The 112,034-nt window shown below is 72.8% G+C and carries 107 protein-coding genes (1 of these 107 running past the window's edge); 43 read left to right on the top strand and 64 right to left on the bottom strand.

From position 1 onward, the window contains the following. The 4 genes from IE318_RS14565 to IE318_RS14550 form a co-directional block, all read right to left on the bottom strand. A protein-coding gene (locus IE318_RS14565; protein WP_189900409.1) for a (R)-mandelonitrile lyase crosses the window boundary here: on the bottom strand, window positions 1-81 show its 5' portion. The gene continues 333 nt to the left of window position 1, outside the view; the window shows 81 of its 414 coding nt (coding positions 1-81); the start codon lies at window positions 79-81; its stop codon lies off the left edge, out of view. Between the two features lie 289 nt (window positions 82-370). After that, window positions 371-721 (bottom strand): carboxymuconolactone decarboxylase family protein, encoded by a 351-nt coding sequence (locus IE318_RS14560; RefSeq protein WP_189900407.1) that lies wholly within the window; start codon window positions 719-721, stop codon window positions 371-373. A gap of 261 nt (window positions 722-982) precedes the next feature. Further along, window positions 983-1,831: an aldo/keto reductase gene (locus IE318_RS14555; protein ID WP_189900441.1), complete on the bottom strand. Its 849-nt coding sequence runs from the start codon at window positions 1,829-1,831 to the stop codon at window positions 983-985. Between the two features lie 233 nt (window positions 1,832-2,064). Next, entirely contained in the window at window positions 2,065-3,192 is a 1,128-nt protein-coding gene (locus IE318_RS14550; RefSeq protein WP_189900405.1) for an FAD-dependent monooxygenase, read from the bottom strand. Between the two features lie 161 nt (window positions 3,193-3,353). Here IE318_RS14550 and IE318_RS14545 point away from each other — a divergent pair, with 161 nt between their 5' ends. From IE318_RS14545 to IE318_RS14530, 4 genes are all read left to right on the top strand, one after another. Next, on the top strand, window positions 3,354-4,238 hold the full coding sequence (locus IE318_RS14545) for a helix-turn-helix transcriptional regulator (protein WP_189900403.1): 885 nt from the start codon (window positions 3,354-3,356) through the stop codon (window positions 4,236-4,238). A gap of 247 nt (window positions 4,239-4,485) precedes the next feature. After that, entirely contained in the window at window positions 4,486-5,730 is a 1,245-nt protein-coding gene (locus IE318_RS14540) for an MFS transporter (RefSeq protein ID WP_189900402.1), read from the top strand. Between the two features lie 243 nt (window positions 5,731-5,973). Continuing rightward, window positions 5,974-7,074, top strand: a complete 1,101-nt coding sequence (locus IE318_RS14535; RefSeq protein WP_189900400.1) for a recombinase family protein — start codon at window positions 5,974-5,976, stop codon at window positions 7,072-7,074. A 62-nt stretch (window positions 7,075-7,136) separates the two neighbouring features. After that, on the top strand, window positions 7,137-7,358 hold the full coding sequence (locus tag IE318_RS14530; protein WP_189900398.1) for a hypothetical protein: 222 nt from the start codon (window positions 7,137-7,139) through the stop codon (window positions 7,356-7,358). A 646-nt stretch (window positions 7,359-8,004) separates the two neighbouring features. On the opposite strand, the gene IE318_RS14525 is transcribed toward IE318_RS14530, so the two are convergent. Further along, complete coding sequence (locus IE318_RS14525; RefSeq protein ID WP_189900396.1) at window positions 8,005-8,460, bottom strand: DUF6069 family protein; 456 nt, start codon at window positions 8,458-8,460, stop codon at window positions 8,005-8,007. A 298-nt stretch (window positions 8,461-8,758) separates the two neighbouring features. After that, a complete protein-coding gene (locus tag IE318_RS14520) occupies window positions 8,759-9,772 on the bottom strand; it encodes an RNA polymerase subunit sigma-70 (RefSeq protein ID WP_189900393.1) in 1,014 nt (337 codons plus the stop codon). 174 nt (window positions 9,773-9,946) lie between these two features. Between IE318_RS14520 and IE318_RS46125 the strand changes: the two genes are divergently transcribed. The 4 genes from IE318_RS46125 to IE318_RS14510 all read left to right on the top strand — a co-directional run bounded on the left by IE318_RS46125 (window position 9,947) and on the right by IE318_RS14510 (window position 11,451). Next, window positions 9,947-10,075, top strand: a complete 129-nt coding sequence (locus tag IE318_RS46125; protein ID WP_268256740.1) for a hypothetical protein — start codon at window positions 9,947-9,949, stop codon at window positions 10,073-10,075. 417 nt (window positions 10,076-10,492) lie between these two features. Then, a complete protein-coding gene (locus tag IE318_RS14515; protein ID WP_189900391.1) occupies window positions 10,493-10,846 on the top strand; it encodes a hypothetical protein in 354 nt (117 codons plus the stop codon). 45 nt (window positions 10,847-10,891) lie between these two features. Beyond that, window positions 10,892-11,122 (top strand): hypothetical protein, encoded by a 231-nt coding sequence (locus IE318_RS44610; RefSeq protein ID WP_194717495.1) that lies wholly within the window; start codon window positions 10,892-10,894, stop codon window positions 11,120-11,122. Window positions 11,123-11,220: 98 nt separating this feature from the next. Next, window positions 11,221-11,451: a hypothetical protein gene (locus tag IE318_RS14510; RefSeq protein WP_189900389.1), complete on the top strand. Its 231-nt coding sequence runs from the start codon at window positions 11,221-11,223 to the stop codon at window positions 11,449-11,451. 69 nt (window positions 11,452-11,520) lie between these two features. Here IE318_RS14510 and IE318_RS14505 read toward each other — a convergent pair whose 3' ends face one another. The 11 genes from IE318_RS14505 to IE318_RS14455 form a co-directional block, all read right to left on the bottom strand. After that, window positions 11,521-13,092 (bottom strand): alpha-L-arabinofuranosidase B, encoded by a 1,572-nt coding sequence (locus IE318_RS14505; RefSeq protein WP_189900387.1) that lies wholly within the window; start codon window positions 13,090-13,092, stop codon window positions 11,521-11,523. A 249-nt stretch (window positions 13,093-13,341) separates the two neighbouring features. After that, window positions 13,342-13,455, bottom strand: coding sequence for a cellulose binding domain-containing protein (locus IE318_RS14500; RefSeq protein ID WP_189900385.1), 114 nt, complete (start codon window positions 13,453-13,455; stop codon window positions 13,342-13,344). A 61-nt stretch (window positions 13,456-13,516) separates the two neighbouring features. Beyond that, window positions 13,517-14,206 (bottom strand): endo-1,4-beta-xylanase XynA, encoded by a 690-nt coding sequence (gene xynA, locus IE318_RS14495; RefSeq protein WP_189900439.1) that lies wholly within the window; start codon window positions 14,204-14,206, stop codon window positions 13,517-13,519. A gap of 440 nt (window positions 14,207-14,646) precedes the next feature. After that, a complete protein-coding gene (locus tag IE318_RS14490) occupies window positions 14,647-16,353 on the bottom strand; it encodes an SWIM zinc finger family protein (RefSeq protein ID WP_444546216.1) in 1,707 nt (568 codons plus the stop codon). A 218-nt stretch (window positions 16,354-16,571) separates the two neighbouring features. Further along, entirely contained in the window at window positions 16,572-19,433 is a 2,862-nt protein-coding gene (locus IE318_RS14485; protein WP_189900380.1) for an SCO1167/SCO6262 family helicase, read from the bottom strand. Window positions 19,434-19,729: 296 nt separating this feature from the next. Next, the gene (locus IE318_RS14480) at window positions 19,730-20,314 is read right to left on the bottom strand and encodes a hypothetical protein (protein WP_030182661.1); all 585 of its coding nucleotides are present in this window, start codon (window positions 20,312-20,314) and stop codon (window positions 19,730-19,732) included. Further along, a complete protein-coding gene (locus tag IE318_RS14475) occupies window positions 20,311-21,459 on the bottom strand; it encodes an ROK family glucokinase (RefSeq protein ID WP_030182660.1) in 1,149 nt (382 codons plus the stop codon). Before IE318_RS14475 ends, IE318_RS14480 begins: the two co-directional genes overlap by 4 nt. 118 nt (window positions 21,460-21,577) lie before the next feature. After that, window positions 21,578-22,438 (bottom strand): ATP-binding cassette domain-containing protein, encoded by an 861-nt coding sequence (locus IE318_RS14470; RefSeq protein WP_229903514.1) that lies wholly within the window; start codon window positions 22,436-22,438, stop codon window positions 21,578-21,580. Beyond that, a complete protein-coding gene (locus tag IE318_RS14465) occupies window positions 22,435-23,463 on the bottom strand; it encodes an ABC transporter permease (RefSeq protein WP_373311169.1) in 1,029 nt (342 codons plus the stop codon). Before IE318_RS14465 ends, IE318_RS14470 begins: the two co-directional genes overlap by 4 nt. Before the next feature lie 8 nt (window positions 23,464-23,471). Then, window positions 23,472-24,476: a sugar ABC transporter substrate-binding protein gene (locus tag IE318_RS14460; protein ID WP_189900376.1), complete on the bottom strand. Its 1,005-nt coding sequence runs from the start codon at window positions 24,474-24,476 to the stop codon at window positions 23,472-23,474. Window positions 24,477-24,688: 212 nt separating this feature from the next. Further along, on the bottom strand, window positions 24,689-25,438 hold the full coding sequence (locus IE318_RS14455; RefSeq protein WP_030182652.1) for a GntR family transcriptional regulator: 750 nt from the start codon (window positions 25,436-25,438) through the stop codon (window positions 24,689-24,691). Between the two features lie 117 nt (window positions 25,439-25,555). Here IE318_RS14455 and IE318_RS14450 point away from each other — a divergent pair, with 117 nt between their 5' ends. After that, on the top strand, window positions 25,556-26,584 hold the full coding sequence (locus IE318_RS14450; protein ID WP_189900374.1) for a Gfo/Idh/MocA family protein: 1,029 nt from the start codon (window positions 25,556-25,558) through the stop codon (window positions 26,582-26,584). Window positions 26,585-27,093: 509 nt separating this feature from the next. Here the strand turns inward: IE318_RS14450 and IE318_RS14445 are convergent. Beyond that, a complete protein-coding gene (locus tag IE318_RS14445) occupies window positions 27,094-28,275 on the bottom strand; it encodes a cytochrome P450 family protein (RefSeq protein WP_189900372.1) in 1,182 nt (393 codons plus the stop codon). Between the two features lie 145 nt (window positions 28,276-28,420). Further along, window positions 28,421-29,095 (bottom strand): response regulator transcription factor, encoded by a 675-nt coding sequence (locus IE318_RS14440; protein ID WP_189900371.1) that lies wholly within the window; start codon window positions 29,093-29,095, stop codon window positions 28,421-28,423. Window positions 29,096-29,188: 93 nt separating this feature from the next. Here IE318_RS14440 and IE318_RS14435 point away from each other — a divergent pair, with 93 nt between their 5' ends. Next, entirely contained in the window at window positions 29,189-30,154 is a 966-nt protein-coding gene (locus IE318_RS14435) for an NADPH:quinone reductase (RefSeq protein WP_189900369.1), read from the top strand. A gap of 494 nt (window positions 30,155-30,648) precedes the next feature. Continuing rightward, the gene (locus IE318_RS14430) at window positions 30,649-30,846 is read left to right on the top strand and encodes a hypothetical protein (protein WP_030182637.1); all 198 of its coding nucleotides are present in this window, start codon (window positions 30,649-30,651) and stop codon (window positions 30,844-30,846) included. A 52-nt stretch (window positions 30,847-30,898) separates the two neighbouring features. On the opposite strand, the gene IE318_RS14425 is transcribed toward IE318_RS14430, so the two are convergent. Beyond that, complete coding sequence (locus IE318_RS14425) at window positions 30,899-31,294, bottom strand: guanyl-specific ribonuclease (protein ID WP_030182633.1); 396 nt, start codon at window positions 31,292-31,294, stop codon at window positions 30,899-30,901. Between the two features lie 263 nt (window positions 31,295-31,557). Between IE318_RS14425 and IE318_RS14420 the strand changes: the two genes are divergently transcribed. Next, a complete protein-coding gene (locus IE318_RS14420; protein WP_189900367.1) occupies window positions 31,558-32,307 on the top strand; it encodes an SDR family NAD(P)-dependent oxidoreductase in 750 nt (249 codons plus the stop codon). Window positions 32,308-32,450: 143 nt separating this feature from the next. On the opposite strand, the gene alc is transcribed toward IE318_RS14420, so the two are convergent. Next, the gene (alc, locus tag IE318_RS14415; RefSeq protein WP_373311171.1) at window positions 32,451-33,590 is read right to left on the bottom strand and encodes an allantoicase; all 1,140 of its coding nucleotides are present in this window, start codon (window positions 33,588-33,590) and stop codon (window positions 32,451-32,453) included. A 62-nt stretch (window positions 33,591-33,652) separates the two neighbouring features. Beyond that, complete coding sequence (gene allB, locus IE318_RS14410) at window positions 33,653-34,990, bottom strand: allantoinase AllB (protein ID WP_189900363.1); 1,338 nt, start codon at window positions 34,988-34,990, stop codon at window positions 33,653-33,655. 287 nt (window positions 34,991-35,277) lie between these two features. On the opposite strand from allB, the gene IE318_RS14405 reads away from it, so the two are divergent. Continuing rightward, window positions 35,278-36,078: an IclR family transcriptional regulator gene (locus tag IE318_RS14405; protein WP_030182617.1), complete on the top strand. Its 801-nt coding sequence runs from the start codon at window positions 35,278-35,280 to the stop codon at window positions 36,076-36,078. A gap of 194 nt (window positions 36,079-36,272) precedes the next feature. Here the strand turns inward: IE318_RS14405 and IE318_RS14400 are convergent, their stop codons facing one another. Continuing rightward, complete coding sequence (locus IE318_RS14400; RefSeq protein ID WP_037869856.1) at window positions 36,273-36,587, bottom strand: DUF5955 family protein; 315 nt, start codon at window positions 36,585-36,587, stop codon at window positions 36,273-36,275. 144 nt (window positions 36,588-36,731) lie between these two features. Between IE318_RS14400 and IE318_RS14395 the strand changes: the two genes are divergently transcribed. Both IE318_RS14395 and aceB read left to right on the top strand, forming a co-directional pair. After that, window positions 36,732-37,331: a nucleotidyltransferase family protein gene (locus IE318_RS14395; RefSeq protein ID WP_189900360.1), complete on the top strand. Its 600-nt coding sequence runs from the start codon at window positions 36,732-36,734 to the stop codon at window positions 37,329-37,331. A 258-nt stretch (window positions 37,332-37,589) separates the two neighbouring features. Continuing rightward, the gene (gene aceB, locus IE318_RS14390) at window positions 37,590-39,215 is read left to right on the top strand and encodes a malate synthase A (protein WP_189900358.1); all 1,626 of its coding nucleotides are present in this window, start codon (window positions 37,590-37,592) and stop codon (window positions 39,213-39,215) included. Window positions 39,216-39,278: 63 nt separating this feature from the next. On the opposite strand, the gene IE318_RS14385 is transcribed toward aceB, so the two are convergent. The 4 genes from IE318_RS14385 to IE318_RS14370 all read right to left on the bottom strand — a co-directional run bounded on the left by IE318_RS14385 (window position 39,279) and on the right by IE318_RS14370 (window position 42,233). Then, window positions 39,279-40,193 (bottom strand): HipA family kinase, encoded by a 915-nt coding sequence (locus tag IE318_RS14385; protein ID WP_030182602.1) that lies wholly within the window; start codon window positions 40,191-40,193, stop codon window positions 39,279-39,281. 174 nt (window positions 40,194-40,367) lie between these two features. After that, window positions 40,368-41,072 carry a helix-turn-helix transcriptional regulator gene (locus IE318_RS14380; RefSeq protein ID WP_189900356.1) on the bottom strand — a complete coding sequence of 235 codons (705 nt, stop codon included), beginning with the start codon at window positions 41,070-41,072 and terminating at the stop codon, window positions 40,368-40,370. A gap of 47 nt (window positions 41,073-41,119) precedes the next feature. Continuing rightward, entirely contained in the window at window positions 41,120-41,539 is a 420-nt protein-coding gene (locus IE318_RS14375; protein ID WP_189900354.1) for a cupin domain-containing protein, read from the bottom strand. Further along, window positions 41,532-42,233, bottom strand: a complete 702-nt coding sequence (locus tag IE318_RS14370) for a DUF2249 domain-containing protein (protein ID WP_189900352.1) — start codon at window positions 42,231-42,233, stop codon at window positions 41,532-41,534. Before IE318_RS14370 ends, IE318_RS14375 begins: the two co-directional genes overlap by 8 nt. Window positions 42,234-42,518: 285 nt before the next feature. Between IE318_RS14370 and IE318_RS14365 the strand changes: the two genes are divergently transcribed. Beyond that, on the top strand, window positions 42,519-42,899 hold the full coding sequence (locus IE318_RS14365; RefSeq protein ID WP_189900350.1) for a cupin domain-containing protein: 381 nt from the start codon (window positions 42,519-42,521) through the stop codon (window positions 42,897-42,899). Window positions 42,900-42,967: 68 nt separating this feature from the next. On the opposite strand, the gene IE318_RS14360 is transcribed toward IE318_RS14365, so the two are convergent. Beyond that, a complete protein-coding gene (locus IE318_RS14360; protein ID WP_189900348.1) occupies window positions 42,968-44,503 on the bottom strand; it encodes an IucA/IucC family protein in 1,536 nt (511 codons plus the stop codon). A gap of 97 nt (window positions 44,504-44,600) precedes the next feature. Here IE318_RS14360 and IE318_RS14355 point away from each other — a divergent pair, with 97 nt between their 5' ends. From IE318_RS14355 to IE318_RS14345, 3 genes are read left to right on the top strand one after another with little or no spacing between them, the layout of a single operon-like run. After that, window positions 44,601-46,133 (top strand): IucA/IucC family protein, encoded by a 1,533-nt coding sequence (locus tag IE318_RS14355; RefSeq protein ID WP_189900346.1) that lies wholly within the window; start codon window positions 44,601-44,603, stop codon window positions 46,131-46,133. A gap of 9 nt (window positions 46,134-46,142) precedes the next feature. Then, complete coding sequence (locus IE318_RS14350) at window positions 46,143-47,408, top strand: VWA domain-containing protein (RefSeq protein ID WP_189900344.1); 1,266 nt, start codon at window positions 46,143-46,145, stop codon at window positions 47,406-47,408. Next, window positions 47,408-48,208: a hypothetical protein gene (locus tag IE318_RS14345; protein ID WP_189900342.1), complete on the top strand. Its 801-nt coding sequence runs from the start codon at window positions 47,408-47,410 to the stop codon at window positions 48,206-48,208. The genes IE318_RS14350 and IE318_RS14345 overlap by 1 nt, the downstream gene beginning before the upstream one ends. Window positions 48,209-48,263: 55 nt before the next feature. Here the strand turns inward: IE318_RS14345 and IE318_RS14340 are convergent, their stop codons facing one another. Continuing rightward, window positions 48,264-48,920: a winged helix-turn-helix transcriptional regulator gene (locus tag IE318_RS14340; RefSeq protein WP_189900340.1), complete on the bottom strand. Its 657-nt coding sequence runs from the start codon at window positions 48,918-48,920 to the stop codon at window positions 48,264-48,266. A gap of 81 nt (window positions 48,921-49,001) precedes the next feature. Between IE318_RS14340 and IE318_RS14335 the strand changes: the two genes are divergently transcribed. Further along, window positions 49,002-50,210: a pyridoxal phosphate-dependent aminotransferase gene (locus IE318_RS14335; protein ID WP_189900337.1), complete on the top strand. Its 1,209-nt coding sequence runs from the start codon at window positions 49,002-49,004 to the stop codon at window positions 50,208-50,210. A gap of 111 nt (window positions 50,211-50,321) precedes the next feature. On the opposite strand, the gene IE318_RS14330 is transcribed toward IE318_RS14335, so the two are convergent. Next, window positions 50,322-51,170 (bottom strand): tetratricopeptide repeat protein, encoded by an 849-nt coding sequence (locus IE318_RS14330; protein WP_229903513.1) that lies wholly within the window; start codon window positions 51,168-51,170, stop codon window positions 50,322-50,324. 155 nt (window positions 51,171-51,325) lie between these two features. Here IE318_RS14330 and IE318_RS14325 point away from each other — a divergent pair, with 155 nt between their 5' ends. The 4 genes from IE318_RS14325 to IE318_RS14310 all read left to right on the top strand — a co-directional run bounded on the left by IE318_RS14325 (window position 51,326) and on the right by IE318_RS14310 (window position 54,379). Then, complete coding sequence (locus IE318_RS14325; protein WP_189900335.1) at window positions 51,326-52,489, top strand: serine hydrolase domain-containing protein; 1,164 nt, start codon at window positions 51,326-51,328, stop codon at window positions 52,487-52,489. A 35-nt stretch (window positions 52,490-52,524) separates the two neighbouring features. Further along, on the top strand, window positions 52,525-53,133 hold the full coding sequence (locus tag IE318_RS14320; protein ID WP_189900333.1) for a histidine phosphatase family protein: 609 nt from the start codon (window positions 52,525-52,527) through the stop codon (window positions 53,131-53,133). Window positions 53,134-53,241: 108 nt separating this feature from the next. After that, on the top strand, window positions 53,242-53,895 hold the full coding sequence (locus IE318_RS14315; protein WP_189900331.1) for a hypothetical protein: 654 nt from the start codon (window positions 53,242-53,244) through the stop codon (window positions 53,893-53,895). Window positions 53,896-53,956: 61 nt separating this feature from the next. Next, window positions 53,957-54,379 (top strand): acyl-CoA thioesterase, encoded by a 423-nt coding sequence (locus IE318_RS14310; RefSeq protein ID WP_189900329.1) that lies wholly within the window; start codon window positions 53,957-53,959, stop codon window positions 54,377-54,379. A 75-nt stretch (window positions 54,380-54,454) separates the two neighbouring features. Here the strand turns inward: IE318_RS14310 and IE318_RS14305 are convergent, their stop codons facing one another. The 8 genes from IE318_RS14305 to IE318_RS14270 form a co-directional block, all read right to left on the bottom strand. Beyond that, the gene (locus tag IE318_RS14305) at window positions 54,455-55,840 is read right to left on the bottom strand and encodes a nucleobase:cation symporter-2 family protein (RefSeq protein ID WP_189900435.1); all 1,386 of its coding nucleotides are present in this window, start codon (window positions 55,838-55,840) and stop codon (window positions 54,455-54,457) included. A 277-nt stretch (window positions 55,841-56,117) separates the two neighbouring features. Next, window positions 56,118-57,503 carry an 8-oxoguanine deaminase gene (locus IE318_RS14300; protein WP_189900327.1) on the bottom strand — a complete coding sequence of 462 codons (1,386 nt, stop codon included), beginning with the start codon at window positions 57,501-57,503 and terminating at the stop codon, window positions 56,118-56,120. A 78-nt stretch (window positions 57,504-57,581) separates the two neighbouring features. Then, complete coding sequence (locus tag IE318_RS14295; RefSeq protein WP_189900325.1) at window positions 57,582-58,991, bottom strand: nucleobase:cation symporter-2 family protein; 1,410 nt, start codon at window positions 58,989-58,991, stop codon at window positions 57,582-57,584. Between the two features lie 64 nt (window positions 58,992-59,055). Continuing rightward, the gene (gene pucL, locus IE318_RS14290; protein WP_189900323.1) at window positions 59,056-59,991 is read right to left on the bottom strand and encodes a factor-independent urate hydroxylase; all 936 of its coding nucleotides are present in this window, start codon (window positions 59,989-59,991) and stop codon (window positions 59,056-59,058) included. Window positions 59,992-59,999: 8 nt separating this feature from the next. After that, entirely contained in the window at window positions 60,000-60,401 is a 402-nt protein-coding gene (gene uraH / locus IE318_RS14285; RefSeq protein WP_030180884.1) for a hydroxyisourate hydrolase, read from the bottom strand. A gap of 34 nt (window positions 60,402-60,435) precedes the next feature. Next, window positions 60,436-60,945, bottom strand: coding sequence for a 2-oxo-4-hydroxy-4-carboxy-5-ureidoimidazoline decarboxylase (uraD, locus tag IE318_RS14280; RefSeq protein ID WP_189900321.1), 510 nt, complete (start codon window positions 60,943-60,945; stop codon window positions 60,436-60,438). A gap of 142 nt (window positions 60,946-61,087) precedes the next feature. After that, window positions 61,088-61,450 (bottom strand): helix-turn-helix domain-containing protein, encoded by a 363-nt coding sequence (locus IE318_RS14275; RefSeq protein ID WP_030180887.1) that lies wholly within the window; start codon window positions 61,448-61,450, stop codon window positions 61,088-61,090. After that, window positions 61,447-61,698, bottom strand: a complete 252-nt coding sequence (locus IE318_RS14270; protein WP_037869674.1) for a YkoF family thiamine-binding protein — start codon at window positions 61,696-61,698, stop codon at window positions 61,447-61,449. The genes IE318_RS14275 and IE318_RS14270 overlap by 4 nt, the downstream gene beginning before the upstream one ends. 170 nt (window positions 61,699-61,868) lie before the next feature. Between IE318_RS14270 and IE318_RS14265 the strand changes: the two genes are divergently transcribed. The 5 genes from IE318_RS14265 to IE318_RS14245 all read left to right on the top strand — a co-directional run bounded on the left by IE318_RS14265 (window position 61,869) and on the right by IE318_RS14245 (window position 66,750). Continuing rightward, window positions 61,869-62,726 carry a TIM barrel protein gene (locus tag IE318_RS14265; protein ID WP_189900319.1) on the top strand — a complete coding sequence of 286 codons (858 nt, stop codon included), beginning with the start codon at window positions 61,869-61,871 and terminating at the stop codon, window positions 62,724-62,726. Window positions 62,727-62,767: 41 nt separating this feature from the next. After that, complete coding sequence (locus tag IE318_RS14260; protein WP_189900317.1) at window positions 62,768-63,682, top strand: 2-hydroxy-3-oxopropionate reductase; 915 nt, start codon at window positions 62,768-62,770, stop codon at window positions 63,680-63,682. Between the two features lie 161 nt (window positions 63,683-63,843). Next, a complete protein-coding gene (locus IE318_RS14255) occupies window positions 63,844-65,307 on the top strand; it encodes a catalase (RefSeq protein ID WP_189900314.1) in 1,464 nt (487 codons plus the stop codon). A 452-nt stretch (window positions 65,308-65,759) separates the two neighbouring features. Continuing rightward, entirely contained in the window at window positions 65,760-65,996 is a 237-nt protein-coding gene (locus IE318_RS14250) for a hypothetical protein (RefSeq protein WP_189900312.1), read from the top strand. A 163-nt stretch (window positions 65,997-66,159) separates the two neighbouring features. Then, complete coding sequence (locus IE318_RS14245) at window positions 66,160-66,750, top strand: TIGR04222 domain-containing membrane protein (protein ID WP_189900310.1); 591 nt, start codon at window positions 66,160-66,162, stop codon at window positions 66,748-66,750. Between the two features lie 142 nt (window positions 66,751-66,892). On the opposite strand, the gene gcl is transcribed toward IE318_RS14245, so the two are convergent. Then, on the bottom strand, window positions 66,893-68,677 hold the full coding sequence (gene gcl / locus IE318_RS14240) for a glyoxylate carboligase (RefSeq protein ID WP_189900308.1): 1,785 nt from the start codon (window positions 68,675-68,677) through the stop codon (window positions 66,893-66,895). Between the two features lie 293 nt (window positions 68,678-68,970). Between gcl and IE318_RS14235 the strand changes: the two genes are divergently transcribed. After that, a complete protein-coding gene (locus IE318_RS14235) occupies window positions 68,971-69,696 on the top strand; it encodes a hypothetical protein (RefSeq protein WP_189900306.1) in 726 nt (241 codons plus the stop codon). A gap of 39 nt (window positions 69,697-69,735) precedes the next feature. On the opposite strand, the gene IE318_RS14230 is transcribed toward IE318_RS14235, so the two are convergent. Continuing rightward, window positions 69,736-71,328 (bottom strand): AMP-binding protein, encoded by a 1,593-nt coding sequence (locus IE318_RS14230; RefSeq protein WP_189900304.1) that lies wholly within the window; start codon window positions 71,326-71,328, stop codon window positions 69,736-69,738. Continuing rightward, the gene (locus IE318_RS14225; protein ID WP_189900302.1) at window positions 71,325-72,998 is read right to left on the bottom strand and encodes an AMP-binding protein; all 1,674 of its coding nucleotides are present in this window, start codon (window positions 72,996-72,998) and stop codon (window positions 71,325-71,327) included. The genes IE318_RS14230 and IE318_RS14225 overlap by 4 nt, the downstream gene beginning before the upstream one ends. A 139-nt stretch (window positions 72,999-73,137) precedes the next feature. Here IE318_RS14225 and IE318_RS14220 point away from each other — a divergent pair, with 139 nt between their 5' ends. The 3 genes from IE318_RS14220 to IE318_RS14210 all read left to right on the top strand — a co-directional run bounded on the left by IE318_RS14220 (window position 73,138) and on the right by IE318_RS14210 (window position 78,147). Continuing rightward, window positions 73,138-74,001 (top strand): helix-turn-helix transcriptional regulator, encoded by an 864-nt coding sequence (locus IE318_RS14220; RefSeq protein ID WP_189900300.1) that lies wholly within the window; start codon window positions 73,138-73,140, stop codon window positions 73,999-74,001. Between the two features lie 267 nt (window positions 74,002-74,268). Continuing rightward, entirely contained in the window at window positions 74,269-77,082 is a 2,814-nt protein-coding gene (locus IE318_RS14215) for an ATP-binding protein (protein ID WP_189900298.1), read from the top strand. A gap of 237 nt (window positions 77,083-77,319) precedes the next feature. Continuing rightward, a complete protein-coding gene (locus IE318_RS14210) occupies window positions 77,320-78,147 on the top strand; it encodes a S1 family peptidase (RefSeq protein ID WP_189900296.1) in 828 nt (275 codons plus the stop codon). Window positions 78,148-78,241: 94 nt separating this feature from the next. Here the strand turns inward: IE318_RS14210 and IE318_RS14205 are convergent, their stop codons facing one another. The 3 genes from IE318_RS14205 to IE318_RS14195 all read right to left on the bottom strand — a co-directional run bounded on the left by IE318_RS14205 (window position 78,242) and on the right by IE318_RS14195 (window position 80,593). Next, a complete protein-coding gene (locus tag IE318_RS14205) occupies window positions 78,242-79,423 on the bottom strand; it encodes a winged helix DNA-binding domain-containing protein (protein WP_189900294.1) in 1,182 nt (393 codons plus the stop codon). Window positions 79,424-79,552: 129 nt separating this feature from the next. After that, window positions 79,553-79,969 (bottom strand): CBS domain-containing protein, encoded by a 417-nt coding sequence (locus tag IE318_RS14200; protein ID WP_030180937.1) that lies wholly within the window; start codon window positions 79,967-79,969, stop codon window positions 79,553-79,555. A 144-nt stretch (window positions 79,970-80,113) separates the two neighbouring features. Continuing rightward, window positions 80,114-80,593: a TIGR03668 family PPOX class F420-dependent oxidoreductase gene (locus tag IE318_RS14195; RefSeq protein ID WP_189900292.1), complete on the bottom strand. Its 480-nt coding sequence runs from the start codon at window positions 80,591-80,593 to the stop codon at window positions 80,114-80,116. Window positions 80,594-80,755: 162 nt separating this feature from the next. Here IE318_RS14195 and IE318_RS14190 point away from each other — a divergent pair, with 162 nt between their 5' ends. The 4 genes from IE318_RS14190 to IE318_RS14175 all read left to right on the top strand — a co-directional run bounded on the left by IE318_RS14190 (window position 80,756) and on the right by IE318_RS14175 (window position 83,180). Then, complete coding sequence (locus IE318_RS14190; RefSeq protein WP_189900290.1) at window positions 80,756-81,490, top strand: MgtC/SapB family protein; 735 nt, start codon at window positions 80,756-80,758, stop codon at window positions 81,488-81,490. A gap of 44 nt (window positions 81,491-81,534) precedes the next feature. After that, window positions 81,535-82,491 (top strand): polysaccharide pyruvyl transferase family protein, encoded by a 957-nt coding sequence (locus IE318_RS14185; RefSeq protein ID WP_189900288.1) that lies wholly within the window; start codon window positions 81,535-81,537, stop codon window positions 82,489-82,491. 64 nt (window positions 82,492-82,555) lie between these two features. Then, window positions 82,556-82,876, top strand: coding sequence for a DUF3040 domain-containing protein (locus IE318_RS14180; RefSeq protein ID WP_030180950.1), 321 nt, complete (start codon window positions 82,556-82,558; stop codon window positions 82,874-82,876). 85 nt (window positions 82,877-82,961) lie between these two features. Next, a complete protein-coding gene (locus IE318_RS14175; RefSeq protein WP_189900286.1) occupies window positions 82,962-83,180 on the top strand; it encodes a hypothetical protein in 219 nt (72 codons plus the stop codon). Between the two features lie 143 nt (window positions 83,181-83,323). Here IE318_RS14175 and IE318_RS14170 read toward each other — a convergent pair whose 3' ends face one another. From IE318_RS14170 to IE318_RS14110, 13 genes are all read right to left on the bottom strand, one after another. Continuing rightward, window positions 83,324-84,220: a glycosyltransferase family 2 protein gene (locus IE318_RS14170; RefSeq protein ID WP_189900283.1), complete on the bottom strand. Its 897-nt coding sequence runs from the start codon at window positions 84,218-84,220 to the stop codon at window positions 83,324-83,326. After that, window positions 84,217-85,092: a glycosyltransferase family 2 protein gene (locus IE318_RS14165; RefSeq protein WP_189900281.1), complete on the bottom strand. Its 876-nt coding sequence runs from the start codon at window positions 85,090-85,092 to the stop codon at window positions 84,217-84,219. The genes IE318_RS14170 and IE318_RS14165 overlap by 4 nt, the downstream gene beginning before the upstream one ends. Before the next feature lie 18 nt (window positions 85,093-85,110). Beyond that, window positions 85,111-86,340: a glycosyltransferase family 9 protein gene (locus tag IE318_RS14160; RefSeq protein ID WP_373311170.1), complete on the bottom strand. Its 1,230-nt coding sequence runs from the start codon at window positions 86,338-86,340 to the stop codon at window positions 85,111-85,113. Window positions 86,341-86,492: 152 nt separating this feature from the next. Then, window positions 86,493-87,884 (bottom strand): D-glycero-beta-D-manno-heptose 1-phosphate adenylyltransferase, encoded by a 1,392-nt coding sequence (gene rfaE2 / locus IE318_RS14155; RefSeq protein WP_189900279.1) that lies wholly within the window; start codon window positions 87,882-87,884, stop codon window positions 86,493-86,495. A gap of 1 nt (window position 87,885) precedes the next feature. Next, a complete protein-coding gene (locus tag IE318_RS14150) occupies window positions 87,886-88,470 on the bottom strand; it encodes a D-sedoheptulose-7-phosphate isomerase (protein ID WP_030180962.1) in 585 nt (194 codons plus the stop codon). A gap of 28 nt (window positions 88,471-88,498) precedes the next feature. Next, complete coding sequence (locus IE318_RS14145) at window positions 88,499-89,728, bottom strand: glycosyltransferase (protein ID WP_189900277.1); 1,230 nt, start codon at window positions 89,726-89,728, stop codon at window positions 88,499-88,501. Beyond that, on the bottom strand, window positions 89,725-90,678 hold the full coding sequence (locus IE318_RS14140) for a glycosyltransferase (protein WP_189900275.1): 954 nt from the start codon (window positions 90,676-90,678) through the stop codon (window positions 89,725-89,727). The genes IE318_RS14145 and IE318_RS14140 overlap by 4 nt, the downstream gene beginning before the upstream one ends. Then, window positions 90,675-91,670, bottom strand: a complete 996-nt coding sequence (locus IE318_RS14135) for a glycosyltransferase family 9 protein (protein WP_189900273.1) — start codon at window positions 91,668-91,670, stop codon at window positions 90,675-90,677. Before IE318_RS14135 ends, IE318_RS14140 begins: the two co-directional genes overlap by 4 nt. Continuing rightward, on the bottom strand, window positions 91,670-92,347 hold the full coding sequence (locus IE318_RS14130; protein ID WP_373311164.1) for a D-glycero-alpha-D-manno-heptose-1,7-bisphosphate 7-phosphatase: 678 nt from the start codon (window positions 92,345-92,347) through the stop codon (window positions 91,670-91,672). The genes IE318_RS14135 and IE318_RS14130 overlap by 1 nt, the downstream gene beginning before the upstream one ends. Continuing rightward, entirely contained in the window at window positions 92,344-93,381 is a 1,038-nt protein-coding gene (locus IE318_RS14125) for a glycosyltransferase family 2 protein (protein WP_189900271.1), read from the bottom strand. Before IE318_RS14125 ends, IE318_RS14130 begins: the two co-directional genes overlap by 4 nt. Then, window positions 93,378-95,015 carry a carbamoyltransferase family protein gene (locus IE318_RS14120; RefSeq protein WP_189900269.1) on the bottom strand — a complete coding sequence of 546 codons (1,638 nt, stop codon included), beginning with the start codon at window positions 95,013-95,015 and terminating at the stop codon, window positions 93,378-93,380. Before IE318_RS14120 ends, IE318_RS14125 begins: the two co-directional genes overlap by 4 nt. A gap of 238 nt (window positions 95,016-95,253) precedes the next feature. Next, window positions 95,254-96,216, bottom strand: a complete 963-nt coding sequence (locus IE318_RS14115) for an NAD-dependent epimerase/dehydratase family protein (RefSeq protein WP_189900267.1) — start codon at window positions 96,214-96,216, stop codon at window positions 95,254-95,256. 101 nt (window positions 96,217-96,317) lie between these two features. Continuing rightward, a complete protein-coding gene (locus IE318_RS14110; RefSeq protein WP_189900265.1) occupies window positions 96,318-96,836 on the bottom strand; it encodes a GNAT family N-acetyltransferase in 519 nt (172 codons plus the stop codon). Window positions 96,837-96,914: 78 nt separating this feature from the next. On the opposite strand from IE318_RS14110, the gene IE318_RS14105 reads away from it, so the two are divergent. After that, window positions 96,915-97,355: an SRPBCC family protein gene (locus tag IE318_RS14105; RefSeq protein WP_189900262.1), complete on the top strand. Its 441-nt coding sequence runs from the start codon at window positions 96,915-96,917 to the stop codon at window positions 97,353-97,355. A gap of 22 nt (window positions 97,356-97,377) precedes the next feature. On the opposite strand, the gene IE318_RS14100 is transcribed toward IE318_RS14105, so the two are convergent. From IE318_RS14100 to IE318_RS14080, 5 genes are all read right to left on the bottom strand, one after another. After that, window positions 97,378-98,529 carry an XdhC family protein gene (locus tag IE318_RS14100; RefSeq protein WP_189900260.1) on the bottom strand — a complete coding sequence of 384 codons (1,152 nt, stop codon included), beginning with the start codon at window positions 98,527-98,529 and terminating at the stop codon, window positions 97,378-97,380. A gap of 49 nt (window positions 98,530-98,578) precedes the next feature. After that, window positions 98,579-100,045, bottom strand: coding sequence for an NCS2 family permease (locus IE318_RS14095; RefSeq protein WP_189900258.1), 1,467 nt, complete (start codon window positions 100,043-100,045; stop codon window positions 98,579-98,581). Between the two features lie 218 nt (window positions 100,046-100,263). Then, window positions 100,264-102,648, bottom strand: coding sequence for a xanthine dehydrogenase family protein molybdopterin-binding subunit (locus tag IE318_RS14090; RefSeq protein WP_189900256.1), 2,385 nt, complete (start codon window positions 102,646-102,648; stop codon window positions 100,264-100,266). A 1-nt stretch (window position 102,649) separates the two neighbouring features. Continuing rightward, on the bottom strand, window positions 102,650-103,231 hold the full coding sequence (locus IE318_RS14085; RefSeq protein WP_189900254.1) for a (2Fe-2S)-binding protein: 582 nt from the start codon (window positions 103,229-103,231) through the stop codon (window positions 102,650-102,652). Then, a complete protein-coding gene (locus IE318_RS14080; protein ID WP_030181003.1) occupies window positions 103,231-104,124 on the bottom strand; it encodes an FAD binding domain-containing protein in 894 nt (297 codons plus the stop codon). Before IE318_RS14080 ends, IE318_RS14085 begins: the two co-directional genes overlap by 1 nt. Window positions 104,125-104,490: 366 nt before the next feature. On the opposite strand from IE318_RS14080, the gene IE318_RS14075 reads away from it, so the two are divergent. The 3 genes from IE318_RS14075 (at window position 104,491) to IE318_RS14065 (ending at window position 107,872) form a co-directional block, all read left to right on the top strand. Continuing rightward, entirely contained in the window at window positions 104,491-106,248 is a 1,758-nt protein-coding gene (locus IE318_RS14075; protein ID WP_189900252.1) for a PucR family transcriptional regulator, read from the top strand. A 165-nt stretch (window positions 106,249-106,413) separates the two neighbouring features. Continuing rightward, on the top strand, window positions 106,414-107,181 hold the full coding sequence (locus IE318_RS14070; protein WP_030181009.1) for a hypothetical protein: 768 nt from the start codon (window positions 106,414-106,416) through the stop codon (window positions 107,179-107,181). A 190-nt stretch (window positions 107,182-107,371) separates the two neighbouring features. Continuing rightward, window positions 107,372-107,872, top strand: a complete 501-nt coding sequence (locus IE318_RS14065; RefSeq protein ID WP_189900250.1) for a DUF2231 domain-containing protein — start codon at window positions 107,372-107,374, stop codon at window positions 107,870-107,872. Between the two features lie 43 nt (window positions 107,873-107,915). Here IE318_RS14065 and IE318_RS14060 read toward each other — a convergent pair whose 3' ends face one another. Continuing rightward, the gene (locus tag IE318_RS14060) at window positions 107,916-108,767 is read right to left on the bottom strand and encodes a GntR family transcriptional regulator (RefSeq protein WP_189900248.1); all 852 of its coding nucleotides are present in this window, start codon (window positions 108,765-108,767) and stop codon (window positions 107,916-107,918) included. Window positions 108,768-108,934: 167 nt separating this feature from the next. Between IE318_RS14060 and IE318_RS14055 the strand changes: the two genes are divergently transcribed. Together IE318_RS14055 and IE318_RS14050 are read left to right on the top strand one after the other, a co-directional pair. Continuing rightward, entirely contained in the window at window positions 108,935-109,768 is an 834-nt protein-coding gene (locus tag IE318_RS14055) for a (2Fe-2S)-binding protein (protein WP_189900246.1), read from the top strand. A gap of 339 nt (window positions 109,769-110,107) precedes the next feature. After that, window positions 110,108-111,142: a DUF2637 domain-containing protein gene (locus tag IE318_RS14050; RefSeq protein ID WP_030181023.1), complete on the top strand. Its 1,035-nt coding sequence runs from the start codon at window positions 110,108-110,110 to the stop codon at window positions 111,140-111,142. 82 nt (window positions 111,143-111,224) lie between these two features. Here the strand turns inward: IE318_RS14050 and IE318_RS14045 are convergent, their stop codons facing one another. Continuing rightward, complete coding sequence (locus tag IE318_RS14045; protein ID WP_189900244.1) at window positions 111,225-111,677, bottom strand: ATP-binding protein; 453 nt, start codon at window positions 111,675-111,677, stop codon at window positions 111,225-111,227. Window positions 111,678-112,034: the final 357 nt, after the last annotated feature.

Below are 112,034 nucleotides of genomic sequence, written 5' to 3'. Positions count from 1 at the left end.
ATCGATCGGGGTGAGGTAGACATCGCCGGTGAATCGCTCGGCGGGTGCCTTGACTGTGGGGGCCTCGGTGACGAGTTCCACGACTGTTCCTTTGCTGGGGGATGTGCGGGGTCGCGCACGCAGATGCGGTCACGCAGGTGCGTGCAGCCCGTGGGACTGGGATCAGAGGGTGAGCAGCGTCTTGATGGCACGGCGCTCGTCCATGGCCCGGTAGCCCTCGGCGACCTGCTCCAAGGGAGCTGGGCGGGGGACATCGCGTCCGTGCGGGCGCGAGCCAGGAGGTTCGGAGTGAGGGAGGCGAACCCCCGCTCGCGGGCATCGTCCTGGCGAGCGGGGGCGGCAGACTTTATGGGGGTGGCCCCCAGGCCGATCAGCTGCCGGACGGCGCGGCGGTGTTGGCGCCGTCCTCCGCGAGGATCTTCTTCAGGTTCGTGGCGGCGCTCATGGCGTTGGGCCAGCCGGCGTAGAAGGCGAGGTGGGTGATGGCCTCCACCAGCTCCTCCTGGCTGAGCCCGTTCTTCAGGGCCGTGCGCAGGTGGAACCCCAGCTGGTCGGTGCGGTACAGCGCTGCGAGCGCGGTCACGGTGACCAGGCTGCGGTCGCGCTTGGACAGTCCCGGTCGTTCCCAGACGTCCCCGAAGAGGACGTCGTCGGTCAAATCGGCGAGCTTCGGCGCCACATCGCCGATGAGCTGCTGAGAGGGGGACGGCTGTGCTGCCATGGTGTGGCTCCTGTTGTGCATGAGGGGTGTGTGATCGGGCGGCCTTGTCCGCCTTGGCTTTCTGCTGGTGGCTCGGTCTGACGGCCGCGGATCGTCTGCTTGGACGAGGCCGGCGTACACGGGGTGACCGCGCGCGAGCAGGGTGGCTGAGAGGGGATCGTCGGCCCTGACTAGCGCTTCGCTAACCGAGTGCGCTCAGCCGACCTGTTGACCGACGGGCTTGTGCCCTCAGAGCCGCGGGCGCGAGCCCGCGCTGCGGGATCAGGTGTCGAACCGTACTCCTCCGAGCCACTTGACGCTTTCCGGGTCGTGGTGGTTCATGAGGTGGCTCTCGCCGGTGTCCAGAGTGGCGATATGGGCCATTTCTTCGTCGGTGAGCTCGAAGTCGAACACGTCGAGGTTTTCCGCCATCCGCTCGGGCCGCACCGACTTCGGGATGACGACGATGCCGCGCTGAACGAGCCAGCGCAGCGCGACCTGGGCGACGGACTTGCCGTGTGCGGCGCTGATGTCGGAGAGCACCGGGTTTTCGAAGAATCCCCGGCCGCCTTCTGCGAGGGGACCCCAGGACTCGTGCTGGACGCCGGTCTCGCGCATCACCTGCTGGTCGTCGGTGCGCTGGAAGAACACGTGCGTCTCGATCTGGTTGACCGCGGGGACGATCTCGTTGTGCGTGATGAGGTCGACGAGCCGGTCGGGGTAGAAGTTGCTGACGCCGATGGCCCGTGTGCGGCCGTCGCGGTTCAGCTTCTCCATGGCCCGCCACGATCCGTAGTAGTCGCCGAGGGGCTGGTGCATGAGGTACAGGTCGAGGTAGTCCAGGCCGAGCCGGTCGAGGGAGCGGTCGAAGGCGCGCTTGGCGCCGTCCTCGCCGTAGTCCTGGATCCACAGCTTGGTGGTGACGAAGACCTCCTGGCGCGGGATGCCGCTGGCGGCGATGGCCCGGCCCACGGCTCGTTCGTTCATGTAGGCCGCGGCGGTGTCGATGGAGCGGTAGCCGGCCTCCAGCGCGGCCTCCACCGCCTGCTGGGTCTGGTCTTCGGGGATCTGGTAGACACCGAATCCGATGACCGGCATCTCGACATCGTTGTTGAGGGTGATCTGGGGGATCTGCGAGGACATCGTCCAGGCTTCCTTTCGGTGGTGCGGGTGGAGATCGACGCTGAGCGGCGCGGCCGTTTCAGCCCGTCAGCACGGGGCGGGGCCCGACCTGACGTGTCGCGCTCGGCACGCGTGCCGGTACGAAGACCACGCAAACGCGCCGGCGGGGATCGAGCGAGTCCGCGCTGTGAGGGGTGACCGTGGGGTCCTCAGCGGTGCGTACGGGTGCCGGTCGGGCGGCATCAGGCGGCCTGACCTGCGAAAGAGCGGCTGAATTGCTGCCCGGAACGGACCGAGGCGCGGACACTGTCGAGCCGGGCGCGCTCGTAATCCTTCAGGGCCTGCGCCATGGGCTGCCCGTCCAGGCCGACGGCGACGGCGTCCGCGATGGCGTCGGCGTCCGCGAGGGACATGCCGAAGCCGGAGGCAGTCATCGGGGTCGGCACATGGGCGGCGTCCCCGACCAGGGCGAGGCGCCCGTTGACCAGCCGGTCGGGTACGTACTCGGCGATCGGCGTGCCGATGATGGCACGGCGATCGACGCAGTCGCGGATGACGTCGCGCCACGGGGAGGGCCACAAGTCGGCCTCGTCGGCGAGTTCGCGCAAGGTCGCCTCGGGGACGTCGGCGGCCCGCAGGGTGTGCTGGACGACGTCGCCGCTCACGCAGCCCTTCTCGCGCAGCAGATCGTTGCGGCCGGCGTCGTACCAGGCCCAGCCGAGCTGTCGTGCGCCCGGCGCGACGGAGCCCGTGGGGCCGGCCATGGGGTAGCCGATGAGGCAGCCGTCGCCCCGGTAGAGAATGTCCACCGCGCGTGGCCAGCGGTGACGGCCGGCGATCGCGGACTCGTCGGCCAGGCCGATCCAGATCATGTACCCGGCGAACGTCGCGTCCGGATGGTGAGGGGCGACACTGCGCCGCACCACGCTGCGGTGGCCGTCGGCGCCGATCACCACACCGGCCCGGTAGGTGCGGCCGTCCGCGGTGCTCACCCAGGCGGCGTCGGCGTCCTGGCCGACGTGCTGGACCGTGGCCGCGTGGCGCAGACGGATGCGCGGGTCGGCTTCGACTGCGGAACGCAGGCGGGTGTAGATGGCGGACCAGGACTGGACGTCATCGTGCGTCGTGGCATCACTGTCCGTGCGCGCGCGGCCGGTGAGGCGCACCAGCATGTTCTCGGTGACGCCGCCGAGCGAGGCCCCAGTACGAGGGAAGGCGGTCACACGCTCCAGCATCGTGACGTCGATGCCGGCGCGGGACAGGGCCAGTGCGCTCATCAGGCCGGCCAGTGAGGCGCCGACGACGACCGCGGTGCCCTGCCGCTCGTACGCGGTGTCGGCAGAGGCTGCGGAACGCCGCTTCGTGCTCATCGTGAGGGTGCTCCTTTCCAGTTCGTGTGCCGGGGCTGCCGGAGTGCGGCAGACCGGGGCACATGACAGGAAACCCGGCACGGGCGCGCGGTGGGAGTCTCTGCTGTGAGGGGTAATGGCAGAGACCCCCACCTGCGGCGGAGCGTGCCTACGCTGGCTGTATGGACAACCGGGACGAAGTCAGCGCGTTCCTCAAATCCCGGCGGGACAAGATCACCCCTGAGCAGGCAGGACTGCCGGTGTACGGACATCGGCGGGTGCCGGGTCTGCGCCGTGGAGAGGTCGCGATGCTCGCCGGCGTCAGCGTCGAGTACTACACGCGCCTGGAGCGCGGCAACCTCACCGGAGTCTCCGACCAGGTCCTCGACGCCCTCGCCCAGGCGCTGCGCCTGGATGACACCGAGCGGATGCACCTGTACGACCTGGCCCGCACCGCGGGAGCCGGTTCCAAGGCGACGGCCCGGCGCCGGGACCCCAAGCCGACCATCCGGCCCAGCGTGGCACGGATCGTGGAGGGAATGCCGGAGCTGCCAGCGTTCGTGCAGAACAACCGCATGGACAAGCTGGCCGCCAATGCGATGGGGCGGGCCCTGTACGCGCCGATGTACGCCGAACCGGCCTGGGAAGCGAACTCGGCCCGGTTCGCGTTCTTCAGCCCCGCGGCGCAGTCCTTCTACGCCGATTACGAGCGCGTCACCCACTCGGCCGTCGGCGCGCTGCGCATCGCGGCGGGCAAGAACCCCTACGACCGGGACCTCTCCAACCTGATCGGGGAACTGTCCACGCGCAGCGACACCTTCCGCCGCCTGTGGGGCGGCCACGATGTGCACCTGTTCCGCGAAGGCAGCAAACGCTTCCACCATCCGGTGGTCGGTGACATGGAACTCGACTACGAGAGCATGGAAGTGCCGGACGGAAGCGGACTGAGCGTCGTCGTCTACAGCGCACCGCCCGACAGCCCCTCCGCAGACGCCCTGAAGCTGCTCGCCAGCTGGGCCGCCGACGCTCAGCAGGAACACACCGCCGGCACCGACGCCCAAGCCTGATCACCGCGTTCGCAGCATCGACTGGAGTGGAGCGGGGCGGCTGTTGAAGGGGGTCCCTGCCGTTACCCCTTACAGCAAAGACTCCCTGGCCAGCGGCGTTTCCCGTTCCATGGTGAGTGCCCCGAAGCATGGGGCCCGGCCAGTGGAGCCCCTCCGGCTCCGTACCGGCCGGCCACGCTGCGGGGGTATGCCTCGGCGACAACAGCCGACCCCCGAAACCCCTCACCTAAAAGGGCCTCGTCTTCGCATGTCTGATCATCCCGACACGTCCACCAGGCTGCCATTCGTCGTCATCTTGCTGGCGCTCGGCACGTTCCTGATGGGCACCACCGAGCTCGTCATCGCCGGCATCCTGCCCGAGATCGCCTCCGACCTCGGCGTCGGAGTCTCCCAGGCCGGTCTGCTGATCACTTCATTCGCCATCGGCATGATCGTCGGCTCCCCGACCATGGCGATCGCCACCCTGCGCCTGCCGAGGCGCTCCACCCTCGTCCTGGCCCTGCTCGTCTTCGCCGCCGGACACGCGATCGCCGCGCTCAGCTCCTCCTACACCGTCGTCTTCGTCGCCCGCGCGCTCACCGCACTGGCCACCGGCACCTTCTGGGCCGTGGCCTCCGTCGTGGCCGCCGCCGCTGCCCCGCCCGCCGCCCGCTCCCGCGCCCTCGGCGTGATGATGAGCGGCGCCAGCCTGGCCACCGTGGTCGGTGTGCCGCTCGGCTCCTGGGCCGGTCAGTCGATCGGCTGGCGCGGCACGTTCTGGGCGCTGGCCGCCCTCGCCGCCCTCGCCGCCGTGGCCATCGGCCGCTTCGTCCCGGCCGAGGAACAACGCCCGACCGTGTCGGTGCGCTCCGAGATCGCCGCGCTCGGCCAGGGCCGGCTGTGGCTGTCAATGGCTGTCACCGCGCTGATCACCGGCGGCGCCATGGCCGCCTTCACCTACATCACCCCGCTGCTGACCGACCGGGCAGGCATCGCCGCGAGCGCCGTGCCGCTGGTCCTCGCCGGTTACGGCATCGGCGCCCTAGTAGGCGCCAACGCCGGCGGACGCTTCGGCGGCCACAAGCCGCTCACCACCATTGCCACCGCAGCGACCACGGGCACCGTCGTCCTCCTGCTGCTGCAGACCCCGCTGTCCCACAACCCCGTCACCACGATCATCCTGGTGGTGCTGCTCGGCGTGGTCGCCATGTCCGTACCGCCGGTCGTCACCGCACTGTCGGTGCGCTTCGCGGGCAACGCCCCCACCCTCGCCGTCGCCGTGACCGTCTCCGCCTTCAACGCCGGGATCGCGGCGGGCTCGTCCATCGCCGCCAGCGCGCTGGACTCCTCACTGGGACTGACCGGACCCGCCCTCGTCGGCACAATCATGGTCGCCCTCGCCGGAATCCCGCTGAGCGCACTCGCCGCAATCCGCGCCACCCGCACGGACACCCCGGAACCCGCTCAATCCGGCGCGGACGAGGCCGATGAAAAGGCGTCCGAAACCGTCTGACTCCAATCGCAGCCTGAGACCATCGAGCGCATGGGCAAGCGCCCCCGACCCAGCCCCTCGAAGCAGCCGCCAAGCGAAAAGTAGCCGTGCGTGACAACCGTCACGCACGGCGGTTCTCATAAATGAACAGATGCGAGAGTTCTGCGAGAGTCCCTGCAGCGATCACGTTTCCCAAGGTCGCCGTTCGCAGAAGTCCTCTCAAAACCCGGGCGTTGTGCGAGACAGTTCTGACAGACTGCCGGTGTGCATCTGACGCCCGATCAAGCCGCAAACGCGGTAGAACGAAATGAATGCCCGAAGTGTGAAGCTCCGGCGGGCAGTTCCTGCCGCACCCGCGGCGGGAAGACCGCGACGAAGTACCACACCGCCCGCTTCATTCTCGTGCCCGCGCTCCGGGAGGAACTCGACGTCCTCGTACCCGAGGACCGCGGCCCCGGGCGGCCGTGGAAGCCCGGCCCGCCCGTCGAGACTGCCCCGGCGGCGCCGGCCGCCCAGCCGATCCGGATCGGGTATGCGCGTTGCTCGACCGCCCAGCAGGAGTTGCAGAGCCAGCTCGACGCACTCAAACCGGTCTGCAAGCGGATCTTCTCCGAGAAGATCAGCACGCGGGTCAAGACCCGGCCGGAGCTGGAGGCGGCGCTGAAGCTGGCGTACGACATCAAGGAGGCCGCCCCCGACCAGGAGGTCATCCTCACCGTCCACGAGCTCAAGCGCCTCGCCCGCAACGCCGCCGAACTGATGACCCTGTCCGGCCAGCTCCAGGCCGCCGGTGTCCAGCTCGAACTCCTCACCGGCCCGCTCAGCGGAATCTATGACCCCAACGGCATGGGAGCGATGTTCTTCGCCGTCCTGGCCGCCGCCGCACAGATCGAGCGCAACTACATCCGGGAAAAGACCCTGGAGGGCCAGGTGACCGCCGCGGCGAAGGGCAACCACGGCGGACGGCCGAAGGTCATCGATGACGACATGCTCACCTTCGCCTGCGCGCTGAAGGACAAGGGCATCCCCGTCCCGGAGATCGCGAAGAAGCTGACCATCAAGACCGGCAAGAACACCGGACAGCACCCCTCGGTCGCCTCCGTCTACCGCGCGCTCGCCGAAGCCGAGGAGAACCAGGCCCCGGCCGGGCCAGAGATCATCGCCCCACGCCGGCCGACCCGGGTGGACCTCACCGGGCCCTGCAGCGGCACCGACTCCGAGCTGATGGAACGGCTCACCCGCCAGGCCCTCGGCCCCGCCACCGACAAAGTGATGGACACGCTCGTTGAACAGACCGAGGAAGAAGCGAACGACGTCGTGGCGGCGCTGCTGGCACAGGCCCGACACGAAGGGGAAGACGCGTGATCCCGCTGCCGCCGCGCACCCTCAGCTGACCATGATCAATCTCAGCGCCAACGGCTGTACCGATGTTCCCCAAGGCCGTGACCGGGGCGCTGTCCCGAGCCGGGTCCACACTGCTCAGCGACCGCATCCAGGACTCGGTCACATCACGGCGCAGCGCCTCCACGCCGACCGGACTCGATCCCGCCGCTTTCATCCGCGGCACCCAGCGGGACCACTCGCTCTCCAGCCTGACCCTGCGCCGCCGCAGGTCACTGCGCTGTGACATGTGTTCTTCCCTGCCGTAGAACGGGAACAACCGACTATTGCCCACCCTGACCGCGTCGGCACACCCCCTCCGGCCGGGCCTTCGGCCCTTTCCGGTCGGACAGGTGTCGCATCCGGGAGCGCGCGCCTGGCGCTCGGCCGCCTGGACCACCTGGTGAACCTGGTCGCGGCCCGCCCCCGTACGAGTCCGCTGATGCAACCGGATCCGCTGGACCTGCGCGATGTACTGCAGCGGCACCTGGTGACCCCGCTGACCGTCGTCCGACGTGTGGTGGACGTCCACACCTTCATCCCCAGGCCCGTCACTGGGCGCCGGAGCGTACCGGGCGGGCCTTGCGGAGGTGTTGTGCGACCTGCTGGCCCACCGGCCGGACCCCGTCCACGGCCCGCGAGTCAGAGAACGGACACCTCCGATCAAACTGGTGGCCGAACAGGCCATGTGCGAACAGCCATCACTGACAGGTGCGCATCACCGATGCGCATCATCCTCCTCGGGCCTCCTGGAGCAGGCAAGGGCACCCGGGCCGTCGCACTCGGCGAGCGGCTCGGCGTCCCTCGTAGAAGAGGTCGTCCGCCACCGGCAGCAGGTGTACCGAAACCAGACCGCGCCCCTCCTCGCCCACTACTCCGACATCCTCGTGGATCGCGTTGTCCTGTTGCGGGTCGTCAATCGGTCCGGGTGCGGAGGCTCCGCGCCAGGGTGGGGATCATCACCGTCGTAGGGACGAGGTGCAGCCCGAGGAGGGCGCTGGTGGTGGTGATGTTCGCCCCGGAGAGGAGGGGCGGGACCAACGAGATCGCGGTCAGCGACACTGCCGTCCCCAAGAATCGCCGGGCGGGGCGAGCGCTCCGGCGAAGAAGAGCGACGGCAATGGCGATGCCCATGACCGAGAAGAAGCCGGTCACCACGGCGAACCCGGACAACGGGGTCGTCTCGCCACCCTCGGGGACCTCGAAGTCGACTCCAATGGCCCGGGCAAGCGCAGCAGCGAGGGTGGTGGCCGCCGTCGCTGCGAGCGTGGCGATGAAGCCGGTGCCGACGAGCCTGCGGAATCGGTGGGTGTGGCTGGTCCGGCCCGATGCCGGGCCCGCGACGATCCCGGTGTCGTTCGTGCCGTTCATGTCGGTCCTCCGTCATTCGGCAACGGGCGTACGGGGTGTGCTGACCGGCATGTGACGGTCTTGGCCTTGGGGGTGACGATGCGCACTCTCGCCGTGCGACGGCCTGGGTTTCGCAGGGCGCGGACGCCTGTGCCGCGGAGCCAGAACCCGGCGCCGCGTCCGAGAACCGGCCCCGGCTCGCCGTCGCGCAGCTCCAGTTGCACCCGTCCGCGGGTGACGACGCCGAACGCGTCGCGCCATTGCGCCGCGACCACCGCGACACGCGCGCCACCGAGCAGCGTGAGCGTCCACACCGGGACTACTCCGTGCCGTCCGCCGGCAGGCGCTCCGGCAGCCCGAGCCGCGGGAACTGGTCGCCGTGGAACGTGACGATCTCGGCGATCGCCCCGCCGGTGACGCGCAGGACGTCGATCGCCAGCGGCAGGTACGCGCCCTCCCGCTGCCGCCGGAGGTAGAAGGCGACGGCGGGCTGCCGATTCACGCAAGTGAAGACGGCACGCTGGTGCTTCATGCCCTCGAAGCCGCCCTCGACCCAGCCGTTCACCACCGTGTCGCGACCGACGTACAGGCCCGGCGTGGGCGGCATCGAGAAGCGCACGTCGTCCCGCAGCAGTGCGGCGAGGGCGTCGACGTCCGTGGCCACGCTGGCGTCGGTATAGCGGCGCACCAGCTCGCGCGTCCCGGCGTCCTCCTCGCCGCCGGTCCAGTCCTGCCGCTCGGCGGGCAGGTGCTCCCGCATGCCGGCGCGGGCTCGCTGCAGCGCGCTGTTCACGGAGTTGACGGAGTTGCCGAGGAACTCCGCGACGTCCTTCGCCGGCCAGCCGAGCACGTCCCGCAGGATCAGTACGGCCCGCGGGCGCGGCGCGAGGTGCTGGACTGCGACCAGGTACGCCAGCTCGATCGTCTCCCGCGCGACGGCGAGGGTCTCCGGCTCACCCGCGTCTGCCGCGGGAAGCTCGTCGAGCAGCCGGTCCGGGTACGGCTGCAGCCACAGCACCTCGCCGCCGGTCGCGGGTTCGGGACGGCGTTTGGCGAGCAGGTCCAGGCAGACGTTGGTGGCGATCCGATACAGCCAGGCCCGGAACGTCGACCGCCCCTCGAAGGTCTCCCGCCGCCGCCAGGCACGCAGGAACGTCTCCTGGACGGTGTCCTCGGCGTCCTCGAACGACCCGAGCATCCGGTAGCAGTGCACGTGCAGCTCCCGCCGGTGCCGCTCCGCAAGTCCCGAGAACGCGGGCTCGTCGACCTCGCCCAGACCGCTGCCGCCCAGTCCGCTCTCGCCCGGCTCCTCCAGCCGTGTGTCCGCACTCATCACGTCATCCTTCCGTCTCGTCGTGTCCCGTCGTAGGTGTGACGGGTGCGGGCGCGACAACTCATCACCGAGGTCGGTCGGCATGGCCGTGTTCTGGAGTGGGCCGGTGGTGCATGTCGGGGTGGCTATGTTCACGAGAACGGGTTCTGGGCCGGATACCCAGAGCCGACCCGCATGAGCCATGCTCAAGGCCTGTGGGCCGACCTGATGCGCGACTGCTCCCGCCAGGACATGCGCGCCCCCGTGCTCGCGGTCGGCGACGGCGCCCAGCCCGGCGCGATAAAGGCAGTCCAGAGCATCTGAAACGCCGAGGACCGGGAACACGCCGAGGCGGCGATCAGGACGTTCGCCGATCCGGCCGTCGACGACGACGGTGAACGCCGGGACCGAATGCGGGGTGCCGTCCCGAGACCGACAACTCCGTGAAGGAACACTCCGACCTCCTTCATAATTTGGTCACGCATAACGCGAAGACCGGCGACCGGGGACTGTGGCGGCATGCAATCACACTCCTCCATTCCATCCGGAAAATTGCCATGGCATGCGAACATGCAGGTAAGTGCCCGTATAGGCAGCCATATTTGGGACATCCCATGCTCCGGTGTAACGCTGCAGTGCATGCGGAACGCAGAAGCAGGAAGAAGCGGGGCACCGACCGGCTGAATCCGGGTGCCCCGGCGCGAGCGCGCAGACACGGCACTACGTCAGATCGGACTTTCCGTGAGAAACATCGACCCGGTTCCCGGATACCAGGCATACAACGAGCCGCCGACCCCGGACCGCTCTCCGCAACGTCAGGCCACCACACGGCGTACGGCCGTCACCATCTGCACGATCGCCGACATTGCGGCGGGACTGCTGGGCCTGTGGATCCTGCTGTTCCTGCTCGACGCGAACCGCGCGAATGTGTTCGTCGAATTCGTGCGGGGCACAGCCGGCTGGCTTTCCTGGTGGGCACAGGACATTTTCACTATGGACACCGAGTGGCTACGTGTTGTCCTCAACTACGGCCTCCCGGCCATCATCTATTTGCTGATCGGCCACGGGATCGCTGCCCGGCTCAACCGAGCCTGACAGCGGAACCGGCTCTTCGTCGAGCGCCATGAAAGTGAGCCGACCATGAAACACAGCTCCACTGGAAACGATCATCTGCCGATCTATGAGGACCTGATACGCGAACGGGGTGACGTCATCGCCGAAGCTCAACGCGCCGCGGAACACACGCACCACGAGGCAGCGCAATTGCTGCCAGGAGGGTACGCGGGTCAGCAAGCCCGCCATGGGAACGACGGCAGCGGAGCCGCTGCGGCCGGTCAGCCGGAGTGGGACGGGTCGCCGCTCTGGCGGTGAGCCTCGGCGCGGGTACATCCGCATGGCCCCGTCCTCACCCAAGGACCAAGCCGTGGCCCAGGCGGGCCGACGGCACGTCGAACCCAGGAAGCACACTGGTGCCCGAACTCGCCCCCGCGCTGGGCTCGGTGGTCGAAGCGCGGCACCGCCGGGCGGCCGCGGTCACCGCCGAGAATCAGGTGATGCAGACGATCCGCGCGGTCGTCTCCTCCATCATGTTCACCGCGGCGCTCGTGGCGGTCTTGACGGACTGGTGGACAGATCCTCCGGAGCACGGCCGGTGCTCCGGACGCCGGTGGCCGTGCCACAGGTGGGTGGCACGGCCGTGATGCGGATTTCAGGTGGCGGGTGCCCGGTGACGGCGGGCGTCAGGTGGCGGGGCTGTCAGCCGGCGGGCGTCAGGCCCAGGGGGAGGTGACGACCCAGCTGGTGTCGTCGGCCCAGAACGCGGTGGCGTCCCACTCGTGGGAGCCGCCGTCGCTCGCGACGTAGGCGGCGTGGTTGTAGTGGCGCACGAAGTCGCTGGGGTAGTTGGCGGAGCGGAGCGAGATGCCCTGGCCGTTGTGACTCGCCTGTGGGCAGAAGGTGGCGTCCTGCCGGGACAGCGCGCTGCCGTCGTTGACGTCGATGCGCAGCCGGAAGTCGTAGTGCCGCAGGTACTGGCCGGGTTTGTCGGCGGACTCGAAGGAGACGCAGGAGGCGTCGCCCAGGCCGGCGCGTACGATCCAGGTGGTGGCGGACTTGTCGGCGGAGGAACTGGACGAGGAGACCGTCGCGATGGCGGCGTTGCTGTCGGCGCTGTCGTGCCGGAGGTACTCGGTGGTGCAGCAGGGCGTGGTCGCCCGCAGCGAGACCCGGGAGCCCACGGTGAGCCCGCTCGCCGTGGAGGACGGCGCGTAGCCGGCCGCGTTGATGTTGGCCTGCACGGCGTTCTCGGTCGCGTCCGAGGGGTAACCGGACGTCAGGACGCCCTCGTAGAAGGTTCCGGCGGAGCCGTTGCTGTTGTCGCCGCCGATGCCGAGGATGATGGCCCCTTCCTTGTGCATCGGGTTGTAGCCGGAGACGTTGGGGCGCGGTCCGCTGTAGTAGGTGGACAGGCCGCCGGACTGCGCGTTGCCGGCCCGGATCGCCCACTGGTTCGGCCCGCCCTTGACCGCAGCGGTGAGGAACCGGTGACTGACGCTCGGGTTGCCCGCGTTGTAACCGCGGTTGACGCCGGAGAACAGGCCGTTCTCGAGGTCGGCCATGACCCAGGGGCCGTTGCCGGTGCCGTAGCCCCAGGTCTTGCTGTTGCCGAAGTAAATGGTCTCCATGTGGCCGTTGCCGGTGTCGCGGCTGTTGGTCTCGGCGTTGCCGTAGTCGAAGCAGCAACCGCCGTTGTAGTGGGTGCCGTCGAGGATCGCGTACATGCCTTCCGGCTGGTCCCCGGTCGCGATGCCGTTGGTGCTGTTGTTGCGGTAACCGGTGCCGGGGGCGATGAAGACGCCGTACGCCTTGTGGCCGCCCACGGTGACCGGCGCGGCGGACGCTTCCGCGAGGTTGTCGTACCCGCCCGCGGCGGGGCCCGAGAACCCTCCGGGCGGTGCCTGGGTGAGGTGGTTGCCGCGGCCGGACTGGTCGTAGACGACGGTGATGAGGCAGCTCGTTCCCGCGCAGAACGCGTCCTGCGCGGCGGCGTCGGCGTAACCGCCGGTGCTGAGCACGCCGATGTCCCGGGTCGCGCCGTCCGAGGCGCGCTTGACCTGGTAGAGACGGCCGTTGTACGCGGAGTACAGCGCGCGGGTCGTGCTGTGCGCGGCCACGCAGGGGGTGCCGCCGGAGGCGTACAGGTCACAGGGGAGCGAGCCGGCGGCCGCGGCGCTGCTGCCGGCGGACGCCTGACCGCCGAGCATGGCCAGCGCCAGTGCAAGTGCCAGCGTGAGCAGGGCGAGTGGTCTGATCCGCCGTAAGCGGCTCGAAGTCACGGGCATGGGTCGTCTCCTGGTGTAGTCATGTGCATGACATATTTATTCGACATTTCGAACGTCGGTCGCAGATCCGGACAGGGATTGATGATAGGAAGCCGCCGAAGGGTGTCAACAGCCCGCGCACGTCCGATACTTCGACCGTCGAAGGCCTAGGTCAGCGAGGTGGCGGGGCCCGCTCCGAACGGACACGGCCCGCCCCCGGGAGGGGACGGGCCGTCCTTTCGGCGATGTCGGATCGTCGGGCCACCCACGTCAGGGGCTGGTGCACGTGAGGGTGGCCGGTGGGGCGGAGCCGCCGCTCACGGTGAAGCCGAAGGTGGTGCTGCCACCGGCTCCCAGAGTGCCGTTCCAGGAGACGTTGCGCACCGACCCGCCCTAATGTCAGGGGCACGACAATCCAAGTTCGGAGGCCGGGCCGTTCAGCCCGTCAGCCGCTGACCGTGATGTTGGAGCTGCCGCTGCTCTGGTAGCCCTCGGTGGCGAGGATCATGTAGTAGCTGAAGCTGCCCAGCTGCATCCCGTAGCGGGCCCAGGCGTCGAAGTGGTTGCCGGTGGTGATGGTGCCGCCGGTCCGCTTCGACTGCCGCACGCTCCAGTACTGGTTGAAGGTCTTGGTGCCCTCCACGGAGGGGGCGTTGTACCGCGTCGTCTGGTAGATGTCGTACGTGCCGCCGTCGGTGGTGACCGTGCCCTTGTACGTCCCGGTGGGCCGGTAGGTGCCCCAGTTTTCGACGATGTAGTACTCGACGAGCGGGTTCGAGGTCCACCCGTACAGCGAGAGGTATCCGTTGCCGGACGGGCTGAAGCTGCCCGAGTAGCTCACGTTCCTGCGTCCGCCGTTGCTCCAGCCCTTGCCCGCGACGAAGTTGCCGCAGTTGCGCCACGAGGTGCTGTAGTTGCCGCCGGATCCCAGGGTCATGGAGACCGATCCGCCGCCGTCCGTCCAGAACGAGTAGTAGAAGCCGTTGTTGGTGCCGGTCTGGTTGGTGGTGATGGTCGTGGCGGCCTGGGCGGTGCCGGGCAGCAGCAGCCCGGACGCGGAGGTTGCCAGCGCCAGGGCGCCGGCACGGCCGATGAAGCCCCTGCGGCTCATCGGGTGAGCGGGGGCGTTGTCCATGTCCATGGTTCCTCCTGGTGAAGGCTGACCCGGCAGCCCGGCGGTCGGCGCCACGCGCCCCGGTGGGGCTGATGGATCGTCACTCCGTGGGCGACCGAGGCCAGATGGGGGGTGGGTGGGGGGATGGGGGATGTCTGCGCAGTGCGGCGCGGTGGAGCGGCCTCCGCTGCGGGAGGCTTCGATCGCTGGAGAGTATGGGCCCGGCTCGGAACGGCGGTCAATGACCGTGTTTCCGAAAACTCTTCGAAAGTTCACTGGCCATATCCGGGTCGAAATCCGAAAGATTTCGAATCTATGGGCCGTAAAGGCCTCTAGGGCTACTTTCAGCCACTGCGCGTGCACCCACAGGCTTCACGGGTCAGGGTGCGATTCGGTGGCGCTCTCGATCGAATCGCACGCCTACCGAAAATTTCGAACCCGGGTCGGGACGGCGCGCGCCGTCAGAGGTCGCCGGGAGCGGCGAGGCCCGTCAGTGCGCCGACCGGGTCCAGGTCGGGGGTGCCGCGAGGCCACCAGTCGTCGCGGCCGGGCTCCGACTCGTACGCGTACCACAGGCCGTCCCTGCCCAGGCGGAGTTGGAGGTGGCCGTGGGGGTGGGTGAGCCGGTTGTGCGAGGGGCGAAAGACGGGCAGGTCGGCGGCGAGGAGCAGCGGACGGGCCCGGTCGAAGCGGCCGGCCGGCGGATCCCAGGGCTCCTCCAGGACGGCGAGTCCTTCGAGGCCGCCCTGACGCCAGGCGGCCACCGCGCGTGCCAGATCGGCAGGGCTGCGGCCGGTGACGGAGGCGAGGGAGGAGTACAGGGCCCGGGTGGCCGCGGTCAGCCCGGAGCCGGGGCGGGCCGCGGCGAGCCGTACCGCGTCCTGCCACAGTGTCAGATCGCCGACGGGGTCCCGCCCGGTGGTGAGCAGCGCGTGGGCGCGGGCGGCGGCGTCGGTCGCGAGCTGGTCCAGGGCGAACGGGTCCGGGCCGCCCGGCGCCGCCGGATACACCGGGGGCTGCTCGGGGTGTGAAGGCGGCGGCAACGGGGCGGGCAGGGGCGGCAGTCGGCGGGGGGCGAGGGCGTCACTGGCGCGCACTCCCGGCAACGGCTCCGGAACCCGCTCGCGCGCGGCACGGGCGGAGCGGGCGGCGCTCAGCCGGGACAGGGCGTCCAGCAGCTCGCGCTCGCCCCGGCCGCGGAGCAGCAGCAGGACGAACGGGTCGGCGTCCAGCAGTCGCGCGGTCTGATAGCACAGGGCCGCCGCGTGCTTGCAGGGGTGGCCGCGGTCGGGGCAACTGCAGTGCGGGGAGAGGTCGCCGGGGCCGGGGAGCAGTGGGACGCCGCAGTCGGCCAGGGAGTGGGGCATCTCCTTGTCCAGGAGCGCCGCAATGTGCCCCGGACGTTCGGCGGCGGCATCCAGGAACCGGTCCCAGTCGGCGTCGTCCAGCGTCCGCACCCGCACCTGTACCCGGTACGGCCGCGGACGGCTCCCCCGTACGTACGCCAGGACGAGGCCTGGGGTCACGGTGATGGCGTCCACGTGCCCCTGCTCCGCGTAACCCCGCCCTCGGGCCAGCCGGGCCGCGTCGAGGGCGCCCTCCTCCAGTGCGTCCAGCCACGCCTCGCCCCACCAGGTCTCGGCGAAGCCGGACTCGCCCGCCGTCCGGACGGGCAACGCCGGAAAGGTCCGCCGCACATCACCGTCCCGCCGGGGCGAGGCCATGGTGCGGGGGACGGGGTGGGGTGCGTGGGATGGGTGAGGTGCGGTGATGTCCCCGGCGAACTCCGGCGCCGCCCCCTCCGACCCGCCAGATCCAGGGCCGGCCCCACGCCGGGCGGAAACCGCGGCACGCAGAGCCTCACGAGCCGCATCACCCGGCCGGTCCGACCCGGGAACTCCGCCAAGCTCGGAATGCGGTGCACTGCTGTCCTCGGAGGACTCCGCCGCCGCCCCCTCCGACCCACCAGGCCCGGAACCGACCCCACGCCGAGCGGAAACCGCGGCACGCAGAGCCTCACGAGCCACCTCACCCGGCCGGTCCGACCCGGGAACCCCGCCAAGCTCGGCGTGAGGTGCACTGCTGTCCCCGGAGGACTCCGCCGCCGCCCCCTCCGACCCACCGGATCCAGGGCCGGCCCCACGCCGAGCGGAAACCGCGGCACGCAGAGCCTCACGAGCCGCATCACCCGGCCGTTCGGTACCGCTGTCGGTGCCCTCCTGCTCCGGCCGGTCGGCGTCAGCGGCCGGCTGTTCCGGCTGTTCCGGACGGAAGGTCTCGTGGGGCTCGGGCTTTCCGGGGTCTTCCGGGCCCTGTGTCGGGGTCGGCCGCTGTTGCCTGGCCGCCCGGAGGGCTCGGCGTGCCGCGTCGGCGGGTCGAGGGTCCATCAGCCCTCCCTCCGCAGCGACACCAGATCGGACAGCTCACGGTCGGTCAGTTCGGTCAGGGCCGACTCGCCGGTGCCGAGGATCGCGTCGGCAAGAGCGCGCTTGGCGGCGAGCATCTCGGCGATACGGTCCTCGACGGTGCCCTCGGTGATCAGGCGGTGCACCTGGACGGGCTGGGTCTGGCCGATGCGGTAGGCGCGGTCGGTGGCCTGCTCCTCGACCGCCGGGTTCCACCAGCGGTCGAAGTGCACGACGTGGCCCGCGCGGGTGAGGTTCAGGCCGGTTCCGGCTGCCTTCAGGGACAGGACGAGGACCGGGGTCGAGCCCTCCTGGAACCGGTCGACCATGCGCTCGCGCTCCGGGACCGGCGTACCGCCGTGGAGGAGGTCGACGGGGACCGCGCGGGCGGCGAGGTGGGTCGTGATCAGGCGGGCCATGCCGACGTACTGGGTGAAGACCAGGGCCGAGCCGTCCTCGGCCAGCAGGGTGTCGAGCAGCTCGTCCAGCAGGGCGAGTTTGCCCGAGCGGGCGGCCAGGCGGTCGCCGCCGCGCGGGTGCTCCTCCTTGAGGTAGAGCGCCGGGTGGTCGCAGATCTGCTTGAGCGAGGTCAGCAGCTTGAGCACCAGGCCCCGGCGGGCGATGCCCTCGGCGGTCTCGATGGCGAGCATCGACTCGCGCACCACCGCCTCGTACAGCGCTGCCTGTTCGCGGGTGAGCGGGACCGGGTGGTCGGTCTCGGTCTTGGGCGGCAGTTCGGGGACGATGCCGGGGTCGGACTTCCTGCGGCGCAGCAGGAAGGGCCGGACCAGGCGGGCCAGCCGCTCCACCGCCTGCTCGTCCTCGCCGTTCTCCACCGCGCGCGCGTGCCTGGCGCGGAAGGACTTCAGGGGGCCCAGGAGTCCGGGGGTGGTCCAGTCGAGCAGGGCCCACAGTTCGGAGAGGTTGTTCTCCACGGGTGTGCCGGTCAGGGCCACGCGCGCGGGTGACGGGATCGTGCGCAGGGCCTTCGCGGTCGCCGAGTACGGGTTCTTGACGTGCTGGGCCTCGTCCGCGACGACCATGCCCCACTCCTGCTCGGCCAGCCGGGGCGCCGCGGACCGCATGGTGCCGTAGGTGGTGAGCACGAAGCCGCCGGACAGGTCGTCCAGGGTGCGGTCGGGGCCGTGGAAGCGGCGGACGGGGACGCCGGGCGCGAACCGGGTGATCTCCCGCTGCCAGTTGCCCAGCAGGGAGGCCGGGCAGACCACGAGCGTGGGTGCGCGGTGCGCCCGCTTCAGGTGCAGGGCGATGAGGGTGACGGTCTTGCCGAGGCCCATGTCGTCGGCGAGACAGCCGCCGAGGCCGAGGGAGGTCATGAGGTCGAGCCACGCCAGGCCGCGCAGCTGGTAGTCGCGCAGGGTGGCGTCGAGTCCGGGCGGCGGTTCGGCCGGCCGTACGCCGGCCGTGATGCGGTCCCGCAGGGTCGCGAGCGCGCCCACCGGCACCGCCTCGACCGTCTCGCCGTCGACCTCCGCGGCGCCGGTGAGGGCGACGGAGAGCGCGTCGACCGGGTCGAGCAGGCCCAGATCGCGCTTCCGGGCCTTGCGGACGAGGGCCGGGTCGACGAGGACCCAGCTGTCCCGCAGCCGTACGACCGGGCGGTGGGCCTCGGCGAGCACGTCCATCTCGGACTCGGTGAGCGGGTCGCCGCCGAGTGCCAGCTGCCAGCGGAAGCTCAGCAGCTGCTCGGACTCGAAGAAGCCGGTGCCGTCGGTCGCGGAGCCCGGCGCGGGTCGCACCACGGCGGTGGCGGCGAGGTCCTGGGCCAGGTCGCGCGGCCAGTGCACGGCGACGCCGGCCGCCGCGAGCCGGGTCGCGGCCACGCCGAGGAGCTCGCTCACCTCGTCCTCGGACAGGGCGAGGACGTCGGGGATCTCCTGCTCGCCGAGCCGGTCCAGCGGGGGCCAGACACGGGCCGCGCGGCGCACGGCGAGGGCGGCGTCCACCCGTGCGCGCGGGCCGAAGGCCGCGTCGGCCTCCCCCGCCCACAGGGCCGCCGCGTCGGCGACGAGGGTGGGGTCGGCGAGGCTGTGCACCTGGACGATCGCCGCGCCCGCCCGGCGCGCCGTCCCGCCGTCACCGGCGTCGCCGTCGTCGAACAGGTCGTACGCCGACAGGTCCAGGCGCAGTGAGATCCGCACGCCGGCGTCCATGCCGGCGGCGACCTCGGCCGCCCAGTCGCGGGCGGCCGGCAGGTGCTGCGGCCGGCGGTCGGCGAACGGCCTGCCGGAGGTGTGGGGCGCGGCGGGGGTCCGGGGCAGGGTGTCGGCGACGGCGTCGAGGAATGCGCGCAGCAGTGCCTCGGGCTCGGGCAGCCGGAGCGGGCCTGCGCCGGGCAGCGGCACCGCGTGGCCCTCGTAGGGCAGGGCGGCGGCGATCGCGCACAGGTGCGCGATGTCGTCCGGGTCGAGGGGGCCCGCGCGCCATGCGTCGTGCCCGGTGGCGGTCAGGCCGGGCAGCATCCGTCCGCGGGCGGTGAGCCGCAGCGCGTGCAGCGCGGCCGCTCCCCAGCAGGCGGTGGCGGGGTGGGCCGCCGGGTCGTGCCGGGCGCGCACCAGGTGGGGAAGGGCCGCGTCGACCGGCAGGGAGAGGGCGGAGGCCGTCCTGCGGCGGACGCCCCGCCCGTGCGGTCCCACGACCGTCAGCTCCGTGTGCCCGGAAGGGGCGCCGGGCGGCCGCTCGTCGTGCCACACCTCGCCGGCCGGGTCCCAGAAGGCGACGCGGCCCTCGCGCGGGAGGGGTGCGGGCAGGAAGACGGCGGCCAGCCGCACGGACACGGCGTCCGCCGCGCCGGCCGTCTCGGCCACGGCCATGTCGCTCATACGTCCTGTCACCTCCCCCTCACCGGTCGAGTCGGTCGTCTTCGACTCTACGGGCGGGGTCTGACAATCGGCTCCGGCGACGGCCCGCAAGGCCGCCGGGGGGTGTCTCGTCGCCCAGGCCGGATCAGGGAGCGGTGGCTGGTGGTGGGGCACCCCCCACGCCGTTCGGGCAGTGAGGGAGCATCGCGAGGCGGAGGAGGGAGTCGATGCGGAGCATCGGCGACCGACGACAACGCGGCGAGGTGCGGTGCCGGCCACCGCGAGCCCGGCATGATCGGCGAGACACCCCCCAGGCGTCAGGGGACGGTGCGGGAGACGACGTAGACCATCGGCAGAACCGGGTTGGAGAGGTTCACGATGACGTCCTGGGTGGGGGCGGGGTTCTTCTGGTGGTGGCTCAGGCCCCACCAGGGGCCGGGGCCGGTGAACTTCCAGCCGCTGATCTTCTGGTCGCGGGCGCTGATGGTGATGGCGCCCTTCTTCAGGTCGTTCCGGTTCACGCCCATGGCGTCGAGGTACGTGTCGAGGCCGGCCTGGGTGGTGCGGAACTGGACGTAGAGACGGCTGGTCTTCCAGTTGTTCGTCTCGTAGGAGGCGACCCGGTCGGCGGGGTGCGGGATCGGCACCTGGTAGAGGCGGCGCTGCACCTTGGCGGGGTAGGTCGGGGTGAGGCCGGTCACCGCGTACTTGGCCTCCTTGTCCTTGCCGCTGTCGCGGCTCTGGTTGGCGGAGATCACCAGATAGCCGGCCGGCACGCCGATCAGCAGCACGATGATGAGCAGGGTGAGGGCTCGGCGGCGGTTGCGGTGCCGGCGGTCCTCGGCCGGCCGGGGCGGTGGTGCGTCCGGGGGCGCCGCTTGGCGTGGCAGCGACATCGTCACAGCGCCTCCCGGGCCGCCCGCCGGGCCTCGGCGTACCGCTCGTAGCGCTCGTGGCGCTCCACGCGGCGCCGCTTGGCGCGCCGGAAGCGGCGGGCGACGAGCCGCGCGAGGTCGGCGGCGCCGACCATGCCGGCCTCGGGGCCGAGCTGGGCGCGCACGATGCGGGCCTCGGGGCGGTAGCCGCGGCCGGTGAGGTGGCGTTTGAAGGCGTCCCGGGCGGGGCCGATCAGCAGGTCGTCGGCCGCGGAGACGCCGCCGCCGATGACGAAGCAGGACGGGTCGAGGGCGGCGGCCAGGTTGGCGATGCCGACGCCGAGCCACTGGCCGATGTCCTCGAGCAGCTCGATGCACATGGCGTCGCCCTCGCGGGCCAGCTCGGTGATCATCGGGCCGGTGATGTCGGAGATGGAGCCCTTGACGTGCTCGATGATCCCGTAGGCCACCGGAGAGTCGGCCGCGGCCAGTTCGCGCGCCTCGCGCACCAGGGCGTTGCCGGAGCTGTACTGCTCCCAGCAGCCGCGGTTGCCGCAGGGGCAGCGGTGGCCGCCGGGCACGACCTGCATGTGCCCGAACTCGCCGGCGACGCCGTACTTGCCCCGCTTGACCTGGCCGTCCTCCAGGATCGCGCCGCCGATGCCGGTGCCCAGCGTGATCATGACGAGGTGGTCCTCGCCGCGGCCGGCGCCGAAACGCCACTCGGCCCAGGCGGCAGCGTTGGCGTCGTTGTCGACCAGGACCGGCACCGACAGGCGCTCGGAGAGGCGGTCGCGCAGCGGCTCGTTGCGCCAGGACAGGTGGGGGGCGAACAGCACGCGGTTGCGGTCGGCGTCGACCCAGCCGGCCGCGCCGATGCCGACGGCGTGCACGTCGTGCCGGTCGGAGAGGTCCAGGACCAGCTCGACGATGGTGTCCTCGACGACCTTCGGGCTCTTGGACTTGTCCGGGGTCTCCGTGCGGAGCCTCTCCAGGATGTTGCCGTCGGCGTCGACGACGCCCGCCATCACCTTGGTGCCGCCGATGTCGATCCCGACCGTGGGCACCCGGGGTGCGGTCAGGTGCGAGCGGCGCTCCCGGGTGCCGACCGTGCGCAGCACGGGGGCGCGGCGGGAGCCGATGGGGGCGGTGAGGTCGCGGTAGGTGCTCATCGGCCTCGATTCTGCCGCACCGCCGGTAAGGGTGTCGTAGGGGGCACCGGGGGGCGGGTGCCCCGTACGGCCCGCACGCGCGCGCGTGGAGGCCGTGCGGGCGGGTCCCCGCCGCGCCCTACGGGGTGTCTTTCTCCAGCTCGTGACGGAGGTCGTCGAGCTCGCTGCCGCCCGCCATCTGACGGGTCAGCTCCTCCAGGGTGATCTCGTCGCGGGTGTGACGGCCCACCATCGTGCCCCGCTTCAGCAGCACGAAGCGGTCCCCCACGAGGTACGCGTGGTGCGGGTTGTGCGTGATGAGAACAACACCGAGGCCCTGGTCCCGGGCGGCGGCCACGTACTTCAGGACCACGCCGGACTGCTTCACGCCGAGCGCCGCCGTCGGCTCGTCCAGGATCAGCACCTTCGCCCCGAAGTGGACCGCCCGCGCGATCGCCACGCACTGGCGTTCGCCGCCCGACAGGGTGCCGATGGGCTGGTCGACGTCCCTGAGGTCGATGCCCATGCGGAGCAGGGCCTCGCGGGTGGTGCGGCGCATGAGGCCGATGTCGAGGCGCTTGAACGGGCCCGAGCCCTTGCGGGGCTCGGAGCCGAGGAAGAAGTTGCGCCAGACCGGCATCAGGGGGACGACCGCCAGGTCCTGGTAGACCGTGGCGATACCGCGGTCCAGGGCGTCGCGCGGGGAGGCGAGGCGGGTCTCCTCGCCCTCGATGCGCAGGGTGCCGCCGTCGTGCTGGTGCAGGCCGGCGATCGTCTTGATCAGCGTCGACTTGCCGGCGCCGTTGTCGCCGAGGACGCAGGTGATCTCGCCCGCGTGGACCTCCAAGGAGACGCCCTGGAGGGCGCGGACGGTGCCGTAGTGCTTGCTGACGTCGGTCAGCTCGATCAGCGGCGCGCGCTCGGGGGTTCCTGGTGTGCGCCCGGTGGTCCTCGGCGTGCGCTCGACGGCCTCCGGCGTGCGCCCGGTGGTCTCGGTCATGTCGTCGCCTCCGCGCGCTTGCGGACCCAGGCGTTCAGCAGGGTCGCGAGGAGCAGCATCGCTCCCAGGAAGAACTTGAACCAGTCGGGGTTCCACTCGGCGAAGACGATGCCCTTGCTGGTCATGCCGAACAGGAGCGCGCCGACCGCCGAGCCGACGGCGCTGCCGTGGCCGCCGGTGATCAGACAGCCGCCGATGACGGCGGCGATGATGTAGATCAGTTCGTTGCCGACGCCCTCGCCGGACTGGACGGCGTCGAAGGAGAACAGCAGGTGCTGGCCGGAGATCCAGGCGCCGAAGGCCACGCCCATGTAGAGGGCGATCTTGGTCCTTGTGACCGGTACCCCGACCGCGCGGGCCGCGTCCTGGTTGCCGCCCACCGCGAAGATCCAGTTGCCGGCGCGGGTGCGCAGCAGGATCCAGGAGGCGAGGGCGACCAGGCCCAGCCACCACAGGATGGTGACCTTGACCTGGACTCCGCCGATCGTCAGCGTCGAGGCGAAGACGGCGTGGGCGCTCGGAAAGCCCTCCATGTCGGCGATGGTCTTGGTGGAGACCGTGCCGTCGATCAGCTTGGTGAAGCCGAGGTTCATGCCGGTCAGCATCAGGAAGGTGCCCAGCGTGATGATGAAGCTGGGCAGCTTGGTGCGGGTGAGCATGAAGCCGTTGAAGGCGCCGACCGCGAGGGTCACCAGGAGCGAGACGCCCACGCCGACCCAGGTGTTCGCCGTCATCTGGTAGCTGAACATCGACGAGATCAGCGCCGAGGACGTCACCATCACGCCCGCGGACAGGTCGAACTCGCCGCCGATCATCAGCAGGGCGACCGGGACCGCCATGATGCCGATCGTGGACGACGCGTACAGGACGGTGCTGAGGCTGGAGGCGCGCAGGAAGCCGTCGGCGGCGACGGCGAAGAAGACGAAGACGGCGAGTGCGCCGACGACCGAGCCCAGTTCGGGGCGGGAGAGCAGCTTCCGCAGCGGAGAGCTCTGCAGAATCCTTTCGTCAGACGTTCGTTCCATGGTCGCGCTCATCGGGTGCCCCGCTTCGCGTACTCCTCGAGCGCGGCCGCCTGGTCCTTGGTGACGATCTGCGGGCCGGTGAGCACGGGCCGGCCGCCGCCGAGGACGTCGCCGTTGTACTTGTACAGCCACAGCAGGTCGACGGCCTGGTAGCCCTGGAGGTACGGCTGCTGGTCGACGGCGAAGCCGAGCGTGCCGTCCCTGAGCTCGGCGGCGACCTTGGCGTTGAGGTCGAAGGTGTCGATCTCCGCCTTGCTGCCCGCGTCCGCCTTCGCCTTCACGGCGGTGTCCGCGTACGGGGCGCCGAGGGTGACGACCGCATCGACGGACTTGTCGGCCTGGAGCTTGGCCTCGATCGCGGACTGCACGTCCGGCATGTTGGTGCCGTTGACGTAGAGGTTCTCGACCTTGCCGGCGAACGTCTTCGCCACACCGGCGCAGCGCTGCTCGTGGCCGACGTTGCCCTGCTCGTGCAGGACGCACAGGGCTCTCTTCTTCCCGCGCCTGGTCAGCTCCTCGCCCACGGCCTGGCCGGCCACGGTCTCGTCCTGGCCGACGTGGGTGAGCGCGCCGAACGCCTTGGACTGAGCCGAGCCGGAGTTCACCGTGACGACCGGGATGCCCGCCTTCTCGGCGCGGGCCACGGCCGCCTTCAGCGCGTCGGGCTTGGCCAGCGTGACGATGATGCCGTCGACCTTCTTGTCCACCGCCGCGTCGACGAGCTGCGCCTGCTGCTGGGCCTCGTCGTCGTGCGAGTACAGGAAGTTGATGTTGTCCTTGACGGCGGCCTGCTTGGCACCGCTCTGCACGATGTCCCAGAAGGTGTCGCCGTCACCGGAGTGGGTGATCATCGCGAAGGTCCAGCGGGGAGTGTTCACCGCCGCCCTTCCCTGGGCCGCCGCGGCCTTGCGGGCGTCCTCCGCCCGTTTGCCGCCGGTGCTGCTGCATCCCGCGAGGGACAGCGACAGTGCCCCTGCCAGCGCGATGCCTACCCAGGTTGGAAAGCGTGCCACGAGGCCGTGCCCTTCTTGCCGTGTTCGAACGTACGCACGGGGCTGACGGCAATCCCATCAGCCCCGAACATCCCATTATCGGACACGGGTGCGACGGGCCGGACGGCCGGGGAGCGGGGAACGGTCACATTGTCCGGACATTACGACGCGCGGCCACGCACGCGGGAGGTGGGGAAACCACGCGTACGGGAGGGAGCGGTACCGGGGGCCGCTCAGGACCGTACGAGCAGCTGGAACTCGAAGGAGTAGCGGGAGGGCCGGTAGGTGTGGGTGCCGAACTCCACGGCGCGGCCGGTGTCGTCGAACGTGGTGCGCTGCATGGTGAGCAGGGCGGCGCCCTCCTCCTCGCCGAGCCGCTCGGCCTCGTCGCGGGTGGCGGCGCGGGCGCCGATGGACTGGCGGGCGCTGTGGAGGGTGATCCCGGCGGAGCGCATCAGCCGGTACAGGCCGGTGGCCTCCAGCTGCCCGGTGTCCAGGTCGAGCAGGCCGAGGGGGAGGTGGTTGACCAGATACGCCATCGGCTCGCCGTGCGCGAGCCGCAGCCGCTCGATGCGGTGCACGTCGCCGTCCTCGGCCACGCCGAGGGCCGCGGCGACCTCGGCGGAGGCCGGGACGACCGTGTTGACCAGGACCGTGGTCGCCGGCCGCTGACCGGCCGCCTCCAGGTCGTCGTAGAGGCTGCTCAGCTCCAGCGGCCGCTTGACCTGGCTGTGCACGACCTGGGTGCCGACACCGCGGCGGCGCACCAGCAGGCCCTTGTCGACGAGCGACTGGATGGCCTGGCGGACGGTGGGCCGGGACAGGCCGAGCCGCGCGGCGAGCTCGATCTCGTTGCCCAGCAGGCTGCCGGGAGTGAGGGCGCCGTGCTCGATCGCCGCCTCCAGCTGCTGCGCCAGCTGGAAGTACAACGGCACCGGCGAGCTCCGGTCCACACGGAGGTCGAGCGAGGCGGTGGGGTCCACAACTGGTTTCGGCACGGCCCGAGCGTAGCCCCGTGGCCGGTTGACGGGAAGTCGTGTAGTCAGATTGTCCGGACATAGAGATTGACAGGTGCCCGGGTCCGCCCCCACTTTGTTTCCATGCGCATCGGGGTCATCGGTACGGGCCGCATCGGCACCGTCCGTGCGAACACGCTCAGCCGTCATCGCGAGGTCGGCTCGCTGATCCTCACGGACGCCGATCCGGCGCGGGCGCAGGCGCTGGCCCACCGGCTGGGCGAGACGGCGGCGCCCGGGGTGGACGAGATCTTCACCTGGGGCGTGGACGCCGTGGTGATCACCACGGCGACCTCGGCACACGCCGAACTGATCGGCCGGGCGGCACGCTCGGGACTGCCGGTGTTCTGCGAGAAGCCGATCGCCCTGGACCTACCGGGCACGCTGCAGGCGCTCGCCGAGGTGGAGGCGGCCGGGACGATCCTCCAGATGGGTTTCCAGCGGCGGTTCGACGCGGGCTACGCCGGTGCCCGCGAGGCGGTGCGCTCGGGCCGGCTCGGCCGGCTGCACACCGTCCGCGCGCTGACCTCGGACGAGGCACCGCCGGCCGCGGCGTGGCTGCCGCTGTCCGGCGGGCTGTTCCGGGACACGCTGATCCACGACTTCGACGTACTGCGCTGGGTGACGGGGCGTGAGGTCGTCGACGTGTACGCGACCGGGTCCGACGCCGGGCCCACGATGTTCCGGGAGGCGGACGACGTCGACACCGGCGCGGCGGTGCTGACGCTCGACGACGGCACCCTCGCCACGGCCACGGCGACCCGGCTGAACGGCGCGGGCTACGACGTCCGCATGGAGCTGGCCGGGGAGCTGGACCAGATCGTGGTCGGTCTCGACGACCGCACGCCCATCGCGTCCACGGAGCCGACCGGGCCGCCGGCCGCGGACAAGCCGTGGACCGGGTTCCTGGAACGCTTCGGCCCGGCCTACGAGGCCGAGCTGTGCGCCTTCGTCGAGCTGGTGCTCGGCGAGCGGCCCAACCCGTGCGACGGACGCGAGGCCCTCCAGGCCCTGCGTATCGCCGAGGCCTGCGAACTCTCGCGCCGCGCACACCGCCCGGTCGCCCTGGCGGAGATCCCGGGACGCGCACGGACCGCGACCGAAACCGGGTGACGACCGGACCGGACCAGCACGCGGCGCCACGGTGCGGGACCCGGTCCACGGTGGTGGAGGCCGGACGGTGCCGGTCGAGGCCGGACCGTGCCGGTCGAAGCCGGGCCGCGCCGGTCGAAGCCGGGCCGCGCGGGTCGAGGCCAGTCCGTGCCAGTGGAGGCCAGGCCGCGCCGGTCGAAGCCGGGCCGCGCGGGTCGAGGCCAGTCCGTGCCAGTGGAGGCCAGGCCGCGCCCGTCGAAGCCGGTCCGTGCGGGTCGAAGCCGGTCCGCGCCCGTCGAAGCCAGGCCGCGCGGGTCGAGGCCAGTCCGTGTTCGTCGAAGCCAGGCCGCGGGTCGAAGCCGGTCCGCACCCGTCGAGCCGGTCCACGCCGGTGGAGACAGGTCCGCACCCGTCGAAGCCGGTCCGTGCGGGTCAAAGCCGGTCCGCGCCAGTGGAAGCCAGGCCGCGCCCGTCGAAGCCGGGCCGCGCCATGGAAGCCGGGCCGCGCGGTCGAGGCCGGGTCGCTGTGGTCACCAGCGGACCGGGAGGCTTCGTAGGCCGCGGATCAGCATGCCGGGCAGCCATTCGCCCGGCGGGCCGTCGAGGGCGAGGCCGGGCGCGCGGTGCAGCAGGGTGCGCAGGGCGGTGCGGGCCTCCAGGCGCGCCAAAGGGGCGCCGAGGCAGTAGTGCATGCCGTGGCCGAAGGCGAGGTGGCCGCGGGTGTCTCGGTGGATGTCGAAGCGGTCCGGGGCGGGGAAGCGGCCGGCGTCCCGGTCGGCCGCGGTGAGACCGATCATCACCGGATCGCCCGGCGCGATGGCGGTGCCCGCGATCCGCAGCGGCCGCGCCGCGTAGCGGAACGTGGCGTTCTCCACCGGGCCTTCGTGGCGCAGCGTCTCCTCGACGGCGCCGTCTACGAGATCGAGGTCGTCGCGCAGTGCGGCGAGCTGGTCGGGGTGGGTGAGCAGCGCGTACACGCTGTTGGTGATGAGGTTGACCGTGGTCTCGTGACCGGCGATCAGCAGCAGGAAGGCCATGCCGCGCAGCTCCCCGGCCGAGAGCCGGTCACCGTCCTCGGCGGTGGTGCGGATCAGCTCGCTGAGCAGGTCGCCGGCCGGGCCCGCGCACCGCTTGTCCTCGATCAGCTCGGTGAGATAGGCGCCGAGCCGGTCCACGGCCTGTGCGTTCGCCTCCGCGCTGGTCGGCGCGACCACCTCGTTCGACATCTCGCGGAACGCGGCCCGGTCGATCTCGGGCACCCCGAGCAGCTCACAGATGACGGTGATCGGCAGCGGGTACGCGAATGCCTCCACGAGTTCGGCGCGGCCGCGCGGCAGCATCGCGTCCAGCAGCTCGTCGGTGATCTGCTGGACCCGGGGCCGCAGTGCCTCGATCCGGCGCGCGGTGAACGCGCGGGTCACGAGCGAGCGCAGCCGCGTGTGCTGCGGCGGGTCGGTGATCAGCAGGTGCTTGCCGATCACCTGCTCCTCCAGGAACGTCGCGTCCACCGCGCCGATGTCCTTCACCAGCCTCGTGTCGGCCAGGGCGGCGCGCGCCTCCTCGTGTCCGACGACGAGCCAGGTGTCGTAGCCCTCGGGCGGTGGCAGCCGCACCCGGTGGACCGGGCCGAGTTCGCGCAGTCGCGCGTAGACCGGGTGCGGGTCCTCGCGGAACGCCTCTCCGTACTCGGTCAGGTCGATCACGTCCGCCATCACCGCTCCCTCCGGAGCACGAACTCCCTGCGGAGCGCGAAAGGCTCCCCCTGCCCCGTCAACGCATGAGGTCTCCCCGAAGTGCCCAGGACCCGGATGCCGCCGGCCCCCTGTACCCCTGGGCTCCTGGGCTGCCCATGGGTTCCTAGACCGTGTCGTCTTCGTCGAGCAGCCCGGCCTCGTGGGCGAGCAGCGCGATCTGGACCCGGTTGCCGAGGTCGAGCTTGGCCAGGATGCGCGAGACGTGGGTCTTGACGGTGGCGACGCTCATGAACAGTTCCGCGGCGATCTGGGCGTTGGCCAGACCCCGGCCGACACGGACGGCGACCTCCCGCTCCCGCTCGTTGAGGGCGGCGGCGCGTTCCCGCGCGCGGGTGCGCCGGTCGTCGGCGCCGCCGCCGGCCGCGTGCCGTATCAGCTGGCGGGTGACGGTCGGCGAGAGCCCCGGGTCGCCCGCGGCCACCCGGCGCACCGCCTCGACGATCTCGGCCGGCGGGGTGTCCTTGAGGACGAACCCGGCCGCGCCCGCGCGCAGCGCCCGCAGCACCTGCTCGTCGGCGTGGAAGGTGGTCAGGACCACGATCTGGGGTGCCTCGGGGCGTCCCCGCAGCCGTTCGGTGGCCGTCAGGCCGTCCACGCCCGGCATCCGGACGTCCATGAGGACGACGTCCGGCCTGGTGCGCTCCACCAGGGCCGCCACCTCGCCGCCGTCGGCCGCCTCGCCGACGATCTCGATGTCCTCGGCACCCCCCAGCATGAGGGACAGCCCCGCCCTCACCAGCGGGTCGTCGTCCACGAGGAGCAGTCGGATCGCGGTCATGGGCCCCACCCGACCAAACCGCCGACGTGCCGGCCACACCGCCCCGCCGTCACCGGACGCGCGCCCGCCGGCCCGGTGGGAGAATGATCGGTCATGCGTGCCGCGTACATCGAGCGACTGGGTTCACCCGACGTCATCCGCTGGGGCGAGCTGCCCGCGCCCGTGCCGGGTCCCGGCGAGGTGCTGGTGGACGTGCTGGTGACCACGGTCGATCCGGTGGACACCTTCGTCCGTTCCGGGGTGTTCCGCACGCCGATCCCCCTGCCCTTCGTCATCGGGCGCGATCTCGTGGGCACCGTCGCCTCACCCGGGTGCGGCTTCGCCGAGGGCGAGACGGTGTGGTGCGACAGTCTCGGCCACGACGGGCGGCAGGGGGCGACCGCCGAGCAGGCCGTGGTGCCCGCCGACCGCCTGTACCGGCTGCCGGCCGGTGTACGCCCGGAGGAGGCGGTGGCCGTGTTCCACCCCGCCGCCACCGCCCATCTGGCCCTCCACACGCACGGCGGGCTGCGCCCGGGCGAGACGGTGCTGGTCGGCGGTGCGGGGGGCAACGTGGGCAGCGCGCTGGTGGAGCTCGCGGCGCGGGCGGGGGCGCGGGTGCTCGCGACGGCGGCGCCGCGTGACCACGCCCACGTACGGTCGCTGGGGGCGGCGGAGGTCCTGGACTACCGTGCCGCCGGCCTCACCGAACGACTGGCGGCGCTGGCGCCCGACGGGGTGGACGTCCATGTCGACACCTCCGGCCGTCACGACCTCGGGGCCGCCGTCGGCCTGCTCGCGCGACGCGGGCGCATCGTCCTCATGGCCGGCCCCAGGGCCGAGCCGGTCCTGCCGGTCGGCCCGCTGTACATGAAGGACGGGTCGCTGCGCGGCTTCGTCATCTCCCACGCGACGGTCACGGAACTCGCCGAGGCGGCGACCGCGCTCAACGAGCTGCTGGCGGCGGGCGGCCTGCGCCCCCGGTCGGTCGAGCACCGCCCCATGAGCGAGGCGGCGGACGTCCACCGCCGCCTGGAGCGGGGCGACCTGCACGGCCGGCGCGTCGTGCTTCATCCCTGACCGATCCCGCCTGCCGTGCCTGCGGCGCAGCCAGACCGCGCCGCAGGCCAGCGCGCCGAGCACCTGGTCGACGACGGCGAGGGCGTGCGGCAGGTGCGTCTCGTTGCGCAGGGAGTCGGCGGCGGCCAGTCCCAGGGCCGCCGCCAGGAGGAAACAGAAGAAGTCGACGAACCAGTCGCGCGCGGTGCTCCGCGACCGTCCGGGCCGTCCGGGTCGTCCGGCGTCGGGGTCGAGTTCGTCGAGCACGGCGGACGGCAACCACCACCGTCGCCTCGTCACCACCGGCGATCGCGGCGTCGTTCCGTCATTGGTCACGTTCACCCCATGTACGCAGACGTCGGTGGCGGTCACCGTCCTCGGCCGGGGACCGAGACCGAAGTCGCGGCGGAATGGACTTTCGGCGCGGCAGGCCGCCGCGACCGCAGACCTGCGACGGGCGAGGCTCGCCCCGCGGCCGATGTGCGTGGGGGGGCCGCGGGGCGAGAGTCATGGCCATGAAGCAGGTTCTGGAACTACTCGGATTCATCGCCCTGGTGCAGGGCGTGCTGGGCCTGGTGCAGGGGTTCACCCACTGGCATGTGGGGCTGGTGCAGCGCCTGGCCTTCCTCCACGGCTACGAGGTGTTCGTGAGCTTCGTGCTGATCGTGCTCGCCTGCGCGCTGTTCGCCGCCGCCGAGCGCCTGAAGCTGTGATCGCGTGCCTGTGGGAGCGGTGACCGCCGCTCGGTCGCCGGGCAGCGTGGGGTCAGCAGCCGAAGTCGATCAGGTCGAACGTCGCGTAGTGGTCGGAGGTGTAGTAGTCCTCCTGGCTTCGCTCACCGGTGACGATGCGCCGCGCTCCGCGGGTGGGCGAGCCGGGGGTGACGACCGTGTACTCGTGGTAGTAGCCGCTCGACTGCCGGGGCAGGACGCTCTCCCGGTTCTGGAAGACGGTGCCGTCCTGGGGGTAGGGGAAGGGCCCGCCCTGGTCGATCAGATCGAGTGTGTCGTACGCCTGGGAGGGCAGGTCGCCGTAGCAGATGCTGCCGACCGAGGCCGTGGTGGCGTCCGCCGGGCCGGCGGTGACGGTGCCGCCCACGAGCAGGGCGGACAGCAGGGCGCCGGCGGCGCCGATGCGGATCATGCGTGGGGGGAGACTCATGGACTCATGATGACGCGCGTAGAAGGTGGCATGTCAATGACAGCACCGTGCAGTTTCCCGGCAAGTGCGGTGAATTGGCGGGCAGTTCACCTGCGACCCGGCGCCCTCACATCATCTCCACGAGTGAACGCCGGGTGCCTGTCATGGAGTCAGCCCCCACCGGCCCCCGCAACTCATCGGTGGTTCCGGATCGGGTCCGGCCGGCCGACGTCGGTGTCCGTTGGCCGCCAGCGCCCGCGCCGGCCGGCCGCTGGGATGGGGGCATGACTTCTTCAGTGCAGACGAACGGCAGGGTGGCTCTTGTGACCGGCGGCAGCCGTGGCATCGGCGCGGCGACGGCGGTACGCCTCGCGCGCGAGGGCCACGACGTGGCGGTCACCTATGTGAACGGGAAGGAGGCGGCGGCGGAGGTCGTACGGGCCGTCGAGGGGCTCGGGCGGCGGGCGGTGGCCCTGCGGGCGGACGCGGCAGATCCGCGGGAGGCGGCGGGGGCCGTTGGCCGTACGGTGGACGAGCTGGGCGGGCTCGACGTGCTGGTGAACAACGCGGGCGTCGGCCTGCTCGGGCCGGTGGAGTCCCTGACGCTCGCCGATGTCGACCGGGTGCTCGCCGTCAACGTGCGCGCGGTGTTCCTGGCCAGCCAGGCCGCTGCCTCCCGCATGGGGCACGGCGGCCGGATCGTCACCATCGGCACGTGCATGACCCAGCGCGTCCCCGGGCCCGGCGGGACCCTCTACGCGACGAGCAAGGCGGCCCTGATCGGCCTGACCAAGGCGCTCGCCCGCGAACTCGGGCCGCGCGGGATCACGGCGAACATCGTCCACCCCGGTCCCATCGACACCGACATGAACCCCGCCGACGGCCCCTACGCGTCCGGCCAGGCGCAGATGACGGCACTGGGCCGCTTCGGCACGACCGCCGAGGTGGCGTCCACGGTGGCGTACCTGGCGAGCGCCGACGCGGCCTACGTCACCGGAACCGAGTTCGCGGTGGACGGCGGCCACGCCGCCTGACGTGACGGCAGCCATCGCGGGGCACGCCGGTGCTGTCGGGCCGGCGCGCCCCGCGAGTTCGGTGGGGCCATTGGTCCATGGGGCCGGCGGTCCGTTCACGGGGCCGGTGGCCGTGGACCAGTGGTCCGTGTGAGCCGGGAGGGTCAGCCGCCCAGTTCCTGGTGGTGGGCGGTGAGGTGGGTTGCGCCCTCCTGCGTCAGGGTGCCGAACAGGCGCAGGCGGGAGATGCCTCCGTCCGGGAAGATGTCCACGCGCGCGTGCGTGCCGACGGCGGGCGTGGGCAGCACGAAGCGGTGGTTGGTGTCCGGCTGGAGGCGGGTGCGCGGGAGGATCTCCGTCCACTCGCCGTTCTCGCCGTCCTTCACCGACACCGACGCCCAGCCCGCGCTGTTGCCCTTGAGGTAGGCGGTGTCGATCTCGAGGGCACGGATCTCCGACTGGGCGGCCAGCCGGTAGCGGATCCAGTCGTTGCCCCGGTCGCGGCGGCGCCGGGTCTCCCAGCCGTCGTCCATCTTGCGGGAGCGGCCCGGCTGGATGGTGTTGGTGGCCGGTGAGTAGAACAGGTTGGAGGCGTCCTCGACCCGGCCGCCGTTCTCCAGGGCGACCACGTCGAAGGTGCCGAGCGCCGCCAGCCACTTCGGGTCCGGGACCACCTCGCCGTACACGCGCAGCCGGGCGATGCCGCCGTCGGGGTGCTGGTTGACGCGCAGGTGGGTGAAGCGCTGCTCGACGTCGACCGCGAAGCCGTTGGCCGCGTGGCCGCCGACGGCGGTGCGCGGGACCAGCGTCGTCCACTTGACGTCGTCGGCCAGCAGCTCCTCCGGCGACGGGGAGCCGGCCACCGAGGTGCCCTCGACGGACACCGCCTGCGGGTAGTTGCCGCGGAAGTGGGCCGTGTCGACGACGATCCCGCGCACGACGCCTGGCGCGCCGAGCCGGATCAGCGCCCAGTCGTGGTCGTCCTCGGTGGGCCAGGGGTGGTCGGCGGAGGCACCGCGCCGCCGCCGGGTCTCCCAGCCGTCCATGATCTTGCCCTTGTGCCCGAAGTGCTCGGGGTCGAACTCGGCGCGCTCGGGCACCAGCAGGTTCTCGCGCTGGGCGAAGAACTCGTCGTTGGCGGCGATGACACCGGCGCCGAGCTGCCGGTCGGCGAGGTTGGCGTGCTGGGTGAAGGGGAAGTCGGCGGTGCGGTAGTCCGCGTACGGGTCACCGCCTCCGTAGGGGTTCGCGTCGCCGGTGAAGCTCGCCCAACTGGATTGATGCAGCGCCGTCACGGTGATCAGATCTTCCTTTCGGTTCGGTGGTGGGCCGGTGCGGGTGGGTCGTGAGGTCCGGCCAGGTCCGGTCAGGTTCGGTCGAGGAGGCGGCCCTTCGGCTCGGTGAACTCGCCGTCCGCCAGGATCCGCTCGCCGCGCAGCCAGGTGGACTTCACGACGCCGCTGAGGGTCCTGCCCGCGTACGCCGTGACGCGGTTGCGGTGCTGGAGGGCCGCCGGATCCACGGTGAACGTCTGCTCGGGCGCGAACACCGCGAAGTCGGCGTCACGGCCGGGTGCGATGGCGCCCTTGCGGGCGTCGAGGCCGACCAGCCGCGCGGTCCGCTCCGACATCCAGCGAACCACGTCATCCAGGCCGTGGCCGCGCCTGCGCGCCTCGGTCCACACGGCGGACAGGCTCAGCTGCAGCGAGGAGATGCCGCCCCAGGCGGTGGCGAAGTCGTCGGTCTTCAGGTCGGCGGTGGAGGGCGAGTGGTCGGTGACCACGCAGTCGATGGTGCCGTCGGCCAGGGCCTGCCAGAGCAGGTCCTGGTTGGCGGCCTCCCGGATGGGCGGGCAGCACTTGAACTCGCTGGCCCCGTCCGGGACCTCCTCGGCGGTCAGGGTCAGGTAGTGCGGGCAGGTCTCGACCGTGATCCGCACGCCCTCCGCCCTGGCCTCGGCGATCAGCGGCAGCGCGTCGCTGGAGGACAGGTGCAGCACGTGGACGCGTGCGTTCAGCCGTCTGGCCTGCGCGATCAGGGCGGCGATGGCGGTGTCCTCGGCGTCGCGCGGACGGGAGGCGAGGAAGTCGGCGTACCTGGGGCCGCCGTGCTGCGGGGCGGCGTCCAGGTGGTGCGGGTCCTCGGCGTGCACGATCAGCAGGCCGCCGAAGCCGGTTATCTCGGCGAGCGAGCCGGCCAACCGGTCCTGGTCGAGGTGCGGGAACTCGTCCACGCCGGAGGGCGACAGGAACGCCTTGAAGCCGAAGACGCCGGCGTCGTGCAGCGGGCGCAGGTCCTTCACGTTGCCGGGCAGGGCGCCGCCCCAGAAGCCGACGTCGATGTGCGCCTTGTCGCGGGCCACGTCCTGCTTGACGCGCAGGTTGTCCACCGTGGTGGTGGGCGGCAGGGAGTTGAGCGGCATGTCGATCAGGGTGGTGATGCCGCCGGCCGCCGCCGCCCGCGTGGCGGTCCAGAAGCCCTCCCACTCGGTGCGGCCGGGGTCGTTGACGTGCACGTGGGTGTCGACCAGGCCGGGCAGCAGGGCGTCGTCGCCGAGGTCCTCCAGGCGGGCCCCGGCGGGTACGTCCGCGTCGTGGGGCAGTACGGCCGTGATGGTGCCGTCGGCGACCGCAACCGACGCGGCGCGCGTCCCCTCGGGCGTGATGACGCGCGTCGAGCGCAGCACCAGTTCAGCGTCGGACACCCGGACCCCTCTCTGCCACTGTTGTGCTTCCGCGGAACGGAAACTGGATGTACGCGGATGGACGCCCACGTAACGGATTTCAACGTTCTGTTGAAGGAGTCTTCACTCCCGCCCTCACCCCGTCAAGGGGCACACTGCCGAACAGCAGCTCACCGCGCACAGTCTGGACGTTTCCACAACGCGGAATTAGAATTCCGATAGACAGAACGTAGTTCCGTACAGGCAGGGAGTCAACCGTGCCCCCGGTAGGCTTTGGCCCTTCCTGCCAGCCTCGAAAGGAACGCGCCGTGCCGACGTCCAGCGCCAGCACCACCGACTCCGCCAAGTCCTCCGCCAGCGGTGGCGTCCAGTCCCTCGAGCGCGCCTTCGATCTGCTGGAGCGGATGGCCGACTCGGGCGGCGAGGTCGGTCTGAGTGAGCTCTCCGCGAGCAGCGGACTCCCGCTGCCCACCATCCACCGCCTGATGCGGACCCTCGTGGCCTGCGGATACGTCCGCCAGCAGCCGAACCGGCGGTATGCGCTCGGTCCCCGGCTGATCCGCCTGGGCGAGTCCGCCTCCCGGCTGCTGGGCACCTGGGCCCGTCCGTACCTCGCCCGCCTGGTCGACGAGACGGGTGAGACGGCGAACATGGCACTGCTGGACGGCGACGAGATCGTGTACGTGGCGCAGGTGCCGTCCAAGCACTCGATGCGCATGTTCACCGAGGTCGGCCGGCGTGTGCTGCCGCATTCCACGGGGGTCGGCAAGGCGCTGCTCGCCCACACCCCGGCCGACGAGGTGCGCGCCCTGCTCTCCCGGACCGGCATGCCCGCCGCCACGGAGAAGACGATCACCACTCCGGACGGTTTCCTGGCGGCCCTGGAGGACGTACGCCGGCTCGGTTACGCCATGGACGACAACGAGCAGGAGATAGGGGTCCGCTGCATCGCGGTCACCATCCCGGACTCCCCCACGTCCGCGGCGATCTCCATCTCCGGCCCGGCGGGCCGGGTCACCGAGGCCGCGAAGGAACGGATCGTCCCGGTGCTCCAGCAGGTGGCGAAGGAACTCTCCCAGGCCCTGGCCAGTTCGGGCCCGACGAGCTGAGCCGGCCGGGCGGCGGCCCGATCCGCCTGGGGCGCGCCTGTGATCCGCCCCGGGCGGGCCTGCCTGAAGCGTTCGGGCGCCGGCCGCCCACGCCGGCACTGAAGCGCGCGGACGCATCCCACGCCTGTGCCGTGTGCGCCTGCGTCCCGTGCGTCTGCGTGCCGTGCGCCTGTGTGCCGTGTGCCCGTTTACCGTCAGCCGGGCGGCTGCTGCCCGAACAGGTCCACCGCGGCGCGGACCTCCGACAGCCCGCGGGCCAGGGCGCTGACCGAGCCGATCGATCCGGCGATCAGCAGCAGGGAGCGGCGCAGCCGCGGGAGCTCGGGGATGCCGTGGGCGGCCATCGCGGCGAGGGCGCCGAGTTCGTCCTCGGCTATGGCACGGTCGGGGAACTCGACGGGGTGGGCGGCGAGTTCGCGGCGCAAGCGGGACACGGCGGCGCGCAGTTCCGCCACCCTGGGGTCCTCTCCGCTCCCGGTCACCGGCGTCTGTTCCAAGCTCCGCAACACAGTCCTCCCCCTCGCACTCCGTTGTGCGCAGTCCCCGGACCCGGGTCAGTAAACGCCACCCGGGGCGGGGTGCGCCAGCGCGCGGACCGAAATTCAGCCCCCGTTCCACGGCACGGCCGACGGACCGTCAGGTATGCAGGACCCATGACACGTAGAGATGACGAGGTCGCCGGGCTGGTGCTGGCCGCCGGCGGCGGGCGGCGGCTCGGCGGGCGGCCCAAGGCGCTGCTGGTCCACCGCGGCCGGCCCCTGGTGGAGCACGCGGTCGCGGTCCTGCGCTCGGCCGGGTGCGCGCGCGTCCACGTGGTCCTCGGCGCGCGGGCGGACGACGTACGGCGGCAGGCCCGGCTCGACGGCTGTGTCCTGGTGGACAACCCGGACTGGGAGCAGGGCATGGGCTCCTCGCTGCGGGCCGGACTGGAGTCGCTCTCCGGTACGGGGGCCCGGGCGGCGCTGGTCTCGCTCGTCGACCAGCCGGGGATCACGGCGGAGGCGGCGGCGCGGATCCTGGCCGCGTACCGGGACGAGACGTCGCTGGCCTCCGGGGCGTACGACGGTGTGCGCGGCCACCCCGTCCTGCTCGGCGCCGATCACTGGGCGGGCATCGCGGCGAGTGCGACCGGGGACCGGGGGGCACGCGCCTATCTGAAGGAGCACGCGGCCGCGATCACCCTCGTGGAGTGCGGGGACGTGGCGCGGCCGTACGACATCGACACCGAAGCGGACCTGGGCCACCTCGAGTGAGCGCCGTGGCACGGAGCGCCACCTTGCCTCGACCCAAAGAATCTCGACATCAACAAACCATTGAACTTCCACCATGAGGAAACTAGTATCCACTGTTCAGAAGCGCCGGCCCTCCCCCACGCTCGAATCCGCTCGCGCGGGGGGACCCCCATCGCAGGCGCCATACGCCCCATTCATGCCCATTGGCATCCAGTGCCACGGCATGGTGGCGATGCACGTGGTTCGCTGAAGAAGCTCCCCCGAAGGAAGTGACAGCTCATGTCCGCTCCAGCGCCGTCCCCGCTGGCCATCGTCGACGCCGAGCCCCTGCCCCGGCAGGAAGAGGTCCTCTCCGACGCGGCGCTCGCCTTCGTGGCGGAGCTGCACCGGCGGTTCACGCCGCGCCGCGACGAACTCCTCGCCCGCCGTGCCGAGCGCCGCGCCGAGATCGCCCGCACCTCCACCCTCGACTTCCTCCCCGAGACGGCCGCGATCCGCGCGGACGACTCCTGGAGGGTCGCGCCGGCCCCGGCGGCCCTGAACGACCGCCGGGTCGAGATCACCGGCCCCACCGACCGCAAGATGACCATCAACGCGCTCAACTCGGGCGCGAAGGTCTGGCTCGCCGACTTCGAGGACGCCTCCGCCCCCACCTGGGAGAACGTCGTCCTCGGCCAGCTCAACCTGACCGACGCCTACACCAGGAACATCGACTTCACCGACCCCGCGTCGGGGAAGTCCTACGCCCTGCGCCCGGCCGAGGAGCTCGCCACGGTCGTCATGCGCCCGCGCGGCTGGCACCTCGACGAGCGCCACCTCGTCGACGCCGACGGCAAGCAGGTCCCCGGCGCCCTCGTCGACTTCGGCCTGTACTTCTTCCACAACGCCCAGCGCCTGCTGGACCTCGGCAAGGGCCCGTACTTCTACCTGCCGAAGACGGAGTCGCACCTGGAGGCCCGCCTCTGGAACGAGATCTTCGTCTTCGCCCAGGACCACGTCGGCATCCCGCAGGGCACGATCCGCGCCACCGTCCTGATCGAGACGATCACGGCCGCGTACGAGATGGAGGAGATCCTCTACGAACTGCGCGACCACGCCTCCGGGTTGAACGCCGGCCGCTGGGACTACCTGTTCTCCATCGTCAAGAACTTCCGTGACGGCGGGGAGAGGTTCGTCCTGCCGGACCGCAACGCGGTCACGATGACGGCCCCGTTCATGCGCGCGTACACCGAGCTCCTGGTCCGCACCTGCCACAAGCGCGGCGCGCACGCGATCGGCGGCATGGCGGCCTTCATCCCCTCCCGCCGCGACGCCGAGGTCAACAAGGTGGCCTTCGAGAAGGTCCGCGCCGACAAGGACCGCGAGGCGAACGACGGCTTCGACGGCTCCTGGGTCGCCCACCCCGACCTGGTGCCGATCGCCATGGAGTCCTTCGACAAGGTGCTCGGCGACAGGCCGAACCAGAAGGACCGGCTGCGCGAGGACGTGGACGTCAAGGCCGAGGACCTGATCGCGATCGACTCGCTGGAGGCCAGGCCCACCTACGGCGGCCTGGTCAACGCCGTCCAGGTCGGCATCCGCTACATCGAGGCCTGGCTGCGCGGCCTCGGCGCGGTCGCCATCTTCAACCTCATGGAGGACGCGGCCACCGCCGAGATCTCCCGCTCGCAGATCTGGCAGTGGATCAACGCCGGGGTCGAGTTCGAGAACGGCGAGAAGGCCACGCCCGAGCTGGCCCGCAAGGTCGCCGCCGAGGAACTGGCGAACATCCGCGAGGAGATCGGCGAGGAGGCCTTCACGGCCGGGCACTGGCAGCAGGCCCACGACCTGCTGCTGAAGGTCTCTCTCGACGAGGACTACGCCGACTTCCTGACGCTGCCGGCGTACGAGCAGCTCAAGGGCTGACACCCGCACCTGTGTGGCCTCGGGAACGTCCGGGGCCACACGGCCGTCCAGGCTGCGCGGCCGTCACCCCAGGTGGGCCGACCAGTCCTGTTCGGCGGCCGGTTTGCCGTGCAGGTCCGGGACCCGCTTGAGCCACTTCGGCCGGCCCTGCTGTGTCTTCGCCGCGCGCAGCGCCTCCTCGGCCGCCAGCTCCTCGCGGCTGGGGAAGTCGGTGGGCAGCCAGGCGGCCGAGGCCGCCACCCGTGCGGCGAGATAGTCGACGTAGGCGGCCCTGGCCTCGCCCGGGCCGGCGAATCCCGGTTCGTCGGTGAGCCAGGCGTCCGGCACCTCCGCAAGGACCTCCTCCAGCAGCTCCCGCGTCACCCTGGGCGCCAGTTCGGCGTCGGCGGCGCGGACGTCCGGCGCGTAGTGGCCGAGGGCGTGGTGGCGGAAGTCGTACGCCTTCTCCGGCGCCGAGGTGTCCCAGCGGTGGTGGAAGACGAGGGCCGCGCCGTGGTCGATCAGCCACAGTCGCGGGGGTGCGACGCCGAGGGTGGGCCAGACCATGAGGTTCGAGCTGTGCACGGTCCGGTCCACGTTCACCGTCAGCGCGTCCAGCCAGACGATCCGGCCGGCCTCCAGCGGATCCACCGGGAACGTCTTCGCCACCTCCGGGGTGAAGTCGCGCGCGCCCGGCAGATAGTCCATGCCGAGGTTGACGCCGTGGCTGGCGTCGAGCAGGTCGCGCACCTCCTGGTGCGGTTCGTGCGCGGCCAGCTCCGGGTCGAAGTGGACCAGGACCAGCTCGGGGAAGCGCAGCCCGAGGGCGCGTGCCAGCTCGCCCACGATCACCTCGGCGACCAGCGCCTTGCGGCCCTGCGCGGAGCCGGTGAACTTCACGACGTACGTACCGAGGTCGTCGGCCTCGACGACCCCGGGCACGGAGCCGCCGGAGCGCAGCGGTGTCACGTAGCGGGTCGCGGCGACCTTTCTCAGCATGTTCCCACGCCCCCAGCTCCCGGCCTCCGACATGAAAAGAGCATAGTAACCGAGCGTGACAGTCGCGCGGAGAGCGCCGGATCGCTCGCCGCGGCTCCCTCGAGCGTGCGGCTGCGGCTCCTTCGTGCATGTGACGGAGGTGGTGGTGGAGTCGTACGACGCCCGCCGGTGCCGTCAGGCGATGCGTTCCGGCCGGTCCTGCTCCACGGGGGTGAGGCGGGCCAGGCACAGCGAGGGCTCGACGAACGGTTCCAGCCGCTCGACGCCCATGGGGGCGCGCACTTCCTTCAGCGCGCCGCGCATGAGGCCCAGGTGCAGGGAGCACACCACCTCACGATGTTCCTCGGCGACCTCCCGGAACGGGCAGTGGCGCAACGGGACGACCCGGTCCGGCCGGTCCTGGACGGGGCCGGGGGCGAAACCGACGTCCGCGAGCACCCGGGTCAGCCGCCGGACGGCCTCCTCGGAGTCGATGCGCTGGGCGGGCGAGGGCGTGTCGACGAGGTAGCGGCCCCATGCCTCACCGGCGTCGACCGCGGCCTGCGCGGGCTGCGGCACCGTCTGGGTGATGAGGCCGGTGAGCATCTGGGCGAGCAGCTGGTAGCTGCGGCGGCCTGCCGGTACGGGCGAGGGGGCGGCGTGGTAGACGGTGCGGGGCCTGCCCGGCCGGCCGCGCCCCTCGGTACGGCGCTCGACGAGTCCTTCCTTGACCAGCGTGTCGAGATGGAACCGGGCGGTGTTGGGGTGCAGGCCCGTCTGCTCGGCGACCTCCCGCACGCCCACCGCTTCGGACGTGGCACGCAGTACGTCGAGTACATGCGCCCGGCTCTCGCCCACGGCGGAAGGGCCGGCCGGATCACGCAACGTCTGCTCGCTCATTTCACCAATTTTACCTGGCACGCCTCGTAGAAAATAGGGAAAACCTGTCACCCGCTCCCCGGCGAGCCCGGAGTCCCGGGGCGGCGGCGGATCTGCATGCCGGGGCGGCGGCGGTGGACGGTCACGTAGGCCAGGCCCCGGGGTCCTGCGGTGATGCCGCGCGTGGAACCGTGCGGCAGCCACAGGAGCCCCCCTTCGGTCAGCGGCAGTTCCCCCTCGGGGGTGTCCATCACGCCCTCACCGGTGACGACGAGGACCAGCACGTCCAGGTCGGGCTCGGTGTGCGTGCCGATGCGCTCGCCGGCGGGCAGCCGGATCAGGTTGGCGTCGAGCTGGCGGCCGGACTCGGCCAGCTTCCACAGGACGCCGGTGGGTCCGGGGAGTTCGCCGGTGAGGGCCCGGACGTCGCACAGCACGCGCGCCATGGCCGCGTCCTCCGGCAGGTCGCCGGCCCGTCCCTCAGGCATCGTCGGCCATCCGTGTGATGCGGATCTGCCACTGCTCGGGCCCCGACTCGACGTACTCCCAGGCGAAGCGGCCGGGGTGGGTGGCCTCGAACTCACGGCGCAGCGGCTTGGGGTCGTGGTTGTTGACCAGGACGAAGGACTCGCCGTCCGCGAGACGGGCGAAGCGGGTGAAGATGCGGGGGTGGCGTCGGCCGTGCGGGATCTCGCGGACGTCGAGGACCGCCGGATCCTCCGGTCGGCCGCCTGCCAGGACGGTGGTGAAGTCGCCGACGAGCGCGGACAGGTCGACTCCCGGCAGTGCCGCCAGGGCGGGCAGCAGCACGGCACGCTCCATGCCGAGATGGACGGCGAGCATGCCCGCGAGCGTGCGGGCGGCGCCGACGCGTTCCGCGCTGTCGGTCGCGGCGGCCAGGGCGGCGGCGTGCCCGCCGACCGTGTCCGACGCGGCGCGCAGCGCCCGCACCAGCAGCCGGGTCTCGGCCGCACCGGACGCGGCGGCGTACAGACTCTGCTCGGTGGCCGTCAGCAGACGGCCCAGCCCCTCGGTGAACGCGTCGGTGGGTTCCTCGCCGGACTCGGTGAGCGCGGTCAGCCGGTCCAGCAGTCGCCTGTGGGCCTCCTCGACGACGGCCCGTGCACGGACATCGGGGTCGGTGTCGGTCGCCTGGATGTACACCTCTGCGGCAGGTGGCATGCGTGATCCCTCTGTTCTGGCTGTTGTGGCTGCCCCCTCGGCCGTCCGGGCCGTCCGGGCTGTTCCGGTGGGGGCGGTACGTCCGCGAAGCGCACCACAATTATTACACTCGGCTTCGTAAAAATTGGAGAGATACCGGCCCTTCGACTCTGCCGCGCGGGGTGACTGTCCGCACGACTTGGGCTGCTGCTTGGGGCCTGCCTCCCACAGGGGTGACTGCACGTTTCTCACATGTATATTCATAGAAACCCGGTCGTGAGACCTCTGCCGAAGGAAGGGGACATCATGCACGTCGCCGATATCGTCGCCTCCCCCCGTCGCCGCGCGCCCATGCCCGGCGGCCCGACCGCGGCCGTGCTCACCACCGCGGAGACCTCCGAGCAGGTCGCCGTCGTCCACGTGGAGCTGTCCGCGGGCGCCGTCATGCCCGAACACGACCACGGCGCCTCGCAGATCGTGCTCATCCCCGTGGCCGGCTCCGTCGAGTTGCGCCACGACGGCCGGGTCCGGACGCTGACCGCCGGTGCGGCCGCCGCACACATCGCCGTCGGCGAGCGCGTCGGCCTGGCCAACCCGGGTGAGGAGCCGGCCTCTCTCGTGGTCGTGGCCTCGCCGCCGGCCTTCGCCCGCCGGCTGGAGTCCTGGCCGCCGGCCGGGACGGACTGAGGCCGGGATTCAGCCTGCCGGCACGGTAGTCCGGTTGCCCGCCCGCGCCCTGGTCGGCCGGACAGGCCCTACAGCGCCTCCAGCGCCGGGCCGCCCTCCCCCTCCGCGCCGAGCAGGGGATTCGGCAGCGGACGGTACCGGGCGTCGGCTCCGTCCGCGCCGGTCCAGCGCAGGAGCAGGTTCGTCTTGCCGGGCAGGGTCGGGGAAGTGAGCAGCGCGGCGGCTTCGGGCAGGTCGTGGCAGGCCAGTTCGCGGCGGACGGCCGGCCATGGGTCGAGGGCCGGGTGGCGTTCCACCAGGGCGGCGGCGATCTCGCTGAGATTGTTGACCAACAGGCAGTACACCAGCCGCTCCCAGCCGGCCGCCCGGGACACCTCCGGCAGCAGCTTCACGCCCTCGGCGTCCCTGAACAGCACCTGCACGGGAAGGCCGTCGGCGTCCACCGCGATCACCGAGTTCTGCAGATGCGCCTCCAGGACGACGCCGTGCCGGGCGAAGGCCGTCAGGGCCGGCGGGACGACCTGCCGTAGATACGCTGCCCACCACACCGCCGGATCCACCGGGCCGTCCAGCGGGTTGCCGTCGAAGCCCTCGGCCAGGGCGGCGGCGAGCAGCGGGGTCGCGCCGGGCAGCAGATGCCCGCCCAGCCCGTCGCGGACGACGACGGCCAGTTCCTCGAAGGCGAAGCCGGCGGTGCGGTAGCCGCGGTCGCTCAGCCAGGCCGCCGGGCCGCCGAGGGCCGCGAAGGCCGCCGCGACGGCCGCGTCCGTGCGGCGCAGCTTCAGCAGGTCGTGCCGCCACAGCCGCCGTACGTCGTTGGTGATGCGCACATCGAGGCTGAACTTGAGGAAGAGGTCGGCGTCCGGGGCGCACACGGTGCGGATGGCCGCCGTGGGCCGGACGTCGAAGGGGGTGGTGCCGAGCCGGATCAGCCGGCCGTCCGCGAAGGCCTCGGCGAGCTCGCGGCCCACCAGCTCCAGCTGCCAGGGGTGGGCGGGCAGCAGCCGGTAGCCGGGCGGGGCCTGGCCGAGCGCGTCGAGCGCCGAGGTGTCTCCGTCCTCCACGACCGTGTCCGCGCGCACTCCGAGCAGCACCAGCGGGAAGCGGGCGTACGCCTCGGGCGCGTACGGCAGCCAGGAGGCGACCGGGGCGCCGCCGCGCGCCTTGGGCGCCGGGTGGTGGGGGTGCCCGGTGACGAGGGACTGCTCGGAGAGCAGGTACGGATCGCCGGGCGGTGTCACCCGGTCACGGGCGGCGAGCAGCGCCGCCACCGCCTCCCGGCTGTCGATCATCTCGGCGGGCAGCTCGTCGTTGGACAGGCCGGTGTGCCGGCGCAGCTCTTCGGCCACCAGTTTGACCAGTTCGGTGTGGTCCACGCGCCGCCAGCGGCCCGCCGCGTACACCTCCGGTTCCACGGGGCGCCGCCCCTCGCGGACCCGCAGCAGCCGTCCCCCGCCCGGCAGCCGGTACACCCGCCGTCCCCCCTGGCCCGCGCACGGCTGTGCCACCTCGCGGATCAGGCAGTTCAGCAGGGGCGCGGACGCGTAGGCGTCGGCGCGCCGGCCGACGTCGTCGGTGGGGGGCACGGTCTCCACGGGTTCCATTCGTTCCCTACGTCCACACAGTGCGAAGGTGATCAGTATGTCCGCCCGGCGCGCTAGCGTGGCGCCCGCGTCCGACCCGTACCCGAGGAGCCCGACCGTGCACCCTCTCCCGACCGCCGAGGCCGAAATCGGCGAGGAGCTGGCCGTGGTGCGTCCAGGCCTGGTCTCACGGTACGCGGACGAGCTGAGCGGTGCGCGGGCCTCCGTGCTGACCCGGCTGTGGCGGGCGCTGGCGCACGAGCCGCTGCCGTGGGTGACGGGCCGGGAGCGGGTACGGGACGGGCTGGTGCTGCGCCTCGCCGACGGCCGCACGCTGCACGGGCCGCCGGCGGATCCGTACGCCACGGCCGCCTACGTCACCGCCGTACGGCTCGGCGGCACGTCCTACGAGGATCCGGCGCGCCTGATGACCGGCCTGGCCGTGCCGCACGGCGAGGCCTTCGCCGCCGAACTCCGGCACAGCGCGGCCTCGTTGGCCCTGTCGCGGGCCGATCAGCCGCCGGTCCCCGAGACCCCGCCGCCGGCTGGGACCGCGCCGGACTGGGTGTGGGAGCAGCGGGTCGTCGACGGGCATCCCTTCCACCCCAACTGCCGTTCCCGGCCCGGCTTCACGGTGGCCGAGCAGCTGGCGTACGGCCCGGAGCACCGGCCGCTGGTGGAGCTGTGCCTGCTGCCGGTCGCGGCGCAGGACTGCCTGGTGACCGGGGTGTGGCCGCGGGAGCTGCGGGACGGCGGGCGGCTGCTGGTCCCCGTGCATCCCTGGCAGGCGGAGCACGTGCTCAAGCGGCCCTGCGAGGGCGGCCGTCTCGCCGCGCACCCGCTGATGTCGCTGCGCACCCTGGCCCTGCCGGACGGGCCGCACGTCAAGACCGCGCTCTCGGCCCGTCTGACGTCGTCGGTGCGGGACATCTCGGTCGGTTCGGTGGCCGCCTCGGCCGTCCTGTCGGACTTCGCCGAGGACCTGGCCCCCCGCACGGACGGCCTGCTGCACTTCACCCGCACCCTCGGCGCGGCCACCGCCCACTCCCCCGATCTGGCCGCCGTGTGGCGCGAGTCGCCGCGGACGTACACGGCACCCGGCGAGCAGGTGCTGCCGGTGGCGGCCCTGCCCGTCACCGGCCTTGCGGACTCCCCGTCCTGGCTGGCCGCCTTCGCACGGCTCGCTCTCACGACCGGGCTGCGCCTGCTGGAACTGGGGGTGGCCCTGGAGGCGCACGGCCAGAACCTGCTGGTGGTGCTGTCCGGTTCGGGCGCTCCGCTGCGGCTGGTCTACCGGGACCTCGCCGACATCCGCGTCAGCCCCGCACGGCTGGCCCGGCACGGCATCGCGGTCCCGGAGCTGCCCGCCCGCAACCTCACCGACGACCCGATGGCCCTGCGCCGGAAGCTGTTCGGCTCCCTGGTGGCCGGCGCGCTGGCGGGGGTGGCGGGTTCGCGAGAGGCCTTGCGGGCGGCCCTGGCCGCCGCCGTGAGCGACCTTCCGTGTACGGCAGATGTCCGGGCGCTGCGGGAGGAGCCGCTGCCCGCGAAGGCGTTGACGCTGATGCGGCTGTCACCCGGGACACCGGGCGACCAGTGGACCACCCTGCCCAACCCGCTCGTTTTGGATCAGGGCGCCTCCGATCAATAAGATCCGCCGATGATCACAAGACAACGGCTGGCGGCAGGGGTCTGTGCTCTGCTCGCCGCCCTGACGGCCGGGATCGCCTTCCCCGCCGGCGCGGTCGCCGACGAACCGGACGGCCGGGCCGCCCCGAAGGTCGAACTCGTCCTGGACGTCAGCGGTTCCATGCGCACCCGGGACATCGACGGCGGAACGCGGATGGCCGCGGCGAAGCAGGCGTTCAACGAGGTGCTGGACGCCACGCCCGAGGAGGTCCAGCTCGGTATCCGCACCCTCGGCGCCAACTACCGTGGCAACGACCGGAAGACGGGCTGCAAGGACACCGCTCAGCTGTACCCGGTCGGCCCGCTCGACCGCACCGAGGCCAAGACCGCGGTGGCGACGCTGGCGCCGACCGGCTGGACCCCGATCGGTCCCGCCCTGCAGAAGGCGGCGACCGACCTGGAGGGCGGGGACGGCACCCGCCGTATCGTCCTGATCAGCGACGGCGAGGACACCTGTCAGCCGCTGGACCCGTGCGAGGTGGCCCGCGAGATCGCGGCCAAGGGAATCGGGCTGACCATCGACACCCTCGGCCTGGTGCCGGACGCCAAGACCCGCGACCAGCTCAGCTGCATCGCGGACGCGACCGGCGGCACGTACACCTCCGTGCGGCACAAGGAGGAACTATCCGACCGGGTCGGCCAGTTGGTCGACCGGGCGGCCGATCCGGTGGTGACACCGGTCGCCACCCAGGGCGCCGGGGACTGCGCCAAGGCACCGGCGCTCAAGTCCGGCCTGTACACCGACCGCGAGGAGTTCGGGCAGCAGCGCTGGTACCGGGTGGACGTCGACCCCGGCCAGGAGCTGCGGGCCTCGGTGAGCGTCGCCGACGACCGGGCCGTGAACCCGGACTACGGGCTGCTGCTGCGGGCCGTGACGGTGCACGGCCGGGAGATCGTGCGCGGCGAGGCGGCCGGCACCGGCCGTACGGACGTGATATCGACGGGACTTCGCTACCCGAGGCCCGAGAGCGACGACGAGAACGCCCCGGCCGAGACGGTGTGCCTCCAGGTCACCAACTCCTTCTCGCCGGCCCCCGGTGTGAAGACCACGCCGGGTCTGCCGCTGGAACTGACCGTCGACGTGGTGGACGGTCCGGACAAGGCCGGTGACGTGGCGGCCTTCGGTCTGGGACGCGGCTGGTGGCTGCTCGGCGTGCTGGTGCTGGTCGGCTTCCTGGCCGGGCTGCTGTGGGGCTGGCTGTCGCGCTGGCGGGTCGCGGTGTGGAGGACGAACTGATGCGTATCACTCGTGTGCTGGGCGCCGCGCTGCTGGCGCTCGGGCTGGCCGCCGGGCCGGCCGCGGCCGACTCCTCGCCCTCCCCGAGCGCCTCCGACGACGGCAAGGCGCCCACCCAGGCGGGCACGTCCTTCCGTACGGCCACGGAGATCGAGCAGGGGCAGCAGGCCACGGCGAGCGGCTCCACCGGCGACTACCTCTACTGGTCGTTCCCGGCGGACACCGGGCAGCGCCCCACCGTCAAGGCGACGGTGAAGCTCCCCGAGACGCACGGCTCGCAGACCTGGCAGCTCGACGTGTACGACGGGCTGCGGCGCCGCCAGGCCTGCCAGTACGGCGCCCAGACCCGCACCGCAGCGCAGGGCACCTCCTCGGTCGAGCTGGCCTGCGTGCTGCGCACGGTGCGCGGCTGGTCGGAGCCGTGGGCCAACGATCCGCTGCCGGGCACCTACTACATCCGGCTGACGGTGGTGAACCTCGGCGCGGCCGACCTCGGTCTGCCGGTGAACGCCGAAGTCCGCGTCGACTCCAAGGACATCGGCGGCGCGGCGGCGGTGGACGGCTCGCTGGCCAAGCCGCTCGTCCCCGGGATCGCCGTCAAGTCCGCGGAGGACGAGAAGAACGGTTCCGAGCCGGTGCTGTCCAGCTTCGGCTCGGACGACGGCTGGTCCTCCGGCTGGTGGTCCGACCGGTGGGTGTGGACCGGGATCGGTGCGATCCTGGCCGCGCTCGCGGGCATCGGCGGGTACGCGCTGACGCGGGGGACGGGACGGCCCTCGCGGGTTCCGCCGGGAGTCTGACGCCCTATCAGCGCTGATGCGCCGGAAGGCCCGTCCCCTCGGGGCGGGCCTTCTCTCATGCCTGCCGCAGGGCTTTGGCCGGGGCGCCGTCCCCGGTGACGTCGACCCGGCCGTCCCGCACCGCGTCCGCCAGGCCCAGCTCGCCCCGGGCCACGGCAGTGCAGGTCCCGGAGTCCAGTGCCAGCACGGCGTCGGGCTCTCCCGGGGCGGGTCCGTCGCCGTACACGGGGCCGGACCCCGGACGGACGTCCTCGCCCGCGTACAGGTGGAAGACGCCTTCCTCCAGCCGCACTTCCACGGTCCCCTCGCCCGCACCCGCTGCCCGCAGGGCCCGCAGCAGCGGCAGCGCGAACCAGTGGGCGCGCAGGGCGTCCGTCGGCCGCGGCTCGCCCAGCTCGGCCTGCCCCCACTCCCCCAGCGCCTGGAGGACCGGCAGCAAGTCCCGGCCCCGCGGGGTGAGTTCGTAGACGTAGGCGGCGCCCGGCGGCGGCAGCCGGCGCCGGCCGGCCAGCCCGTCCCGCTCCATGTCCTTCAGCCGTGAGGCCAGCATGTCCGTGCTGACGCCCGGCAGATCCGCGTGCAGGTCGGTGTAGCGCCGCGGTCCGGCCAGCAACTCCCGGACGATCAGCAGGGTCCAGCGATCGCCGACGGCGTCGAGCGCCCGGGCGGTGGAGCAGTACTGGTCATAGCTACGGCGAGTGCGGGGTGACATGCGACGCAGTCTAGACATGTTGTTGGACTTTCCAAGCTCCAACTTGGTAAAACCAAGCAACACCAGTTTCCGGAGGGGCACATGGAGTTCCGGCAGTCGAGCAAGCTCAGCGAGGTGTGTTACGAGATCCGCGGTCCGGTGATCGAGCACGCCGACGCGCTGGAGGAGGCGGGCCACAGCGTGCTGCGCCTGAACACGGGCAACCCCGCGCTGTTCGGCTTCGAGGCGCCGGAGGAGATCCTCCAGGACATGATCCGGATGCTGCCGCGGGCGCACGGCTACACGGACTCGCGCGGCATCCTGTCGGCCCGCCGGGCGGTCGCCCAGCGCTACCAGGAGCGGGGGCTGGAGGTCGGGGTCGACGACGTGTTCCTCGGCAACGGCGTCTCCGAGCTGGTGTCGATGGCGGTGCAGGCGCTGGTGGAGGACGGCGACGAAATCCTCATCCCCGCCCCGGACTTCCCCCTGTGGACGGCGGTGACGACCCTCGCCGGGGGCAAGGCGGTCCACTACCTGTGCGACGAACAGGCCGACTGGTACCCGGACCTGGACGACATGGCGTCGAAGATCACGGACCGCACGAAGGCGGTGGTGATCATCAACCCGAACAACCCCACGGGCGCCGTCTACCCCAAGGAGATCCTGGAGGGCATCCTCGATCTCGCCCGCCGGCACGGCCTGATGGTCTTCGCCGACGAGATCTACGACCAGATCCTCTACGACGACGCCGTGCACCATTCGACCGCCGCGCTCGCCCCCGACCTGGTGGTCCTCACCTTCTGCGGCCTGTCGAAGACCTACCGCGTGGCGGGCTTCCGCTCGGGCTGGCTGGTGGTGACGGGCCCCAAGCAGCACGCGAAGGACTACCTGGAGGGCCTGACCATGCTGGCCTCCATGCGCCTGTGCGCCAACGCCCCCGCCCAGTACGCCATCCAGGCCGCGCTCGGCGGCCGCCAGTCCATCCGTGAACTGACCGCACCCGGCGGCCGCCTGCGCGAGCAGCGCGATGTGGCCTGGGAGAAGCTGAACGAGATCCCCGGTGTGTCCTGTGTGAAGCCCAGGGGCGCCCTGTACGCCTTCGCCCGCCTGGACCCCCAGGTCCACAAGATCCACGACGACGAGAAATTCGTCCTGGACCTTCTCCTGCGCGAGAAGATCCAGGTCGTCCAGGGCACCGGCTTCAACTGGCCGACCCCCGACCACTTCCGCATCCTCACCCTCCCGCACGCCGACGTGCTGGAGACGGCGATCGGACGGATCGGGCGGTTCCTGAGCGGGTACCGGCAGTAGACGGGCCGACGGCAGGCGTACCGGCGGCAGGCGGGCCGACGGCAGGCGTACCGGCAGCAGGCGTACCGACGGCAGGCGGTGCACGCCGGCCGCCGGCCGGCCCTGGACCGATCAGCCTCGCGCGGCCTCCTCGGGCGGCGGCGCCGGCGGGTCGTCGCCCGTGACGCGGGCCAGCAGCGCGCGGGCTTCCCGGATCCGGGGGTGGTCCGGGTACAGACTGCGCTCGCAGTCCTCCAGGGCCTCACGGGCTGCCGCCTCCGCCTCGCTCCGGCGTCCCAGACCATGCAGGGCGACCGCGGTGCCCATACCCAGGCGCCCGCTCAGGCTCCGGTCCCGGAGCGGGACGAACCGGCGCGCCTCCGTGAGCGCCTCCTGGTACCGCCCCTGCCCGTTCAGGCTGATCACCAGGCCGCAGTGCAGGGCGGCGAGCGTACCGCCCTCGGCCCGGGGCAGATTTCCCCGGGCGACGGCCTCGGCCTCCTCGTGACGGTCTTGTCCGCACAGGGCGTCGACCAGGTTGTCCAGCACGCACAACTCGGTGTGCGACACGGAGGTCAGATGCTTGATACGCGTCAGGTCGCGCAGAATGTCCAGTCCCTCGGTCTCCGCCTCGCCGTAGCGTCCCTGACTGTTGAGGACCAGCATGCGGTTGCTCCGGACCATCAGCAGCAGCGCCCGTCCGGCCCCGGTCATCCCCTCCAGCTCCGCGGTGAGGGACTCGAGTTCGGCCAGCACCTGCGTCCCGCGTCCCTGCGCACAGGCCGCTGCCGTGGCCAGGCTCCTGGCGTGCCACCCGACGGCCAGACGCCAGGCCCGCTTGGGCAGTCGCCCCGCTCGCGCCTCGATCGCCCTGGCCCCGGCCTCCGCCTCCTCGTACTCGCCGTCCCTGTACAGCTCGAGGAGACGTTCCAAGGCGGCCACGTCCCGTGGGCGGCGCCGTATCACGCGTGCGATCTTCACAGGCCGTGAGGTTACGCGAGGCCGCCTGCTCCCGGAACTCCGTGTTCAGGCACAGCGGTCCGTGCGGCCGCCGGGAATGATCGGCCGGTGGGAATGATCGGCCGTGCGCCTCTGTTGCCTGACGCAGCGGATGATCAACGAACAGGGGAACTCGCATGGCGGTCGACGTCCAGGGAACGGTGGCCAAAGGGTTCGAGGGCGTGCGCGAGGAGTTCGCCGCGTTCCTCGCCGGGGAGGCGCACGAGCCCGGCGCGCAGCTCGTGGCGTACCACCACGGGCGCCGGGTGGTGGACCTGTGGGCCGGTGAAGGGCTCGACGGGGACTCGCTGACCGGCGTGTACTCCATCACCAAGGGGGCGGCGCACCTGGTCGTGGCGCTGCTGGTGCAGGACGGGGTGCTCGAACTCGACCGTGAAGTGGCCCACTACTGGCCCGAGTTCGGCTCCCAGGGCAAGGAGCGGCTCACGCTGCGCGAGCTGCTCTCGCACCGGGCGGGGCTGGTCGGCGTGGACGGCGGGTTCACCACCGGGGAGCTCGCCGACGACCGGGCGATGGCGGCGCGGCTGGCCGGGCAGAAACCGTGGTGGGAGCCGGGGACGGCGTACGGTTACCACGCGTTCGTGATCGGCGCGCTCACCGGCGAGGTGGTGCGGCGGGTGACCGGGCGGTCGATCGCGGAGCTGTACGAGGAGCGCGTTCGGGTGCCGTACGGCCTAGACTTCTACATCGGTCTCCCCGAGGAGCTGGAGCCGCGGTGCCTCGAGGTGCTGCCGCTGGTGCCCACGCCGGAGCAGGCGGAGCAGCTCGTGGCGCGGGCGGCGGCGCCGGACAGCCTCCGGGGCATCGCCTTCAACGCCGGCGGGCACCGGCCGCCGACCGACCTGGTCGCCTTCGCCAACAGCCGCGCCGTACGCGCGCTCGGTCCCACCTCCTCGGGCGGCGTGGGCAACGCGCGAGGCGTCGCGGGCATGTACGCGGCCGCGATCAGCACCGTGGACGGCGGGGCCGCCCTGCTCACCCCGGTGACCGTGGCCGAGTTCGCCCGGCTGCACACCCCCGGCCCCGACCTGGTGACCGAACAGGTGAACCACTTCGGCCTCGGCTTCGGCTTCGAGTACCTCGCCGAGCGCTATCCGTTCCTCGGCGAGGACTCCTTCGGGCACAGCGGCGCCACCGGCTCCCTCGGCTTCGCCGATCCGGCGAGCGGGGTGGCGTACGCCTACATCCGGCGCCGCTTCGCCTTCCCGTCGGGTGAGGGCGCCTCCCCCGAGAACGGCCGTCTGGCCCAGTCCGTCCTGCGGGCCGCCGCGGCCCTGTGACACCGTGCTGACGTTGACAGGAAGGGAGGGCGGACGTGGGTGATCTCTTTCTCGTCCGGCACGGGGAGACCGAGTGGTCGCGGTCCGGGCGGCACACCGGGTGGACGGACGTGCCGCTGACCGAGCACGGCCGTGAGGAGGCGCGGCGGCTGGTGCCGCTCGTCCGCTCGCATCGGATCGGCGCGGCGTTCGTCAGCCCGTCGCAGCGGGCCCGGGAGACGGCCGAGCTGATCGGGGTGCACGACGCGCGGGTGGACGCGGACCTGCGGGAGTGGGACTACGGCGGGTACGAGGGCGTCACGACCGCGGAGATCCAGCGGACCCGGCCCGACTGGTTCCTGTTCAGGGACGGGGTGGCGCCGGGACCGCCGGACCATCCCGGGGAGAGCGTGGAGCAGGTCGGGGAGCGGGCCGACCGGATGCTGGCGAAGGTCGACGCGGCGCTCGCCAACACCGAGGGGATCGTGCTGCTGGTCGCGCACGGCCACTTCCTGCGGGTGCTCACCGCGCGGCGGCTGGGGCTGCCGCCGTCGGCGGGGGCGCTGTTCCAGCTGGCCACGGGCACGGTGTGCCGCCTGGGCACGGAGCACGACCGGCCGGTGATCGCGGGCTGGAACCTCCGGGCGGCCGAGCCGTCCGTGTGACGGCGGGCGCGGGGGTGGTTGTCAGACCCGGGTCGTAGGCTTCGAGCGGGTGGAGGAGCCTTCGGAGGACGGTGGAGGAACCGTCGGAGGACGGGGAGGGAGGACGCCGTGACACGACCGCCGACCGCCGCGCAGCGCCGGGTCATCGACGCCGCCGACCCCGTGACCGGGCGGGTCAGGGGCACCCAGGCCCAGCTGACGGCCCTGGTCGAGCGGGGCCTGGCCTTCCGTCATCCGCGTCCGCCGCACGACCACTTCCTGACGCCCGCGGGGCATCGGATACGGGAGGCGCGGCCGGAGGCGGACGCTGCCGGCCGTCCCGCCTCCGGGCCGGAGCGGGTGCCCTCCCCCGGCGGTGTGTTCGCCGCCCGCGTCGGCGGCGAGGAGGACACGGCGGGGTACGAGGGCCCCTCGCGACTGCGGGAGGTGTACAGCGCCTGGCAGGGACTGCTGGAGCTGCGCCGGATGACCAACCCGGACGGGGCCACCGACCGGCCGTGCGGCTGGGAGCGTACGCATCTGGTGCGGTCCGCGGCGCTCGCCCTGGAGGCGGCCGGGCACCCTCCGGCCGGCCCCGGCGGCGACGGCTACCGGGTGCGGGCGACGCCGCAGCCGGAGGCGGTCGCGGTGTACGGGCCGCCGGATCCCGGGGCGCTGCGGGACCTCGCGGCCACGCTGGAGCGGGCCGGGTGGCAGGCCGGGGAGTACACCGAGCCGCGGACCAGGACGCGGTATCTGCTGGCGTCCCCGCGCCGGGTGTGAGGCCCGTGCCAGGATCGACGGGTCGGAGTGTGCTGTGCGAGAGGGACGAGAAAGGGACGCAGTGAGCGAGCCGTTTTCCGTGCGGGTGACCGTCCGCGGATACGAGACGGATGTGCAGGGCCACCTCAACCAGGCCGTGTACCTCAACTACGCCGAGCACGCCCGGTGGTCACTGCTGCGGGCGGCCGGGATCAGCCAGGCGGGCCTCATCGCCAGGGGCATCGGCCCGGTGGCGCTGGAGACGACCATCCGCTACCGGCGGGAGCTGCTCGCGGGCGACGAGGTCGACGTGACCTGTGCCTTCGAGTGGGGCGGGGGCAAGACGTTCCGGATCGAGCAGACGATACGCAAGCTCGACGGCACGGTGGCGGCCGAGATCACGGCGGTCGGCGGGCTGATGGACCTGACGGCACGCAGGCTGGTCGCCGACCCGCAGGAGCGCTTCAAGGAACTCACCACGGATCCCGCGCTGTTCGGCCTGTGACCCGCCCAGGCACTTCGCAACACGCCCCGGGGGTACGGCGGCTCGGGTGCCGTACCCCCGGGGCGGTCGGGTGGGTCAGTGTGCCGGTGCCGTCTGCGCCGACTCCGCGATCTCCTGGCCCGCCTCCATCGGGTGGGTGACGTCCTCCGCGTCGCGGCCCTTGCCGATGTGGTTGAAGAGCAGGTTCAGCAGGACCGCCACGACGCAGCCGGTGGAGATGCCGGAGTCGAGGACGATCCGCGCCGTCTCGGGGAAGGCGTGGTAGAAGTCCGGCACCGTGATCGGGATGATGCCGACGGCGAGCGAGACGGCCACGATCAGGACGTTGTTGTCCTTGTCGAGGCCGGCCCGGACCAGGGTCTGGATGCCGCTCGCGGCGACCGAGCCGAACAGGACCACGCCCGCGCCGCCGAGCACCGGGCGCGGCACGACCGCGATCAGCGAGGCCGCCATCGGGCACAGGCCCATCAGGACCAGGAAGCCGCCGCCGACGGCGACCACGAAGCGGCTGCGGATGCGGGTCATGGCGACCAGGCCGATGTTCTGCGCGAAGGCACTGCACATGAAGCCGTTGAACAGCGGGCTGATGGCGGAGCCGAGGGTGTCGGCGCGCAGACCCGCCTTGATCGTCTCCTCGCCGGCGGGACGCTCGACGATCTCGCCGAGGGCGAGCATGTCGGCTGTGGACTCGGTCATCGAGACCACCATCACCACGCACATCGACAGGATCGCGGCGATCTGGAACTGAGGTGCGCCGAAGTGGAACGGGGTGGGGAAGCCGACCACGTCGGCGTCCGTGACCGGGGTGAAGTCCGTGACGCCGAACGGTATCGCGATCACCGTGCCGGCGACCAGGCCGATCAGGACGGCGATCTGCTTGACGAAGCCCTGGGTGAAGCGGCGCAGCAGCAGCACGACGAGGAGGGTGATGCCGGCCAGGGTGAGGTATTTCGCCGAGCCGTAGTCGTGCCCGGCGGGGTTGGGCCCCTGGGCCCAGCCGAAGGAGACCGGCAGCAGCGAGACGCCGATCAGGGTGATCACGGATCCGGTGACGACCGGCGGGAAGAAGCGGACCGCCTTGCAGAAGACCGGCGCCGCGAGGAAGCCGAGGAGGCCGGCGACGATGACCGCGCCGAAGATGACCGGCAGGGCGTCGGACTTGTCCTTGGTGGAGGCGACGATCGCCGTCATCGGGGCGACACCGGCGAAGGTGACGCCGTTGACGAAGGGCAGCCGGGCGCCGATCTTCCAGATGCCGAGGGTCTGCAGGAAGGTGGCGAGGCCCGCGGTGAACAGGCAGGCGCCGGTGAGGAAGGTCAGTTCGGTGCCGGACAGCCCTACGGCCGCACCGACGATCAGGGGCGGGGCGACCACTCCCGCGTACATGGCGGCCACGTGCTGCAGGCCGCTGGTCGCCATTTTCAGGGCGGGAAGCTTCTCGTCGACGGGGTGGGGGGGCACGGCTGGGGGTCGTGCCTCGTCGCGGGATGTGGGGTGAGCGGCCACGGCTGCTCCTCCGGTCGGTTAACACGTCGGCCGACGTGGGTGTCAGGGAGGTGGTGCGTGTGGTCGTGCGGGACCGGGGACGGGTCCTGGGAAGGGCCCGCGGGGGGTGGCGAACGGAGACCGTTCCGGGGCGCGCGTCCCCGCGCGCCCCGGATCCGGCTGCCGTGGACCCCGCTCGGGTCCACGGCTACCGGCCGGGAGCCGTCCCTCCCGGCCGGAGCTCTTCGACTGCTCAGCCCTGCGCCGCGATCCGCGCGAGCCGCTGCGCCTCCTCGCGGGTGGAGCGGGCGATCGCGTCCTCGTCCACGGTGAGCAGGCGGTTGTCCTCGACGATCTGCCGGCCGTTCACGAAGGAGGCCGTGACCGGGGCGGCCGCGCCGAAGACCAGCGCGGTCACCGGGTCGGCGATCGAGGCGTGGGCGAGGGTGTCCAGCTTCCACAGCACCAGGTCGGCGAGCTTGCCGGGCTCCAGGGAGCCGATCTGCTCGGCGCGGCCGAGGACCTGGGCGCCGCCGTAGGTGCCCAGGCGCAGCGCCTGGCGCGCGGTGAGGGCGGCCTCGCGGTGCGGGCCCAGGCGGTTGATGAGCAGCGCGTTGCGCAGCTCGGTGTGGAGTTCGCCGGACTCGTTGGAGGCGGTGCCGTCGACGCCGAGGCCGACCGGCACGCCCGCCTTCAGCATGTCGGGGACCCGGGCGATGCCCGCCGCGAGGCGGGCGTTGGAGGACGGGCAGTGGGCCACACCCGTCCTCGTGCGGGCGAAGGCCGCGATGTCGGAGTCGGTCATGTGGACGCAGTGCGCCATCCACACGTCCTCGCCCAGCCAGCCCGTGGACTCGAAGTAGTCGGTCGGGCCCATCCCGAACAGCTCGTGGCAGAACTTCTCCTCCTCCACGGTCTCCGAGCCGTGGGTGTGCAGCCGTACGCCGAGCCTGCGGGCCAGGTCGGCGCCCTGGCGGAGCAGTTCGGTGGAGACGGAGAACGGGGAGCAGGGGGCCACCGCCACCTGGGTCATGGCGTCGAAGGAGGCGTCGTGGTGCTTCCTGACGGTCTCCTCGGTGGCGGCCAGCGCGCCCTCCAGTGTCTCGACGGCGAAGTCCGGCGGCAGGCCGCCGTCCTTCTCGCTGCGGTCCATCGAGCCGCGGGCCAGCGTGAACCGGACGCCCATCTCGGAGGCGGCCCTGATGATCGCGCCGGACAGGTCGCCGGAGCCGCGCGGGTGGACGTAGTGGTGGTCCATGGCGGTGGTGACTCCGCCGCGGGCCATCATGCCGAGGGATCCCTGCGCCGCCGAGTAGCACATCTGCTCGTCGATGCGCGCCCACGTCGGGTACAGCGCCACCAGCCAGTTGAACAGGTTGTGGTCGGTGGCCAGGCCCCGGGTGATCCACTGGTAGAAGTGGTGGTGGGTGTTGACCAGACCGGGCGTGGCCAGGTGGCCGCTCGCGTCGATACGGCGTACGACGTTCTCCAGGTCCGCGGGGGCCCGGCCGGCGCCGACCGACTCGATGCGGTTGCCGGCGATGACGACGTGCCCGGAGGCGTACTCGGTGTCGTCCGCGTCCACGGTCGCGATCGCGCAGTTCTCGATGACGATGCGCTGGGCTGCCGATGATGCCATGGCGCTTCCTCTTGTCTTTCGGTGGCGGACCCGTGAACAAGGGGGACGGGGTGTCCACGGGGAGGGCACGGCAGGACCCTAGGAGGATTTGAGTGCCGGAGCCGTGCGGCTCCGGGTGCCGAGATGGTGGAAGAACAGGTTGAGCAGGACCGCGACGAGCGCGCCGGCGCTGATGCCGGACCCGAGGACGGTCTGCGCCCAGGCCGGGAACTCGGCGTAGAAGGTCGGCGCGGCCAGCGGGATGATGCCGGCACCGAGCGCCACGGCCACCAGGATGATGTTGGAGCTGTCGTCCAGCCCGGCCTCGGAGAGCGTGCGGATGCCGCTGACCGCGATCGAGCCGAACAGCACGATGCCCGCGCCGCCGAGGACCGGCATGGGGACCAGGGAGACGACCGCGCCCAGCACCGGGAAGGCGCCGAGGACCAGCAGGGCGCCCCCGGCGACGGCGACGACGTAGCGGCTGCGCACCCGGGTCAGCGAGACGACGCCGACGTTCTGGGCGAAGGCGGAGGTGGGGAAGCCGCCGAAGACGGGGCCGAGCAGGGTGGCGATGCCGTCGGTGCGCAGACCGCGGGTGATGGTCCTCGCGTCGGCGCGGCGGTCGCAGATCTCGCCGAGGGCGAGCATGCCGGCGGACGACTCGGTCATCAGCACCAGCATCACGATGCACAGCGACAGGATGGCCGCGGGCTGGAAGACAGGGGTGCCGAAGGCGAACGGCGTGGGCAGCGCGGCGAGCGGGGCGGATTTGATGCCGCTGAAGTCGGCCAGGCCGAACGGGACGGCGGCCAACGTGCCGATGAGCAGCCCGAAGAGCAGGGCGACCTGCTTGACGAAGCCCTTGCCGAAGCGCTGGATCAGCAGGATGACGGCGAGGGTGAACGCGGCGAGCGCGAGGTTCTTCATGGACCCGAAGTCGGCGGCGGTGTTGTCGCCGCCCTGCGCCCAGCCGACGGGTACGGGCATCAGCGTGACCCCGATGAGCGTGATCACCACTCCGGTGACCAGCGGCGGGAAGTATCTGAGCAGCCGTCCGAAGAACGGGCCGATGGCCAGGCAGAAGACACCGGCGACCATCACCGCGCCGTAGATGGCGGGGAGTTGGTGGCCCTTGTCGTTGGTCTCTGCGATGGCGAGGATCGGGGCGATGCCGGCCGAGGAGGCGGCGTTGACGAAGGGCAGCCGGTTGCCGACGAGGCCCTTGACGCCGATGGTCTGCAGGACGGTCGCGACGCCCGCGATCAGCAGGGACGCGGCGATCAGCCGGGTGCGGGCCGCGATGTCGAGTCCGCAGGCCTGGCCGATGATCAGCGGAGGAGTGACGACGCCCGCGTACATCGCGGCGATGTGCTGGAGCGCGGCGGGGACGAGCCGCGAGGGGTGGAGCTTCTCGTCCACCGGGTGCACGGACATGACGGCGTCCTCGGTGTGCACCGGCGGGGTGGAACAGGGGGCTTTCGCCGGCCCCTTTGCAGGCTGTGCCATGGTGTTCCCTCCGGTGTGGCGTGCCCCCGGCCCGGTGGGCGGGTCCGGGGACACGCGTCCCGCGTCAGAGGTTGGTCATGTCGACCGGGATGAGCTGCTCGGCGCCGTCCCGCAGGATGGTGGCCTCGATCAGGCCGTAGGGGCGGTCGGCGGCGTAGTAGACGGCGCCGTCCTTGGCCTCGTTGTCGATCCCGAAGGGCGACAGGTCCGAGCGGAAGTGGTGCTTGTTGGGCATCGAGAAGCGGATCTCGTCGACCTCGTCGCGGGAGTTCAGCACCCGCACGCCCATCTCGAAGAGGGTCTGCTGGAGCGAGTACGAGTAGGTCTCGGCGAACGCCTGCAGCGCGTGCTTGCGCACCCCGTTGTACGAGCGGTCCCAGTCCGGGGCGTGCGAGTCGATGCCGTCCCAGTTGTGCCGCCACCAGGTGGAGACGGTGGTGGCGAGGATGCGGTCGTGGTCCTCCGGCAGGGTGGTGTACTTGTCCTTCAGGAAGCCGAAGAACTCGGAGTTGGTCGAGTTCAGGACGGTCAGGTCCTTGAACCCGGAGAGCACCTGGATGCCGTGGCCGTCGTAGGTGATCTGCGCGACGCGGGTCTCCTGGCCCTTGCGGACGAAGGAGTGGGCGATCTCGTCCGAGCCGACGAAGCGGGCGCCGGACTGCGAGGTCTCGATCCGCTCCCAGGAGTACTCCTCGATGCGGATGCGGGCCCGGTGGATGGGCTCGTTGTTGTCCACGAAGTGGCGGGCCAGCTTGACGCCGAAGTCCTCGGCGCTCCGGATCCCATGCTCCTTGGCGAAGGCGAACACCGTGTTCTTGGTGGTGTCGGTCGGCAGGACGTTGGCGTTGGAACCGCTGCGGTGGACCTCCTCCATGTCGCCGGAGAGGGCGACGGAGACGTTCAGGTCCTTGATGTGGTGCGTGTCGCCGTCACGCGTGATCTTGACGACGCGGTTCTCTGCCTTGCCGTACTGGTTCTGTCCCAGGACGAAACGGGTCATGGTGTCGGTCAGCTCCCTCGGTAAACGGAGTAGCCGAACGGGTTGAGCAGCAGCGGAACGTGGTAGTGCTCACCGGGCACCACCGCGAAGGCGATGGTGACCTCGGGGAAGAACACCGGCCGGCCGTTCTCGCTGTCCCGGAGCGCGGGGGCGTCCTGCTGGGCCGCGGCTTGTTTCTTGGCGAAGTACGGCTCGACCTCGAAGTGGAGCCGTACGTGGGTGGTCCCCTCCGGCAGGGCCGGGAGGTCCTTGCACCGCCCGTCCGCGTCGGTCGCGGAGCCGCCGAGCGCCTGCCAGTCCGCGTCTCTGCCGCTGCGGGCGGAGAGGTGGACGGCGACGCCCTCGGCGGGGCGGCCCACGCTGGTGTCCAGGATGTGCGTGGACACGGAGGCGGTGGTCTCGGTGCTCATGGTTTCCTCTTCGGGCGTCTTCGAGCCGTGGGGCTCAGGCGTCGTCGAGCAGTCGGGCGAGCCGGATACGGTTGATCTTGCCCAGCTCGGCGCGGACGATCTCCCGCTCCTGCTCCGGCGCGTTGCCGATCCGCTCCTTGACCGCGTCCCGCATCTGCTCGCCGGTCCTGCCGGTGGCGCAGATGAGGAAGACATGGCCGAACTTCTCCTGGTAGGCCAGGTTCAGTTCGAGCATCTCCGCCTTGAGGTCCTCGGAGGCGCCGGCCATGCCGCTCTGTTCGCGGGCTGAGGTCGGGTCCCCGGGCTTGGGGCGGCCGATCGGCGGGTGGCCGGCCATCGCCTCCTCCAGGTCGGCCGTGGTCAGCTCGGCCATGGCGGCGTCACTGGCGGCGTAGAGGTCCTCGGGCCCGGCGCAGGGGCGGGCGGCGAGCAGCCGCTCCGCCCACGCCGTGGAGGCGCACGCCTCCAGGAGCGCGGCGCGGGCCGCGGCCTCCGGGAGGGTGTTGAAGCGGGCGAGGCCCGACGGCGTGGAACTCGTAGTCACGGGAGCCTCCGTGGCCGCGAACGGCCTGTGTGCTGAACGGGCTGCGGATAGCTAACGCCCTCCGAAACAACACGTCAACACTTTGTTGAAAATTCTGGGTAAACCCAGGAGCCCCCCTCGGGGCGGCCCGGCCAAGGGCGGCTCAGGCCTCCTTCTCCCGGTTGAGGTAGTTGTAGACGGTGAAGCGGCTGACGCCCAGCGCGCCCGCCACGGTCTCCACCCCGTGCCGCACGGAGAAGGCGCCGCGCGCCTCGAGGACCCGTACGACCTCCTGCTTGGCCTTGCGGTCCAGGTCCGCGAGCGGCATGCCCCGGCGCCGCTCCATGGCGGCCAGGATGTGGTCGAGGGAGTCGGCGAGCTGCGGCAGGCGCACGGCGACGGCGTCCATGCCCTCCCAGGCGAGCACGACGTCGTCGGGGCCGGCCTCGTCGGGCGGGAGCAGCTCGCCGCCGATCGCGTCGACCAGCGGTTTCACGGCCGCGATGAAGGGCTCCTCCCCGGTCACCGCCCGCCCTCCCCGATCACGTTGACCTGGAGCGAGATCCGGGTGGCGCCGGCCTTCAGGGTCTTGCGCAGCAGAGCGTCCACGGCGGTCAGCACGGCGTCGGCGCTCCCCTCCGCGGTGTTGCCGAACGGGCCGACGTCCACGGCGTCCAGCTCGGCGGCCTCGACGACCTCGCGCGCCACCACCGCGTGCGCGGGCGCCTCGTCCAGGTCGAACGGTTCGGTCGTGAACTCCACTCTCAATCGCACGCGCTCAACCTAACGCGCGGGGCCGGTTTCCGGGCAGCCTCGGCCGGCCCGGAGCCCGCCGGCCACCGTCCCCCCTCTTGACAAGCCACGACACCCGACGGCAGTCTTCCATTAAGCAGAAACAAACTTCCGTAATACGGAATACGAGAACGGAAGGGAGCGCGGCCCTGATGCCGGCTTTTGAATCGAGCACAGCCGCAGACCAGCGCTTCGACGTCAACCTGTCGATCCTCTTCACGGAACTCCCGCTGCTGGAGCGTCCCGCGGCCGCCGCCGCGGCCGGCTTCACCGCGGTCGAGCTGTGGTGGCCCTGGATCGACACGCCCACCCCCGAGCGGTCGGAGCTCGACGCCCTGAAGAAGGCGATCGAGGACGCGGGCGTCCGGCTCACGGGCCTGAACTTCTACGCCGGCCGGCTGCCCGGCCCCGACCGCGGCGCCCTGTCCGTCCCCGGCGAGGAGTCGGAGAGGTTCCGCGCCAACATCGACGTGGCCGCCGACTTCGCCCGGTCGCTGGGCTGCACGGCGCTCAACGCGCTGTACGGCAACCGCGTGGAGGGCGTCGACCCGGCCGAGCAGGACGCGCTCGCCCTGGAGAACCTGGTGCTCGCGGCCCGCGCCGCCGACCGCATCGGCGCGATCCTGCTGATCGAGGCGCTGAACCAGCCCGAGTCGCCGCTGTACCCGCTGGTGAGCGCGCCCGCCGCGATCGGCGTCGTGGACCAGGTCAACCAGGCGACCGGCCTCGGGAACGCGAAGTTCCTGATGGACCTGTACCACCTGTCCATGAACGGCGAGGACCTGCCCTCGGTCATCGAGCAGTACGCGGCGAAGACCGGCCACGTGCAGATCGCCGACAACCCGGGCCGAGGCGCCCCCGGCACCGGCTCGCTGCCGCTCGAGGACCTCCTCGGCCGGCTGAGGAAGGCCGGTTACGACGGCTGGGTCGGCCTGGAGTACAAGCCGGGCGACCGTCCGAGCGCGGAGGCCTTCGAGTGGCTGCCGCGCGAGGCGCGCGCGGCGCACTGAACACCTTTGACTTGCACGGCAGTTGAGAGAGGCACCCTCACATGAGCAACCTGGCAGATTCCTCCCGCCCGACCCGCCCGGCGATCGCATGGATCGGCCTCGGCATCATGGGCTCCCCCATGTCCGAGAACCTGATCAAGGCGGGTTACCAGGTCACCGGCTTCACCCTCGAGCAGGACAAGCTCGACCGCCTGGCCGCCGCCGGCGGCACCGCGGCCGGCTCGATCGCCGAGGCCGTCAAGGACGCCGACGTGGTCATCACGATGGTGCCCGCCTCCCCGCAGGTCGAGGCCATCGCCTACGGCCCGGACGGCATCCTGGAGAACGCCAGGTCCGGCGCGCTGCTGATCGACATGTCCTCGATCACCCCGCAGACGTCGGTCGACCTGGCCAAGGCCGCGAAGGACAAGGGCATCCGCGTCCTGGACGCCCCGGTCTCCGGCGGTGAGGCCGGCGCCGTCGAGGCGGTACTGTCGATCATGGTCGGTGGCGAGCAGGCCGACTTCGACGAGGCCAGGCCGATCTTCGAGGCCCTCGGCAAGACCATCGTGCTGTGCGGTCCGCACGGCTCGGGCCAGACCGTGAAGGCGGCCAACCAGCTGATCGTGGCCGTGAACATCCAGGCGTGCGCCGAGGCCGTGGTCTTCCTGGAGAAGTCCGGCGTGGACCTCCGGGCGGCCCTGGACGTCCTCAACGGCGGCCTCGCCGGCTCCACCGTGCTGACCCGCAAGAAGGACAACTTCCTCAACCGGGACTTCAAGCCGGGCTTCCGTATCGACCTGCACCACAAGGACATGGGCATCGTCACCGACGCCGCCCGCAACGTCGGCGCGGCCCTGCCGGTCGGCGCCGCGGTCGCCCAGCTGGTCGCCTCGCTGCGCGCCCAGGGCGACGGCGGGCTGGACCACTCGGCCCTGCTGCGGGCGGTCGAGCGCCTCTCGGGCGCTCAGCTCTAGAGACTTCCGGGCCGCGGCGCCGCTGACACCTGTTCTGTCGCGCCCAGGCGGCGCCGCGGCCCGGAATCCACTTCAACAAACTGTTGACGCCCCGATCGCCCACTTCTAGGCTCCACGAAGCGGAAACAAGTTTCCGCTGCCCCTCGTACGGAAGGTCCCCGATGTCGAAGCGCGTGCTCACGACAGAGTCCGGCGCCCCGATCGCCGACAACCAGAATTCCGCCTCCGCCGGCATCGGCGGCCCGCTCCTCCTCCAGGACCAGCACCTCCTGGAGAAGCTGGCGCGCTTCAACCGCGAGCGCATCCCGGAGCGCGTGGTGCACGCCCGCGGTTCCGGCGCCTTCGGCCGCTTCGAGGTGACCGACGACGTCACGGGCTTCACCCACGCCGACTTCCTCGGCGAGATCGGCAAGCGCACCGAGGTGTTCGTGCGCTTCTCCACGGTGGCCGACTCCCTCGGCGGCGCGGACGCGGTGCGCGACCCGCGGGGCTTCGCGGTGAAGTTCTACACCGAGGAGGGCAACTACGACCTCGTCGGCAACAACACCCCGGTGTTCTTCATCAAGGACCCGATCAAGTTCCCCGACTTCATCCACTCGCAGAAGCGCGACCCGTTCACCGGCCGCACCGAGCCGGACAACGTCTGGGACTTCTGGGCGCACTCCCCCGAGGCCACCCACCAGGTGACCTGGCTGATGGGCGACCGCGGCATCCCGGCGTCGTACCGCCACATGAACGGCTACGGCTCGCACACCTACCAGTGGACGAACGCCGAGGGCGAGGCCTTCTTCGTCAAGTACCACTTCAAGACGGACCAGGGCATCCGCTGCCTGACCAGCGAGCAGGCCGCGGAGCTCGCGGGCAAGGACCCCAACTCGCACCAGACCGACCTGCTCCAGGCGATCGAGCGCGGTGTGCACCCGTCCTGGACCCTGTACGTCCAGATCATGCCGGCGGCCGAGGCGGCGGACTACCGCTTCAACCCGTTCGACCTGACCAAGGTCTGGTCGCACAGGGACTACCCGCTCAAGCGGGTCGGGCGCCTGGTCCTGGACCGCAACCCGGACAACGTGTTCGCCGAGGTCGAGCAGGCCGCGTTCTCCCCGAACAACTTCGTGCCGGGCATCGGCCCGTCGCCGGACAAGATGCTCCAGGGCCGGCTGTTCGCCTACGCGGACGCCCACCGCTACCGCCTGGGCGTCAACCACACCCAGCTCGCGGTGAACGCTCCGAAGGCCGTGCCCGGCGGCGCGGACAACTACGGCCGCGACGGTCTCATGGCGACCAACTCCCAGGGCCGGCACGCCAAGAACTACGAGCCGAACTCCTACGACGGCCCGGTCGAGACCGGCCGCCCGCTGTCCGCCCCGCTGGCCGTCACCGGCCACACGGGCACCCACGAGGCTCCGCTGCACACCAAGGACGACGACTTCGTCCAGGCCGGTGAGCTGTACCGGCTGATGTCCGAGGAGGAGAGGCAGCGCCTGGTCGCGAACATCGCCGGCGGCCTGTCCCAGGTCTCCCGCAACGACGTGATCGAGAAGAACCTCGCACACTTCCACGCCGCCGACCCCGAGTACGGCAAGCGCGTGGCGGAGGCGGTCCGCGCCCTGCGCGAGGACTGACCCGGCAAGCCGCGTCCGGCGCCCCGACGGGGAGGTCGGGCACCGGACGCGTACGCCCCGCGCGGGCGCCGGCCGACCCGGATGAGGGGTGGCCGGCCGGCGACGCGCGGTCAGGCGAGGACCGCGGCGGCGTGTGAGCCAGTGCGGTGGTGAAGGTCCCGGGAACCGCCTTCTCGACCAGAGGGAAGGCCTCCCGGTCCCGTCGCACCCGCCGCGGTCCCAGCCGAACCGCCTCGCGCAGCGAGGCACCCCCTCCCCCGGCTCCGTCCGGCGGCGCGAACGTCCTGTCGCGCCCAGCCTCGCGCCGTCGGACGGTCTCAACAACCACATACCTCACCGGGCCGAGGGGCGCCGGATGCGGACGGTCCCGCATCCGGCGCCCCTCGCTGCGCTGCCGCGGTTCTCGCCTCCTCCGGGGTGCGGAGCGGCTTCGCGCGCAGGACGCTGAAGGCATGAACCACCTCACGCAGCATCCGCACATCGTGGTGCATTCGCCGGCACTGGACGGCTCCCGGCGGGTCACCGAGGGCGATGTGACCCTCGGGCTCGCGTCCCACCTGGACGACGTCGTCGAGATCCTCCGGCTGGCCGACCTGGACCGTATCGAGGTCGAGGAGAGCGACCTCATCGAGTGGCAGGGCGGCGGCCCGGACGACTGGCCTGGCCTGTCGGAGCACGAGGACCTCTGAGCGACGCCTACGACAAGGGGCGTAGGGCCGCTACGGCATGCTCAAATCAAGCTCTGAAACCGGCTCGGGAGGTATCGAGCGCCCCCGCCGGCGGGCAGATTCCCTCACACGGGGCCCGCCGGCACGGGGGCGGCGGGCCCCGTTCTACGGCGGGGGCTCGCTCATGGACAGTGCCGAAAGTGCCGCGACGGAAGGGCCGGCGCCGCACGAGATCGCGTTCCTGCGCGGTGGTCGCCGCGCCGCCCTCACCGTCGCCGTCCTCACCCTTCAACTGAGCGGCAGCGTCGGCCCCGCGCGAGGGGGCATGTTGCGCACCAGGAGACCGCTCGACGACGCGGGAGCGGATCTCCCCGCCCTGACGCGGGCGGCGCACGCCTCCCTCCTCCACCATCCCGCGGACCTGCGGCAGTTGCTGGTCCGGGAGGCCGTCGCCCTCGCCCTCATCGATCTGCGGTACGAGCTCACGGTCGCCGGACTGGTGCCCGTCTTCCTGCCCGGCCGCACCCGGGCCGGACGGCGCGTCCTGAGGGCCCTGCGGGCCGAGTACCCGCTGCCCGGGAGCCGCAGGGGCCTGTCGCCCGAGGACCGGCTGCTCGCCGTGGCCCTGTACGGCGACCGGGCGCTGACCACGCTCATGCCCCGCTTCGCGCGGGAGGGCGGGCTCGCCGGGCGGCGCGGGAAGGCCACCGAGCAGAAGCGGGAGTACGGGCAGTCCTGGGGCAGCGGCGGCGGGTTCAGCTGCGGCGCCGTGTGACGCTCCGCGGACCTGCGGAGCGGAGCCACAAGAGGCGACACGACAAGGGGCGACACGACAAGGGGCGACACGACAAGGGGCGACACGACAAGGGGTGGCCCGTCCGTCGGACGGGCCACCCCTTGTCGGCGTTCCTTGTGTGTCAGACCTTCAGCGTCCTGATCGCCGTCGGCGCGTGGCCGGGCTCGGTGGCCAGTTCCTCGAACTCGACGACGTTGCCGATGTCGTTGGTGCCCGACATGGAGATGTTGGTGACCCGCTCCAGTATCGCCTCGACGACGACCGGCACCTGGAACTCGGCGGCGAGCTTCTTGGCCTCCTCGAAGGCGGCGGACAGCTCGTTCGGGTCGGTCACCCGGATCGCCTTGCAGCCCAGGCCCTCGGCGACCTTGACGTGGTCGACGCCGTAGACGCCCAGCTCCGGCGAGTTGATGTTCTCGAACTCCAGCTTGACCTGGAAGTCGATGTCGAACGCCCGCTGCGCCTGGCGGATGAGGCCCAGGTAGGAGTTGTTGACGAGGACGTGGACGTAGGGGATCTTGTGCTGCGCGCCGACGGCCAGCTCCTCCAGCATGAACTGGAAGTCGTAGTCGCCGGAGAGGGCGACGACCGGGGACTCCGGGTCGGCCTTGGCGACGCCCAGGGCGGCCGGGACGGTCCAGCCGAGCGGGCCGGCCTGGCCGCAGTTGATCCAGTGCCGCGGCCGGTAGACGTGCAGCATCTGGGCACCGGCGATCTGGGAGAGGCCGATGGTGGAGACGTAGCGGGTCTCGGGGCCGAAGGCCTTGTTCATCTCCTCGTAGACGCGCTGCGGCTTGATCGGGATGTCGTCGAAGTGCGTACGGCGCTGGAGCGTGGCCTTCTTCTCCTGCGCGGCGGCGGCCCAGGCGGAGCGGTCGGGCAGCTTGCCGGCCGCCTTCAGCTCCCCCGCCACCTCGACGAACAGCTCCAGGGCGGCTCTGGCGTCGGAGGCGATGCCGTAGTCGGGGGCGAAGATCTTGCCGATCTGGGTGGGCTCGATGTCCACGTGGACGAACGTGCGGCCGGCCGTGTAGACGTCGAGCTTGCCGGTGTGGCGGTTGGCCCAGCGGTTGCCGATGCCGAGGACGAAGTCGGACTCCAGGAAGGTCGCGTTGCCGTAGCGGTGCGAGGTCTGCAGGCCCACCATGCCGGCGTTCAGCTCGTGGTCGTCGGGCAGGACGCCCCAGCCCATCAGGGTCGGCACGACCGGCGTGCCGGTGAGCTCGGCGAACTCCACGAGCAGATCGGCGGCGTCGGCGTTGATGACACCGCCGCCGGCGACGATCAGCGGCCGCTCGGAGGCGGTCAGCATGGCGATCGCCTTCTCGATCTGGGCGCGGGTCGCGGCCGGCTTGTAGACCGGCAGCGGCTCGTAGGTCTCGGGGTCGAACTCGATCTCCGTCATCTGGACGTCGATCGGCAGGTCGATCAGGACCGGGCCGGGGCGGCCGGAGCGCATCAGGTGGAAGGCCTGCTGGAAGACGCCGGGGACCTGCGCGGCCTCCAGGACGGTGACCGCCATCTTGGTCACCGGCTTGGCGATGGAGGCGATGTCGACCGCCTGGAAGTCCTCCTTGTGGATCACGGCGGTCGGGGCCTGGCCGGTGATGCACAGGATCGGGATGGAGTCACCGGTGGCCGAGTACAGGCCGGTGATCATGTCGGTGCCGGCCGGGCCGGAAGTACCGATGCAGACGCCGATGTTGCCGGGGTGCGTACGGGTGTAGCCCTCGGCCATGTGCGAGGCGCCCTCGACGTGGCGGGCGAGGGTGTGGGTGATGCCTCCGGAGGCCTTGAGCGCCGCGTAGAAGGGGTTGATCGCCGCGCCCGGCACACCGAACGCGTCGGTGACGCCCTCGCGCTTGAGGATCTCAACTGCCGCTCGGGCAGCGGTCATACGAGCCATCGAGTACTCCTGCTTCGGCTGTCTTCTGCTGTCTCGGCTGCCGGATTCGCACTCCCGTCGCGCCCTGCGGTGAGCTCTTCCGTACTTCCGTATAGCGGAAAGTAGTTTCTACGATCTGGAATCAATGTAGGGGGGCGCGAGAAACGCGTCAAGGGAGGGCAAGGAGGTGCCCGCCACGCGGCGAAGCACCGGACAGCCGGGGCCCCGCCGGAGCACCATGGGACGGCTTCCTCGACGGCCGCCGCCGGGGCGGCCTCGAACGCGACCTCGATGCGGAGCCTTGGAGTTGGGTCATGCCCGAGAGCGTGCCGGTGCGCTGCCCGGCCTGTCGGCGCGAACACGTCCCCGGCGGCCACGGCCAGTGGCCCCGACCGGAACTGGCCTGCCCCTGCGGCACGACCCTGCGCGTCCCGCCGAGCGACGCCGACACGGAGGAGACCGGGGACCGCGCCGGAAAGGGGAGCGGGATGCGGTCCGGGGACGGCATCCCGGGACGCGGCGACCGCGGGCGACGGGAAGGACGGGAAGGAGAGGCGGCGGAGCACGGCGACAACGCGACGCGCGAGCCCGGGACGGCGCACCGCTCCGGCGCCGGGAGCCGGGACACGGCCGGGCGGCGCCCTCGTACCGGGAGGCGCGGGGTGTTCCGGCCCGTGGTGATCCGCACGGCGCGGGACGCGGTGACCGATGCCGTCCTGTATCTGCGGTGGCTGGGGTACGAGGACATCCGGCGGGCGGACCAGCGGCCGCCGTCCGGTATCGGGCTGGCCGCCCGGGGGCTGGTGGCGCAGGTGGACCCCGCGGCGCGGCCGGCCTCACAGCGCGACGTGGAGTGCCTGTGGCTGACGGCCATGACGGAGTCCGCCGGCGGCGTGTACTTCTCGCTCACCGGCTACAGCGAGCAGGCCCGTACCCGCGCGGACGAGCTTCGCATCGCGTTGTTCGTCCTCGCGCCGGACGGCGTCCCGCGACCGGTGAACGGCCCGGCCGACGCGCTCGGCGGCGCCCCCGGCGTTTGAGACCGGGCGGCCGCCGCCGGCGCGGAGGTTCACATCCCGTCAGGCACCGTACTTCTCGCGCAGCTCCACCTTGCGCACCTTGCCGGACACCGTCATCGGGAAGGAGTCCAGGATCCGCAGCCGGCTCGGGATCTTGTAGTGCGCCAGCCGGCCCGCGCAGAAGGCCCGCAGCTCCTCCAGCGTCAGCGGTTCCTCCGCATCGAGCGGGATGACGCAGGCGAGCACCTCCTCGCCGTACGTCTCGTGCGGAACGCCGACGACCTGGACGTCGCGGATCTTCGGGTGGCCGTAGAGGAACTCCTCTATCTCGCGCGGGTAGACGTTCTCCCCACCGCGGATGATCATGTCCTTGATGCGGCCGACGATCTCGACGTACCCGTCCTCGCGCATCATCGCGAGGTCCCCGGTGTGCATCCAGCGGCCGGGGTCGATGGCCTCGGCGGTCTTCTCGGGCTCCTCCCAGTAGCCGAGCATCACGCTGTACCCGCGGGTGCACAACTCGCCCGCCGTGCCGCGGGGCTGGGTCACCCCGGTGGCCGGGTCGATCACCTTCACCTCGATGTGCGGCAGCACCCGGCCGACCGTGCCGGTGCGGTGTTCGAGGTCGTCGTCCATCCGGGTCTGCAGGGAGACCGGGGAGGTCTCGGTCATGCCGTAGCAGATGGAGACCTGCTCCATGTGCATCTCGGCGACCACCCGCTTCATCACCTCCACCGGGCAGGGCGAGCCCGCCATGATGCCGGTGCGCAGGCTGGACAGGTCGTAGGCCGCGAAGTCGGGGAGGTTCAGCTCGGCGATGAACATCGTCGGGACGCCGTACAGCGACGTGCACCGCTCCTGCTGGACGGCGTCCAGGGTGGCCTTCGCGTCGAAGGACGGTGCCGGGATGACCATGCAGGCGCCGTGCGAGGTGGCCGCCAGATTGCCCATCACCATGCCGAAGCAGTGGTAGAAGGGCACCGGGATGCAGATCCGGTCCTGCTCGGTGTAGGCGATCGACTCACCCACGAAATAGCCGTTGTTGAGGATGTTGTGATGGGAGAGGGTGGCCCCTTTCGGGAAGCCCGTCGTGCCCGAGGTGTACTGGATGTTGATGGGGTCGTCGCAGGAGAGGGCCTCGTACGAGACGTCCGGGGTGGCGCGGGAGAGCAGTGCCTCCCAGCTCGGGTCGCCGATGTACACGACCTCGCGCAGCGCGGGGCACTTCCCGCGGACCCGGTCGACCATCGCCCGGTAGTCGCTCGTCTTGTGGCCGAGGGAGGCGAAGAGCAGCGAGATGCCGGACTGGTCGAGAACGTACTCGACCTCGTGGGTGCGGTAGGCCGGGTTGATGTTGACCATGATCGCGCCGATGCGCGCGGTGGCGTACTGGACCAGGACCCACTCCGGGCAGTTGATCGCCCAGATGCCGACCCGGTCCCCCTTGCCGACCCCGCTCGCGGCCAGCGCCCGCGCCAGTTCCTCGACGTCCGCACCGAACCGGGCGTACGTCCAGCGCCTTCCGGACGGCACGTCGACGAGCGCCTCGCGGTCCGGCCAGGTCGCGACGGCCCGGTCGAGGTTGGCGCCGATGGTGTCCCCGAGCAGGACGGTCTCGCTCGTTCCGTGCGTGTACGACAGCTCAGCGGTCACCGGAAGTCCTCCTCGCGGTACTCGTTGTCCGATCCCGTGGCCGTGGCCTCGCGCAGCTCGATGCGGCGGATCTTGCCGGAGACGGTCTTGGGCAGGTCCCCGAACTCCAGGCGGCGGACGCGCTTGTAGGGGGCGAGGACCTGGCGGGAGTGCTCGAAGAGCACCTTCGCGGTGTCGGGACCGGGCTCCCAGCCCTCCGCGAGCACGACGTACGCCTTCGGCACGGCCAGACGCAGCTCGTCCGGCGCGGGCACGACCGCGGCCTCGGCGACCGCCTCGTGCTCCAGCAGCGCGCTCTCCAGCTCGAACGGACTGATCTTGTAGTCGGAGGCCTTGAAGACGTCGTCGGAGCGTCCGATATACGTCAGATATCCTTCTTCGTCCCGTGATGCAACGTCGCCGGTGCGGTAGTAGCCGCCGGCCATCGCCTCCGCCGTGCGGTCGGCGTCGCCGTGGTAGCCGGCCATCAGGCCGACGGGCCGTACGGACAGGTCGAGCGCGATCTCGCCCTCCGTCGCTCCCGGGGCGCCGGTCACCGGGTCGAGCAGCTCCACCCGGAAGCCGGGGCTGGGCCGTCCCATGGAGCCCGTCTTCAGCGGCTGGCCGGGGCTGTTGGAGACCTGGACGGCCGTCTCGGTCTGTCCGAAGCCGTCCCGGATGGTCACGCCCCAGGCCCGGCGGACCTGCTCGATGACCTCCGGGTTGAGCGGCTCGCCGGCGGCCACGGCCTCGCGCGGCGGGGTGGCGAGCCGGCTCAGGTCGGACTGGATGAGCATGCGCCACACCGTCGGCGGGGCGCAGAAGGTGGTGACGCCGGCGCGGTCCATCTCGGCCATCAGCCGGGCCGCGTCGAAGCGGGTGTAGTTGTGGATGAAGACGGTCGCCTCCGCGTTCCACGGGGCGAACAGGTTGGACCAGGCGTGCTTGGCCCAGCCGGGCGAGGAGATGTTCAGGTGCACGTCGCCGGGCTTGAGGCCGATCCAGTACATGGTGGCCAGGTGCCCGACCGGGTACGAGACGTGGGTGTGCTCCACCAGCTTGGGACGGGCGGTGGTGCCCGAGGTGAAGTAGAGCATCAGCGGGTCGTCGGCGAGGGTGGGGCCGTCGGGGACGAACGCGGCCGGAGCGGCGTAGGCGTCCTCGTACGGCTCCCAGCCCTGCTCGGGCGTGCCCCCGACGGAGATCCGGGTGTAGGAGCCGGGCACGTCCGCGAACTTGACGGTGTCCTCGGCGCGTACGATCACGTGCCTGACCCGGCCGCGCTCGACGCGGTCGCGCAGGTCGGCGGGGCCGAGCAGCGGGGTGGCGGGGATGACGACGGCGCGCAGCTTCATCGCGGCGAGCGCGGTCTCCCACAGCTCGGCCTGGTTGCCGAGCATGACGAGGATGCGGTCCTCGGCGGCGACGCCGCGCGCGCGCAGCCAGTTGGCGGCCCGGTCGGAGCGCTCGGACATCTCGGCGAAGGAGAGCCGGGTCTCGGTGCCGTCCTCCTCGACGATGTGCAGGGCGGTGCGGTCGTTCCCGTCGGCGACGACGTCGAACCAGTCCAGCGCCCAGTTGAAGTGCTCCGGGCGGGGCCACTCGAAGCCGGCGCAGGCGGTGGCGTAGTCCTCACGGTGTTCCAGCAGGAAGTCCCGGGCCCGGCGGAAGGTCTCCGTCGCCGTCGTCATCTGTCCTCCATGGGTGGTCCCGGGTTGGCTCCGGACCATTGCGGGGCGGCTCTGTCACATCGTGTAATCCGTGATGCGGGTCTCACCACCCCCGAACGGGGGTGTGGTGGGCACAGGTCCGTGACGAAAGGGCGAGCAGGTGACGGCGAACGCGTCCGGGGCGGCGGAGATTCGGGGTGCGCTGGTGCGGCTGCGGCGCGCGACGGGCCTGCCGGTCGCCTTCGGCGGCCTGGTCGAGCCGGGCCGGCCGCGGGTACGGATCAGCGAGCTGACGGGTACGGCGACGCTCGCGCTGAGCGCGCTGGCGGTGACCTCCGGCAACGGGCTCGGCGGCAAGGCGGTCGCGCTGGCCCGGCCGTGCGCGGTGACGGACTACTCGCTGTCCCGGCAGATCAGCCACGAGTACGACGCGGCGGTCGCGGCGGAGGGGCTGCGCTCGGTGCTGGCGGTGCCGGTGGTGGTGCGGCGCCGGGTGCGCGGTGTGCTGTACGGCGCTCTGCGCACGGCCCAGCCGCTCGGTGACCGGACGCTGGGCGCGGCGGTGGCGGTGGCGCGCGACGTGGAGCAGGCGCTGGTGGTGCGCGAGGAGGCGCGGGACCTGCTGGCGGCGGCCCGCCCGGAGCCGGCGGACGGGGACGCGGCGACCGGCGCCGCCTGGGAGCAGGTGCGCGAGGCCCACGCGGCGCTGCGCGCGCTGGCCCCGCGGATCACGGACCCCGCGCTGCGCGCGGAACTCCTGGACGCCTGCGGACTGCTCACCGCCGCCGCGGCGCCGACCCCGGCCCGGGCTCCGGCCGCGGCGGAGGGCGTGACCCTGGCCCCTCGGGAGCTGGACGTCCTGACGTGCGTGGCCGCGGGCGCCACGAACGCGACGGCCGCCGCCCGCCTGGGCATCGCCCCGGAAACGGTGAAGAGCTACCTCCGCTCGGCCATGCGCAAACTCGGCGCCCACACCCGCGGCGAAGCGGTGGCGAGGGCCCGCCGGACGGGCGTACTGCCGTAGAGCAGGGGCCGCACGGCGTCCTGGTGCAGCGCCCGGGGGGCCGTGCGACCGCGGCAGGGAGTTCCCGTGATCGGCCGGTGGGGGACCGCCCGGGTGCCGTGGGGCGCGGTACCTTCGAGGGGGCGCGCTTGCGGGTTGGCTATTCAATCCGGCGTGGTTTGAATTCGGTTCTGCCGGGAGTGCTGTTATTTCCCTCACTATGCCGACAGTCCGAAATTCAAGGGCGGGTTGCCTAGAATTTGGCCAGAACACGCCACGAGGGGAGCGGTGACTGTGCGACGGGACTTCAAGGGCCCTGCGAGCTGCCGCTCAGACCTGGTCATCGGCCAGGAGGAGCCGTCCGCGGCGGCACGCGAGCAGCTCGGCCGCGGCGGCAGTGTGCTGCTGCACGGGCCGGCCGGAATTGGAAAGTCGACCGTGCTGCGGGCATTGGCCGCCGAATATGCCCCGCCGGGCCGCACCGTGTTGCGCTGCTCCGCCACCGAGTCCGAATCGCACCTGCCCTTCCTGGCGCTGGCCGACCTCTTCGGTCTGGTCCTGGACGAGGTGGCCGGCAGCCTGCCCGCCGCGCAGCGCACCGCGCTGGAGTCGGCACTCACCGGCCGCGGCGAGTCCACCCTCCAGCGCGACGGCCTCGCCCTGCGCCTGGCGGTGCTGTCCCTGCTGCGCGCGCTCGCCGCGAAGAGCCCCGTCCTGATCGTCGCCGACGACCTGCAGTGGCTGGACTCGGCCAGCGCGGAGCTGCTCGGCTTCGCCGCCCGCCGGCTGGGCGACACCCCCGTGCAGATGCTGTGCGCGGTGCGCACCGAGGACGAGGAGTACGACCGCCACCTGCGCGCCTGCCCGCCGGACACCCTCTCGGTGCGCCTCGGCCCGCTCTCGCGCGCCCAGGTCTCCGCCCTGCTCGACCAGCGCGGCTACACCGGCCTGCCGCGTTCCACGGTCCGTGAGATACACCGCACCAGCGGCGGCAACCCCCTGTTCGCCCAGGAGCTGGGCCGTGCCCTGGCCGAGAACCCCACTCCGCCCCGGCCGGGCGAACCGCTGCCGGTGCCCACCTCGCTGCGCGCCCTGGTGCTCAGCCGCCTGGAGATGCTCTCCGCCGACGCCCGCCGCACCCTCCTCGTGGCCAGCGCCGGCGCCCGCCCCACCCCGGCCCTGCTGCACGCGGCCGGCCGGGAGAACGCCGAGGCCGAGTGCGCCCAGGCCGCCGAACTCGGGCTGCTGGCCACCGAACCGGAGGGTCCGGCCGTACGGTTCGCGCACCCGCTGATCTCGGCCGCGCTGTACGCGGAGGCGCCCGCACAGGACCGCCGCGCCGCGCACGCCGCCCTGTCCACCGCCGCCTCCGACCCCATCGAGCGCGCCCGCCACCTGGCCCTGGCCACCACCGGCACCGACCCGGACGTGGCCGCGCGGCTCGCCGGGGCCGCCGTGCTGGCCCGGGACCGCGGCGCCCCGTCGGTGGCGGCCTCGCTGGGGCTGCTCGCCGCCCGGCACACCCCGGCCGACGGCGTGCCGGGCCCGGACGAGCGCCGGCTCAGGGCGGCCGAGGACGCCATCACGGCCGGCGAGGTGGACCTCGCCCGGGACATCGCCCGTGAGGTGCTGACCCGGGCCACCGTGCCCGCGCAGCGGGTGCGGGCCTGGATGGTGGTGATCGAGGCGGCCGGGCAGGCCCTCGGCGACGTGGACGCCGCCTTCCCGCAGGCGCTGGCCGACGCCGGCGACGACCCGGGGCTGCTGGCCCTGGTCCGCTACCAGCTGGCCTGGCGCGCCCTGGTCGTGCAGGGCGACTTCGCCGAGGCCCGCCAGGAGGCCGCGCACGCCGCCGAACTGGCCGCGCGCGGCCGGGACCGGCGCACGGAACTGATGGCGCTGGCCTTCCAGGCCTCCACCGAGACCCTGATGGGCCACCCGGACGCGCCCGCCACCATCAGACGCGCGCTGAAGGAGCCTCAGGACCCCTACGTCGCCTGCCACCACAACGGTGTCGGCTCCGCCCGCTTCCGCTGGCTGCTGATGAGCGACCAGCTGACCGAGGCGCGGGCGACCATCACCGCCCTGCTGCGCGAGGTGCGGCGGCGCGGCATGGTCGAGAGCGAGGTGCACTTCCTGCGTATGCTCGCCGAGACCGAACTGCGCGCCGGGCACTGCGGCCGGGCCCTGGACCTGGCCCGGGAGAGCCTGCGGCTGGCCCGGGACACCGGCATCGGCGAGGGCCCCACCGCGATGCTGGCCTGCTTCGCCGAGGCCTCCGGCGGCGACACCGGGCGGGCGCTGGCACTGGCCGGGGAGGCGGTCCGGCACGCCGAGGAGGACGGCGACCAGATGTACCTCTCGCGGGCCCTGGCCGCCCTGGGCCACGCCCAGTTCGTGGCCGGTGACGCCCAGGCCGCCGTGGCGTCGCTGAGCCGGGTGCGGGAGCTGGAGCAGGGGCTCGGCGTCACCGACCCCGCGCGCGGCCGCTGGCACGGCGACCTGGCCGAGGCACTGGTCCTGCTCGGCCGTCCGGACGAGGCGCAGCAGGTCGTCGACGCCGCCCGCAAGCACGCGCAGCGGCTGGGCCGGGAGAGCGTGCTGGCCGTACTCGACCGGTCCGAGGCGCTGGTGCGCGCGGCCCGGGGCGAGACCGAGGCCGCCGTCACCCAGCTGACGTCCGCACAGGACCGGCTGGCGAAACTGGGCACCGGCCTGGAGGAGGCGCGGGCCGCCTTCGCGCTGGCCCGGCTGCGCACCCGGCGGCCGGGACCGACCTCGTACGAGGAGGCGGCGCGGCTGTTCCGGCGCTGCCGCGCGCTGCCCTGGCTGCGCCGGGTGGAGGCCGCCGCCACCCGTCCGGCGCAGCCGGACGCCGCCCCCGCGGGACCGGACGGGCCGGCCGTGCTGGACGGTCTGGCGGCGATGGAGCGTCAGGTCGCCGCGCTCGTCATGGAGGGCGCGACCAACCGGGAGATCGCCGGACGGCTGTTCGTCAGTGTGAAGACGGTCGAGGCCACCCTGACCCGGGTCTACCGCAAACTGGGGATCCGTTCACGGGTCGACATCGTCCGATTGGCGGCGGGCCGGCGCGCGAAGTGAGCGCGGCGCGGGTTGACTGACCGCGTGCATCCAGTGAGGGCCCCGGGCCGGGGCGACCGAGGGTTTTCCCTGCCCAACTCCCCTAGGGGGTTCCCTCATTGGAGGCGGGTGCGCCGGACCCTAGCGTGAGGGACGTGCCGCTCGCCCGGGCACGCGGGAGTCCGCGCACCGGATCCTTGGACTTCCGTGCTCCACCCCACCCGTGCGAACCCCCACCGGCGGCCCCCGAGGAGACGCATGTTCGGCCCCACTCGCGCCAGACGGGCACGCGGCAGACGGACCGCCGCCCCGCTCGCGGCCTGCGCCGCCGGCGCCGCGACCGTGCTGCTCACCGCCCCCGGCGCCGACGCGGCCGCCCGCCCCCCGCACGACGTCCCCCAGCCCATCGTCGGCGGCACGCCCACCACGACGACCGCGTACCCCTTCGTCATGCAGGTCACGGACGCGTCCGGCAGGCAGTTCTGCGGCGGCACCCTGGTGGCGGCCAGGAAGGTGGTCACCGCGGCGCACTGCGTGGCCGGTGAGTCCGCCGCCGGTGTGCGGGTGGTCGGCGGGCGCACCTACCGCGACGGCACCGACGGCACGGTGAGCGAGGTCAGCGGCATCTGGATCAACCCGGGCTACACGGACGCCGCGAGCGGGGACGACGTGGCCGTCCTGACGCTGTCGACGCAGATGCCGTACGCCACGGCACCGTACGTCTCCCCCACCGACACGGGCGTGTACGCAGCCGGCACCACCGCCCGCGTCCTCGGCTGGGGCACCACCTCGGAAAGCGGCAGCTCGTCCGACCAGCTGCGGACCGCGACCGTGCCGGTCGCGTCCGACGCCGACTGCGCGAGCGCCTACGGCTCCGACTTCGTCGCGAGCGACATGGTTTGCGCCGGATACTCCTCCGGCGGCACAGACACCTGCCAGGGCGACAGCGGCGGTCCCCTGCTAGTCGGGGGCGTCCTGGCAGGGATCACTTCCTGGGGCAACGGCTGTGCCAAGGCGGGTTATCCGGGTGTGTACACCCGGCTGACCACCTTCTCCACGCTGGTCACGGCACAGATCGGCTCCTGAAGGCCCCCGAGGACCCCTCGGGTGAATGCCAGGGGGCGTTGCGAGCCACCACGAGCGGCCCGCAACGCCCCCTCTCCACAGCGGCGTTCCGCGCTCAGTGGCCGGCGGCGGGCTTCCCGGTCCCGGCGGGGGCCGCCGCTCCCCCCACGACGGTGCCGAACCGGATGCCGTACGACGCACCCGGGTGCAGAACGGACAGCATCCGCTGCCCCTCCTCGGTCACGTCCCGGCGCTGGGCCGCGCTCAGCTCGCCGAAGGCCTCGACGACCAGCGCGTCGTCCGTCAGCTTCCACAGCCCGGCCAGGAAGCCGTCGACGAGGAGGGTGCGGTGGGCCTGGTTGCCCGTCGCGGCGCGGCCCTTGTACCGGGGCGGGACGACGCGGGTGCGGTCGGCGTGGGAGAGCAGCAGGTTGTCGAACTCGGGCAGGAAGCGGGGCGGGGCCGGGGTGTCCGCATCGGGGCGGGGCGCGTCGGGGAGGTCGAAGAGCTCGGCGCCGTTCTCGTCGCGGAAGGTGACCAGCCTCGGGCGGAGGCGTTCGAAGGCGTCGCGCAGCCGGGTCAGGCCCGCCCAGGTCTGCATGTCCTTCACCGAGGCCGGTCCGAACGCGCCGAGGTAGCGCAGGACGGCCTCGTCGATCGTGGGCGTGTCCCCGGCGGGCCGGCCGAACCAGTGTTCGGCGGTGGTCAGGGCCACCTGTCCGCTGCGGCCCCACAGTCCGCGCGGGGTGACCTGGACGAGCGGCAGCAGACAGCGGGCGGCGACGCCGAGGGCCCGCGGGTCGGCGTCCGGCCAGGTCGCCGACAGCGCCTCGCGTAGTTGCCCCATGGTGCGCGGCTCGGCCTCGACGAGGTCGCGGGCGATCGCGGCGAGCCGGTCGAGGTCGACGCCCGCGAGCCCCCGGCGGAACAGGGTGAGTTCGCGCTCGCGGGCGGGCTGGACGAGGGAACGCAGGGAGAGGCAGTCGTCGGCGGTGTGGGTGTGGATGGTCGAGCGCAGGGTGACGATGCGGGCGACCTCGCGGCCGGCCATCAGCCGGGACAGCTCCTCGGGTGCGAAGCCGTCGAGCCGGGCGGCCAGGGCGTAGTACGGCGGCCTGACGTTCTGCGCCTGGAGGCCCACGAGGTGCCGCACGGCGGCCCTGGCGTCCAGCGCGGAGCGGCGCAGCAGCAGCTGCCGGGCCAGGGTGGCCCGGTTGAGCGCGCGCACCCCCAGCACGGGGGCAGTCGGGGAGGTCTTCGTACGGCTCGTCGCGGTGGTCGTCGCCCTCTTGGTCATGCCCGGCACGGTAGCGCCGATCGAGGACAGGTTCTGTCCGCTTGCACCCGCTTTTCGGGCGTCACCGCGGCACGGCGTCGGAACTCCGGCCGGTCCGCCGTGCCGTCGAACTGTCGGTCCGTCGTGCCGTCAGTCCGCCTTCCGGATGTCCGCCAGGGTCGACTCCGGCTCCTCCGTGACGGCGAGGTCGCCGAGACTCACCATGCCGACGGGGCAGCCGCCGTGCTCGACGACGGGCAGCCGGCGCACGGCGTACTGGCGCATCAGCTCGGCCGCGCGATCGGTGGTGTCCTCGGGCGACAGGGTGACGACGGGCGGCCTGGTGCAGACCGATCCGGCGGTGGTGGTGTGCGGGTCGCTGCCGTACGCCACGGCACGGATCACGATGTCGCGGTCGGTGAGGACGCCGAACAGGTCGCAGTCGTACGCCACCAGGACATCGCCCACGTTCTGCTCGCGCATCACGCGGGCGGCGTCCTCCAGCGTGGTCATCGGCTCGACGGCCACCGCGCCGGGGGACATCACATCGCGTACTCGGTGGGTCATGGGGGCACCTCCCGCAACGGGTCCACGGACGGCCTGCTGCCCGCCGCGTAGCCAGAAAGGACGGTCCCAAACCGGCCGAGGGCGCCATGAAGCCATGCGAGCAGGCCCCCTGGGCCTCCTCCGCGGGCGCCTCGGCGGCGCGCCTCATCCTCCCGGGTCCGGCTCCGGCGCGGGGCCCGCCCGCCAGCCGGTCCAGCGGTGGACGGCGACCGCGATCACCGGGCCGTCCGGCGGGTCCTGCCGGTACTGCGGGTACTTGCGACGCAACTCGGCGAGGGCGGCCTCGTACCGCTCCCGGGTCCCGGCTTCCGACGTGTCCGGCGCGTCCGGCGGCAGGATCCGGGCGTCGCCGTCGGCGCGGACCCACCACAGGCGGTCCCAGTCCTCGTCGAAGTCGTCGGCGAGCAGACAGACGGCCGGGTGGGCCTCGATGTTGCGCAGCCGTTTGAGATGGGTCGTGCGCTTCGGCTTGCGGTCGACCGCCGTCACGATGCCGTCGGCGCCGTCGGTGGCGAACACCACCGGCACCAGGTGCGGGCGCCCCGCCTCGTCCACCGTGGCCAGCCGGGCCACTCGCGCGGCCGCGAACCGCCGCCGCGCCTGGTCGGGATCCATCCGTGGCACGGGCCTCACTCCCGTCCTCGCTGCCGTGTCGGCGTCAGTGACCGTGTCGGTGTCACCGAACCGTGACCGTGTCCGTCCGCCGCGCCGGGTACCCGCCCAGCAGCCGGTCGGCCACACAATGGGCGGCAGAAGGCCGGTGGGACCCCCGACGAAGGGAGAGGCATGCCGTGGCTTGCGGTTCCGCTGTGGGACGTGGCCAACGGTCAGGGTCTGCGCCAGCTGGCCGAGCTCGGGCTCGCGCTGCTGCTGTCGAGCCTGATCGGCTGGGAGAGGGAGGCACAGCAGAAGAGCGCGGGCCTGCGCACCCACACCCTGGTCGGGGTCGCCAGCGCGCTGATGATGGAGGTGTCCCAGCACGGCTTCACCGAGGTGCTCGGCCTGCCGAACGTGTCCTTCGACCCGTCCCGGGTGGCCGCCCAGATCGTCTCCGGCATCGGCTTCATCGGCGGCGGTCTGATCTTCGTACGGCGCAGCGCGGTACGCGGGCTGACCACCGCCGCCACCATCTGGCTGACCTGCGCGGTCGGCATGGCCTGCGGGGGCGGGCTGCCGATCCTCGCCCTGGCCACCACCGCGCTGCACTTCCTCGTCGTACGCGGCTATCCCCACATCGCGGGGCGGTTCCCCGGCGGTGGGGTGCCCGGCACGGTCGAGGTCCGTCTGACGTATCTGACCGGCCGGTCGCTGCTGCCGCGGCTGTTGGAGGCCTGCACCCGGCGGGGCTTTCGCATCCTGGAGGTCAGGGCCGACCGGCTGCCCGGCCGCACGGACGCCGCCGCCCGGGTGCTGCTGCGCCTGGAGGGGACCACCGACGCCGGGCAACTGGCCTCCGAACTGTTCCACGACGAGGGGGTCATCGACGTGCAGCTCGGTCTGGGCGAAGAAGACGACGCGTAGGAGGCGGGTTCCGCCCCAGCGGGCGTAGGCGGTGCACACGGTGCATGGCCTCGGGCGCGGGAGGGCACCCGGGGCGCACTGTGCACCTGCGACAGGACGAGCCGCGGACTCTGCTGACGGGGTGGTTCAGCTTTCCGGACGGGGAGGCGACCGCCGGGGACGTGCTGGCGCTGCACCGGGTGGAGGACGTACTGCGGCGGTCCGGGCCGGCGTACGACGTCGCCTGGAGCCCCGGGTTCCGGCCCGGCGGCCTGCATCTGGAGGACGTACGCCCCGAGCGGTACGGGCGGCTGGTGTTCGTGTGCGGGCCGCTGCACGGGCCGCAGATCGAGCGGCTGCACCGCAGGTTCGCGCACTGTGTGCGGATCGCGGTGGGCGTCTCGGTGATCGACCCCGGCAGCCCGGCCGTCACCGGCTTCCACCGCGTCCTCGCCCGCGACGCCCCGGCGGCCGAACCCGCCCTGGACCTGGCTGCGGGCGCTCCCGCCCTGCCGGCGCGGCCGGTGGTCGGCGTGGTCCTCACGCACGGGCAGCACGAGTACGGGCCGGCCCGCCGCCACGACGTGGTCGCCCGGGAGGTGACCGCCTGGCTGCACGGCAGGGACTGTGCGCGCCTGGAGCTGGAGACCCGGCTCGACACCCGCGACTGGCGGCTGTGCGCCACGCCCGCCCAACTCCAGTCGGTACTGGCCCGCCTGGACCTGGTGGTCACCGACCGGCTGCACGGGATGGTGCTCGCGCTGCGGGCCGGGACGCCAGCGCTGGCCGTGGACCCGGTGGCGGGCGGCGCCAAGGTGACCGCTCAGGCGCGTGCCTGCGGCTGGCCCGCGCTGGTGCCCGCGGAGCGGCTGGCCACGGCCGAGCTGGACCGCTGGTGGGACTGGTGTCTGACGTCGGGCCGGGCGGCGGCGCGGCGGCGGGGCGACGCGTTCGCGGCGGATGCCGGGCGGGACAGCGCCGAGGGCCTGCCGGCGGTACTGCGGCCGCCGCCCGCCGGTTAGCACGGGGGCGTACGGGCACTCGGAGCAGGACGCGGCAGTTAGCTCGGTCCCTGTAGGAGCAACAGTGTCGACAAGCCGACTCCCCGATCACGAACAGCGGATACTGGACGAGATAGAGCGCGCCCTGAGCCGTGACCGCCGGCTGGTCCGGCGGCTGCGCGTCTCGCGCCGCCGGGGCCCGGACCTCGCCGGAGTGGTCTCCCGGGTGGCGCGGTACGCGCCCCGGCCATGGACGGTGGTGGCCCTGCTGGCCGTCTCCGTCGCCCTGATGACGGCGGGCATCGTCACCTCGGACCCCGGGGTGATCTGGGCGTTCGCCGTGGTGTGGCCGGTGGCGCTGTACGCCGTCTTCCGGCTGCTGTGCCGGCGATCGCGAACGTCCTGAGCGAGACCGCCTGGGCTCGCTCGCGCCGTTTGACCCGTTTGTCCACCGGGGCCGGGGGGACCCGCGTGGGCAGGAGGTGATCGTCGTGCCCGAGCCCGGAAGCAAGAAGTACGACGTCAAGCGCGCGAGGATGCGCAAGGAGGCGGAGCGGTCGGGGATCTCCGACCAGGACGCCAACAAGGCCGCGAACGAGGAACTCCAGCAGGACCCGAAGCTGCGCAGCAGCGGCCCGCGCACGGAGCGCGGCCGGGGCCCGAAGAGCGAACGCTCCGGGAGGACCGGCCGGTCCGGGAGGACGGGCTGAGTCCTCGGTCCGCACCGCGACGCCGAGTCCCGCGGCGCCGAGTCTTCGGTCCGCACCGCTGCACGAGTCCTCGGTCCGCACCGGGGCGGGGCGCCGTCCCGTCCCGGTGCGGACCGTCCCCTCCTCACCCCGTCCGCCCTGCTTCAGCCTGTGTAGCGGCGGGCCTTCGACCGGCGCTGACTGCCCTCCAGGAGCCGCAGCCGCCCCTCCACATCGGGCGGCAGCACACGCCGCTCGCGCAGCACCCAGGGCAGCGCGGCCGCCGCCGCGGCGAAGGCGCGCAGGGACGCCGTGTCGCGGGGCACCGTACGGGCCAGGTGCAGGGTGCGGCGCAGCGCGGACCCGGCCGGCCGGCGCAGCCAGGTGAACCACAGGGTGTTGCGGATGCCGTCCCGTCGGCGGCGGGTGGAGTCCCGTACGGGCGAGGGACGGTGATGGATCGTCAACTGCTCGGCGTACGTCAGCCACCAGCCGTCGGCGGCCAGGTCCGCGGCGAGCAGTTCCTCCTCACCGCCGAGCCACAGCCGTGGGTGGAAGCCGCCCGCGCGCCGGAACGCGTCGGTGCGCAGCACGGTCGCCGCGGCGAGGAACGAGCCGAGCGCCGGGCCGGGCAGCCAAGGCGGCCCCGGGACGGGTGAGTTGCGCAGCTCCTCGACGATCGGGTCCTCCCTGCCGCCGGGTTCGACGAGGATCCGCGCGGTGACCGAGCCGAGCGCGGCGTGCCGGTCCAGGAGGTCGGCGGCGGCCGAGAGCGCGCCGGGCGCCCACCAGGAGTCGTCGTCGCAGAAGGCCACATACGGGGTGCGGACCTGGCGCACGGCCAGGTTGCGGCCGACGGCGCCGAGGTTGCGGCCGGGGCGCAGCAGCCGTACCTGCGGGTGGTGGTGGGCCACGGCGGCGGAGGTGCCGTCGGTGGAGCCGTTGTCGGTGACGATCACCTCGGGCTGTTCGGGGAGCCGGGCGAGGTGGTCGAGGGTGCGCAGGAGTTCGGGACGCCGGTTGTGGGTGATGACCACGACGGTGGTGCGGGGATCGGTCATCGGGTGCCTCCGCGGTCCGTGTCCAGCAGACGGGCGGCGCGCTCGATGTGCGGGGGCAGGGCGCGGCGGGCCCGGAGGGCGGCGGGCAGGCGGGTGAGCGTCTCGTTCAGGGCATGCCGGGCCTGCGGGTCGCGGCGGGCGTCGGCGGCCAGGGCGCGGGTGCGGGCGAGGGCGTACGGCAGGGGCCGGCGCAGCCAGGCGGTGAGGAGTTCGTTGCGGCGCATGACCGCGGGGCGGTCGGGGCGCGGGCCGGATGCCGGATGGTGGTGGGCGACCACGTCGGGGCAGTGGATGACGCCCCAGCCGCGCGCGGCGAGGTCGTAGGCGAGCAGGGTCTCCTCGGCGCCGAAGAAGAGCACGGGGTGGAAACCGCCGGCGTCGAGGTAGGCGGTGCGGCGGACGACCGAGGCGCAGGCGAGGAAGCCGAGGACCTGGGTGCCGGGCAGGTCGGTGGCCTCGCCGAGCGGGGAGTCGGCGAGCACCTTGTTCAGCGGGTCGGGTTCCTGCTCGGGGCCGACGAGGGTGCGGGCGGCGAGCAGGCCGAGCCGGGGGTGGTCGTCGAAGTGGCGGGTGGCCCGCGCCAGTGCGCCGGGCGCCCACCAGGAGTCGTCGTCGCTGAAGGCCACGTAGGGGGTGTGCAGGGCGCGGACGCCGTGCGTGCGGGCGAGGGCACCGCGGTTGAACGGCAGCGACAGGACCCGCACCTGCGGAAACTCTCGGGCGAGCAGGGCGCGGGTGTCGTCGGTGGAGGCGTTGTCCGCGACGACGATCTCGGGGCGTTCGGGGAGGGCGAGCAGGTGGCGGAGGGTGACGGCGAGCCCTGCGGACCGGTTGCGGGTGGCGATGACCACGCCGACGGGTGTGTGTTCCATGGGTCCGGTCCACCTCGGTCAGTCCGGCGGCTCGGGGAGCGCGTCGAAGGCGTCCAGGACCTCTTCGGTGCCGATCCTGAGCAGTGCGGGGTCGGGGCTGCGGCCGTGCGGGTCGCCCTCCGGGCCGTGCCACAGGGCGCGGTGGCGGGGGTCGTCCCGGGGCGGTCCCCAGCGGCTGGGCGGGACGGGGCCGCACAGGGTGAGCGACGGGGTGGCGTGGGCGACGGCGAGGTGTGCGATGCCGGTGTCGCCGCTGACGACGGCGCGGGCGCGGGCGACCAGCGCGGAGAACCGTGCGAGGGGCAGGCCGCCGCCGAAGACGTCGGTGTCGGCGAGGCGGGCCCTCTTGGCGAGGGTGGCGACGAGATCGCCCTCGTCCGCTCCCCCGGTGACGACGACCCGGTGGCCGCGGGCGCGCAGGGCCTCGGCGACGGCGGCGAACCGGCGTACGGGCCAGCGGCGGGCCGGTGATCCGGCGCCGGGGTGCAGCACGACCGCGCCGGGGGCCGGGGAGTGGGCGGTGGGCGGCGGCAGCCGCAGGTCGGTGGGGTCGGCGCAGACGCCGTACCACCGCAGCAGCCTGCACCAGCGGTCCCGCTCGTGCTCGTCGGCGTACCAGGGCGGCCCCTCGATGCCGGGTGTCTCCGGATGCGCGAAGGCCAACAGCCGCCCAGGGCCCAGGTCCGCGAGGAGCCGGTGGCTGGGCGGCCCGTTGCCGTGCAGGTCGACGGCGACCTCCGGGGGCGGGCCGGTCCAGTCGAGGGCGCTCGGTACGGCCCGTCCGGGCGCGGAGGCGGGAAGCAACCGGTCCACGGCCCCCGTCGCCGCCGCGAGCGGCCCGAGCCCGGCGGGCGCGGCCAGCACGATCTCATGCCCTGGAAACCCCCGCCGCAGCCCCCGCAACGCCGGAACCCCGGCCAGCAGATCCCCGAGCCCGAGCGCCCGGAGCACCAGCAACCGCCGGACGCCGACGGCCCGGGTCCCGGCCCCCACCGCCGGTTCGCTCTCACCGGACCCGCTCGCAGGTTCGCCGGGGACCACCGGCCCGCCCGCGCCTGGAGGTGCCGGGCGCCCGGCGCCGGCCCGGTCGCCCAGCGGAGCCCGGGCCCGCCCCCCGGCACCGCCGGGAGACCCGGCCGCCGCACACCCGCCGGTCGCCCACAGCGCGCCGCGCACGTCGCCGGGCTCCGCACGCCCGAGGGCGGCCGCGCCCCCGAACCCGGACGCGGAGCCGGACCCGGAGCCCATCGCGACTGCGGGCGCCGAGGGTCCGGCTGTCCGGGCCGCCGCGGGCCGGGCCTGCGGCGTGTCCTCGGGCATGGGTCGCGCGGCGCCGCGCAGGTGCCCGTGCGGCCCCGTCGGCGGGTGGGCCGTCACGGGCGGCCCGGAAGGGGTTCCGGTCATCGCGCGCCCTCCGCCGCCCTGGCCATCAGGGCCGTCGAGGAGCGGCCGTCGAGGTAGGGGAGCAGGACGGCCTGGCCGCCCCATTCGTCCAGGAGCGCCGCTTCGGGGAGTTCGGCGCCGGCGTAGTCGCCGCCCTTGACCCAGACGTCGGGGCGGAGTTCGACCAGGAGGCGTTCGGGGGTGTCCTCGTCGAAGACGGCGACGGCGTCGACGCAGGCCAGGGCGCGCAGCACCCGGACGCGGTCCGCGAGCGGGTTGACCGGCCGGCCCTCGCCCTTGCGGCGCCGTACGGAGGCGTCGGAGTTGACGCAGACGACCAGGCAGTCGCCGATCCTCCGGGCCGCCTGGAGCAGGCCGACGTGTCCGGCGTGCAGCAGGTCGAAGCAGCCGCCCGCGGCGACGACGGTGCCGCCGGTCGCGCGGACCTCGGCGACCAGGCCGGCCGGGTCGTCCGCCGGGGGCGCGGTGCCGGCGGCACGCGGGGGGCCCAGCAGACCGGCCGCCCCGCCGGCGCCCACGAAGGCGGTCGCCGCGGTGACGGCGCCCTCCACGGCCTCCCCGACGAGCACGCCGTCCGCGAGCTGTCCGGCCGCCGTGGCGGCGAAGCGGTCGCCGGCGCCGCACGGGTCGCCGTGGTGGGCGGCCGGCACCGGCACCAGAAGGGGGTGTTCGCCGTACGACAGCAGGGCGCCGCGCGCGCCGAGGGTCACCGTGACCGCGGCGACCCGCCAGTGCCGTACGAGCGCGCAGGCCTCGTGGGCGACGGTGCGCAGGTCGCTGCGGGGCGCGTCAGCGCCGTTCTGGTTCCGGTCCGCGGGCAGTGCGGCCGCGAAGCCGTGGGCCTCCGCGCGGGCCGGGGTGACCAGGCGGGTGCCCGCCACCGGCGGGCCGCCGCGCGGGTGCGGGTCCCAGACCTCCGGGGGGCGCCCGCGCAGCTCGGCCCGCAGGGTGTCCGCCGCGCCCCGGCCGTAGTCGGAGACGAGGACGGCGGAGGCGGCGGCGAGCGCGGCGCGGGCCTCATCGGTGGCCTCACGGGCGCGGCCGGCGCCGTGGTCGAGGCGGACGACGGGGCGGCCCTGGGCCAGGACGCGGGTCTTCTGCGGCACCTCGCCGCTCATCGGGAGCGGGACGACGGTCAGAAAGGGCTCCAGGAGCCGGCGCAGCTCCCGGCCGCCCGGGCCGTCGTCCAGGGCGGTGATCAGGGTGACGTCGCGGCCGTCGCGGGCGGCCAGGTACGCGGCGAGGGCGGCGCCGCCCGGCCGTACCCGCTCCGCGCAGTCGGCGACGACCGGGACGGGCGCGTCGGGCGCCAGCCGGTCCGCGTGTCCGGTCAGGTCGCGGTCGAGCAGGGCGTCGCCGACCACGACCAGGGGTTCCTTGCCCGTCATGTCACCTCCCGCCCCGTGCCAGCGCCGCGTCGAACGCCGCGCAGACCATGTGCACCGCGACCAGGTGGAGTTCCTGCACGGTGGCCGTGGAGGCCCCGGCCGCGCAGAGCGCCTCGTCGCTGCCCGCGCTGAGCGGGTTGGGCGCCGGTCCGGTCAGCGCCCAGACGCGCAGGCCGGCGGCCCGGCCCGCGTCGGCGGCGGACAGCAGGTTGGCGCTGGCGCCGCTGGTGGACAGCAGCATCAGGACGTCGCCGGGGCGGCCGTGGGCGCGCACCTGACGGGCGAACACCTGGTCCACGCCGTAGTCGTTGGCGATGGCGGTGGTGCTGGAGGTGTCGGCGTGCAGGGCGATCGCGGAGAACGGCGGCCGGTCGTCACGGTAGCGGCCCACGAGTTCGGCGGTGAGGTGCTGGGCCTGGGCGGCGCTGCCGCCGTTGCCCGCGGCCAGCAGCCGTCCCCCGCCGCCGAGGACGGCGGCGAGCCCCTCGCCCCAGCGCTGGGTGATGTGCGCGCAGCCGCGGAACCGTCCGAGCGCGGTGAGGAGTTCGTCGCAGTGCCCGGCGACGGCCGGTGTGTCGACGCTCATGACGTCACCTCCGGGGAGTCGGTGGCCATCACGCCACCTCCGAGTCCAGTGCGCCGTCGGCGGTGCCCCTGGCCCGCCGGTAGACCTGTTCCGCGCCGTCGGCGACACGCCGCCAGGTGAAGCGGGCGAGGACGCGCTCCCGGCCGGCCGTTCCGTAGCGGCGGCGCAGCCGGTCGCTGCCGAGCAGCTCGCGGGCCGCGGCGGCGACGGCGACGGGGTCGCCGGCCCTGACCAGCCGGCCGGTGCGTCCGTCGGCCACCGAGTCGCGGTGGCCGCCGACGTCCGTGGCGAGAACGGGCACCGCGCACGCCATCGCCTCCAGCGGCACGATCCCGAACGGCTCGTACACCGGTGTGCACAGCACCAGGTCGGCGCCGCGCATCAGCGCGGGCATGGCGGCCGGGTCGACGGCGCCGAGGAGCCGTACCCGGTCGGCGACGCCCTCGGCCACGGCCAGCTTCAGCAGCCGTTCGGCCTCGGGTTCGGTGTGCAGCAGCCCGGCCGGCGGGCCGCCGGCGACGAGGAGTTCGGTGTGCGGGATCCGGGTGAGAGCGCGGATCGCCTGGTCGTAGCCCTTGCGGGGGACCAGCCGGCCGCAGGAGAGCAGCCGGTGGCGCTGCGCGCGGGCGGGCGCGGGGGCCGTGGCCGGGTCGGCGCCGGGGTGGAAGCGGTCGGCGTCGACGCCGCAGGGCACGACGGACACCCGGCGCGGGGAGATGCCCATGTCGGCGAGTTCATGGACCTCGTCGGTGCAGGTCGCCAGGACGCGTTCGCAGGTCCGGCCGATCTGCCGTTCCACGCCGATGCGTTCGATCGGGCTGGTGTCGGCGCGGCCCTGGTGGCGGCGCTTGACGGTGCCGAGGGCGTGGAAGGTCTGCACGACGGGGATGCCGTGCGGGGCGGCGCCGAGCAGGGAGGCCATCCCGGACATCCAGAAGTGGGCGTGCACCACGTCGGGCCGCTCGCGGCGCCAGACGCGCGCCAGATACGCGCCGAAGGACGGCATGTGCTCGAACAGGGCGTCCTTGGGAAGGGCTTCGGGCGGTCCGGCCGGTACGTGTTCGACGACGGCGCCGCCGGGCAGCGGCACCCGGTCGGGCAGGCCGGGGGCGTCGCGCCGGGTGTAGACGGTGACGTCGTGTCCGCGGCGCGCCAGTTCCTCGGTGAGCCGGGCGACGTACACGTTCTGGCCGCCGGCGTCCACCCCGCCGAGCGCGGCGAGCGGGCTCGCGTGCTCGGACACCATGGCGATCCTCATCGGGTCACCTCCTTCAGCAGCCGCTCCCAGTCGTCCAGGAAGCGGGTCAGCCCGTAGCGGGCGAGCGCGGCGGTCCGCGCCCGTTCGCCGACCGCGCGGGCGTGCGCCGGGTCGGCGACGAAGTCCCGTACGGCGTCGGTCAGTACGTCGATGCGGTTGGAGACCACTCCGGCGTCCGGGGGCACCGCCTCGGTGACCTCGGTGGTGGCGAGGGCGGCCACGGGCATGCCGAGGTGCATCGCCTCCAGCAGGGACAGCCCGAGGGAGGTCCAGCGGACCGGGTGGAGGTACAGGCGGCGCCGGGCCATCGCCGTGTGGAGCTCGCGCTGGACCAGTTCGTGCGAGCGGCAGCGCCCGGGCGGCAGGCCGAGGTGGCCGGCGAGCCCGTCGGTGCCCATGCCGAAGACGTCCAGCGGGGCGGCCCGCGCGAAGGCGGGCAGCAGGTCGGTTCCGGTCGTACGGCCGCGCCGGACCGGCTCGTTGACGACGACCGCCGCGTGCGGCAGCTCCCCGGTCCACAGCGGGCCGGGGTCGACGATGCCGTGCTCGATGACGGCGGTCTCGGCGCCCGCGGCGTCCCACATCAGCCGGTTGAAGTGCGTGACGTGCACGAGCGGGATGTCGCCGGGCAGGCCGGCGACGGGGTGCCTGGTGTCGGGGACGTCTCCGTGGGGGGCGTTGTGCTCCAGGTACACCATGGGCGGGCGGCGCCCCAGCCACCGCCGTACGAGGTCGTACTCGTGCGGGCGTTGCAGGACGACGAGGTCGACGCCGGCCTCCCGCAGTCGCTCCGGCGGGAGTTCGATCACCGACCCGGGCCAGTCGAAGGTGCGGGCGCGGCCCAGGCCGTCGGGTCCGCGGCCGGGAGTGACGGGCACGAGGTAGGTGTGCGGGCCCTGGACGAACGCGGTGGTCCAGGAGCCGTGCACGTGCCAGATGAGGATCCTCACGTCGTCATCACCTTCTCCACGGCGGCGAGCACGTCGTGCGCGGTCACCGACTCCAGGCAGGGGTGCCCGGGCACCGGGCAGGTCCGGGCGCGGCTGCCGGCGCAGGGCGCGTCCTGGTTGCCGAGCAGCACGTACGGCACTCCGTAGGGGCGCCAGCGCTCGGCGGGCACGACCGGCGCGAACAGGGAGACGACGGGGGTGCCGACGGCGGCGGCCAGGTGTGCGGGCCCGGTGTTGCCGGTGACGACCGCGCCGGCTCCCGCCAGGACACCGGAGAGTTCGGCGGCTCCGGTGCGGCCGCCGAGGTCCAGCCCGCGCCCGCCGGCCACGTGCGAGGTCAGGCCCTTCTCCCCGCGGCCGCCGGTGACCACCACCCGGTGTCCGGCTGCGGCGAGTTCGCGCACGGCCTCCGCGCAGCGCTCCGGGCTCCAGGCGCGCGCGGGGACGCTGGCGCCCGGGTGCAGCACGACGTACGGCCCGGGGCCGGTCAGGCCGGTGGTGTCCGGCGGGGGCAGCACCCGCAGCCGTCCCTCGTCGGCGCGTGGGAAGCCCGCGGCCCCGGCGAGGTCGAGCGCTGCCTCGGCCTCGTGGGCGTGCGGGGCACGCCGGTGGCGTACGTCGAGCAGGGAGCCCGGGTAGTCCACGCTGTCGGCGGCGATGTGCGGTACGCCGGCCAGGCGCAGCAGCAGCGCGGTGGGCAGCGCGGACTGGTGGTGGGAGGTCAGCACCAGGGCGGTCTCGGCGTCGAGGGAGGCGAGGGAGTCGACCAGCTTGTCGGTCTCGGCGCGGTCGACGGGCGGCGGCTCGAAGGAGGCCCAGGGCGCGTCCCAGACGAGGATCTCGTCGACACCGGGCAGCAGCCGGGCGGCGGGTTCGCCGCGCGGCCCGCACAGGAGGGTGACCCGTTCGGCGCGGGCGGCCACGGCACGGACGGCCGGCCCGGCGAGCAGCACGTCACCGAAGCTGTCCAGTCGGGTGACCAGAGCCTTCATCACGGCCTCCGGGTCTTCATCGCGGCCTCCCGGCCGGCTCGTTCGGGCGCGGGCCGCCCGGAGCCGGTGGTGGTGTGGGCGGCCTCGAGGGGGCGTTCGCCGGCCAGGTCGCGGCCCCAGGGCGGGCCGTTGAGCACGGCGCGCGCGGCCGTCAGCAGGTCCGGGGCCACATGGTCGGCTGCGGCCGTCTCCTGCGGTCGGGTGACCGGGGTGGGGACGAGGATGCCGTGGGCGCCCGCGCGGCGGGCGGCCTCCATGTCGGCGCCGATGTCGCCGATCACCACGACGGCGTCGGGCGGGGTGCCCAGCCGCCGGGCCGCCCAGAGGATCAGACCCGGCTCCGGCTTGCGGCAGCGGCAGCCGTCGCCGGGGCCGTGCGGGCAGACGGCCCACGCGTCGAAGGGGCCGAGGAGTTCGTCGACACGCTCGTCGACACGGCGGACGTCCGTGGGGGTGATCAGCCCGCGGGCCACTCCGGACTGGTTGGTGACGACACCGGTTCCGATGCCGCCCGCGCGCAGCAGCCGCACGGCCTCGCGGGCGCCCTCGACCGGGCGCACCCGTTCGGGGTCGCCGTTGTAGGGCACGTCCTCGACGAGGGTGCCGTCCCGGTCGAACAGCACGGCCCTTACCGGGTTCACGGGCCTGACCGGCTTCACGGGCCTGGCCGGGTTCACGAGGCCACCTCCTGCCAGGCGGAGGCCGCCCGGTGGCGCCACATTCCGCTCAGCCAGTGCCAGCTGGCGGCGGGCGGGATGAGGACGCTGGTGACGGCCATGGTGGTCACCTCGTACCGGGTGCGCGGCCCGGGCACGATCCGCGCCCAGGCGAACTCCGCGGTGCCCGCCGCCCAGCCGAGCCCGGCGACGGCGGCGGCCCGCCGCCGCCCGGCCGCGGCCAGCGCGCAGGCGGCCACGCCCGCGGCGGTGACGGCGAGGTGGGAACGGATGCGTCCGCGCGGGGCGACCGCCTTGTGCCACCAGTCGGGGCCGTGCAGACGCAGCATCAGCGCGTCGTCGGCGTTGCCGCGTTGGGCGCGCAGGGACACCCAGCGGTCGGCCGGGCGGACGGGGTGGCGCGTGGTGCGGCGGCCCTGGCGGATGCGCCAGCCCGCCTCGAGGACGCGCAGGGCCAGATCGGCGTCCTCGCGGAAGGCGCGCCGGAAGCGTTCGTCGAAGCCGGCGACCTGCTTGAGCGCGTCGGTGCGGTAGGCCATGTCGGCGGTGATCCAGCGGGCCCGGGCGAGAGCGGCGGTGCCCCGTTCCCAGTCGGTGGGCCGGCGTTCCCCGGGCAGGGGGACGGCGATCACGCCCTGGACGGCCGCGGTGTCGGGGCTCGCCTCGGCCAGGTCCTGGACCAGCTGGTCGCACCAGTGCGGGCCCACCTGCACGTCGTCGTCGAGGAAGGCCACCCAGGGCGTGGTGACCGCGCGCAGCCCGGTGTTGCGGGCGGCCGCCGGTCCCCGGCCGCCGCTGGTGAGCACGGTGGTACGGGCGCGCAGGTCGCCGAGCACGGCCAACGGGTGCTCCAGGGCGCGTGGTTCGGGCTCGGGCCGGTCGTCGACCAGCACGATCTCGTCCGGCTGGGGGCCGTGCGCGGCGGCCAGCGCGGCCAGGCAGTCGGCCAGGGTGTCCCGCGCCAGGGTGGGGATCACCACGGCGTAGGCGGGTCCGGTGGTGCGGGGGCCGGCCGGCCCGTCGGGGCGGCTCACGCGTACGCCCTTCCCCTGCGCACCGCGTACGGGCCGATCGCCAGCAGGTCGACCGGCGCGGAGCCGAAGCACTCCAGCGCGTCGCGCGGGTCGTCGACCATGGGCCGGCCGGCGGTGTTGAGGCTGGTGTTGACGACGACGGGCAGCCCGGTGCGCCGCTCGAAGCCGCGCAGCATGCGGGCGACCAGTGGCTCCTGCCGCTCGTCGACCGTCTGGATGCGGGCCGTGCCGTCGACGTGCACCACGGCGGGAACATGGTCGCGCCAGTCGCGGTGGACGTCGTGCACGAAGAGCATGTACGGGCTCGGAAGCGTGCCCCGGAAGAGCTCGTGGGCGCGTTCGGCGAGCACCATGGGCGCGACGGGCCGGAACTCCTCGCGGCCCTTGACCCTGTTGAGCCGTTCGAGGTTCTCGGCGCGGCCCGGGTGGGCGAGCAGGGAGCGGTGGCCGAGGGCGCGCGGGCCGTACTCGCTGCGCCCCTGGAACCAGGCGACGATCCCGTCGCGGGCCAGCTCCTCGGCGACCGCCTCGGCGATGTCGCCGGGCCGCTCGTAGGGTACGGCGGCCCGCTCCAGCCATCCGCGCAGCTCTTCGTCGCTCCAGCTCCGTCCGAGGTCGGCGCCGGGCATGGGGGCGGGGACGTCGCCCTCGCTCGCGGCCAGGTACAGGGCGCCGCCGAGCGCGGTGCCGGCGTCCCCGGCGGCCGGCTGGACCCACACGTTCCGGTACGGGCCCTTCGCGGCGATCTTCGCGTTGGCCACGCAGTTGAGGGCGACCCCGCCTGCCATGGTGAGCGCGTCGCCGCCCGCCTCGCGGTGCAGCCAGTGGACGAGCTCGAGGAGCACCTCCTCCAGGACCGCCTGGCAGCTCGCGGCCAGGTCGGCGTGCTCCTGGGTCCAGGGCTGGTGCGGGGCGCGCGGCGGGGCGAGGGCGGACCAGTCGACGCCGTGGGCGCGGAAGCCGCCGTCGCCGGAGGCGTGCACGTGCGTGCGCAGCCGGGGCAGGAAGCGGGGCTTGCCGTAGGAGGCGAGCGCCATGACCTTGTACTCGTCGCTGCTGCGCAGGAAGCCGAGGTGGTCGGTGAGCTCCTCGTAGAGCAGGCCGAGGGAGTCGGGCAGGGCCTGTGCGGCGAGCGTGTCGAGCTTGTCGTCGTGGAAGCGGCCGGCGAGGTGGGAGGCGGCCTCGCCACGGCCGTCGAGGACGAGGACGGCGCTGTCGGGGTGCGGGGAGGCGGGCCCGGCGGAGGCGGCGTGCGCGATGTGGTGCGGTACGAAGACCACCTTGGCGGGGTCGAGTCCGGGCAGCGCCTCGGCGAGGAACTCGGGGGCGCGGCGCGCGTACTCCAGGCGCAGCGGGTCCCAGGGGTCGAACAGGCCCATGTCGGCGGCCGGGCGGGCCAGGGCGGGATCGAAGGAGTAGGTGACGGCGTCCAGTTCGCCGGGCCGGACGCCCGCGTGCTCCAGGCACCAGCGGGCGGAGAGTTCCGGCAGTTCCCACGCGGAGAACGGCACCGGGCGCTTGCCGTGCTTGCGTCGGCTGAAGCGCTCCTCCTCGGCGGCCGCGACCGTGCGGCCGTCGACGACGAGGGCGGCGGCCGGGTCGTGGAACAGGGCGTTGATACCAAGGATGCGCATGGGGGTGGGCTCCGTCCCGTTCGGCGATGGTTCAGCGAGTGGGGACCGCTCGGTGCGCCGGGCACTTCGGGCTTCTGGGTGCCGCGGCCCAGCTGTCTCAAACACGTGAAGTCAACTGATGCCAGGAAAAGCCGGATTTTCGCAATATGTGGCCTTTTGACCACTCGACGTGAAGGCCGCTGGCCAGGAGGCGGCAGTACGGTTCGGGACACCGGGGTCTACTGCCGCCGCGGCGGCCTCAGGCGGCGGCCGCGCGGGCGAACCAGCCGATGGTGCGCTCCAGCCCCGCGCTCCAGTCCACGCGCGGCTGCCACCCGAGCCTTTCCCGGGCCAGCCGGGTGTCGGGCCGGCGCCGGGCGGGGTCGTCGACGGGCCGGTCGACGAACCGGATGCGGGAGGCGGAACCGGTGAGCTCCACGATCCGGCGGGCCAGATCCAGCACGGTGATCTCCTCGCCGCCGCCGATGTTCACCGGGCCGGCCTCCGCGGACGCGGCCAGCGCGAGGATGCCGTCCACCGTGTCGTCGACGTAGCACAGCGACCGGGTCTGGCTGCCGTCCCCGGCGACGGTGAGGGGCGTACCGTCCAGGGCCTGCGCGATGAAGGTGGGTACGGCACGGCCGTCGCCGGTACGCATCCGGGGGCCGTAGGTGTTGAAGATGCGGACGATGGCGGCGTCGGTGCCGCGGGTCGCCCGGTGCGCGGTGACCAGGGCCTCGGCGAAGCGCTTGGACTCGTCGTAGACGCTGCGCGGGCCGACCGGGTTGACGTTGCCCCAGTAGCTCTCGCGCTGCGGGTGCTCCAGCGGGTCGCCGTAGACCTCGGAGGTGGAGGCGAGCAGGAAGCGGGCGCCGTCGGCGCGGGCGCGCTCCAGGGCGTTGCGGGTGCCGCTGCTGCCGGCGTCGAGGGTCTGCAGCGGCAGCCGCAGATAGTCGGCGGGCGAGGCCGGGCAGGCGAAGTGCAGGACCAGGTCGAAGCGCCCGGGCAGGCCGCGCAGGGCGTCGGGGTCGGTGGCGTCCGCGCGGACGAAGCGGAAGTCGCGCCGCCGCTCCAGTTCGGCGATGTTGGCGTGGGCGCCGGTGGACAGGTCGTCCAGGCACAGCACGCCGGTGCCGGCGTCGAGCAGCCGCGCGCACAGATGGGATCCCACGAAGCCGGCTCCACCGGTCACCAGCGCCCGGCGCCAGTTGCGTCCGCTCACGGGGCTCTCCTCCCACTCGCCTTCACTTGCGTGTCGGCTGAGTAACCCCGTGGCCGTACGGGCACACATCGACCCCCACGGGTCGACCGGACGGCAATCGATTACTTGTTCGACTCCATGGGGTGCCGCGTCTGCTCGGCGGTGAGGTCGCGCCGGTAGCCGATTCCGGGCAGCCCGACCACGGTCGTCTCCCCCACGGGGACGAACCCGTTGCGGGTGAGCACGGTCATGGAGGCCCGGTTGTCGAGGGTGGTGACCGCGGTGAGCGTGTGCAGCCCGTACGTCCCGGCGGCCAGCCGGCACACCTCCCGCACGGCGGCCGTCGCGACACCGCGGCCGGCGGCGTGCTCGCCGATCCGGTAGCCGAGTTCGGCGGACCCGTCGGTGACGTCGACGAGATTGACGCGGCCCAGCAGCGTGCCCTGTTCGTCCACGACGACGTGGAAGTGGCAGACACCGGCGTCCTGTTCGGCGAGCCGGTCGTGAAGGCGGGCGGCGAATTCCGCGAAGTACCCGTCGCCGCGGTCGGAGACGAAGCGGGAGAAATACCGCCGGTTCTCGCGTTCGAAGGCCAGCAGTGCATCCTCGTGGTCGGGCCGCAGCCGCTGAAGGGTCAGCATGGCCGCGAGCATACGGCCGGCCGAGTGACCCGTGAACGAACCTGCCGGTGCGGGGCCCCTGTTGCCTACGATCAACGCGTGGTCGACTTCTTCCTCGAACGTACGGCACCGCTCCCCCTCGACGAGGCCTGGCGGCGGCTCACACGATGGCACCGTCACGGCGACGGGGTCCCGCTGACCCGCGTCACGGTGGTCACACCCGGACCGACCCGTGAGGGCACACGGCTCGTGGCCCGTTCGGGGATCGGCCCGTTCGGTGTCGACGACCGCATGGAGGTGACGGTGTGGCAGCCGCCGGCCGGGGACGAGCCGGGCCGGTGCCGCCTGGAGAAACGGGGCCGCCTGATCCTGGGCTGGGCGGAGCTCGAGGTCCGTCCGGGGCCGGGCGGCCGTGCCCGGGTGCTGTGGCGGGAGGAGTTGCGGGTGCGCTTCCTGCCGTCCGTCTTCGATCCGCTCCTGGAGCGGACGGCCCGCACGGTGTTCGGGCGTGCGGTGAACAAGCTGCTGCGGCGGGCGTGACACCCGGGCGGCGCGGTGGGTCTCAGGCCACCGAGCCGATCCGGTCCGCCGGGGCCGCTGTCCGGTCGTGGTGGATCGGGGTGTGGGCGCCGGTGAGCGAGACGCCGCTGCCGCCTCGCCGGGCGGCGACGATCTCCGCGGCGATGGACACGGCCGTCTCCTCCGGAGTGCGCGCCCCGAGGTCCAGGCCGATCGGGGACCGGAGGCGGGCCAGCTCCAGCTCGGTGACGCCGACCTCGCGCAGGCGTTCGTTGCGGTCGAGGTGGGTGCGGCGGGAGCCCATCGCGCCGACGTACGCCACCGGCAGCCGCAGCGCCAGCTTCAGCAGGGGGACGTCGAACTTCGCGTCGTGGGTCAGGACGCAGAGGACCGTACGGCCGTCCACGTCCGTGCGCTCCAGGTACCTGTGCGGCCACTCGACGACGATCTCGTCGGCCTCCGGGAAGCGCGCCCTGGTGGCGAAGACGGGGCGGGCGTCGCACACCGTGACGTGGTAGCCGAGGAACTTCCCGGTGCGCACCAGCGCCGAGGCGAAGTCGATCGCACCGAAGACGATCATCCTGGGCGGCGGCACCGAGGACTCGACGAGCACGGTGAGCGGGGCGTCGCAGCGGGAGCCCTGCTCGCCGATCTCCAGGGTGCCGGTGCGGCCGGCGTCCAGGAAGGCGGACGCCTCCGCGGCCACGGTGCGGTCGAGCTCCGGATGGGCGCCGAAGCCGCCCTCACGGGATCCGTCCGGGCGGACCAGCACGGCCCGGCCCATGAGTTCGGACGGTCCGGACACGATCCGCGCGACCGCCGCCGCCTCCCCTCGGGCGGCGGCGGCCAGCGCGGCCGCGAGCACCGGCCGGGCCGGAGCGCCGGCCCGTACCGGTGTGACCAGGATGTCGATGACGCCGCCGCAGGTCAGGCCGACGGCGAAGGCGTCCTCGTCGCTGTAGCCGAAGCGCTCCAGGACCGACTCGCCGTCCTCGAGCGCCTGTTGGCACAGTTCGTAGACCGCCCCCTCCACACAGCCGCCGGAGACCGAACCGATGGCCGTTCCGTCGCTGTCGACGGCGAGGGCCGCGCCCGGTTGCCGGGGCGCGCTCCCGCCGACCGCGACCACGGTGGCCACGGCGAAGTCACGGCCCTGCTCGACCCACCGGTTCAGCTCCTCGGCGATGTCCAGCATCTGTCGGTCTCCTTAAGCAGCGGTGGTGTGAAGGGTGTTGCCGGGCGGGTCAGTGCACGCCCAGCCAGCCCTCGATGGGGTTCAGGGCGAAGTAGACGAGGAAGATCACCGACAGCCCCCACATGAAGGCACCGATCTCCCGGGCCTTGCCCTGAGCGATCTTGATGATCGTGTACGAGACCACGCCGGCGGCGACGCCGGGCGTGATGGAGTACGTGAACGGCATGATCACGACGGTCAGGAACACCGGGACGGCCGTGGCGCGGTCGCCCCAGTCGACGTGCCGGGCGTTCATCATCATCATCGCGCCGATGACGACGAGGGCCGCGGAGGCGACCTCCGACGGGACGATCGCGGTGATCGGGGTGAAGAACAGGCAGGCCGCGAAGAACAGACCCGTGACGACGGAGGAGAAGCCCGTGCGGGCGCCTTCCCCGACGCCCGTCGCGGACTCGACGAAGACGGACTGGCCGGAGCCGCCCGCGACACCGCCGATCACACCGCCGGCGCCGTCGATGAACAGCGCCTTGGACAGGCCCGGCATACGGCCCTTGTCGTCGGCGAGGTTCGCCTCGGTGCCGACGCCGATGATGGTGGCCATGGCGTCGAAGAACCCGGCGAGGACCAGGGTGAAGACGATCACCGTGATCGTCATGACGCCCACGTCGCCCCAGCCGCTGAACGACACATGGCCGAAGAGCGAGAAGTCGGGCATCGACACGGGGCTGCCGTGCAGTTCGGGGGCGCCGTTCACCCACTGCTTGGCGTCGATGACACCGGCGGCGTTCAGGACCGCCGCGACGGCGGTGCCGCCCACGATGCCGATGAGGATGGCGCCGGGGACGTTGCGGGCCTGGAGGGCGAAGATCAGCAGGAGCGTGCCCGCGAAGAGGAGGACCGGCCAGCCGGCCAGCTCACCGCCGGGGCCGAGGATGACGGGGCCGCCGCCGGGGGCCGGGTTGCGGCCGACGAAACCGGACTTGACCAGGCCGATGAAGGCGATGAACAGGCCGATGCCCATGGTGATGCCGTGCTTGAGCGGCAACGGGATCGCGTTCATGATCATCTCGCGCAGGCCGGTGACGACCAGCAGCATGATCACGACACCGTAGGCCACACACATGCCCATGGCCTGAGGCCACGTCATCTGGGGCGCGACCTGGGTGGAGACGACACCCGACACGGAGAGTCCGGCGGCCAGGGCGAGCGGCACCTTGCCGGCGAAGCCCATGAGCAGGGTGGTGAACGCCGCGCCGAGCGCGGTCGCGGTGATCAGGGCCTTCTGGCCCAGGGTGTCCCCCGCCACGTCCTTGCCGGACAGGATGACGGGGTTGAGCAGCAGGATGTACGCCATCGCCATGAAGGTGGTGACGCCACCGCGCACTTCACGCGCGACGGTGGATCCCCGCTGGGATATGTGGAAGTACCGGTCGAGCCAGGACCGTCCCGCCGGGACGCGGCTGCCCGCGCCCGCGTCTTCGGCGGTGGTCCTCGGCTCCACTGACTGCTGGGTCATGGGGCCATCTCCCAAGGTTCATAGGGGCACCCGCGTGGAAGCCTTCCGGGGCACGGGATTTGGGAATGGACGACCCGGGGGACGGCCCGAGACGAACTCACTGCTGGTACTTCAAGACCGCGAGCGGAGCGGAGCTCGAAGAGGTGGGGAGTGCTCCGGGCGGCGTGGCGGAATGTGACGTTCCGTGCGCCGCCCGGAGGGCTTTCAGGGTTCCTCGCTCACGCCTTGCCGGTGAGGTGCTCCGGCCGGACGGGTGTGCGCGGGAGTTCCAGCCCGGTCGCGTTCCGGATCGCCGCGAGGACGGCCGGCGTGGACGACAGGGTGGGGGCCTCGCCGATGCCGCGCAGCCCGTACGGGGCGTGCTCGTCGGCGAGTTCGAGCACGTCGACCGGGATGGTCGGCGTGTCGAGGATGGTGGGGAGCAGGTAGTCCGTGAAGGAGGGGTTGCGGACCTTCGCCGTCTGCGGGTCGACGATGATCTCCTCCATGACGGCGATACCCAGGCCCTGGGTGGTGCCGCCCTGGATCTGCCCGATGACGGAGAGCGGGTTCAGCGCCTTGCCGACGTCCTGGGCGCAGGCCAGTTCGACCACCTTCACCAGGCCGAGTTCGGTGTCGACCTCGACGACGGCGCGGTGCGCGGCGAAGGAGTACTGCACGTGGCCGTTGCCCTGGCCGGTGCGCAGGTCGAACGGCTCGGTCGGCCGGTGCCGCCACTCCTCCTCGACCTCCACGGCCTCGCCCTCCAGGACGTCCACCAGGTCGGCGAGGACCTCGCCGCCGTCGGTGACGACCTTGCCGCCCTCCAGGAGCAGTTCGGCGGTGGCCCAGGCGGGGTGGTACGTGCCGAACTTGCGGCGGCCGATCTCCAGCACCCGCTCGCGGACGAGCTCGCAGGCGTTCTTCACGGCGCCGCCGGTGACGTACGTCTGCCGGGAGGCGGAGGTCGAACCGGCCGAGCCCACCTGGGTGTCGGCGGGGTGGATGGTCACCTGCGCGACGCCCAGCTCGGTGCGGGCGATCTGCGCGTGGACGGTGACACCGCCCTGGCCGACCTCGGCCATGGCCGTGTGCACGGTGGCGACGGGCTCGCCGCCGACTACCTCCATGCGCACCTTGGCGGTGGAGTAGTCGTCGAAGCCCTCGGAGAAGCCGACGTTCTTGATGCCGACCGCGTAGCCGACACCCCGTACGACGCCCTCGCCGTGCGTGGTGTTGGACAGACCGCCCGGCAGCTGCCGTACGTCGGGGCCCTCGGAGCTCTCCCACTGGCGCTCCGGCGGCATGGGCATCGCCTTGACGCGGCGCAGGAGTTCGGCGACCGGGGCCGGGGAGTCCACCGGCTGCCCGGTCGGCATGATCGTGCCCTGGCTCATGGCGTTGAGCTGCCGGAACTCCACCCGGTCCATGCCGACGGCGTCGGCCAGCTTGTCCATCTGCGCCTCGTAGGCGAAGCACGCCTGGACCGCGCCGAAGCCGCGCATGGCGCCGCAGGGCGGGTTGTTGCTGTAGAGGGCGATCGCCTCGATCTCGACGTCGTCGACCTCGTAGGGGCCGATGGACAGCGAGGAGGCGTTGCCGACCACCGCCGGGGAGGCGGAGGCGTAGGCGCCGCCGTCCAGCACGATGCGGCACTTGACGTGGGTGAGCTTGCCGTCCTTGGTTGCACCGTGCTCGTAGTGCAGCCGGGCCGGGTGACGGTGGACGTGCCCGAAGAAGGACTCGAACCGGTTGTAGACGATCTTGACGGGCTTGCCGGTGCGCAGTGCCAGCAGACAGGCGTGGATCTGCATCGACAGGTCCTCGCGGCCGCCGAACGCGCCGCCGACGCCGGCCAGGGTCATCCGCACCTTGTCCTCGGGCAGGCCGAGGACGGGCGCGATCTGGCGCAGGTCGGAGTGGAGCCACTGGGTGGCGATGTAGAGGTGGACGCCGCCGTCCTCCTCGGGCACCGCGAGGCCCGACTCGGGGCCGAGGAAGGCCTGGTCCTGCATCCCGAAGTAGTAGTCGCCCGTGACGACGAAGTCGGCGCGCTCCGCGGCCTCGGCGGCGTTGCCGCGGATGATCGGCTGGCGGTGGACGATGTTGGGGTGCGGGACGTGACCGGCGTGGTGGTCGGTGCGGTTCTCGTGGACGAGGACCGCGCCGGGGGCGGTCGCGGAGGCCTCGTCGGTGATGACGGGCAGCTCCCGGTACTCCACCTTGATCTTGGCGGCGGCGCGGCGCGCGGTCTCCGGGTGGTCGGCCGCGACGAGCGCGACCGGCTCGCCGTGGTGGCGGACCTTGCCGTGGGCGAGGACCGGGGTGTCCTGGATCTCCAGGCCGTAGTGCTTGACCTCGGCCGGCAGGTCGTCGTACGTCATGACGGCGTAGACGCCGGCCGTGGCCAGCGCCTCGGAGGTGTCGATCGAGACGATCTCGGCGTGGGCGACGGTGGAGCGCAGGATCTGGCCCCACAGCATGTCCTCGTGCCACATGTCGGACGAGTACGCGAACTCGCCGGTGACCTTGAGGGTGCCGTCCGGGCGGAGCGTGGACTCGCCGATGCCGCCCTTGGTCTGCGAACCCTGTGTGATCTTCGTAGGTGCGCCGTTGGCCGGCATGTCAGACCCCCTCGGACTGCCGGGCGGCCGCCAGGCGGACCGCGTCCATGATCTTCTCGTAGCCCGTGCAGCGGCACAGGTTGCCCGACAGCGCCTCGCGGATGTCCGCGTCGGTCGGGTTCGGGTTGCGCTCCAGCATCTCGTCGGCGGCGACCAGCAGACCGGGGGTGCAGAAGCCGCACTGGACGGCGCCGGCGTCGATGAACGCCTGCTGGACGGGCGAGAGTTCGGTGCCCTCGCCGGTCTGCGAGTCGGTGCCCTGGGCCTGCCGGCGCCCGGCCTCGTCGAGCGAGGCGCTCTTCGTGCCGCAGGCGTCCGTGCCGCACGCCCGCTGCCTGGCGTACTCCGCCAGGCCCTCGACGGTGACGACCTCGCGGCCCTCGGCCTGGCCGGCCGCGACCAGGCAGGCGCAGACCGGCACGCCGTCCAGGCGGACGGTGCACGAGCCGCACTCGCCCTGCTCGCAGGCGTTCTTGGAGCCGGGCAGGCCGAGGCGCTCGCGCAGGACGTACAGCAGGGACTCGCCCTCCCAGACGTCGTCGGCCTCCTGCGGACGTCCGTTGACGGTGAAGTTGACGCGCATTACGCAGCTCCCTCCGAGGTGTTGCGGGTGCCGCGGTACGACTCCCAGGTCCAGGTGAGCGTCCGGCGGGCCATGACGCCGACCGCGTGGCGGCGGTAGCTCGCGGTGCCCCGGACGTCGTCGATCGGGTTGCAGGCGGCGGAGCACAGCTCGGCGAACTGCTTGGCGACCGACGGGGTGATGATCTTTCCGTTGTCCCAGAAGCCGCCCTCTTCCAGGGCCGCGTTCAGGAACTCCTCCGCGGCGCGGGCGCGGACGGGGGTGGGGGCGGCCGAGCCGATGCCGGTGCGCACCGTGCGGGTCCCGGGGTGCAGGGCGAGGCCGAAGGCGCACACCGCGATCACCATGGCGTTGCGGGTGCCGACCTTGGAGTACTGCTGCGGGCCATCGGCCTTCTTGATGTGCACGGCGCGGATCAGCTCGTCGGGCTGCAGCGCGTTGCGCTTCACACCGGTGTAGAAGTCGTCGATGGGGATCAGGCGGGAGCCGCGCGCCGCCGACTCGACCTCGACCTCGGCGCCCGCCGCCAGCAGGGCGGGGTGGGCGTCGCCGGCGGGAGAGGCCGTGCCGAGGTTGCCGCCGACGCCGCCGCGGTTGCGGATCTGCGGGGAGGCGACCGTGTGCGAGGCGAGCGCGAGGCCGGGCAGCTCGGCACGGAGATCTTCCATGATCCTGGTGTAGGGCACCGAGGCGCCCAGCCGCACGCTCTCCTCGCCGACCTCCCACTCGTAGAGGTCGCCGACGCGGTTCAGGTCGAGGAGGTACTCGGGCCGGCGGTGGTCGAAGTTGATCTCGACCATCACGTCGGTGCCACCCGCAATCGGCACAGCGGTGGGGTGCTCGGCCTTCGCGGCGAGCGCCTCCTCCCAGCTGGCGGGGCGAAGGAAGTCCATGACCGGCTCTCTTCTTCGTCTCGTGGGTCGTACAGATTGAGCCAATCCGTGTGCGGCGGGCCAGGCTCGTTCATGTGGTGTTCACGTGGAGTGGTGTCAGTACACCGCCGACTGCTCCACCGGAGTCAGTCACCGAAAACATGAAGGGTTTGGCTGGCCAGCGCGGACATCTTGTAGATTCGTATGAACGGAGGTCCTCGGCAACCTCTTGGTTTCCCCCTGGAAACAGAGGCCACGGTCCCACCCGCGGCGGAACTGCCGTGCGGCCGCACGCCGGGTCGGTGACCCGCCGTCCGGCCGCACGGGCCGGGCCCTCGCCCACAAGATTCATCGTAGTTTTCGAGACAAAGAACGGCGGCGACGAGAATGCGGCTGCGCGCACTACTGGACACCGATGCGCTGGGCCTGAAGCTGCTCGGCGGCGAGGAGGAGCTCGACCGCACCGTCCGGGGCGTGATGACCACCGATCTGCGCGACCCCAGCCGCTATCTCTCCGGCGGCGAGCTGGTGCTGACCGGCCTGGCCTGGCGCCGCGGCCCGGCCGACTCGGAGTCGTTCGTACGGATCCTGGTGCAGGCCGGGGTCGCCGCGCTGGCCGCCGGCGAGGCCGAGCTGGGCGATGTGCCCGACGACCTGGTGCTGGCCTGTGCCCGGCACCGGCTGCCGCTGTTCGCGGTCAACGAGTCGGTCGCGTTCGCGACGATCACCGAGCACGTCGTACGGCAGGTCTCCGGCGAGCGGGCCGGAGACCTCGCGGCCGTGGTGGACCGGCACCGCCGGATGATGACCTCCGGGCCCGCCGGCGGCGGCCCGGACGTCGTCCTGGACCTGCTGGGCTCGGACCTGGACCTGCGGGCCTGGCTGCTCTCCCCCGCCGGCCGGCTGATCGCCGGTCCCAAGGTGGCCGGCCCGGCCCTGCCCGCGGGCGTGTGCGCCAAGCTCGCCGCCGAGCACCTGGCGGCCGGCCGTACCGGCCGGCGCGGCCCGCACCGCGTCGCGCTCGGCGGGACGACGTACTCCCTGTTCCCCATCCGCAGCAGCGGCCGCTCCCCGCAGGCCGCGCGGGACGTGCGCGAGACGGTGCTGTCGGAGTGGCTGCTGGCGGTGGAGGCGGACGCGGGCGACTGGCCGGAGGAGCGGCTCGACCTGCTGCACGGCGTCACCCAGCTGATCGCGGTCGAACGGGACCGCAGGGACGCGGCCCGCACGGTGCGCCGCCGGCTGGCCCAGGAGGTCCTGGAGCTGGTCCAGACGGGCGCGCCGCCCGCCGAGATCGCCGCCCGTCTCCGGGTCGCGGCGCCCGTGCTGCTGCCCGGCCTCGGCGCGGCCCCGCACTGGCAAGTGGTGGTGGCCCGCGTCGAGTGGGACGACGCACCGGCCGGACCGGGCGTGCCCGGCGCACCGGGCGGCCCCGCCGGGGTCCCGGCCGAGGGGCCCGGCGGGCGACGCACGGGCGGCACGGTCGACGGCGGCCCGGTGGCCCAGTCGCTGCTGGAGGAGATCCTGGTGGACCCGCTCAGCACCGGACCCGAGCCCTCCGACCGCATAGCGGTCGCCCACACCGGCGGCGAGGCCATCGCCCTGGTGCCGCTCCCCGCCGTCTCCAGCGAGCACGACGGCTCGGAGTCCGGGATCCTCGCGGACGCGCTCCTGGAGGCCGTACGGGACCCGCTGTCGGCCGGTCTCGACGACGACGGCCGGCTCACCCTCGGCGTCAGCGCGGCCGTGCACTCCGCGGAGGGGCTGCGCGGGGCGTTGGAGGAGGCCCGGCACGCCCGGCGGGTCGCGGCGGCCCGCCCGGGACGCGTCTGCGCGGCCGGCCACCAGGAACTGGCCTCCCACGTCCTGCTGCTGCCCTTCGTCCCGGACGACGTGCGCCGCGCCTTCACCGCCCGCCTCCTGGACCCGCTGAAGGACTACGACCGCCGGCACCGCGCCGAACTGATCCCGACCCTGGAGGCGTTCCTCGACTGCGACGGCTCCTGGACCCGCTGCGCGACCCGTCTCCACCTGCACGTCAACACACTGCGTTACCGGGTCGGGCGGATCGAGCAGTTGACGGGACGTGACCTTTCACGCCTGGAGGACAAGCTCGACTTCTTCCTCGCACTGCGCATGAGCTGAGGTCAGGGCGGTCGACGGCGGCCGGTGCCGCCGCCGTCGACGCACCAGGACTTTGTGAAATCCTTCACCCACCCTCTTGGCCGGGCCGCGGGATTCGTGCTGAGATGCCGCCACCACTCAAGGCTCGAAGGCGTGCTCGGGGAGGGCAACGTGGCGCATACCGCCATGTCTGGTAACGGAACGACCCCAGGTGACGATCCACTCCAGACCGCGGTATGGCGGCTGCGCTCACGCGCATGCTGGGCCGACGCGGCTGCACTGCTGCCGTCGGCCACCGCCGCCGCCGCGCTGCAGCGCACCGTGCTGCTGGTGGAACGCTGCCTGTACACCGAGTCCGGCTGGCAGGAGGCCGAGGACGCGCTGCGCACCGCGGAGGCGCTCGCGCACTCCGACGAGGAGCGGGGCGCGGCCGCTTGTGAACGCGGGTACTTGGCCTACTCGGCCACGCTGCACGGCGTACGGGACCGGGCCGACGAGGCGCGGGCCGCGCTCGGCCGGGCGGCGGCGCTGATCCCGCCGGGGGCCCCGGGGCGGGCGCTGCTGGACTTCCGGCGCGGGCTGATCGCCGAGAACCTGACGCGCTCCCCGCAGGCCGCGCGCGCCGCCTACCGCCGCGCCCACGCGGCCGCCACCGCCCACGCCGACCCGCTGCTGCTCTCCTTCACCTGGCGCCATCTGGCCGGACTCGCTCTGCGCGACGGGGAGTTGGCCGAGGCACGGCACGGTTTCGCCGAGTCCCTGCGCATCCGCGAGGAGCTCGGCTACCTCGTCGGCACGGCCCCGGCGCTGGTGTCCCTGGCCGACACCGAGCCCGAACCGGAGGCCTCCCGCCTCCGTGAGGAGGCCCGGCGCCTGTTCCGGCTCCTGGGCGGCGTACCGACCTGGCTGGCCCGCCAGTTGGCTCCTCCGGCGGCGGGGGCGGCGACCGCCTGAGAGGGGCCGGGCGGGGGCAGGCGATCCCCGGCGAGCGGTCCGGGGCGAGCGGCTCGGGGCGAGCGGCTCGGGGCGAGCGGTCCGGCTCAGAGGAATCTGAGAGGTTGCTGTGCCAGGCTGGCGCGCCCGAACGCACGGCCGGATCCCCCGGCCCGTGCGAGCCCCCCACGCCTCACGGAGGAGCGCCCCGATGAGCCTGCTCAACGGCCTGCCCGCGCACGTCCTGCTGGTCCACGTCGTCGTGGTCCTCGTGCCCCTGACCGCGCTGGTCCTCGTGATCTGCGCGCTGTGGCCGCAGGGCGCCCGGCGGCTGGGCCCGGCGCTGCCGGTGCTCGCCCTGGTCACGCTGGCGAGCGTGCCGCTGACGACCGGCGCGGGCGAATGGCTGGAGCGGCACGTGGCCGACGACCCGCTGGTGCGGCGCCACGCCGAGCTGGGCGACGGGATGCTCCCGTGGGCGCTGGGCCTGTTCGTGCTGGCGGCCGGCGTCTGGCTGATCTCCCGGCGCACGCCCGCGGCGCAGGCCGGGGCGCGCTCCGGCGCGGTGCTGCGGGTGGCCGCGGCCGTGCTCTCCGTGGTGGTGGCCGCGGGCGCGGTCGTGGAGGTGTACCGGATCGGCGACTCGGGCGCGAAGGCCGCCTGGCACGACGCCTACTCGAAGACCGCCACGAGGCCGGGCGACGGGGACTGACCGACGGCTGCCGCCCGCACCGGTACCACCACCGCCGCGGCCTTCAGCACGCGGCCGCGAAGTGTTCGCGCACGAGCAGCTGCACGGCGTCGGTCTCCCGCGCGATCAGCGCGTCGAGCAGGGCCGTGTGCTGGGCGGCGTCGGCCACCAGCCCGGCCCGCGTGGGACGACCGGAGCCGCCGACCAGGGGCCACTGGGCCCGGCGGTGCAGATCCTCGGCTGTCTGCACGAGCTGTTCGTTGCCGGCCAGGGAGAGCATCGCGCGGTGGAAGGCGCGGTCGGTCTCGGCGTAGGTGGCCCGGCACCCCGAGGACGCGGCCCGCACGGTGGCCTCGGCGAGCGGCCGCAGCTCGGCCCAGCGTTCGACGGGCACGGTGCAGGCCAGCCGCAGCAGCACCGGGACCTCGATGAGGGCCCGCACCTCGGCCAGTTCGGCGAGTTCGCGGGCGTCGCGCTCGACGACCCGGAAGCCGCGGTTGGGCACGACCTCGACGGCGCCCTCCAGCGCCAGTTGCTGCATCGCCTCGCGCACCGGGGTCGCGGAGACCCCGAACCGCTCGCCGAGCGCGGGCGCCGAGTAGACCTCGCCGGGCCGCAGCTCCCCGCCGACCAGCGCGGTGCGCAGGGCGTCGACGATCTGCCCGCGCACGGAGGAGCGCCGCACGACGGGGCGGGGCGGCGGAACGGGCCGCTCGCAGTGCGTGTGCTCCCCACGGGCGCCGTCCGCCACCGGGGTGTCCCGTTCCCGCCGTACGTCCGCCGCCGGGGTGTCCCGCTCCCGCCGTACGTCCGCCGCCTGCGGCTGGCGGGGCACCCGTACCGCGCCGCCGGCCGGCGGGAACCGCGGTATGCCGCCCCCGGTGGTCCCGGCGGAGTCCTGCGCGCCCTGCTTCACGGTCCTCCTCCGGGCTTGTGGGTGCTTGGGGTCATTACGACGGGTTGCTACTCGCCCGTCAAGCACCTTAGGCGCAACTGACGGCGGGTTCACATTCCGATCAAGTGAAGTAAGGTAAGCCTTGCCTTCAGTCGCCCCTTCAGTCGAGTGCGGATCGGTGGTCCGGCATGCCCGTCTCCCCGTCGGTCACGGCGGACGCCTACGCCCGCCTCACCGAGGCCCACCCTGGCCTGGCGGTGACGGTGCTGGGCCCCGGCGAACAGGCACCGCGGGGCGGCGGCTGGGTCACGGCGGCCCGTCTCGCGCGGGGCGGGCCCGGCCTGGACGCGTTCCTGGCCTGGGACGACGCCCAGGTGCTGCGGGACTACGGGGTGCGCGCCCGCCCGGACGTGGTGGCGAGCTTCGGACTGCACCGGTACGCCTGGCCCGCCTGTCTGCTGTTCACCGTGCCGTGGTTCCTGCACCGCCGGGTGCCCCGCCTCCCTGTGACCCACGTCTCCTACGACCGCACCGCCGGCCGCATGGCCGTACAGCCCGTCGCCTTCGGCTGTCTGCCGGACGACCCGGCGGCGGGGCGGCCCGGCGCCCGTGTGGTGCCCGACGAGGAGGCGCTGCGGGCCGAGGTGCGGGCGGCCGTCGCCGAGCACCTGGAGCCGGTCCTCGCCGCCTTCGGACCACGCATGCGGCGGCGCGGCCGGGCGCTGTGGGGCATGGCGACCGACGAGATCGTCGAGGGCCTGTGGTACGTCGCCCGTCTGCTCGGCGAGGAGCGGCGGGCGATGCGCGAGCTGGAGCTGCTGCTTCCGGGTGCGACCCGGCCGTACGCCGGCTCGGCGGCGTTCCGCGAACCGACCGGCCCGGACGGCGAGGTGCTGCCCACCCGGGACCGGGCCAGCTGCTGCATGTTCTACACGGTGCGCCCCGAGGACACTTGCGCCACCTGCCCCCGCACCTGCGACGCGGACCGGGTCGCCAAACCGGCTGCCACGACTGCCGCTTGACGCTTCCTGAGCAACCGTCAGCGGCCGGGCGGGCCACCGCCCCCGTGCCGACGCGTCCGCCCGGGTCCCGTAAGATCATCCGCCAGTGGGACACCCGTACGGGTGCAGGGGATTCACAACTTCCCCACCCGTCGCGGGAACTTTCCGCGGAACCACCCGTACGGGTAGTCTTATTCGAACTCAACTCCCGCCCCTCAAGCGGCAGTTCGAGCAGAACGCCGTCCCCGGGCATCCCCTTGCACCTTCCTGGCGGCCTCTTGCCCCGAAACCCCCTGAGGCCCCGCGGGATTGGGCCACTATGGCGGGCGTTACGCCCTATCCCCATGCAAGGGACCCCAGATGAGACTGACCGACATATCGCTGAACTGGCTGCTTCCGGGCGCCGTGCTGCTCCTGGGTGTGCTGGCGGCGGTGGCGGTGCTCGCGCGCGGCAAGCGGTCCGACGGGAGCGCGAGTGCCGACGACTCGTGGGAGCGCAGCGAGGAGCGCCGCAGGCGCAAGGAGGCCGTCTACGGCACGGCCTCCTACATTCTGCTGTTCTGCTGTGCGGCGGTCGCCGCCGCGCTCTCCTTCCACGGCCTGGTCGGCTTCGGCGAGCAGAACCTCGGCCTGACCGACGGCTGGCAGTACCTGGTGCCGTTCGGCCTGGACGGCGCGGCCATGTTCTGCTCCGTGCTCGCGGTGCGCGAGGCCAGCCACGGTGACGCGGCCCTCGGCTCCCGGATACTGGTGTGGATGTTCGCCGCCGCCGCGGCCTGGTTCAACTGGGTGCACGCGCCCAGGGGTGTCGCCCACGCGGGCGCGCCGCAGTTCTTCGCCGGTATGTCCCTGTCGGCGGCCGTCCTCTTCGACCGCGCGCTGAAGCAGACCCGCCGGGCCGCCCTGCGCGAGCAGGGCCTGGTGCCGCGTCCGCTGCCGCAGATCCGTATCGTCCGCTGGCTGCGGGCGCCCCGGGAGACCTACCGCGCCTGGTCGCTGATGCTCCTGGAGGGCGTGCGCAGCCTGGACGAGGCGGTCGAGGAGGTGCGCGAGGACCGGCGCCAGAAGGAGGAGAGGCGGCGGCTGCGGCGCGAGCACGAGCGCGTCGAGCGTGCCCAGCTCAAGGCGATCAGCCGGGGCCACCGCGGCTTCGTCGGCCGGGGCGGCCGGCAGGGCGAGACGCAGGCCCTGGAGCCCGGTCCCTCCCAGGTCGGCGCGGAGCCTGCCATAGCGGCGGAGCCGCTGCCGGTGCGCGCCCGTCCCTCCCTGCAGCCCGTCCGCAAGGCCTCGGACCCCATCACCGTGGACCTCACGGCGGAGGACGACACGATGGCCCTGCCGCGTCTGGACTCGCTGGAGCGCAAGCTGAAGGACCTGGAGCAGCAGTTCGGCTAGGACCGCGGCTGTGACGCCGTCGTGTGCGCGAGGGGCACGGCCGTACGGGCCGTGCCCCTCGGCCGTGCCGGGGGTCGCCTCGTCACGCCGCCTGGGCCCCGAGTTCGAACCACACCGACTTGCCCTTCTTGTGCGGCAGGACGCCCCAGGCGTCCGCGAGGGACTGCACCAGGACCAGGCCCCTGCCGTGGGTGTCCTCGCCCGCGACCGGTACGCGCGGCCGCGGTGTGCGGGCCACGAAGTCCCGTACCTCCACGCGCAGTCCGTGCGACGAGACCGTCGCCGTCAGGATCGCGTCGTCGTCGGTGTGGACGAGCGCGTTGGTGACCAGTTCGCTGGTGAGCAGCTCCGCCACCTCCGAGGTGTCCGGTCGCCCCCAGTGGCGCAGCAGCTCGCGCAGCGCCCGGCGCGCCTCGGGCACCGCCCGCAGGTCGGCCCGGCCCAGGCGCCGTCTCAGCTGGGGCGCCGGTTTGCGCTCGGCCACGCCGCCGGCCTCCCCCTCCACCGTCTCTCCCGAGGAGGCCCCGACCGTCATGGGACCACCCCCTCGTGCCTGACTCTTCATCTCCCCCGCCCGCGTGCCGATGTCGGTTCCCCTCCAGCTCGAACACGTTCACGGGAATCCATGCCCCGTAGGACACGCGGCAGTCATGTCGAATCGTCAACGACCATATGTTCGGCCATGACCGCGGGAACTTGGCCGGAGGACGGCGCCCGCTTCCGGGACGGCCGCCTCCGGGACAGCGGCCTCGGTAACAGCCGCCTCGGTAACAGCCGCCTCGGCGACGGCCGCCCCTGCACACCAGAACCTAGGGGGCGTCTCGTCGATCAGGCCGGGCTCGCGGTGGCCGGCACCGCACCTCGCGGCGTTGTCGTCGGTCGCCGATGCTCC

It is taken from the genome of Streptomyces spiralis, from assembly GCF_014654675.1.
Lineage (GTDB): Bacteria > Actinomycetota > Actinomycetes > Streptomycetales > Streptomycetaceae > Streptomyces > Streptomyces spiralis.
This window is presented reverse-complemented; position numbering and strand designations above follow the sequence as displayed.

What these genes read in the sequence shown, in the direction of transcription:
- IE318_RS14150 (WP_030180962.1), bottom strand. Translation starts at nt 88,470, where the DNA reads ATGAGCGTCGACACACCGGCCGTCGCCGGGCACTGCGACGAACTCCTC.
- IE318_RS14525 (WP_189900396.1), bottom strand. Translation starts at nt 8,460, where the DNA reads ATGAACGGCACGAACGACACCGGGATCGTCGCGGGCCCGGCATCGGGC.
- IE318_RS14545 (WP_189900403.1), top strand. Translation starts at nt 3,354, where the DNA reads ATGGACAACCGGGACGAAGTCAGCGCGTTCCTCAAATCCCGGCGGGAC.
- IE318_RS14450 (WP_189900374.1), top strand. Translation starts at nt 25,556, where the DNA reads ATGCGCATCGGGGTCATCGGTACGGGCCGCATCGGCACCGTCCGTGCG.
- IE318_RS14380 (WP_189900356.1), bottom strand. Translation starts at nt 41,072, where the DNA reads ATGAGCGAGCAGACGTTGCGTGATCCGGCCGGCCCTTCCGCCGTGGGC.
- IE318_RS14170 (WP_189900283.1), bottom strand. Translation starts at nt 84,220, where the DNA reads ATGACCGATCCCCGCACCACCGTCGTGGTCATCACCCACAACCGGCGT.
- IE318_RS14050 (WP_030181023.1), top strand. Translation starts at nt 110,108, where the DNA reads ATGAGACTGACCGACATATCGCTGAACTGGCTGCTTCCGGGCGCCGTG.
- IE318_RS14065 (WP_189900250.1), top strand. Translation starts at nt 107,372, where the DNA reads ATGAGCCTGCTCAACGGCCTGCCCGCGCACGTCCTGCTGGTCCACGTC.
- IE318_RS14085 (WP_189900254.1), bottom strand. Translation starts at nt 103,231, where the DNA reads ATGCGCGTCAACTTCACCGTCAACGGACGTCCGCAGGAGGCCGACGAC.
- IE318_RS14080 (WP_030181003.1), bottom strand. Translation starts at nt 104,124, where the DNA reads ATGGACTTCCTTCGCCCCGCCAGCTGGGAGGAGGCGCTCGCCGCGAAG.
- IE318_RS14485 (WP_189900380.1), bottom strand. Translation starts at nt 19,433, where the DNA reads ATGAGCGACATGGCCGTGGCCGAGACGGCCGGCGCGGCGGACGCCGTG.
- IE318_RS14345 (WP_189900342.1), top strand. Translation starts at nt 47,408, where the DNA reads ATGCGTATCACTCGTGTGCTGGGCGCCGCGCTGCTGGCGCTCGGGCTG.
- rfaE2 (WP_189900279.1), bottom strand. Translation starts at nt 87,884, where the DNA reads ATGACGGGCAAGGAACCCCTGGTCGTGGTCGGCGACGCCCTGCTCGAC.
- IE318_RS14265 (WP_189900319.1), top strand. Translation starts at nt 61,869, where the DNA reads ATGCCGGCTTTTGAATCGAGCACAGCCGCAGACCAGCGCTTCGACGTC.
- IE318_RS14165 (WP_189900281.1), bottom strand. Translation starts at nt 85,092, where the DNA reads ATGGAACACACACCCGTCGGCGTGGTCATCGCCACCCGCAACCGGTCC.
- IE318_RS14340 (WP_189900340.1), bottom strand. Translation starts at nt 48,920, where the DNA reads ATGTCACCCCGCACTCGCCGTAGCTATGACCAGTACTGCTCCACCGCC.
- IE318_RS14445 (WP_189900372.1), bottom strand. Translation starts at nt 28,275, where the DNA reads ATGGCGGACGTGATCGACCTGACCGAGTACGGAGAGGCGTTCCGCGAG.
- IE318_RS14395 (WP_189900360.1), top strand. Translation starts at nt 36,732, where the DNA reads ATGACACGTAGAGATGACGAGGTCGCCGGGCTGGTGCTGGCCGCCGGC.
- aceB (WP_189900358.1), top strand. Translation starts at nt 37,590, where the DNA reads ATGTCCGCTCCAGCGCCGTCCCCGCTGGCCATCGTCGACGCCGAGCCC.
- IE318_RS14540 (WP_189900402.1), top strand. Translation starts at nt 4,486, where the DNA reads ATGTCTGATCATCCCGACACGTCCACCAGGCTGCCATTCGTCGTCATC.
- IE318_RS14135 (WP_189900273.1), bottom strand. Translation starts at nt 91,670, where the DNA reads ATGAAGGCTCTGGTCACCCGACTGGACAGCTTCGGTGACGTGCTGCTC.
- IE318_RS44610 (WP_194717495.1), top strand. Translation starts at nt 10,892, where the DNA reads ATGAAACACAGCTCCACTGGAAACGATCATCTGCCGATCTATGAGGAC.
- IE318_RS14095 (WP_189900258.1), bottom strand. Translation starts at nt 100,045, where the DNA reads ATGACCCAGCAGTCAGTGGAGCCGAGGACCACCGCCGAAGACGCGGGC.
- IE318_RS14245 (WP_189900310.1), top strand. Translation starts at nt 66,160, where the DNA reads ATGGACAGTGCCGAAAGTGCCGCGACGGAAGGGCCGGCGCCGCACGAG.
- IE318_RS14260 (WP_189900317.1), top strand. Translation starts at nt 62,768, where the DNA reads ATGAGCAACCTGGCAGATTCCTCCCGCCCGACCCGCCCGGCGATCGCA.
- IE318_RS14370 (WP_189900352.1), bottom strand. Translation starts at nt 42,233, where the DNA reads ATGCCACCTGCCGCAGAGGTGTACATCCAGGCGACCGACACCGACCCC.
- IE318_RS14045 (WP_189900244.1), bottom strand. Translation starts at nt 111,677, where the DNA reads ATGACGGTCGGGGCCTCCTCGGGAGAGACGGTGGAGGGGGAGGCCGGC.
- IE318_RS14505 (WP_189900387.1), bottom strand. Translation starts at nt 13,092, where the DNA reads ATGCCCGTGACTTCGAGCCGCTTACGGCGGATCAGACCACTCGCCCTG.
- IE318_RS14070 (WP_030181009.1), top strand. Translation starts at nt 106,414, where the DNA reads ATGTCTGGTAACGGAACGACCCCAGGTGACGATCCACTCCAGACCGCG.
- IE318_RS14350 (WP_189900344.1), top strand. Translation starts at nt 46,143, where the DNA reads ATGATCACAAGACAACGGCTGGCGGCAGGGGTCTGTGCTCTGCTCGCC.
- IE318_RS14430 (WP_030182637.1), top strand. Translation starts at nt 30,649, where the DNA reads ATGAAGCAGGTTCTGGAACTACTCGGATTCATCGCCCTGGTGCAGGGC.
- IE318_RS14550 (WP_189900405.1), bottom strand. Translation starts at nt 3,192, where the DNA reads ATGAGCACGAAGCGGCGTTCCGCAGCCTCTGCCGACACCGCGTACGAG.
- IE318_RS14205 (WP_189900294.1), bottom strand. Translation starts at nt 79,423, where the DNA reads ATGACCAAGAGGGCGACGACCACCGCGACGAGCCGTACGAAGACCTCC.
- IE318_RS46125 (WP_268256740.1), top strand. Translation starts at nt 9,947, where the DNA reads ATGAGCCATGCTCAAGGCCTGTGGGCCGACCTGATGCGCGACTGCTCC.
- IE318_RS14055 (WP_189900246.1), top strand. Translation starts at nt 108,935, where the DNA reads ATGCCCGTCTCCCCGTCGGTCACGGCGGACGCCTACGCCCGCCTCACC.
- IE318_RS14210 (WP_189900296.1), top strand. Translation starts at nt 77,320, where the DNA reads ATGTTCGGCCCCACTCGCGCCAGACGGGCACGCGGCAGACGGACCGCC.
- IE318_RS14560 (WP_189900407.1), bottom strand. Translation starts at nt 721, where the DNA reads ATGGCAGCACAGCCGTCCCCCTCTCAGCAGCTCATCGGCGATGTGGCG.
- uraH (WP_030180884.1), bottom strand. Translation starts at nt 60,401, where the DNA reads ATGAGCACCGAGACCACCGCCTCCGTGTCCACGCACATCCTGGACACC.
- IE318_RS14300 (WP_189900327.1), bottom strand. Translation starts at nt 57,503, where the DNA reads ATGGCATCATCGGCAGCCCAGCGCATCGTCATCGAGAACTGCGCGATC.
- IE318_RS14090 (WP_189900256.1), bottom strand. Translation starts at nt 102,648, where the DNA reads ATGCCGGCCAACGGCGCACCTACGAAGATCACACAGGGTTCGCAGACC.
- IE318_RS14250 (WP_189900312.1), top strand. Translation starts at nt 65,760, where the DNA reads ATGAACCACCTCACGCAGCATCCGCACATCGTGGTGCATTCGCCGGCA.
- IE318_RS14200 (WP_030180937.1), bottom strand. Translation starts at nt 79,969, where the DNA reads ATGACCCACCGAGTACGCGATGTGATGTCCCCCGGCGCGGTGGCCGTC.
- IE318_RS14160 (WP_373311170.1), bottom strand. Translation starts at nt 86,340, where the DNA reads ATGGGCTCCGGGTCCGGCTCCGCGTCCGGGTTCGGGGGCGCGGCCGCC.
- IE318_RS14100 (WP_189900260.1), bottom strand. Translation starts at nt 98,529, where the DNA reads ATGCTGGACATCGCCGAGGAGCTGAACCGGTGGGTCGAGCAGGGCCGT.
- IE318_RS14325 (WP_189900335.1), top strand. Translation starts at nt 51,326, where the DNA reads ATGGCGGTCGACGTCCAGGGAACGGTGGCCAAAGGGTTCGAGGGCGTG.
- IE318_RS14190 (WP_189900290.1), top strand. Translation starts at nt 80,756, where the DNA reads ATGCCGTGGCTTGCGGTTCCGCTGTGGGACGTGGCCAACGGTCAGGGT.
- IE318_RS14475 (WP_030182660.1), bottom strand. Translation starts at nt 21,459, where the DNA reads ATGAGCACCTACCGCGACCTCACCGCCCCCATCGGCTCCCGCCGCGCC.
- IE318_RS14520 (WP_189900393.1), bottom strand. Translation starts at nt 9,772, where the DNA reads ATGAGTGCGGACACACGGCTGGAGGAGCCGGGCGAGAGCGGACTGGGC.
- pucL (WP_189900323.1), bottom strand. Translation starts at nt 59,991, where the DNA reads ATGACCCGTTTCGTCCTGGGACAGAACCAGTACGGCAAGGCAGAGAAC.
- IE318_RS14365 (WP_189900350.1), top strand. Translation starts at nt 42,519, where the DNA reads ATGCACGTCGCCGATATCGTCGCCTCCCCCCGTCGCCGCGCGCCCATG.
- IE318_RS14435 (WP_189900369.1), top strand. Translation starts at nt 29,189, where the DNA reads ATGCGTGCCGCGTACATCGAGCGACTGGGTTCACCCGACGTCATCCGC.
- IE318_RS14385 (WP_030182602.1), bottom strand. Translation starts at nt 40,193, where the DNA reads ATGCTGAGAAAGGTCGCCGCGACCCGCTACGTGACACCGCTGCGCTCC.
- IE318_RS14255 (WP_189900314.1), top strand. Translation starts at nt 63,844, where the DNA reads ATGTCGAAGCGCGTGCTCACGACAGAGTCCGGCGCCCCGATCGCCGAC.
- IE318_RS14465 (WP_373311169.1), bottom strand. Translation starts at nt 23,463, where the DNA reads ATGGAACGAACGTCTGACGAAAGGATTCTGCAGAGCTCTCCGCTGCGG.
- IE318_RS14185 (WP_189900288.1), top strand. Translation starts at nt 81,535, where the DNA reads ATGGCCTCGGGCGCGGGAGGGCACCCGGGGCGCACTGTGCACCTGCGA.
- IE318_RS14420 (WP_189900367.1), top strand. Translation starts at nt 31,558, where the DNA reads ATGACTTCTTCAGTGCAGACGAACGGCAGGGTGGCTCTTGTGACCGGC.
- gcl (WP_189900308.1), bottom strand. Translation starts at nt 68,677, where the DNA reads ATGGCTCGTATGACCGCTGCCCGAGCGGCAGTTGAGATCCTCAAGCGC.
- IE318_RS14120 (WP_189900269.1), bottom strand. Translation starts at nt 95,015, where the DNA reads ATGCGCATCCTTGGTATCAACGCCCTGTTCCACGACCCGGCCGCCGCC.
- IE318_RS14295 (WP_189900325.1), bottom strand. Translation starts at nt 58,991, where the DNA reads ATGGCACAGCCTGCAAAGGGGCCGGCGAAAGCCCCCTGTTCCACCCCG.
- IE318_RS14360 (WP_189900348.1), bottom strand. Translation starts at nt 44,503, where the DNA reads ATGGAACCCGTGGAGACCGTGCCCCCCACCGACGACGTCGGCCGGCGC.
- IE318_RS14375 (WP_189900354.1), bottom strand. Translation starts at nt 41,539, where the DNA reads ATGCCTGAGGGACGGGCCGGCGACCTGCCGGAGGACGCGGCCATGGCG.
- IE318_RS14335 (WP_189900337.1), top strand. Translation starts at nt 49,002, where the DNA reads ATGGAGTTCCGGCAGTCGAGCAAGCTCAGCGAGGTGTGTTACGAGATC.
- IE318_RS14235 (WP_189900306.1), top strand. Translation starts at nt 68,971, where the DNA reads ATGCCCGAGAGCGTGCCGGTGCGCTGCCCGGCCTGTCGGCGCGAACAC.
- IE318_RS14470 (WP_229903514.1), bottom strand. Translation starts at nt 22,438, where the DNA reads ATGACCGAGACCACCGGGCGCACGCCGGAGGCCGTCGAGCGCACGCCG.
- IE318_RS14530 (WP_189900398.1), top strand. Translation starts at nt 7,137, where the DNA reads ATGTTCCCCAAGGCCGTGACCGGGGCGCTGTCCCGAGCCGGGTCCACA.
- xynA (WP_189900439.1), bottom strand. Translation starts at nt 14,206, where the DNA reads ATGGACAACGCCCCCGCTCACCCGATGAGCCGCAGGGGCTTCATCGGC.
- IE318_RS14425 (WP_030182633.1), bottom strand. Translation starts at nt 31,294, where the DNA reads ATGAGTCTCCCCCCACGCATGATCCGCATCGGCGCCGCCGGCGCCCTG.
- IE318_RS14110 (WP_189900265.1), bottom strand. Translation starts at nt 96,836, where the DNA reads ATGCTGACCCTTCAGCGGCTGCGGCCCGACCACGAGGATGCACTGCTG.
- IE318_RS14145 (WP_189900277.1), bottom strand. Translation starts at nt 89,728, where the DNA reads ATGAGGATCGCCATGGTGTCCGAGCACGCGAGCCCGCTCGCCGCGCTC.
- IE318_RS14075 (WP_189900252.1), top strand. Translation starts at nt 104,491, where the DNA reads ATGCGGCTGCGCGCACTACTGGACACCGATGCGCTGGGCCTGAAGCTG.
- IE318_RS14440 (WP_189900371.1), bottom strand. Translation starts at nt 29,095, where the DNA reads ATGACCGCGATCCGACTGCTCCTCGTGGACGACGACCCGCTGGTGAGG.
- IE318_RS14225 (WP_189900302.1), bottom strand. Translation starts at nt 72,998, where the DNA reads ATGACGACGGCGACGGAGACCTTCCGCCGGGCCCGGGACTTCCTGCTG.